We start from the raw sequence: 112,843 nt of genomic DNA, 5'->3' as shown, positions 1-112,843 counted from the left end.
CGGCGAGCGCGGCCTGCCCATCCTCGCCGACCCCGCCGCCCCGTTCCGCAAGGTCGTGAAGGCCGCGGAGACCTGGCGCTCGGTCTCTGGCCTGGCGCAGGCCGATCTCGTGGTCGCGCGAAGCGTCTACGTCGCGCCCACCGTCGAGCGGGCGCGCGAGGACCAGGCACGGTTCGAGGCCTCCTTCGACAGGTCCCGGATCTTCAACGAGCGCAGCGCGCCCATCGACCACAGGACGGGCAAGGCCGCGCAGGGCTTCGAGTACTACCAGGACCGCTATCTCAAGGGCGGGACGGTCTCCAACGACTTCCGCTGGGAGCAGCTCGAGGTCATCGGCGACCCCGCCCGCGTGATCGAGCAGATCGGCGTGCTGAAGGAGGCGGGCTTCTCCACGCTGCTGTGCGACTTCGGCAGCACCAGGCCGATGCCGCTGGAGGAGATGAAGAAGGTCATGCGGTTCTTCGCGACCGAGGTGATACCCGCGTTCCAGGAGGCGTGATGATCCACTCGCTGACACTCTCCGACGTCCTGTCCGAGCACGCGCGCAGCCGCCCGAAGGTGACGGCGGTGGTGGACGGCTCGTTGCGGCTCACCTATTCCGAGCTCGACGCCAGGGTCTCACGGCTGGCAGGCGCGCTGGCGGCGCGCGGGGTGGGCGAGGGCGAACGGGTCCTGTGGCTGGGCCAGAACTCGCATGCCGTCCTGGAGCTGCTGCTGGCCTGCTCGCGTCTCGGTGCGCTCTTCTGCCCCGCCAACTGGCGGCAGTCCACCGACGAGCTGCGCTTCGTGGTCGAGGACCTGTCGCCGAGGGTGGTGGTGTGGGAGCGGTTCGAGGCGGCGGCCCCCCTGGCCACCGACGCCTGGGTGGACGACCACGCGGCGCTCGTCGAGGAGGGCAGCCCCTCCGACCTGCCGCCCGTCGACGACGGCGCGCCCGTGCTCGCCCTCTACACCGCCGCCTTCGAGGGACGACCGAACGCCGCCATGCTCAGCAGCGCGGCGCTGCTGGCGCACAGCATGTCGCTGCTGGTGGTCAGGCAGATGGAGCCAGATTTCACCTTCCTCAACAACGGGCCGCTGTTCCACGTGGGCACGATGATGTTCTGCCTGGCCACGCTGCAGATCGGCGGCACGAACGTCTTCACGCCCTCCTTCGACGCCGAGGAGGTCTGCCGGCTGGTCGACGCGGAGAAGGTGACGCAGGCGTTCCTGTTCGGGCAGATGATCGACGCGGTCGCGGCGGCGAACGCGGAGCGCAAGTACGACCTGTCGTCGCTGCGGTTCGTCTCGCACTCGGCGGAGTGGGACGAGATGACCACGCCCGACGACTCGCCATGGTGCAGGTCGAAGATGGGCGGATACGGGCAGACCGAGGTGGGCGGCATGCTCACCTTCCTCGGCCTCGCTCCGGGCGCCGCGGGGTTCGCCGGACGCCCCTCGCCGCTGGTCCAGGTGCGCATCCTGGCGCCCGACGGCTCGGAGGTCGCCCAGGGCGAGGTCGGCGAGATCTGCGCCAGGGGCAAGACGCTCTTCTCCGGCTACTTCGCCAGACCCGAGCTGAACGCGCTGAAGTCGCGGTACGGCTGGCACCACACCGGCGACCTCGGCAGGCGCGAGCAGGACGGCACCATCACCTTCATCGGCCCGAAGCTGCGGATGATCAAGTCGGGCAACGAGAACGTCTACCCCGCCGAGGTGGAGCGCGCGCTCAGGTCGCACCCCGCCGTGGCGGACGCCGCCGTGATCGGCGTGCCTGACGAGCGGTGGCGCCAGGCGGTCAAGGCCGTGGTGGCGCTCAAGGGAGAGGCCTCGGCGGAGGAGCTCGTCGAGCACGTCAGAGGTCAGCTGGCCGCCTACAAGAGGCCCAGGCACGTGGACTTCGTCGAGTCGATCCCGAAGAAGGGCTTCGCCCCCGACTACGACGCCCTGGACCTGGCGCACGGCGGCGGCAACTACCCGGGAGCGTGAGCAGAGGCATCGCCTACGCCGCACAAAGGCGGCCTCCTTTTGAGAGCTGCTGGTAGGTCGAGGACAGCTCCGCCGCCGCCTGGCGCATGGAGATGCTCCCAGGACCCATGATGGCGTGGGTCCTGCCCGCGTGCGCCTGCGGCCCCATCGCGGTCAGCGGCCACCGATGATGAGGATCAGCCTGGCGGAGACGCTATAATCACCATGACTGATAGTCAATATTGGTGACCGAAGAGGAGGGGCTCGTGAACCGGGCCGAACGCAAGAAGGCCGACCCCGACCTCGGCGTCATGGCGGGTCAGGTGCTGTTCTCGCTGCAGAAGGAGCTCTTCTCCGCGCTCGCCGAGCAGGGCCACCCACGGCTGCGCCCGCGCCATGGCGCCGTTCTGGCCTACCTGGACGAGGAGGGCAGCAGGGCCACGGACCTGGCCCAGCAGTCCGGGCAGCACAAACAGGTCATCGGCACGCTGGTCGACGAGCTGGTCGAGCTGGGCTACGTGCGCAGGGAGCCCGACCCCCGCGACCGCAGGGCCAAGCTGGTCATGCCCACCGAGCTGGGGCTCGACCAGATGGTGAAGTCCGACGCGATCGTCGCGGCCATCGAGCGGCGGCACGCCGAGGCCGTGGGCGAGCAGGCCTATGCCGCGTTCCGGCAGGTTTTCAAGCAGGTGGCCGAAGGGCAGCGTGGGCGGCTACGTTGATCCGATGTGCCCCCCGTAGCCTGGCGTCCCCTCGCCCTCATCGCGGCCCTGCTGTCGGCGCTGCTCCTCGCGCTCACCCCGCTGTACGGCTACCACCGCGACGAGCTGTACTTCCGGTTGCTGTCCGAGCACCCCGCGTGGGGCTACGTCGACCAGCCTCCGCTCACCCCGATGCTGGCCAGGCTGTCGATCTCGCTGTTCGGCGACACGCTGACCGGGCTGAGGATCCCCGCACTGGTGTGCACGGCGATCCTGGTCTTCCTGGTCGGCATGATCAGCCGCGAGCTGGGCGGCGACCGCAGGGCGCAGATCCTGGCCGCGGCCGGCATCGGCACCGGCGCGTTCACCCTGATCGCGGGCCACTCGCTGCTGACGCTCAGCGCCGACCTGCCGCTCTGGTCGGCGGCGATCCTGTTCGTGCTGCGGGTCCTGCTCAGAGGCGAGGGACGCTGGTGGCTTGCAGCGGGCGCGGTCATCGGCGCGGCGACCTACAACAAGCACCTGATCGCGCTGCTGGTCATCGGACTGGCCGCGGGTGTGCTGGCGGTGGGCCCGCGCAGGATCCTGCGCGATCCGTGGCTGTGGGCGGGCGCGGGCCTGGCGGTGCTGATCGCCTCGCCCAACCTGGTCTTCCAGGCGGTCAACGGCTGGCCGCAACTGGAGATGGCGGCCGCGCTGAGCGAGGACAAGGGCGCGGAGATGCGCGTGCTGTTCGTCCCGATGCAGATCGTGCTGTTCGGGCCCGTGGTGGCCTTCGTCGCCGCGCGCGGCTGGCTGCGGCTGTGGCGTGACGAGAGGCTGCGCTGCCTCGCGTTCGCCTACCCGGTCGCCGCGGCGCTGACGCTGATCAGCGGCGGCCGGTTCGACTACACCGCCGGGCTGATCATCCTGCTGTTCTGCGCGGGCGTGATGCCTGGGCTCGCCCCCTCGCTGGCGGTCAACGGCACGTTCTGCGCGATCTTCGCACTGCCGCTGATCCCTGTGTCGGTGGTGGGCATGACCCCGATTCCGCAGGTCAACGAGGTCGTGAGGGAGTCGATCGGCTGGCCGGAGTTCACCGGCGCGGTCCGCGCCGCCGTGGGCACGCTGACCCCCGAGGAGCGCGCCCGCGCGGTGCTGCTGGCAGGCAGCTACGGCGAGGCGGGCGCCCTCCACCTGACAGGCGACCTGCCGCCCGTCTACAGCGGGCACAACCAGCTCCACCTGTACGGCCCGCCGCCCGAGAGCGCCGACGTGGCCGTGGTGGTGAAGTATCCACGCAGGCGCATGGAGACGCTCTTCCAGAGCTGCGTGGAGCACGGCAGGGTGAGCAACGAGGCGGGCGTGGACAACGAGTTCCTCGGCCTGCCCGTGCTGGTGTGCAAGGGCCTCAGGACGCCATGGCGCACGGCCTGGCCCCGCTTCCAGGAGTACAGCTGATATTTGACGGAGCGTTCCAATAGAGCCTAGGTTCTGGCCATGGCCAGGACCAAGGAGTTCGATCCCGACCAGGCGCTGCAGGCCGCCATGGAGTTGTTCTGGCAGCGGGGCTACGAGGCCACCTCCATGTCCGACCTCGTCCAGCACCTCGGCATCGGCAGGGCGAGCATCTACGCCACCTTCGGCGGCAAGCGCGAGCTCTACCTGAAGGCCTACGAGCGCTACCTGGAGCAGGGTATCGACTTCGAGAGCCTGCTGTCGGGCCAGGGGCCTGTGCTGCCCGCCGTACGGGAGCTGGTGCGGAGGTTCGCCGACGAGGCCGCGCACGACGGCACCCACCGCGGCTGCCTGGTGGTCAACACCGCGGTCGAGCTGGCCCCTCACGACGAGGAGCTGGCCAGGCGGGTGGAGACCAACTGGGACTACATCGAGAACACGCTCGCGGCGGCGCTGACCAGGGCGCGGGAGCAGGGCGAGCTGGACGGTGCGCAGGACCCCCGCTCGCTGGCCAGGTTCCTGCTCACGGTGCTGCAGGGGCTGCGCCTGATGGGCAAGGGGTCGAACGACGCCGCCAGGCTGCGCGACACCGCCGCGCAGGCCCTTCGCGTGCTCGACCTCACAGGATCGCCAGCGGGCTGACCGGGCTGCCGGTGCCTCCCTCGATCTTCAGCGGGGCCACGACCAGCACGAAGTCGGCGGGGGCCGCCTGAGCCAGCTCCTCCAGCCACAGCATCTCGATCAGGTGCACGCCGTGGCGGTGGAGCAGGATGAGGTGCAGGTCGTCCTCCAGGCTCTCGTCGGCGAGCTGGTCGGCGTTCAGCCCGCCGATGGCGGCGTTGTCGCAGGCCACCGCGGCCACGTCGCGCCCCGCCAGCCAGCGGCCCGCGTCGGGCGCGAGGCCCGGCTGGCCGCTCCAGTAGGTGTCGGGCCAGGTCAGCGGCCAGCCGGTGCGGATCACCGCCACGTCGCCCTGCCGCAGCCCAGGACCGATCTCCTCCAGCAGCGCCGCCCCGATCCTGAAGTCCACCGGCAGGTGCGCCATGCCCAGGTGGCGCGGCACGTCGAAGAACACCCCTCGCGCCACGATCCCGCCGACCTGCTCGATGCCGCAGCGGGCGGCGCCGTACGAGCGGACCCTGGAGGCGGGGTGGCCGTTGTAGAGCTGGTCGCCCTCCCACATGTGGCACAGCGCGTCCATGTGGGTCGTGGTGCCGTGGTGGGTGACGATCAGCGCGTCGTCGGCCATCCGCAAACCCGCCCCGATCGCCCTGGCCCCGGCCGCGTAGTCGCCGCCGTCCACGGACATGAAGTGCTGCGGCAGCGGACGGCCGCGCAGATGCGGGACGGTCGTGGGTGCGCGCGAGGAGGTGGCGCCCCTGATCGGCATCGCCAGGTTGAGCACCTGGCCGGTCCTCGCGCAGGCGAGGGCGTCGAGCACCGTGGCGGGGGTGAGCAGGTTCAGGGTGCCGCGCTGGTCGTCTGTGCCGAAGCGGCCCCAGTTGTTAGGCTCGGATACCAAGCAAGCGCTTCCTTTCATCAGAGGGGTGTCCATGCGACTGGACGACGTGTTCGCGCGGCAGATGGGGCTGGGTGCGGCCTTCGCCGTCCATGTCGACGGCGAGCTGGTGGTGGACCTGTGGGGCGGCGTCGCCGACCGGCGCACCGGCAGGCCGTGGGAGGCGGACACGCCCGTCCTGTCCTACTCCTGCACCAAGGCGGTGACCGCGACCGTCGCCCTGCTGCTGGTCGAGCGGGGGCTGTTCGAGCTGTCGACGCCGGTGGCCGCCCTGTGGCCCGAGTTCTCGGCCCCTGAGGTCACGGTCGAGCACCTGCTCACCCACCAGGCGGGGTTGCCGGCGATCGAGGAGCGGGTGCCCGTCGAGGAGTACGGCGACCAGGCCGCGATCGCCGCCAGGCTGGCGCGCCAGCCGCCGCTGTGGGAGCCGGGCAGCGCCCACGGCTACCACGCGCTGACCTACGGGTTCCTGGTCGGCGAGGTGGTGCGCAGGGTGACGGGCAAGTCGGTCGGCGACCTGGTGGCCGCGGAGATCGCCGGGCCGCTGGGCCTCGACCTGTGGCTGGGCGCCCCCGACGACGTGATCGCCAGAGCCGCCCGCCTGTCCGCCGGCCCCCGCCCCGGCCCGTCCCAGCAGGGCCTCACCGAGGCCGCACCCCTCGCGGAGAGCGTGCCGCCCAGCGAGGCCGAGCAGGCGGCGCGCGATCCGGACAGCCTGATGAACAGGGCGCTCGGCAATCCAGGCGTGCACAGGCTGAAGGGCGGCGCCAACCACCCCGACCTCCTGCGCGCGGGCTGGCCCGCCATGGGCCTGGTCACCACGGCGAGGGCGCTGTCCGGCTTCTACCGGGCACTGATCGCGGGCGAGATCCTCCGGCCCGACACCCTTCGCGACGCACTGCGCCCCAGGGTCTCCGGTCGCGACAGGGTCCTTCTGGTCGACACCTCGTTCGGGCTCGGGTTCATGCTGCCCTCCGAGGGGTTCGCGCCCTTCGCGCCCACCGCCTTCGGCCACGCCGGCATGGGCGGCTTCCTCGGCCTGGCCGACCCCGCGCGCGGCCTGGCCATCGCCTACACCATGAACGAGATGTCGGCGGCCTTCGCGGGCGGCACGGCGGCGTGGGAGCTGACGAAGGCGGTCTACGACGCGCTCTGACCTCACTGCATCGTCACCCCGCCGCTGACCGACAGCGTCTGCCCCGTGATGTAGGCGGCCCGGTCGGTGCACAGGTAGGCCACCAGCCCCGCGACGTCCTCGGGCTCGCCGAGCCTGCGCAGCGGGATGCCCCTGGCGATCTTCTCCACGAGTCCAGGCTCCTGCTCGGCGACCCTCCTCAGCATCGGGGTGTCCGTCGGGCCGGGGCAGACGACGTTGGAGGTGACCTCGCCCTTCGCGGCCTCCCTCGCCAGCGTCTTGGCCAGCCCGAACAGCCCCGCCTTCGTCGCGGCGTAGGCGCCCTCCCCTCCCGAGCCCGCCCTCGCGCCGTCGGAGGAGACGAACACCAGCCGCCCCCACCCGCGCTCGACCATCCCCGGCAGGAGCAGCTTCGCCATGAGCATGGGAGCGCGCAGGTTGACCCGCCACATGAGGTCCCAGTGCTCGGGGTCGCTGCCGGTGAACGGCTCGACGATCGAGAGGCCTGCGTTGTTGACGAGGATGTCCACGGCGCCCGCCGCGGCGCAGAACTCCTCGATCGACGCGGGGTCGGCCAGGTCGACGCGGCGCGCCGTGCCCAGGCCGGCGGGCAGCGCCTGCGCGACCTTCGCCGCGCCCTCCCCCTCGACGTCCGCGACCACCACGCGGGCGCCGAGCGCGGCCAGGTCGGCGCAGACGGCCGCCCCGATCGCGCCCGCTCCCCCTGTGACCACCGCGGTCCTGCCGTCCAGCCGCATACCGTCCATCACCGGCCCGCCTCCCAGACCCGCGCGGCCGTCACCCTGGTCGCCAGCAGGCCGATCGTGTGGTCGAGGACGGCCTGCGCGTAGTCGTCGGGGATCCCCGCCACGGCGTCGGTGACGACGGTGACCCGGTAGCCGAGATTGACCGCCTCGATCGCGAGGCCCTGGATGCCGAGGTTGAGCGACACCCCGACGGCCACCACCCGCGTCACGTCCAGCGACCTCAGCGTCATGTCCAGGCTGGTGCCGGTGAACGGCGAGAACCCGTGATGGCGGCGGCTCTCCAGATCGCCTGGCTCCCACAGCTCGGGCAGCACCTCGACGGCCCCTGTGCCCTCCAGCATGTGGGCGGGGTCCTTGAGCAGGTGGGCGAGGAAGGGGCTGTTGCGGGTGTGCGAGCCCGCCCTGTCGGCGCGGAAGGCCGCCGTGCAGTGGATCACCGGCACGCCCGCGCTTCTCGCCCCGCGCAGCACCTCGGCGGCGTTGGCGACCACTCTCCGCTTGTCGCACACGGCCACCAGCTCGGGAAATCTCGTGACATCGCCGACGACGCCACGCTGCATCTCCATCACCAGGACGGCCGTGCGTTCCATCGACGCCTCCGCGCGTGATCGAGCGCTTGCTTGGTGCACCAAGAGTAACATCTCTCCCTCATTGTGGAAGAAGAGGTGACGTGCGGTGATTTCGCGATGACAGAGCGCGTCATTCCTCTGTCGAGCCGCGCGGTCATCCGCTAGCGTTAGAACACACGAACGGGGACCTGAACGCTGATACCGTCCAGGTCCCTCCCCCACCGTAGAGGGAGAGCATGATGGGCATCAAGGAATCCGGCCTCCAGTTCGTCACGGACATCGAGAACGCCGTGATCGCGTCGAGGGCCGACATGATGCAGGGGCTGGAAGACGTCACCCACCGGATCAACGGGGTGGCGAACAACCTCAAGGAGTTCAAGGCCGAGGTCAGGGCCGAACTGGCCGAGGTCAAGGCCGAAGTGACCGAGATCAGGGCCGAAGTGACCGAGATCAGGGCCGAAGTGACCGAGGTCAAGACCGAAGTGGCCGAGGTCAGGACGGAAGTGGCCGAGGTCAGGACGGAAGTGGCCGAGGTCAGGACGGAAGTGGCCGAGGTCAGGACCGAACTCACGGAGTTCAAGGCCAGCCAGACCGAGTTCAACACCACCGCGATGGAGATCCTCATCGACCTGCAGCGGAGGATTCCCGCCTGATCGCGACATGACGGAGCCCCCGGCCGCGCGTCCGGCCGGGGGCTCCTTCACGCTGTCACTTGAGGGTGGAGATGACGTGGTCGGCGTCGCGGGTCAGGACCTGGCGGACATCCGCCCTCGTCACCAGCCGGTTGTCGGCCACCACGGCCTTGAAGGACGTCAACAGCCGCACGGCCTTGGCGTCCTTACCCGTGGCCGCCGCCTTGCGGGCTCTGGTCAGCTCCTTGGTCAGGGCACGGGCCGCCGGGTCGGACAGCCAGTCCGTCGCGAGGAACCTGTCGACCAGATGCTGCATGTCCCGCATCGACGTGGTCACCGAGTAGCCGACCTCGGTCCTGATCGCGTTGTCCGCGTTGTCCGAGGCCGTGACCGCGACGGTGTGGGCGGCCAGGGCCTGCGGGAACAGTGGGACGACCGTGTCGGGCTGAAGGGCGGCGCCGTCCAGTGCGCCCGAGGTGGTCTTGACCCCCGAGGTGGTGTCGACGGCCTGCCAGGTGATGCGCAGGTCCTGGGCGTCGCCGTACACCTGGCCGTCGGAGACACCCGAGACCATCAGCGTGGGTTTGGTGCCGTCGATCCTGAGGACGGCCGCCTTCTCCTGCTCGGTGGTTCCCGCCGCGTCGGCCGAGCGGTAGCGCAGCTCGTGCGGACCGTCACCCTCGACCACCACGGGCCTGTCGGCGTAGGCGGTCCACGAGCCCTGGTCGAGCGCGTACTCGATCTTCGTGACGCCGGAGGTGGCGTCGGTGGCGGACAGGATGACAGGGACGTCGCCGCTGTTCCAGCCCGCCGAGTTGGGCGGGGCGAAGGCGGCGGTCGTCACCGGGGCGGTGGTGTCGAGCTTGAGCTCCAGCGACCTGGCCTCCTCCACGTTGCCCGCCCCGTCACGTGAACGGAACTCCAGCTTCCTCGTCCCGTCGCCGCTGACCAGGACGGTCTCGGTGTAGGCGGTCCAGGCGCCGCCGTCGAGCCGCCACTCGGTGGCGGCGACCTCGGAGGCGTCGTCCTCGGCCGTGAGCGTCACCTCGACGGGACCGGCGACGTGCCAGCCCGCCGCGTTCGGGTCGGCGGCCTTGGCGGTGGTCACCGGCGGGGTCTTGTCGGCGCCCGTGACGGGGGTGAAGCGGAAACGCTGGTTGGGCGCGTTGACGCAGGTCCACTGGATCACCGGGGCGTTGTCGGCCTGGGAGACGCCGTTGACGTCGAGGCAGAGGCCGCTGGCCGCCGAGGTGACGATGTGGTTCTCGCCCGAGGCGGTGATGGTGAAGCGCTGGTGCACCTGGTGCGCGGCGCCGTCGGGGTGGCAGGTCCACTGGACGAGCTGGGTGCCCCCCGTGGTGGAGCCGCCCGGCACGTCCAGGCACTTGCCGCTCTTGACGTTCTTGAGCTGGTAGCCGCCCGCGGCGAGGGGGATCGCCTCCCACCTCTGCTCGTCGCCCTGGGTGGCGCCCAGCTGGACGATCTTGGCGTCGTCGAGCAGGGAGGCGGGGGTGACGTTCTTGCCGCTGTGCTGGGCGGTGATGGTGTAGACGCCCTGCTCGAGGTCGTCGCCGCCCGCCGTGTCGCCGGCGAACTGGACGGCGTCCAGGTCGAAGCCGTTGTTGGCGCTGTTCTTGAAGACGGCGTAGACGCTCCTGGTGCGCACGTCGTTCTTGACGGGCACCGCCGCGGTCATCTGGTAGACGTCCCAGCCGCCGGTGCTGTGGACGGGCGCACTGGCCAGCAGCGTTCCGGTGGGCGAGTCGGCGCGCAGCTCGATGCCGCCGCCTCCGCTCGGGCTGGAGACCCTGAAGGAGACCGAGTTGACGCCGTTGAGATCGAGCGGGGTGAAGGCGATCCAGTCGTTGTCGCTGATGTCGCCGATGCGCTTGCCGCTCTCGGCTCCCGCCTGGTCGATCACCCGCACACCAGAGGAGGTCTTGAAGTACTCCGCCTGCTTGCGCCTGGGCTGCAGCACGACCTTGGCGTACCCGGTGAGCGGGTTGTCGCCCTTGTCGGTGTAGTGGGCGTTGACGACGTAGTAGAGGTTCGCGCCCGCGGGGTGCCCGCCGATGTCGCTGGTCGAGATCGTGCCCTCGCAGCCGGGGAGCTCGACGGTCTCGTGCTCGTGGTCGTCGTGCCCGAGGGCGGGAGCGACGAAGACCTTGGCGCAGTCGACCGTCCCGTCCTCAGGATCGGTCACCTTGACCCTGTACGGCACGTCCTGCCCGAACTCGATCGTGCTGCCGTCCAGCGGGGTCTCGACGGTGACGACGGGCTTGGTGTTGCCCGCGGTGATCTGGATGTTGGCGAAGCCCTCCTTGCCGGTGGAGTCCCTGACCTTGAGCTGCGCGGCGTACTGTCCCTTGGCCTGGTAGACGTGGGTCGGCCTGGCCTCGGTGGAGTCGAAGGTGCCGTCGCCGTCGAAGTCCCACGCGATGGTGACGGGGTCGCCGTCGGGGTCGAAGCTTCCTGCGCTGTCGAAGGTGACGCTCAGCGGGGCGGGGCCGTCCGTGCGGGAGGCGCCCGCCTTGGCGACGGGGGCGCGGGCGCCCGCGGAGTAGTCGATCCTGTACAGGCCCGAGTCGTTGTTCCCGCCGCCGAAGGAGCTGCCCCACTCCAGCAGGTACAGCGAGCCGTCCTTGCCGAAGGTCATGTCCATCGGCTTGGCGAACGTGCCGAGGAACGGGTCGATCTTGAGCAGCTTGTCCTGGTCGTCGAGGTGGAGGGTCTTCACGTAGTGGCGCGACCACTCGTAGAAGAAGCTCGTGCCCTCGAAGTAGGCGGGGAACTTGGTGGCGGAGGTGGAGGCCGCGTCGTAGCGGTAGACGGGGCCGCTCATCGGGGCCGAGCCGCCCGAGCCGAGTTCGGGGAAGGCGGGCGAGGTGCCGTAGCCGTACCACATGACGGGCTGCTCAATCGGCGGCAGCTCGGTCAGCCCGGTGTTGTTGGGCGAGTCGTTGACGGGGGCGGCGCAGTCGAACTTGGGCCCGACGACCTTGGTGTCGGGGTTGTAGGGCGCGTAGGCCTGGTTGTCGCCGTGGCAGAACGGCCAGCCGTAGTTGCCCGCCTTCTTGATGACGTTGTACTCGACCAGTCCCTCGGGGCCCCTGTCGGTGGTCGGTCCTCCCCTGTCGGGGCCGTAGTCGGAGACGTGCACGTAGCCGGTCTTCTGGTCGACGGTGAACCTGAAGGGGTTGCGGAAGCCCATCGCGAAGATCTCGGGCCTGGTCTTGGCCGTCCCCGCGGCGAACAGGTTGCCCGCGGGGACGTCGTAGCCGCCGTCGGCCTTCGGCTTGATCCGCAGGATCTTGCCGCGCAGGTCGTTGGTGCTGCCCGCGGTGCGGGCGGCGTCGAGCATGTGCTGGCCAGGACGCCAGTCGATCGGGGCGTAGCCCTGCCAGTCGGGTGAGAGGTTCGGCGGGACGTCATCGCCCGTGCTGAGGTAGAGCGTGCCGTCGGGGCCGAACTCGACCGCGCCGCCGGTGTGGCCCGGCTCGGGGTAGGTGCGCTGCCGGTAGGCGGGGACCTCGAGGATCTTCTTCTCCGAGGCGGGGTCGATGCTGTCGCCCGTCACGGTGAAGCGGGAGAGCCTGTTGACGTCCTCGGCGCTCGTGGCCGGCGAGTAGTAGACGTAGATCCAGCCGTTGTCGGCGAAGCCGGGGTCGAGCTCCATGCCGACCAGGCCGTCCTCGCCGCCGGTGTAGACGTCGAGCGTGGCCGCGGTGACGGTGGTGTGCGTGTCGGGCTTGAAGATCTTGATCTCGCCCTTGCGCTGGACGTAGAAGACACGGCCGTCGGCGGCGACGTCCAGCTCCATCGGGTCGGCGGTGTTGTCGTCAAGGGTGATCTTCTCGAAGCTGCTGGTCACGGTGGCGCCGCAGTCACCCGCCTCGGCGCCCGCCGCCCACAGGATGCCGCCGAGAACGTGCTGGCGGAAGGCGGGCTCGGTGTAGGAGGCGTTGTCGTGGCCCATGGCGGTGGCCCAGACCTTGCCGCCCTCGGCGTTGCGGCACCAGGAGATCGGGTGGTCGGCGCCCATGGCGGAGGGGCCTGGGTCGTAGGTCTTCTCGTCGGCGGAGACCAGCACGTGCACGTTGCCGCGCGGGTTGGGCGAGAAGTTGTACCACTCCTCGGGCCGCTCCCAGCGCAGGGGCAGGCCCCTGGTCGAGGGGTGGACCCTGTCGGTGACCTTGGCCGTGCCCCGCAGCACGCCGGGCGAGTGGGCGGGCATGTGCGCGCCGCCGTTGACCAGGTCGTCCCACCAGGGGAAGTCGTTCTCGATGCCCATGTCGAGCGCGTTGTGCACGGCGACGACGCCCTTGCCCGAGCGGACGTACTTCTGCAGCGCCTGGCGCTGGGCGTCGTTCTCCCAGACCATGCCGGAGTTCTGCAGCATGATCAGCACATCGTAGGTGCCCAGGTCGGCGTCGTTGAAGACCGCGGAGTCGGCGGTCTGCACGACCTCGAAGTGGTTGTCGGCGGCCAGCTCCTTGACCATCTGGATGCCGGCGGGGATGGAGCCGTGGACGTAGCCCGAGGCCTTGGTGAACAGCAGCGCCCTGAAGGTCTCGTGCACGGCGGCGTTGGCCGTGACGGCGGGGAGTAACAGGAGGAACGGCAGGATGAGGGCAGCACAAACACGACGCATGGCGGGTCTCCGTTAGAGGGTGCGGAGGAAGGCCAGCCCATCGACGGCGAGAGCGTCCTGGCTGGGCGCCAGCGGCCTCCAGATGGAGGCGGCGGTGGCGATCGTCTGGTTGTGGGCGGTGAACGACTCGATGACCAGCGGTCCCCCGTAGGAGACCTCGCGCAGCGCCCCCACGAAGGAGGGCCAGTCGAAGCGGTCCTGACCGGGGGTTCCCCTGTCGGTGCCGCAGACCTGGACGTGCGCGATCCTGCCCGCGGCCAGCCGTACGGCCGCCGCGGGGTCCTTCTCCTCGATGTTCAGGTGGTAGATGTCGAGGGTCAGGCCGGCGCGCTCGGGCAGCGCCTCCAGCGCCTGCTCGACGGTGTTGAGCAGGCTCGTCTCGTAGCGGTTGAGCGGCTCGACCGCCAGCCGTACCTCGCTGTGGTCGATGACGGGCTTGAGGTTCTCGCGCAGCTCGGCGTAGGCGGCCGCGCGCTCGCGCGCGGACATCCTCCAGGTGCGGCCGACCGCGCTGTAGGCGGGCCCCGCGATGACGGGTGAGCCGACGATCTCGGCCACGTCCATGCAGTGCCTGAGGTAGTCCTGGGTCTCCCTGACCGTGTCGGAGGCGACCAGGTCGCGGCCCGGCGGCATGACCAGCACCACGGAGGCGCGCAGGCCGAGCGAGGCGAGCAGGTCGGCCGCCCTGACCGGGTCCCAGTCACCCGGCTGCTCGACGGGCACTTCGATGACGTCGAACCCCCACCCGGCGACCCGGGGCGCGAGCGCCTCCAGGTCGCCGTCGGTCAGCGGCGAGGTCCACACCCAGGTGTTGACACCCAGGTTCACTTCTTGCCGCCCCAGGTCTCGGGGAAGCCGGGCAGGCTCTCGCATCCGCACAGGGCGTAGTGCAGCGGCGGCATGTTGGGCTGCAGATAGGTGTCGAGGTTCTCCGCGGTGATCTTCGGCTGGGGCAGCTTCCAGGTCTTCGGCACCTCCTCGCCCTTGAGGATCTTGAGCGCCGCGATGACGGGGGTGCGCCACTGGTAGGTCGGGTAGGTGGGGGCGATGGCGGTCAGGTTGTTCTGCTTCCACTTCTGCAGGAAGTCCTGCTGGTCCTCGCCGACCATGGCGGGGACGGGCACGCCGGCGTCCTCGAACGCCTCGACCGCGGCGACGGCGGTGGCTCCCGCGTCCATCCACACACCGTCCAGCTTGCCATGACGGGCGATGTAGTCGCTGACGATGCTCTTGGTCTTGGCCGCGTCGCCGTCGGTGAACTCCACGCCGACAACCTGCAGCCGGCTCTTGTCGAAGGTGGCCTTGGCCGCCGACCAGCGGGTCTCCAGGACGTCGACGCCTGGCAGGATGCGCAGGGCGAGCACCTTGCCGCCCGCGGGCACCTTCTCCACCAGGAACTCCGCGCCGTCGGCGCCGAAGGCGTAGCCGCCGATGGGGTTGATGAAGGTGACGGGGCAATCGGTCTCCACGCCGCGGTCGAAGACGATCACCGGCAGCTTGCCGCAGGCGGCCTTCACCGCGGGGGTGAGGGTGGCGGTAGTGTTGGGCGAGACGATCAGCGCGTCACAGCCCTTGCCGGTCAGCTCGGCGATGTCGGAGATCTGCTTGTCGTCCTTGCCCTCGGCGTCCAGGGCGGTGAACGTGGTGATCTCCTTGTGCAGGGCCACCTCGGCCTGCATGCTCTTCCAGCCGACCTGCCGCCACGGGTTGTTGACGGCGGCGTTGGAGAAGCACAGGTGATAGCCGCCGCTCTTCTTGTACTCGGAGGTGCTGACCATCTGGGGGTCGATGGCCTGCTCCCATGGCTTGTCGGCGGGGCCCTGCGCGGTCTTGGCGCGCATCGCGAGCTGGGCGTCGTGGTCGGCCTGCACGAAGAACTTCGACTGCTCGCCCGTCCCCGCCGCGGACGCCGCCGAGGACGGCGCGGCGGAGGCGCCGGCCGACGTCGCGGCCTGGGTGGCGGTGGTGGCCGGTTTGTCGCTGGTACAGGCGGCCGCCAGTAGCGCGACCCCTGTCAGGGCGACGAGGAAGGACTTAGGACGCGACATGTGCGTCTCCTTTTCGGGGGGTGAGGGAGAAGGGAAGCCTTACGGCTCCCGCCGCCACGGCAGCGATGATGATGACGCCCTGCACGGTGAACTCCAGCGCGCCCGAGATGCCGTACAGGTTGAGCAGGGTGAACAGCGCCTCCAGCGTGAGGGCGCCCGCCATGGCCGCCACGACCGAGCCGCGACCGCCGCCGAGCGCCACGCCGCCGAGCACGACCGCGGTGATGGCCGAGAACTCCAACCCCTGGCCGACCTGGGCGGAGACCCCAGCGAAGCCGCCGAGCAGGATGCCCGCGACCGCCGCGGCCAGCCCGGAGAGCACGAAGGCGAGAATCCGTGCCCTGATGACCCTGACCCCCGACAGGGCCGCCGCGCGCTCGTTGTCACCCGTGGCGATGAGCGTGCGGCCGAAGTCGGCCCGCATGATCAGCGCCGCGGCGACGCCCACGGCCAGCAGGATGAGCGTGGACCACAGCGTGTCGCGCCCGAAGACCCTGAAGGCCTGCGAGAGCGCCCCGCGCGGCGCGCCGCCCGTCCAGAGGAAGACCGCGCCGGACAGCACGAGCATCATGCCCAGCGTGGTGATGAACGACGGCACCCGCAGTAGCGTCGTCACGGCCCCGTTGGCCAGCCCGACCAGCAGGCCGATGACGATCACCAGGGCCAGGACGGGCCAGGTGGCCGCCTCGTCGCCGTCGATCAGACGGGCGGCGACGACCACCTCGACCGTCACCAGCGACCCGACCGACAGGTCGAACTCCCCGGAGACGATCACGAAGTACTGCCCCGCCGCCAGGATCACCAGCGGCGCGGCCCTCTTGACGAAGGCGAAGAACCCGGCGGGCTCCAGGAAGAACGGGTTGGCCACCGCGATGGCGACCAGCAGCGCGGCCAGGACCGCGAAGATCGGCAGAGCGCGCTTCACAGCCGCTTCCTTCCCGCACGACGGGCGTAGACGGCCACCGCCGCCACGATCACCACGCCGCGCACCACGTCCTTGAAGAAGGAGTTGACTTCGAGCTGGTTGAAGACGCTGTCGAGGACGGCCAGCAGCAGGACGCCGCCGACCGTTCCCGCCACGCCTCCCCTGCCGCCTGCCAGCGCCGTGCCGCCGAGGACGACGGCGGCGATCGACTCCAGGTCGTAGCCGCCGTCGATGCCCACGGTGGGGGCTCCCGCGCCGAGCCTGCTGGCGAGCAGCAGTCCCGCGATGCCCGCGCACAGCGAGCACAGGATGTGGGTGACGATGACGACCCTGTCGGTGCGCACGCCCGACAGCCTGGCCACGTCGGGGTCGCCGCCGACGGCGTAGACGCGGTAGCCGTACCTGGTCCTGCTGAGCAGGAACCACGCGGCGACGGCCACGGCCGCCCACAGCAACGCCGAGACGGGCACGGGTCCGACCCTGTCGTAGCCGAGGTGCTGGAAGGACTCGGGCACGCGCCCCGCCGGGCCGTCGTAGAGGTGGTCGACGACGCCCTTGATGATGAGGGCGACGCCCAGCGTGGCGATGAAGGCATGGACCTTCAGCTTGGTGATGACCACGCCGTTGACCAGGCCGACCAGGGCGCTGACCGCGATGACGGCGGTGATCGCCCCCGGCACGCTGCCCGCCTCCATGATCTCGGCTGCGACCAGGGACGAGAGGCTGATCAGGTAGGCGACCGACAGGTCGAGGGAGCCCGCGAGGATGGCGAGCGTCTGTCCCACGGCCACGATGCCGAGGGCGGCGCTGCGCTGCTGGACACCGACGACGGTCTCGAGCGTGAGCAGGTTGCCGCCGTCGATCGCGACCAGGATCCAGCCGACCACGATCGTGGCCAGCAGGGCGAGGTAGACGACCTGGGTGGAGCCGAGGTCGGACCACGGCCTGGGCCTCGCGCGCCCCACCTTCCGGTCGCCAGGGGAGCCGGTTAAGGCCACGCCTTCGGGCGCGGGCGTGTGCAGGTTGTCGGTCATGCCGCCTCCTCGCTCGCGGCCAGGCGGATGATGTCCTCTTCCGACGAGCCGGCGGGGAGGGAGCCGGCGATGCGGCCGTCACGCAGGACCACGACGCGGTCGCTCATCCCGATGAGCTCGGGCAGCTCCGAGGAGATCATCATGATCGCCATGCCGTCGGCCGCCAGCTCGCGCATGAGGTCGTGGATGGCCGCCTTGGCCCCGACGTCCACCCCTCTGGTCGGCTCGTCGAACAGCAGCACGTCGGGGGCGAGCGTCATCCACTTGGCGAGGACGACCTTCTGCTGGTTGCCGCCCGACAGGTAGAGGACCTCCTGTGAGGGGCGGGCGGGTGAGAGGCGCACCCGCTCCAGCAGGTCGCGGACGGAGGAGCCCTTCCGCCCGACGGCCCGCGCCACCAGCAGCGCGTTGTCGCGCACCGACTGACGAAGGGCGAGTCCCTCGGCCTTGCGGTCCTCGGTGACCAGGCCGATCCCGGCGGCCACCGCCTCGCGCACCGAGCGGGGCCGCAGCGGCGTCATCGTCCCCCTGGTGAAGGGCGCGGCGCCGAACATCGCCTTGGCCAGCGACGAGCGGCCCGAACCCTGCAGGCCCGCGACGCCGACGATCTCGCCCGCTCTGAGCTCGAGCGTGATGTCGTCCAGGCGCTCGTTGCCGCCACCCGTGACGCTCAGCCGCACCTCACCCACGGAGGAGGCGCGAGGGGGGAAGTAGGTGCCGAGATCACGACCGACCATCAGGCGGACCAGGTCGTCGGAGGTGACCTCGGAGGTGGACACGGTGGAGACGAGACGGCCGTCCTTCAACACGGTGACCTCGGAGGCGAGGTCGAAGACCTCGCGCAGGCGGTGGGAGATGTACAGCACCGCGATCCCGCGTTCCTGCAGTCGGCGCACCAGCCGGTAGAGCAGTTCGACCTCGTGCTCGGCGAGGGCAGCCGTGGGCTCGTCCATCACCACGATGCGCGCGTCGAGCGACAGCGCCTTGACGATCTCGACGACCTGCTGCTGGGCCACCGACAGCCGCTTGACGGGATCGCGGGGGCCGAAGGAGTCCTCGCCGAGGCCCTCCAGGAGCGAGGCGGTCGCCGTGTCCATCGCCGCGCGGTCGACGAGCCCGCGCCGCAGCGGCTCCCTGCCGAGGAAGACGTTCTCCGCGACGCTGCGCTCGGGCAGGAGGGTGAACTCCTGGTAGATGATGGCCACCCCGGCACGCTGGGCGTCGAGCGGGTGCCCGAAGGAGACCTGCCTGCCGTCGATCGTGATCGTCCCCGTGTCGGGGGCGTGCACGCCTGCGAGGATCTTCATCAGCGTGGACTTGCCCGCGCCGTTCTCGCCGACGACCGCGTGGACCTGCCCCGCCTCGACGGTCAGGTCCACCTCCGAGAGCACCCGCACGCCGAGGAAGCTCTTGCCGATGCCGGTCATGCTCAGCACTCGGTCCACCGCCCCGACGCCGCGGAGGCGAGGACCGCGTCGCAGACGAGGGCGGCGCGGGCGCCGTCCTCGAAGGTGGGCAGGCCGTCGCGGTGCTCGCCGCGCAGGGCGGCGTAGCTGTCGGCGACGAAGGCGTCGAAGCACTCGTGGTAGCCCTGCGCGTGTCCCGAGGGCAACGGTGAGTACGGCAGCGCCTGCGGGGACAGGGTGGCGGGGTCACGCACGAGCGCCATGGAGCCGCTCCGCTGCCCGACCCACAGCTTCTCCGGCTCCTCCTGGTCGAAGGCGAGGCTCTGCTCGGTCCCCGACACCTCCAGGAACAGCCGGTTCTTGCGTCCTGGCGAGACCTGGCTGGTGGTGACCGAGCCGAGCGCGCCGCCCGTCGTGCGGAACTGGACCGTGACGACGTCCTCGGTCAGCACGGGGGCGTGGCCGGCTCGCTCGCGCTGGACCACGCCGGTCTGGGCCGACACCGCGGCGATGCGCTCGCCGGTGACGAACTCGGCCAGGTCGCACCAGTGCGAGCCGATGTCGGCGAAGGTGCGGCTCGGCCCGCCGAGTTCAGGGTCGACCCGCCAGTTGTCGTCCTCCGGACGCAGCAGCCAGTCCTGCAGGTAGCTGCCGTGGACCAGGCTGACCCTGCCGACGTCGCCGCGCGCCACCCTGTGCCTGGCCTCGCGGACCATCGCGTGGAAGCGGTAGACGAACGGGACGGTCGCCACCAGGCCCGCCTCGGCGGCGCGGGCCGCCATCAGCGCAGCCGTCTCGGCATCGGTGGCCAGGGGCTTCTCGCAGATCACCGCCACGCCCGCGGCCAGGGCCTTGAGCGTGAGCGGGGCGTGCAGGTGGTTGGGCGTGCAGATGTGGACCAGGTCGATCTCGCCCGACTCGATGAGTGCGTCCGCCGAGGGGTGGGGACCCTGCGACTTACCGGGGCGCGAACCCGCGATGCCGACGATGGTGGCCCCGGCCAGGCGAGCGGACCTGGCGTGCACGCCGCCCATGAAGCCGGTCCCGATGATGCCCACTCGGGGGTTATCAGCCGATTCCCGGCTTATGTCCCTCATGTTTCGGGATGGTAGATCGTGATTATGTCGACGGTCAAGCAAAAGTCTGCTCTTTACAGCAGAAGAGTAGGACGCTATACACCGATTAGCCGCATATGGAGGAGGTAGCCGTGTCCGGTTCCTGCGCTAAAGCCCTCTGCCCACGTCCACGATGAACCTGGCCAGGCCCGCTCTCCTGCGAAACAGCTCGTGCAGCTCGGGCGTGGGATCCTCGCCGAGCCGTTCGAACGGCAGGGCCGTCCACGCGCCGCACAGCACCAGCGTGGCCGCGTAGCCGTAGGCCACCTCGGCGGGGTCGAAGCCCGAACCCTCCACGTACGCCGCCTCGATCGCCTCGTGGACGGCCGGCAGTTCGGCGGCGGTGAGCTCGCCCGCGTGCGCCCCGCCGACCAGCAGCTGGTTCAGGTCGAAGCCCACGCACGTCGGGTACGGCCAGCTCCAGTCGATCGCCACGAACTCCGCCGAGCCGTCGGCGGGGACGAGCAGGTTGGCGGGGCAGGCGTCGCCGTGCGAGAGCGTGTGCGGCAGCTCGCCGACGGCCTCGACGAGCGGCTCGATCCGCCCCGTCAGCGCCATCAGGTCCGAGCGCAGCAGCGGATCGGCGTGGGAGGCCACCAGCGGATGACGCCAGAAGCCTGGGTCGCGCAGCGCGGGCAGGAACACGTTCGTGACCGGCCCGTCGACGTAGTACCGCAGCCCCGGGCAGGGGCCCGTGGCCGGGTGCATGGCGGCCAGCTCCCCCAGCAGCCTGGCGGCGGCCCTGTAGCGGTCGAGGTCCCACGGCGCGCGGTCGACGGGGACGTCCTCCAGCCACATCACGTACCGCTCGTCGCCCAGGTCCTCCAGGTGGTGCAGGCGCGGCAGGCGCAGGCCCTTGGGCAGCTCCATGCCCGACAGGTAGACGTCGAGGTCGGCGCGCCAAGGGAAGTTGGCGATCGCCGCCTCCCTGACTCCCTCCGGCACCGCCTCGATCCCCGGCAGGTGGCGCACCGACCTGATCGACTTCACGATGAACGACCAGGCGGCGCCGTCCGTGGTGGTGCCGCTGACGCGGCGCAGCGAGGCGGTGGACAGCGCGCCGGACGGATGGGCGAGGGCCTCGGAGCGACGCGAGGCGATCCTCGCCTCCGGATCACCCAGGCTCCGTCTCACCAGCTCCGTGACGTCCATGGTCCGACCCTGCTCTCCTCGCGATCCCCTCGCATGAGTAAGGCCTACTCAAATACCCTTCCAGAGTGGCACGGTCGTGGCCCTTCGCAGGCCGCGCGGCGCAGCTGAGCGAGATCAGGTCGGCCGCCCGCGGCCTGGTCGTCGTGGGGCCGCCGGGGGTCGGCAAGAGCAGGCTGGTGGCGCAGGCCGTCCGCGAGGCGGAGGGGGTGGCCTGGGTCCGGGCCACCGCGGCGGCGGCCGAGCTGCCGCTCGGGGCCTTCGCGGCGCTGCTGCCCTCCACGCCTCCCTCCGGCAACCCCCTCGGCTGGGCCGCCGACGCGGTGCGCGCGCCCGTGCTCGTGGTGGACGACGCCCATCTGCTCGACGGCGCCTCCGCCGCGCTCGTCCACCATCTGGTGACGCGGGGCCGTACCAGGGTGATCGCCACGCTGCGCACGGAGACGCCCGCGCCCGACGCGGTGCGGGCGCTGTGGAAGGAGGACCTGCTGCCGCGCATGGAGCTGGCCCCGCTGACCGCGCAGGAGAGCGCCGCGATCCTGGAGCGGGCGCTCGGCGGCAGCGTGGAGCAGAGCGCGGTGACCAGGCTGTGGCAGGCCAGCAGGGGCAACGTCCTCTACCTGCGCGAGCTGGTGCTGTCAGGGGTGCTGACCGAGAGCGGAGGGATGTGGCGGTGGCGCGGGCCGCTGGCGATCACGCCTTCGCTGCGCGACACGATCGCGGGCCGCATCGGCGGCCTCACCTCGGACGAACGGGAGGTGCTGGAGTACCTCGCCTACGGCGAGCCGCTCGGCGCCGACCTGCTGTCCGAGCTGGCCGCCTCGGCCGCGGTCGAGCAGCTGGAGGAGCGCCAGCTGGTGACCGTCGACCTCGAAGGCCGCCGCCTGCAGGCGCGCCTTGCCCACCCGCTGTACGGCGAGGTCATCAGGCACGGCTGCGGCACCCTTCGTGCCCGCAAGCTGCTGCGCAGGCTGGCCGACGCCGTCACGGCCACGGGGTTACGCCGTCGCGAGGACGTGGTGAGAGTGGCCGTCTGGCGCCTCGACAGCGGGCCCGTCGCCGAGCCTGGCCTGCTGCTGGCCGCGTGCGACAGGGCCAGGATGGTCCGCGACCTGGAGCTGGCCGAGCGGCTGGCCCGCGCGGCGGCCGACGCGGGCGGCGGCCTGCCCGCCGCCATGGCTCTGGGCACCGTCCTGTTCTACGCCGACCGCTACCGCGAGTCGGAGGAGGTGTTCGCCGCGGCGTGGGACCTCGAGATGGACGACTACTCGCGCACCACCTGCGGGGTCTACAGGGCGTTCAACCTCTTCTGGGGGCTTGGCGAGGTCGGGCGGGCGCTGGAGCTGCTGGAGGAGACCGAGCACTCGGTCTCCGAGCTCGACGCGCGGCAGGGGGCGCGGGGCACCAGGGCGTCGATCGAGGCGTTCGTCGGGGATCTGGACAAGGCCGCGGCCACGCTCCGCTCGACGATGACGATGGGCCCCTGCATCGAGCCCCGCAACGTCAGGGCGTTCGGCACCACGGAGGCCACCATCCTGGCCGCGAAGGGGCGCGCCGCGCAGAGTCTGGAAGTGGTCGCCCGCACCGGGGCCGCGCTCGACAGGGCGGCTCACGCGCTGCCGAGCCTGCGGGCCGCGCTGCTCGACGCCGCCATTCAGGCCGCGCTGTACCTGGGCGATCTCGACGCCGCCGAGCACCATGCCGACCAGGGGCGCAGGCTCGACGGCGAGTTCGGCGCGTGGGCACGGGCGGTCGTCGAGTTCGGCACCTACAGGGCGAGGGCGCTCAGGCTGAGGGGACGCGTCGCCGACGCCCTGTCCGCCGGCCGCGAGGCGGCCGCCCGGCTGCCCTCGCGAGGCGCGTGGGCGGGGTTCTGCCTGGGCGAGCTCGCCCAGGCGCACGCCCTGCTCGGTCAGGTCGACGCGGCAGAGGAGGCGCTGGCCAGAGCCGAGGCCACCGGACTGCCGATCGGGCCTCCCGTGGTCGTCCCCCTGCGGCAGGCCATGGCCTGGACGCTGGCCGCCAGGGGCGACGTCGCAGGGGCCATCGCGACCCTGCTCGCGCTGGTCGATCAGGCGCTGCCCGTCCAGACGCCCTTCCTCCTCCACGACGTCGTACGGCTGGGCCGCCCTTCGCTGGTCGCCTCCCGCATCACCGGTGAGGGCCCGCTGGTCGCCCTGTTCGCCAGGCACGCCGCCGCGGGCACCGGCACCGAGCTCGACGCCGTGTCCCTGGAGTTCGAGCGTCTCGGCCTGATCCTGCACGCCGCCGAGGCCGCCGCCCAGGCCGCCCGCCGGCACCGCGACAGGGGGATGACCCGCGCCGCCCAGGCCGCGCGGACCAGGGCCTGGGCGCTGTCGCGCCGCTGCCAGGGCGCCCGCACCCCCGCCCTGCTCGATCTCGACGTACCCGGGCTGACCCCGCGCCAGCGCGAGATCGCCCTGCTCGCCGCGCAGGGCCTGACCAACAGGGAGATCGCCGAGCGCCTGGTCGTGTCGATCAGGACCGTCGCCAACACCCTCTACGCCGTCTACGAGAAGACCGGCGTCAGCGATCGCACCGCCCTGGCCGACCTGCTTCTCGGCTGAGCCCCCTCCACCGGTTGACGCGCTCCCACACGCCTTCTATGGTTCATTACAGGAGTAATGAACCATAGAAGCGAGTAACCATGTTCGACGACCGGAGCCCCATCTACCGGCAGATCGCGGACCGCATCAAGGCCGAGGTCCTGAGCGGGGCGCTGAAGGGAGACGAGCAAGTGATGTCCACCAACCAGTACGCCGCGTTCTTCCGCATCAACCCCGCCACCGCGCAGAAGGCGTTCCAGCAGCTGGTCGACGAGGGCGTTCTCTACAAGAAACGAGGTATCGGCATGTTCGTCAGTCCGGCCGCCCGTGACACGCTCAGGGCCGAGCGCCGGGAGGGCTTCTTCACCGACGTGGTCGATCCGATGGTGGCCGAGGCCAAGGCCATCGGCATCCCGCTGGACGACGTGATCAAGAGGATCAGGGACAGCCGATGAGGATCGACATCGACAACCTCAGGGTCGCCTACGGCGAGACCGTCGCCATCGACGCGCTGTCGCTACGGCTCGACACAGGGAAGATCTACGGCCTGCTCGGGCGCAACGGCGCCGGCAAGACGAGCCTGCTGTCCGTGCTGGCAGGCTTTCGCAGGCACAGCGGCGGAACGGTGCTCGCCGACGACAGCCCGATCTTCGAGAACTGGCTCACGACCAGGGAGATCTCCCTCATCCGCGACGCGGGAGAGACGGTCAACCTCGGCACGGTGGAGGACGCGCTCTACTTCGCCGAGGACCTGCGCCCCCGGTGGGACGCCGCCTACGCGCAGGAGCTCATCGACCTGTTCAAGCTCGACCGCAAGAAGAACGTCAAGTCCATGTCCAAGGGCCAGCGCTCGGCCGTGGGCGTGGTGGTGGGGCTGGCGTCGAGGGCGCCGCTGACCATGTTCGACGAGTCGTACCTCGGCATGGACGCCCCCTCCAGGCAGGCCTTCTACGACGCCCTGCTCACCGACTTCATGGCACACCCGCGCACGATCATCCTCTCGACCCATCTCATCGAGGAGGTCAGCTCCCTGTTCGAGGAGGTCGTCATCATCGACAAGGGCCGCCTCGTCGTGCACTCCCCCGCCGACGAGCTGCTGGCCATGGGCAGCGCCGTCACTGGGCCCGCCGAGCAGGTCGAGGAGTTCACCCGCGACCTCACCGTCCTCGGCTCCAAGCAGCTCGGCCCGACCAGGTCCGTCATGGTCTACGGCCCGCTCGACCACGCGGAGGCCCGCAAGGCGGGTCTGGAGACCGGCCCCATCGCCATGCAGGAACTGTTCATCCACCTGACGGGAGGCCCCGCCTCATGAGATTCCCCAGCCGCCTCCTCGCCGCCAACATGTGGTTCGCGCTCTTCGCGTGGCTGGCCTACCTCGTGGTCATCACGCTGGTCACCGTCGGCATCGGCGTCTGGGGCGAGCTCAACGAGAGCGTGTGGGAGAAGGCCGTCCAGCTGACCAGGTGGTACGCGCTGTTCGTCGGCGTCGCCCTGGTCACCGAGTTCCTGCCGCTCTTCATCGCCCACGGGCAGAGCCGCCGCCAGTTCGGGTTCCAGGCCGCCGTCACCATCGCGATCTTCGCGCCGTTCCTCTCGGCCCTGCTGGTGATCAGCTTCCTGCTGGAGTCGCTGCTGTACGGGCTGACCGGCTGGACCTGGGCCCTCGGCCAGGCCCACCTGTTCAGCGCGCCCACCCAGATTCCGATGATCTTCCTCGAGTACACCGTGATGTTCGTGGGATGGCTCGTGGCCGGCGTCTTCGTCTCCTCCGCCTTCTACCGGTGGCAGGGCGGGGGGCTGCTGGCCATCGTCCCCGCCGTCGCCATTGTCCTGTTCGTCCAGGCCACGATCGGCGACAAGGCGCCGCTGCCGTTCATCAGCCTCAGGATCGGCTTCGACCTGGCCGACTCGGCGCTCAGCGCGGTCCTCGCCGCCGTGGGCGCGTTCGTGGTCGGTCTCGGCCTCACCTGGCTGATCATCCGTGACGTCCCGTTGAGGAACAAGGTGTCATGAGCGCGTTACTCGAGGTCGTGGGGTTGCGCAAGCGCTACAAGGACATCGTGGCCGTCGACGGGCTCGGCTTCGCCGTCCACGAGGGCGAGACCTACGGCCTGCTCGGGCCGAACGGAGCCGGCAAGACCACGGCCATCTCGATGATCGTCGGCGTCCTCGACGCCGACGCGGGAGAGATCCGCATCGCCGGCAGGGCCCCCGACCTCGCGACCCGCGCCATGGTCGGCTACGTGCCGCAGCAACTGGCCCTCTACCCCGACCTGACCGCCCGCCAGAACCTCAGGTTCTTCTCCGGCATGTACGGCATGCGGCGGGCGCAGGCGCGGATCAGGATCGCCGAGATCCTCGAGCTCATCGGCCTGTCCGACCGCGCCGACCACGCCGTGGCCACCTACTCGGGCGGCATGTCGCGCAGGCTCAACATCGGCGTCGGCCTGCTGCACCGCCCGCGCCTGCTGGTCATGGACGAGCCCACCGCAGGCGTCGACCCGCAGAGCCGCACCTCCATCCTCGACAGCGTCCAGCGGCTCACCGGCGAAGGTCTCGCGGTCCTCTACACCACCCACTACATGGAGGAGGCCGAGCGGCTCTGCGACAGGGTCGGCATCGTCGACCACGGCCGCGTGCTGACCGAGGGCACGCCGTCCGAGCTGGGCGACCCCGACCTCGAAAGCACCTTCCTGCGCCTCACAGGCCGCGCGCTGAGGGACTGACCATGCGCGCGATGCTGCTCATTCTCGCCCAGGACCTGCGCCGCCGCTCGAGGGACAGCACGCTGCTGGTCTTCGCGATCGTGCTGCCGCTCGGGATGGCGTTCATGTTCGACCTCGTCATCGGGGGCTCCAGGGGGCCGGTCGCCGCCCGCTACGGCGCCGTCGGCGCCTCCCCCTTCCCCTCGTCGCCCGCGCTGCCGCCCGTCGCCCCCGTCGCCTCCGAGCAGGAGGCGCGCGAGCTGGTCGAACGCGGCCGCCTGGACGCCGTGTTCGTGACGGGCCCTGGCTCCATCCACGTGATCGGCAGCGTCGACGCGCCGATCGCCGTCCAGGTGGCCCGCGAGATCGCCGAGTCCGCCGCGCTGCCGCTGCGGGGCCCGCCACCGATAGAGATCATCGAGGACGCCACCGCCGCCACCCGCGAGCTCGACCCCGCGACCCACTACGCGGCCGGCTCGGCGGTGTTCTTCATGTTCTTCGCCGTGCTGTTCGGCTTCACGGGGCTGTACGCCGAGCGGAGCGCCGGCACGCTGGCCCGCCTGCTGGCCGCCCCGGTGCCGAGGGCGTGCGTGGCCGCGGGCAAGCTGCTCAGCGGCCTGCTGGCCGCCCTGGCGGGAATGGCGGTGCTGGTCGGCGCCACCAGCCTGCTCATGGGCGCCCGCTGGGGTCACCCTGCCGGCGTGGCCGCGCTGTGCGTGGCCTGCGTGCTGGCCGCCATGGGGCTCAGCGCGTTCGTGGCCTCCTTCGCCAGGACGGCCGAGCAGGCCGCCACCTGGCAGTCGGTCATGGCCACGGCCCTCGGCCTGCTCGGCGGCTCGTTCTTCCCGGTGAGCTCGTGGTTCGTCCAGCTCACCCCGCACCACTGGTTCCTGCGCGGCCTCGCCGACCTGCACGGCGGCGCGTCCCCGCTGCCCTCCCTCGCGGTGCTGCTCGGAGTCGCCGCGCTCACCCTCCCCTTCGCGGCAAGGCTGGTCAGAGTATGAAGGTGCTGCTGATTGCCCAGGTCGGCCTGCTCAGGCTCGCCAGGGACAGGACCAACCTGTTCTTCGTGCTCCTCGCCCCCTTCCTGCTGATCCTGGTGCTCGGTCAGCTCTTCGGCGGTCAGGACGGCCTCAGGCTCGGCGTGGTCGCCGCCCACGGGCAGCTGGCCGACCGCCTGGTCACCGCGCTCGGCTCGGGGACCCGCGTGACGGTCACCCGTACGGCCGACGAGGCGGCGCTCAGGACGGCGGTGGAGCGCGGTGAGGTGCACGCGGGACTGGTGCTTCCCGCCTCCTACGACGCGTCGCTGGCGGCCGGCCGTACGGTCGCGGTCCGCTACCTGGTCAGGCAGACCGACCCGAGGAGCCACGACGTCGGCACATGGGTGCGCTCGGTGGTCAGGCAGGAGTCGGCCCGCGTCCTCGGCGTGTCCCCCACGGCGAGGGTCACGGTGAGCACCGCGGGCAGGGCCGTCTTCCCCGAGGGCCTCAGCGCCTTCGCCATCTCAGCGCCTCCGCTGCTGCTCCTGTTCACCTTCCTCACCTCGCTCACCGCCGCGCTCGGCCTGGTGGAGACGCGCGCGCTGGGCGTCTCCAGGCGCGTGCACGCCTCGCCCACCAGGGTCGGCACCGTGATCGCCGGCGAGGCGCTCGGCCGCGTCGCGATCGCGCTGGTGCAGGGGTCGCTCATCATGGCGGGCTCGGCACTGCTGTTCGGCGTCGACTGGGGCGACCCCCTCGGCGCGGTCGCGACCCTGCTGGCCTTCTCCCTGGTGGGCGCGGGCGCCGCCATGCTGCTCGGCGCCTCGTTCAAGACGCCTGGACCGCCGATCTCCCTCGCCATGATCCTGGGCCTCGGGCTGTCGGCGCTGGGCGGAGGGACGGTCCCGCTGGAGTCGTTCGACCCGACGCTGCGGACCATCGCGCACCTGACCCCGCACGCCTGGGGGTACGACGCCTTCGCCCAGCTGGTACGGCACGACGCCGGTCTCGCCGACGTGCTGCCCCAGCTGGGCGTGCTGACGGGGCTGGCGCTGGTCCTGTTCGCCCTGGGCACCTGGCGCCTTCGCCGCGCCCTCACCTAGAGCGGGGCGCGTCCCTGGGCCTCGATCGCGGCGGTGACCACGTCCGCGAAGGCGCGCATGCCCGCGGCGTTCGGGTGGAAGGGCATGGCGCGTGAGGTGGGGAAGTACCCCTCGATCCAGCGGACTCCTCTGGCCGCGCACACGTCGTGACCGGCGCTCGGCGTCTCCAGGTCGACGTAGGTGGCGCCGCTCGCGACCGCCTGCTCGGCGAGCACGCGGTTGACGCGGGTGATGAGACCCTGGACCCATGTGGCGTCCTCGCCGAGGACGGGCACGCGCGGGTAGCAGCCGCCCCTCGGCAGGTAGGTCGCGTATCCCACGACGAAGATCCTGGCCATGGGCGCTCGTTCGGCGACGCGGCCGATGAGCCTTTCCAGTCTGGGCGCGAGCGCCTGGATCCTGGCCTGCCAGCCGTTCTCGCCGTCCTCGGGCTCGTCGTCGGCGCAGGGGTCGGCGACGAGCGGCAGCAGGTTGAAGCACTTCACGACGAGCTCGGTGAGCCTGAGGTCGTTGCCGCCGATCTGCAGGGTGACCAGGGTGGTGTCCTCGGTCACCGCCTCCAGCTGCGGGGACACCTTGCCTGCGGGCGTGACCTGCCCCTCGTACATGTCCTCGGTGGTCGCGCCCGAGCACGAGGCGTCCCTGAAGACCGTGACGCCCAGGGCCGCGGCGGTGAGCGAGGGATAGTTGCGGTTCGAGCGCAGGCAGCCAGGCTGGGCGAGCGACTGGTTCGGGATGAGCGGCCCCGCGGCGGCCGAGTCGCCGAGCGCCACGTAGACATCGCCGGGCGCCGCGGCGGGCCGCGCGGAAGAGGGCGTGGTCCCCACGAGCGCCATGAGCACGGCGGAGGAGAGCACGACGGTGGAACGGAGCATCGAGTCCCTTTCGGCCAGGACCGCCATGCGCGGCGCGTCCAGGGACGCACTGTGGCGCGGGCGCGGGCCTCGGATCCAGGCAACCGCGCGCTCCTTGCGCGCTCATGGCGGAGTCCTGGCCGAGGGCTGCCTCGCCGATCACCCTCTCCGTGCGGACCGCCGTTCGCGTCGGTGCCGCCTCTGCTCACCCGACCGTCGGACGGCGCCGCGTCGGCTCAGCCCGGACGTCGGTCACCGCCGCGTCGGGTCAACCCGACATCAGTCATCGCCGCCTCGGCTCAGCCCGACGCCTCGGCTCAGCTCGCCGTCAGCGGAACGGCCACGGTGATCTCGCCGCCCAGCCGGGCGCCCTCTGACAGGTCGAGGTCGTCGCCGCTCCAGAACTTGCCGGGGTCGTACCAGTTGGGCCGGCGTCCCGGCTGCAGCAGGCCCATCTCCTCGTAGGTCACCGCGACGACCTCGGCGCAGTAGGCCCGTTCCAGCGTCGCCTCGCTCTCCTTCGTCGCCTTCCTGCGCAGCCTCGGCACCCTGCCGCGCAGCCAGCGCCCCGCCAGCCGCGCCGTCGAGGGGAACGGCGTGCCGTCGAGCCTGGCGACCGTGCGCAGCGCGGCGTCCTCCATCTCGCGCGTCGCCTGCGGCTCGAGCTGACGCAGCCAGCCGCGCTGGCCGTACCTCTGGCCCCACACGGTGACCGCCTCGCGCAGGTCGTGCAGCTGCACCCCGCGCTGGTGGGTGCCCGACCACAGGTCGAGCAGCGACTTGCCGAGTTCGGCGTGCCACATCATCGGCGGCAGGTCGTCGATCACGATCGACATGCCCACGTGGTTGACCGGACTGTTGGTCACGGTCTGGATGGCCCTGTCGGGTACCGAACGCCCCCTGAACACCCACAGATCGCCTGTGCGAGTGAGATTCACGGCCTCGTCAAGAGTCAGCACAGCACTACCCTAGGCACATGCGCACGAAGTGGTGGAAGATTCTGGGCCTTGCGGGCATGGCGGGCGTGGCCGCGACCGGCGTCGTCATGGCCCGCGCCGAACGCCGCCGCCGTGCCTACACGCCGGAGGAGATCCGTAGCCGCCTGCGCGAACGCGTCGAGAACCCGCCGCAGCAGGCCTGAAGGACGAGGGAGCGCCTCTTCTGCGACACCCCTCAGGCGCGCCCGCCTGCTCCGGCGAAGACGAGACCGAGCTCGTAGGCGAGAACGGCCGCCTGGGTGCGGTCGCGGGCGCCGAGCTTGTCCAGGATGTTCTTGACGTGCGTCTTGACCGTCTCCTTCGTCACGTACAGCGTCGTGGCGATCTCGGCGTTGTTCAGCCCGTGGGCGATGTGCCGCAGCACGTCCAGCTCGCGCGGGGTCAGCTCGACCGGCAGGCGTGATCCGGCCGTGCCGTGACGTGGGGAGGCGATGCGGCGCAGGGCGTCGGGGAACAGGACCGCGTCGCGCGTGTGCACCAGCCTGACGGCCTCGACCAGCCGGCTCGCGGGCGCGCGCTTGAGCACGTAGCCCGCGGCGCCGGCGCGCAGGGCGCCCCAGACCAGCTCGTCGTTCTCGAACGTCGTGACGACGACGACCCGCGTGGACGGCGAGCGGCGGGCCAGCTCCTGGGTGGCGGCCAGGCCGTCCATGCGGGGCATGCGGACGTCCATCAGCACGACGTCCGCGCCCGCTCCCGCCTCCACCGCCTCTCGGCCGTCGCAGGCCTCGCCGACGACCCGCAGGTCGTCGTGGACGGAGAGCATGGTCGCCCATCCCGAGCGGATCAGCTTCTCGTCGTCGGCCAGGACGACACGGATCACAGCGGCAGCGTCGCCTGGAGCCGCCATGTGCCCTCGACCTCCTCTCTCGTGCAGGTCCCGCCGGCCAGGCGGGCCCGCATGCGCATGCCGGTCAGGCCGCGCCCTTCCTCGCCTGGAGGGCCGGTCGTGGCGTTCTCCACGGTCAGGACCAACTCGTCGGCGACGGCGACGTCGAGCGTGATGGGGCCGCGCCCGTGCCGCACGGCGTTGGTGAGCGCCTCCCTCGCGATCGCGTACGCGGCGCGTGAGGCCGGCGCGGGCACCCGGTCGAGGCTGCCGACGCTCGCGCGCACGTCGAGCCCGCGGGTGAGCGCGCCGATCGAGTCGAGGGTGGGCGCCTCGGCGGGATCGCCGTCGTCGAGGACACCGAGCAGCACGTCGAGGTCCTGCTGGGCGTCCCTGGCGGTCGTCACCAGGTGGTCGAGCGACTGGCCCGCCGTCTCGTGGCCGCGCGGCCCTCCCTGCAGTGCGGCCTGCGCGGCCATCGCCTGCACCAGGACGACGCTGAGCGCGTGGCCGACCGAGTCGTGCAGCTCCAGGGCGAGCCGCTGGCGCCTGCCGAGCTCCTCGATCACGCGGGACGGCTCGGCGCGCAGCAGCCGGCGCGCGGCCCATCGCTGGCCGAGCCCTGCGGCGACCATCGCGCCCAGCGCGGCGACGGCGAGCAGCAGCACCTCGCCCATCTCGCCGGGAGCCGCCCGCCACCGGGCCGGGTCGCCGAGGTGGATCAGCCCAGGGGCCAGCAGCAGCAGGCCCGCGCTCAGCGTGGCCCCGCCGTACAGGTGCAGGCTCGTGAGAGCAACCAGGTAGAGCCGGTCGGCGCGCTCGGGCACGTCGACGCCGAGCAGCTCCGACAGCGCGGTCACCTCGATGCGCTGGACGAGCGGCACGGCGGCGAGCAGCACGGAGGCGGGCAGGCACGCCGCCCACAGCACCAGCACGCGCGCCGGTGTCAGCTCGGTCATGATCACGAGGCCGAGCGCCGCGGCGACGGGAGTCAGCAGCGCGGCGCCCAGCACCTGGTGGATTCCCGCGCCGACGCCGCGGGCGATGTGGCCCTTCACGGGGACCGACGTTAACCGAGAACCGGCGGGCCGGCCTCCCTCGGCAGGGGGAGGCAGGCTTGCTTTCCTGTTCCTAGCGTGGCCGGCATGACGAGAACTGATCGGATACTCGGGGCGGCGTTGTCGATCGCGGTGACCGCCGTCGGGCTGCTGTGGTGGACGAACCCCGCCAGCTATCCCTTCGGCGCGCACGACAGGGTCACGGTGTCGCTGTCCCACCTGATCGAGCACGCGGCGGCGGGAGCGATGACGGCCGCCGCCGGGCTGCTGGGCCTGGTGCTGGTCTTCGCGCCGAGGCCCGTGCTGCGGGCGGGAGCGATCGTCCAGCTCCTCTTCTTCGGCGTGGTGATGTCGGACGCCGGCATCATGTCGCTGCTGGGGTACGGCCTGGCCCTGCTGGGCCCTGTGGCGCTGGTCGCCGTCGTGGTGATGGCCTGCCTGCGCGGCAGGTGGCCGGGTTTCGCGTGCCTGGCGGCGCTGGTGGCCCTGGTGAGCGCGGGAGTGGTGTCGGGGGTGAGCTCCCCCGACGTGATGCGGCTCGTGACGAGCAACATCATCGCGGGCTTCGCCTCATACGCGGGGCGACTCGGCTGGACGCTGGCCAACGCGGCGGCCTTCGCCGTCTGGGCGCTGATCGCGGTGAAGGCGTTCAGTGACGGCGAGCGCCCGCGCTGGGCGAGCGCCGCCTCCGTGGCCAGGTGGGGGCGCGTGGCCACGATCGGGGCGGCGATGTGCCCGCTGCCGTACGCGCTCTACCGGCTGACCTGGCTGACGCCGTGGCCCACCGACTCCGCGCTGACCGGCGCCCTGGACCCGGGCACCCGGCTGCAGGGAGTGATCATCGCCTTCGCCGCCCTCCTCGGTGCGGTGCTGACGCTCGGCCTCATCAGCAGGTGGGGCGAGGTCTTCCCGAGGTGGGTGCCGTTCTACCACGGGCGTCCCGTCCCCGTGCGGCCGCCGGTCGTCGCGGGAGGGCTGATCGCGGGGGCCTGCTGCCTGGCCACGCCAGGGCTCGTGGTCAACGCCGTCGAGAACGGGCAGTTGGAGATGCTGCTGCTCTGGCCCTACCCGGTGTGGGCGGTGCTGCTGGGGGCCGCGGTCCTGGCCTACTGGCTGCGCCGCGGGGCGCACGGTCGGGAGGGTGTGCCTGACACCGCAGGCAGCGGCCTCCATCGCTGATCCCGCACCGATCCTCCTCGGCGGACGACAGGATCAGCCCGCGGGGCGGAGGTCGTAGGCGAAGACGACGTCGGGGTAGGCCGGGTTGTCGTTGTAGCCCTGGATGCCGCCCAGGTAGGCGCGCTGGTAGTTGACCACCCACGGCACCGCGGCCGCCGCCTGCACCTCCAGCAGCCGGCGGTCCAGCCGCGCGTACGCCCGCTGCGCCGCCGCCCTGTCGGTGACGGTCAGCTCGGGCAGGGTGTCGATCAGCCCGTCCGCGACCCGGTCCTTCAGGTATGTCAGGTTGAACTCGACCTTCTCCGCGCTCCTGAACACGTTCGTGAACCACGAGTAGGCGTCGGCGTAGTCGGGCCACCAGTACATCAGGAAGATGTCCTGCCCCCGGGTCTTGCCGCGCGCCCACTGCGCCTCCCACGGCATCGCCCTGGCCACGAGCGTGACGTTGAGCGGTTCGAGCGTGGCCGCCAGGCGCTGGACGAAGACGCGCTGGTCCTCGTCGCCCTGGGCGTAGGTGAGGGTGAGGCGCAGGTTGCGCCCGCCTGGGCCGTACCCCGCGGCTGCCAGCAGCTGCGTGGCGCCCTGGAGGTCCTGCTTGGGCCTGCGGTCGGGCAGATGGCCGAGCAGTCCCTCGGGGATCACCCCCGTCGAGGGCGAGGCGGCTCCGCGCAGGGCCCTCAGCGTGCCGTCGTAGTCGATGGTCTTGCGCAGCGCCCTGCGGATCCGCACGTCGGCCAGCGGTCCCGAGGCGGTGTTGAAGAGCAGCATCGCGGTCTGGAACGACGGTATCTCGGCCGTGCGCACCCCGGCGGTCCTGGCCGCCCTGCGGTAGAGGGCGGGGTTCAGCCGGTGCACGAAGCTGGCCTCGCCGCGCAGCAGCCGCTGCCACGCCTCGTCGGGGTCAGGGATGACGATGTACTTCACCCTTGTGTAGTGAGGCCTGTCCCATCCGCCCCAGTAGGGCCGGTATGCCTTGAGCGTGAGCTCGTCGCGCTTGCCCTTCTGCCAGCTGGCCACCGTGTAGGGCCCGGTGCCCGCGTCGCGTCCTGCGGCGAACCAGGCCTTGAGGTCGGTGGAGGCGGCGGTGTCGTAGATGTAGGCGGCGTAGCCGGAGGAGGCGACGAGATCGAGCGGCACGGCGTACCTCAGCGTGAAGGTGACCGTGAGCGGGTCGACGGCCCTGATGCTCTCGACCGCGTTCCAGATGTAGGACGGCCCGCTCTTGGAGCGCATGGTGCGCTCGATCGAGGCCTTGACCGCGGCGGAGTCGAGCGGCCTTCCCGTGTGGAAGGTGACGCCGGAGCGCAGGGTGAACGTCCAGGTCCTGCCGTCGGAGCTGGCGCGCCACGAGGTGGCGAGGCGAGGACCCGCCTTCTTGGTGACCGGGTTGTAGACCGTCAGCGACTCGTAGACGTTCTGCATCGCGATGATCTCGTTGGAGTACGAGCTGGCAGGGTCCCAGTCGGTGACCACGCCGAGGTTCTCCACGTAGACGAACGTGGACTCCTTGGCGGGCGGCGGCTCCTGCCGCGCCTGTTGCGCCTGCTGGCCCGAGCAGCCGGCCATGAGGAGCGTGAGCGCGGCCGCGATCAGCCGACGGCGCATCTGTCTCCCCCACTCCCTGATCTTGTGGTGAACTTACTGCAAGATCACGAAACAGCGCCGAAAATCCCGAAAAATCGGGAAATTGTGTGGGCCTATTGCTAGGCTCTCCTCTGTCCCAATCCGGGGTTCCGATGCCAGGGACCGACCGGAGTGAGGTGCCATGGCCCGAAGCCGCACGATCAGGGTGAAGATCGTCGGCCTACTGTTGGTCCCGCTTGTCTCGATGGTCACTCTATGGGTCATCATCGTCGCGGTGACAGCAGGGGAGAGCCTCGAACTTCGCTCGTACAAGGAGCGCTGGACCAACCTGCGCCAGCCGGCGAGCAAGCTGATCGGTGAACTCCAGCGCGAACGTCTGTCATCGGCGTCGCTGGTCGTCGACCGCGCCACCGCCGACGAGCAGGCCGCGGCCTACACCCAGCGGGCCAGGACCGACACCGCGAGGGAGCGCTTCCGTCAGCTGTCGGAGCTCTCGCGCGGCTCGTCCACGCCCGCCGTCCGCACGGAGATCGACACGGTGCTCACGCAGCTGGCGCACCTCGAGGGGATCAGAGGTGAGATCGACGCCGGCCTGTCGCCGATCCTGCCCACGATCGAGGCCTACAACGCGATCTCCGACGCGCTCTTCGGCCTGCAGCGCAGCGTGGCGCTGATCGACGACATCCCGATCTACGAGCAGTCGCGCCTGGTCATCAACCTCGGGTACGCCAAGGAGCTGCTGACCAGGGAGCAGGCGATCGCGGTCGGCGATCCGGGCGAGGAGCAGCGCAAGCTCTTCACCCAGCTCGTCGGCAACCGCCGCTTCCTCATCGACCAGGCCCTCGCCGAGCTGGACGCGCCGCTGCGAGAGATCCAGGTGGGCATCATCACCTCGCCCGCCTACCAGCGGCTGCGGATCATGGAGGAGCAGATCATCGCGGGCCACGCGCCCGCCGACTGGCCCACCGCCTCCGACGCGCTGGCCACCACCATCCAGGAGGCGCAGAACAGCGCCAGCATCCTGCTGTCCGAGCGCGCCGAGCCGGTCGCCGACGCGGTGCTCGTGCGGGCGCTGGTGCTGGCGGGCACCGGGCTGGTCGTGGTGGTGGTCTCGATCGTGATCTCGCTGCGGATGGGCAACAGGCTGTCCAGGGAGCTGGGCACGCTGCGCCAGGCCGCCCTTGAGGTGGCCGAGTCCAGGCTGCCGCAGGTGGTGCGCAAGCTGCGCCAGGGCGAGGAGGTCGAGGTGCCCGCGCTGACCGTGCCGGGCAGGACGGCCGAGATCCAGGACGTCGGCAAGGCCTTCGCCACCGTCCAGCAGACCGCCGTCGAGGCGGCCGTGGGCGAGGCGAAGCTGAGGGCGGGCGTCGGCCAGGTCTTCCGCAACCTGGCCAGGCGAAGCCAGACCCTGCTGCACCGCCAGCGCATCCAGCTGGACGGCATGCAGCGCACCGCCACCGACCCGCAGGCGCTGGACGACCTGTTCCGCCTCGACCACCTCACCACCAGGATGCGCCGTCACGCCGAGGGCCTGATCATCCTTTCGGGCGCCGTCCCAGGGCGTGGCTGGCGCAAGCCCGTCCCGCTGCACGACGTCGTCCGCGGCGCGTCCGCCGAGGTGGAGGACTACACCAGGGTGAGCGTCTCCCCCATGCCCGACCACTCGCTGGCGGGACCCGTGGTGGGGGACGTCATCCACCTGATCGCCGAACTCATCGAGAACGCCACCGTCTTCTCCCCTCCGCACACCGCGGTCACCGTCCGCGGCGAGCTCGCCGCCCACGGGTTCGCGATCGAGGTGGAGGACAGGGGCCTCGGGCTGAGCGAGGAGGAGCTTGCCGATCTCAACGAGCGGCTGGCCAACCCGCCGGAGTTCGATCTCGCCGACAGCGACAGGCTCGGCCTGTTCGTCGTCGCCCGCCTGGCCGCCAGGCATGACATCCGCGTGACGCTGCGCGGTTCGCCATATGGAGGGACCACCGCCATCGTGCTGATCCCAGGAGAGCTCGTCTCCGAGCGAACAAGCTCGGAGGAGGAGAGCGATGCCCCGCAGGAGCACGACCCCGAGCCTGCCCGGCGGATGCGGGTGGTGACCAGTGACTGAGGAGCGCTGGCTGGACGAGGACGCAGGTCCTATCGTCCCCGCCTACCTGCTGACGCGTGGTCGCACCGTGCCCGCGAGCGAGGCCATCGACCTCATCGCCGTGATCATCACGGCGGGCGGTCTCGCGATGCCCGTGGGGCTGAACCCCGAACACCTGATCATCCTGCAGCAGTGCACCAAGCCCACCCGTCTGGTGGACGTGGCCGCCGAGCTGAACCTGCCCATCGGCGTGGTGCGCGTGCTGGTCGGCGACCTGCACGCGCAGAAGCTGGTCGAGGTCGAGAAGCCGCCTCCCGCGCCCGACGCGAAGGTGATGCTGGAGGTGATCAACGGGCTGCGAGCCCTCTGAGCGCAGGAGCTCGGGCCGAGAGAGCGAGGCACGAGCCAACGAGGACCGAAGCGGGCGCGACCATCAAGCACTGAGGACGAGCTCGGCACGGTGGCAGGCGACCTTCCTGCCCGCTACCTCGCGCGGCTCGGGGGCGCTCTCGCACTCCGGTACGGCCAGCGGGCAGCGCAGCCTGAACGGGCACCCCTCGCTCGCAGGGGCCGCCTCCGTCCTCCCCCTCGCCACCGGCGGCTGCCCTCCGAGCCTCGGCACGGCGTCGCGCAACGCCAGCGTGTAGGGGTGCGCGGGCCGCCTCAGCAGCTCGCCCGTCGGCCCCGACTCGACGACCCTGCCGGCGAACAGCACATGAGAGGTACGGCACAGCCGCTCCACCACCGCCAGGTTGTGGGTGATGAGCAGCCGCTCGGCCTCGAGCCCTTCGAGCAGCTCGAGGATCCGCGCCTGGACGGTGACGTCGAGCGCGCTGGTCGGCTCGTCGAGGATGAGCAGCTCGGGCCGTACGGCCAGGGCCCTGGCGATGACCACGCGCTGACGCTGGCCGCCGGAGAGCTGGTGGGGCCTGCGCGCGGCGAGGGCAGGGTCGAGCCCGACCTTCTCCATCAGCGCGGGCACCGCGGCCCTGTCGCGGCTTCCCTCGGCGATGGAGCGGGCCACCGACATCCTGGGGTCGAGCGACTCGGCCTGGAAGACCGGCTGCACGGCCTTCCTGAACGCCTTCATGCCCACCTTGCGCAGGTCCTGGCCGTTGAAGGCGATCGTGCCGCTCATGGGCCTGAGCAGCCCGAGGAAGGCGCGGGCCAGCGTGGTCTTGCCCGAGCCCGACTCGCCGATGAGGCCGACGCCCCCCTCGGTGATGTCGAGCGTGACGTCGTGGACGACGGGGCGGCCGCCGTACCCGAGGGTGACGCCGTCGGCGCGCATGATCATGGGAGCGCCTCCAGCAGCTCGCGGGTGTAGGGATGGTCGGGGTCGCGCAGCACGTGGCGCGCGGGGCCCGACTCCACGACCACGCCGTCCTTCATGACGAGCACGCGGTCGGCGATCGTGGAGACCAGGGCGAGGTCGTGGGAGACGAGCAGGACGGCCAGGCCCCGCTCCTCGCGCAGCTCGCGCAGCACGCCGACCACCTCGGCCTGGACGGTGACGTCGAGCGCGCTGGTGGGCTCGTCGGCCATGATCACCTCGGCGCCCAGCGCGATGGCCAGGGCGATGGCGAACCGCTGGGCCTGCCCGCCGGAGATCTCGTGCGGGTAGCGGCGCAGGATGGCGGGGTCGAGCATCACGGCCTCGCACGCCTGAGCCATCACCTCGTCGATCCCCCTCGCCGCCTTCCCCGAGGTGTCCGAGCCGCCCCCGACCCCGTGGAGTCTCAGCGCCCTGCGCATCAGGACGCCGAGCCTGGTCGTCGGGGAGAGCGCCGCCTGAGGGGACTGGATGACCAGCGCCGCCTTGGCGCCGCGTACGGCACGCAGCGCGCGGGGCCGCGCCTTCATGACGTCCACCCCGCACACCGACACCTCGCCCGACACGCGGGCGCCCTCGGTGAGGCCGAGGAGCGCGAGCAGCGTGGTGGACTTGCCCGAGCCGCTCTCCCCCACGATCGCCACGCACTCGCCGCGCGCCACGTCCAGCTCGGGGACCTCGGCCACGACCCTGTCGCCGTAGGCGACGCGCAGATCCCGCACCCTGATCACCTGATCACCGTCCTTCGCGGGTCGAGCGCGCTCCGCAGTCCCTCGCCGAGCACGTTGAAGGCGAACGCGGTCACCAGGATGGCCAGGCCGGGGAAGGTGACCACCCACCAGTTCGTGGTGAAGAGGGTCTGGCCCTGCTGCACCATCAGCCCCCACTCGGCGGTCGGCTCGTGCGCGCCCAGCCCCAGGTAGGACAGCGCTGCCGCGGTGAGGATCACCCCTCCGGCGTCGAGCGAGAGCTGCACGAGGACGGGCGTGATCGAGTTCGGCAGCACGTGCCGCCACACGATCACCGGCGCGGGCACGCCCAGGCAGCGGGCCGCGTCGACGTAGCTCCTGGTGGACACCGAGGCGGCCACCGAGGCCGACAGGCGGGCGTACCACGGCCACCAGGTCACCGCGATCGCCAGGATCACCGTGGTCACGCTGGGCTGCAGCACGACGGCGAGCGCGAGAGAGAGCAGCAGCGCGGGGAAGGCCAGGAAGATGTCGGTGATCCGCATGATCACGTCGCGGATCCAGCCGCCCGCGTATCCGGCCACGACGCCGAGTGTGACGCCCACCAGCGCCGAGACGGCCAGCACGGCCGCGGCGATCGCCAGCGAGGTGCGCCCGCCGTACAGGATCTGGGTGAGGATGTCGCGCCCCACGTGGTCGGTGCCGAACCAGTGCGAGGAACTGGGCTCGAGCAGCTTGTCCAGCGGCTTCGGGTCGTTCTCCTCGTACGGCGCCAGCCACGGCGCGAAGAGCGCCGACGCCGCGATGAGCACGAGCAGCACGGCCCCGAAGGCGGCCAGGCGGTCAGGCATCATGGGCAGCCGCCTGCGCGGCTCGACGACGGTCATCGCGTCCTCACCCTGGGGTCGATGACGCCCTGCAGCAGGTCCACGACCAGGTTGACCAGGACGTAGACCACGGCGACCAGCAGGGTGACGCCCGCGATGCCCGGCGTGTCGGCCGAGGTGATCGCGTTGAAGGCGTAGCGGCCGAGACCGGGCCAGTTGAAGACCGCCTCGACGAGGAAGCCGTTGACCAGGGAGTAGGCGAAGACGAGCGCGATCAGCGACAGGACGGGGTTGAGCGCGGGGCGCAGCGCGAACCTGGTCAGGATGGTCGTCTCGCCGAAGCCCAGGGCGCGCTCCAGCCGTACGTGCTCCTGGCCTGACTCCTCGATGAGCGCGGCGCGGGTCATCTGGGCGATCACGCCCGCCGGGTAGGCGGCCACGACCAGCGCGGGCAGCACGAGGTGGTCGAGCGTGCTGGTGAAGATGGGCCAGTTGCCGGTGATGAGGGCGTCCACGATCGTGATGTTGGTCCAGAGCGTGAGCGGGCTGGTGGTGTCGAGCGAGGCGTCGTACTCGCCGGCGACGGGGAACCAGCCGAGGTGGCTGGCGAAGACGGTCTGCAGGGTGAGCGCGAGCCAGAACACCGGCACCGAGACGGCCAGCATCGAGCCGAGCCGTACGCCGAGGTCGGGCAGCCTCGCCTTGTGGCGGGCGGCGAGGACGCCCACGGGTATCCCCACCACGATCGCGAGGATCAGGGCCGCGCCCACCAGCTCCAGCGAGGCGGGGAAGGCGGTGAACAGGTCCTCGCGGACCGGCTGCCTGGTGCGCAGGCTGGTGCCCCAGTCGCCGGTGACCAGGTCCCTGACGTAGTTCCAGAGCTGGACGTGGAGCGGCTCATCCAGCCCGAACTGCCGGCTCGCGGCCGCGAGCTGCTCGGGCGTCGCCTTGGGCCCTGCGTAGGCGACGGCGGGATCGCCGGGGACCAGCCGCATGATGACGAACGTGAGCGTGACGACGCCGGCCACGACCAGGAGGGCCTGGCCGAGCCGGCGCGCCAGATACCCGATCACCCGGCGAGCGTCAGATCGTAGAAGGAGACGACGTTCGGGTAGGCGGGGTTGTCGACGTAGCCCTGCACGCCCGCCGTCAGCGCGCGCTGGTAGGTCTGCACGTACGGCACCGCCACCGCGGCCTTCTCCTCGATGATCTTCTTCTGCAGGTCGGCATAGGACTGCTCGGCCGCCGCCCTGTCGGTCGCCGTCAGCTGGGGCAGCGCGTCGATCGCCTTGTCGATCGCCTCGTCCCTCAGGTAGGAGAGGTTGAAGGAGACGGGGTCGGCGCTGCGGAAGACGTTGACGAACCACGAGTAGGGGTCGGCGTAGTCGGGGAACCAGTACATGACGAAGATGTCCTGGCCCTTCTTCTTGCCGAGGTCCCACTGCGCGTTCCACTGCATCGGCTTGGCCTGCAGGGTGACGTTCAGCTTCTTCAGCTGCGAGCTCAGCAGCGTGACCATGAGCTGCTGGTCGGCGTCGCCCTGGGCGTAGGTGAGGCTGAGCTTGAGCTCGTTGAGGTCGGGTCCGTAGTCGGCGGCGGCCAGCAGCTCGGCCGCCTCCTTCAGGTCCTGCTTCGGCTCCAGGCCGGGGGTGAAGCCGAGCAGGCCCTGCGGCACCAGGCCCGAGCCCTTCACGCCCGCCCCCTCCAGAGCGGCGGCCAGACCGTCGTAGTCGAGGACCTTCTGCAGCGCCTGCCGTACCTTCACGTCCTTGAGCGGGCCGCTCTCGGTGTTGAACAGCAGCATCAGGTTCTGGAAGGAGGGCGTCCGCGTCGCCTGGACCCCCGAAGTGGCGCCCGCCTGCGCGAACAGCTGCGGGTTGAGCCGCTGGACGAAGTTGACCTCACCGTTCTTCAGCAGCTGCCACGCCGTGGTCAGCTCGGGCGTCACGCGGAAGGCCACCTTCTTGTACTGCCCCGGCTTCCAGCCGCCCCAGTAGTCGTCGAACGCCTTGAGCGTGAGCTCGGTCTCCTTGCCCTTGGCCCAGGTGTCGATCGTGTAGGGGCCTGAGCCCGCGTCGGTCGTGCCGTCCTTCACCTTCTCGACCACGCTGGTGTCGTAGATGTAGGAGGCGTAGCCGGAGGAGGCGACCAGGTCGAGCGGGGTGGCGTACTTCAGCGTGAACTTCAGCGTGCCGCCGTCGGGCGCCTCGATCTTCTTGACCGCGTCCCAGATGTAGGCGGCGCCGCTCTTCAGCTTCATGGTCCGCTCGATGGCCTTCTTGGCGGCCTCGGCGGTGACCGGGTTGCCCGAGTGGAACTTCACGCCCTCGCGGAGCTTGAACGTCCACTCCTTGCCGCCGTCGGCCGAGCTCCACTCGGTGGCCAGGCGCGGCTCGGGCTTCTGGCTCTCGGCGTTGTAGCGGGTCAGCGACTCGTAGATGTTCTGCATCGCGATATTCTCGTTGGAGTACGAGGTCGCGGGATCCCAGTCGGTGACCACGTCGAGGTTGGGCGCGTAGACGAAGGCCTTGTCGTTGACGGCGGCGGGGGCCGCGCTCGTGCTCGCGCTCGCGCCAGGCTGGGTGGCGGGGGCCGAAGGGGGCTGGCTGGCGCCACGGACCTGGCCGCCCGCGCACGCGGAAGCGGTCATGGCCACGGCGCCGACGACCCCTGCGGTGAGCAGACGCTTGTGCCAGCGCATGGGGGGAGTTCCTTTCGTAGGCGGCGATCCGGGCCTTTCGCCCGGTTTCACCCGACGCGCAAGATCGTATCTACTTACGCCTCCCCCTTCGCGAGTATCACCACATCAGCAGGCCCGCCGCCGCGACGCCCAGCGCGAGGAGGCTCGCCAGCCCCCTGATCACGTTCCACCGCTGCCAGCCCGGCGAGTAGTCCGCCCACAGCCGCTCGGCCGGGCCCGTCCCCGCCTCGAGCGCGTTGTTCATCGGCACGTTGATCGCCATGGTGACCACGAAGGCGCCCACGACGTAGACGCCCCCCGCGACCAGGAACGCGATGCCCGCCGACGAGCGGCCCTGCGTCAGGAGCAGGACGCCCGTCACGAGCGGCGCGACGTTGGCCGCGAGGAACGCCGGCAGGAACAGCGGGTTGAGGATCTTCCTGTTGGCGCTCCTCATCGCCGCGACGGCCCGCTCGGGCTCGATCGCGTCGAGCCCGGGGATCACCGAGGTCGAGAACGCGAAGAACAGTCCGGCCATCGCGCCCAGCAGCAGCACACTGAGCACGGCCAAGGCCATTGTCATCATGATCTACTCCACGTTCCACTCGCCGCCGCCCGTGTGGCGTACTCGTCGTTCCGGTCGAAGAGGGACGTGCCGTCCCGCGAGCCCACGCCAACCGGCAGGCCGAGGGAGCCGAGCCTCCACCCCACGGCGCCCGGTCTTGCCGGTACCGCCCAGGACCAGATCTGTCATGTCCTCAGCTTGGCGGCGGCCACCGAGACGGGCCATGGCTCACACGCTCAGCCCCATCATCGAGCGTCTAGGCTTCGGCTCATGGACGCTCTCGCCGGACTTCTCGACGGCCCGCGCGCCCGCGGCGCCTTCCTGCTCCGATCGATCATGACGCCGCCGTGGTCGGTCCGCATCCTCGACCGCGCGCCGCTCACGCTGGTCTCGATGCTGCGCGGTGAGGCATGGGTCCTGCCCGACCGCGGCGACCCCCTGCGCCTGCGTCCGGGCGACGTCGCGATCATGCGGGGGCCCGAGGCGTACAACGTGGCCGACGCCCCGGACACCGAGCCCACCATCCTCATCCACCCGGGAGAGCGCAGCACCACGGTCGACGGGGTGGAGCTGTGCGCCTCCATGGACCTGGGCGTCCGCACCTGGGGCGAGAGCATGGACGGCCCTGCCGCCATGCTCAGCGGCACCTACCAGATGCGCGGTGAGATCAGTCAGCGTCTGCTGCTCGCCCTGCCCGCCTCCCTCGTCGTGCCCTCGCTCGACTCCCCCCTGCTCACGCTGCTCGGCGACGAGATCGCCAAGGACCAGCCGGGACAGGAGGTCTTCCTCGACCGGCTGCTCGACCTGCTGCTGATCGCCACACTGCGGGCCTGGTTCTCCCGTCCCGAGGCGGGGGCGCCCGCCTGGTACCAGGCGCACAGCGACCCGGTCGTGGGCCGCGCCCTGCGGGTGCTGCACAACGAGCCGGCCAGCCCGTGGACCGTGGCGACGCTGGCCGAGCGCGTCGGGGTGTCCCGCGCCGCGCTGGCGCGGCGCTTCACCGAGCTGGTGGGCGAGCCGCCGATGACGTACCTCACGGGGTGGCGGCTGGCCATGGCCGCCGACCTCCTGCGTGAGCCCGACGCGACCGTGGGGTCGGTGGCCAGGAGAGTGGGGTACGGCAGCGCGTTCGCGCTGAGCACGGCGTTCAAACGAGAGCGGGGAGTGAGTCCCCAGGAGTACCGCCTGACCTCCGTGTAGCCCCCTGAGGTCGAACGAATATTACACTGTGTGACGATTCTCCTCACTTTGAGGCGGAGAAGTTACACAGCGTGAGTATCGCGATGTCCCGACTGTCCCCCGGCGGTCGGGCATGGCTGTGGGTGGTGGTGGCGGCCCTCGCATGGACCGTTCAGGTCGGAGGGCTCGGCCCCGCGTACGCCGAGGCGTTCGCCGCGGAGGGCGAGAACGTCGCCGTCGAGCGGCTCCCCGTCTCCGACGACGCCTCGAGGAGGACCGAGCTTCCCGTCCGGCGTCCTTCACCGCCTTCACTCCTCGGACGACACGATCCCGTGGTGGCCACGCCTGCAGCGTGCGTGCGGAAGACAGCGCTCAGGACGCTGCTGTGCGTGTGGCGTACGTGACAGGGCCCGCGCCCGCCGTACCACCACATGATCGGAGCAAGACCATGAAGGATTCCTGCGTCGTCCTGGAGACGTGGACGCACCGCTGCGCCCTGTGCCATGCGGAGTGGAAGCACACCTATGAGGCATGGCACGTCGACAACGGGTGCGGCCGGAGCGCGGTGACGTGGCGCGACCGCGGCCACCTGGTGCCGGCCCCCTGGTCGGACCCCGCCTGCCCGGCCTGCTCGGGCCCCGCCTGCCCGGCCCCTGAGTGTCAGGCGCCGGCCGGGGCCGCCATCGCCCGCTGACCCGTGCCGCCGCGCGCACCCCTGCGGCGGCACGCCCCCACCCGACCCGCCCGACCGTTCCCCTCAGCCGACCCTGTCCCGGCCCTCACCTCCAGCCGACCCCGCGAGGCTCTCCCCCCGGCCGACCTTGTCCCGGCCCTCACCTCCAGCCGACCCCGCGAGGCTCTCCCCCCGGCCGACCTCGTCCTGGCCCTTCCTCGGCCGACCCGTGGGGCCGGAGCGAAATCGTCGGTGCCTGGGTTTAGGGTTTCGGGTTCAGGCTCGCCGTGACGGCGGGAACCGAAGTTCTGCTGGGCGCGCGCCCTCGGCGGACGGCACCACGCGGCCGGCGGAGGCGCCGGACGGGCTTGCCGTACAGGAGGAGAAACAGCAACCGCCCGGCAGACAGGAAGAACACCATCCCCCGGTCCGGCAGAATTGAGCGGCGGACCATCGAAAGGCGAATCAGTGCTCTCTATTCACCAGCGGATCGCGGAAGAGCTGGGCGTACGCGACGGGCAGGTGCAAGCGGCGGTCGACCTGCTCGACGGCGGCGCCACCGTGCCGTTCATCGCGCGCTACCGCAAGGAGGTCACCGGCGCTCTCGACGACGCGCAGTTGCGCACGCTGGAGGAGCGGCTGCGCTACCTGCGTGAGCTCGAGGAGCGGCGCACGGCGATCCTCGAGTCGATCGCGTCGCAGGGCAAGCTGACCGACGAGCTCAGGGAGCAGATCGTCGCGGCCGACACCAAGGCCCGCCTGGAGGACATCTACCTCCCCTACAAGCCGAAGCGCCGCACCAAGGCCATGATCGCGCGCGAGCTCGGTCTCGAGCCGCTGGCCGACGCGCTGCTCGCCGACCCGACGCTCGACCCGATCGCCACCGCGGGCCCCTACGTCGTCGAGGGGCTGGCCGACGCGGCCGCCGCCCTCGAGGGCGCGCGCGCCATCCTGATCGAGCGCTTCGCCGAGGACGCCGACCTGATCGGCACGCTGCGCGAGCGCATGTGGTCGAACGGCAGGGCGGTCTCGTCCGTCCGCGAGGGCAAGGAGGAGGCGGGCGCCAAGTTCTCCGACTACTTCGACTTCAGCGAGCCGTTCACCAAGCTGCCCTCGCACCGGATCCTGGCGATGTTCCGCGGCGAGAAGGAGGAGATCCTCTCGGTCGCGCTCGAGCCCGAGGAGGGTCCCGAGTACGAGCTGCGCATCGCCTCCCGCTTCGGCATCTCCGACCAGGGCAGGCCCGCCGACAAGTGGCTGAACGACACCGTCCGCTGGGCCTGGCGCACGCGCGTCCTCGTCCACCTTGGTCTCGACCTGCGCATGCGGCTGTGGCAGGCGGCCGAGGACGAAGCGGTGCGGGTCTTCGCCGCCAACCTGCGCGACCTCCTGCTCGCCGCCCCCGCGGGCACCCGCACCACGATGGGCCTCGACCCCGGCCTGCGCACCGGCGTCAAGGTGGCCGTCGTCGACGCCACCGGCAAGGTCGTCGACACCGCGACCATCTACCCGCACGAGCCCAAGCGGCAGTGGGACCAGTCGCTGGCCGTCCTCGGGGCGCTGGTCCAGAAGCACGGCGTCGAGCTGATCGCGATCGGCAACGGCACCGCCTCCCGCGAGACCGACAAGCTCGCAGGCGAGCTGGTCAAGCACATGCCCGGAGTGACCAAGATCGTGGTGTCCGAGGCGGGCGCGTCGGTCTACTCGGCCTCCGCCTACGCCTCGCAGGAGCTGCCCGAGCTCGACGTCTCGCTGCGCGGCGCGGTCTCGATCGCCCGCCGCCTGCAGGACCCGCTGGCCGAGCTCGTCAAGATCGACCCCAAGTCCATCGGCGTCGGGCAGTACCAGCACGACCTGGCCGAGACCAAGCTGTCGCGCTCGCTCGACGCGGTGGTCGAAGACTGCGTGAACGCGGTCGGCGTCGACGTCAACACCGCCTCGGCGCCGCTGCTGACCCGCGTGTCGGGCATCGGGGCGACGCTGGCCGACAACATCGTCCAGCATCGCGACGCCAACGGACCCTTCAGGTCGCGCACGGCGCTGAAGGAGGTGCCGAGGCTCGGGCCCAAGGCCTTCGAGCAGTGCGCGGGCTTCCTGCGCATTCCCGGCGGCGCCGACCCGCTCGACGCCTCCAGCGTGCACCCCGAGGCGTACCCGGTGGTGCGGCGCATCCTGAGCTCGGTGGGCGCCGATCTCAAGTCGCTCATCGGCAACACCGCGACGCTGCGCTCGCTCAGGCCCGCCGACTTCGTCGACGACACCTTCGGCCTGCCGACGGTGACCGACATCCTGGGCGAGCTGGAGAAGCCCGGACGCGACCCGCGTCCCGCCTTCAAGACGGCGACGTTCAAGGAGGGCGTGGAGAAGCTCTCCGACCTGGCCTCGGGCATGATCCTCGAGGGCGTGGTGACGAACGTCGCGGCCTTCGGGGCGTTCGTGGACGTCGGCGTCCACCAGGACGGGCTGGTGCACGTGTCGGCCATGTCGCGCACGTTCGTCAAGGACCCGCGCGACGTGGTGAAGCCAGGCGACATCGTCAAGGTGAAGGTCCTCGAGGTCGACATCCCCCGCAAGCGCATCTCGCTGACGCTGCGGCTTGATGACGAGGCCACGCAGGACGGCGAGGGCCGCCCCCGCCAGGGCAGAGGCGCCGGCGGCGCCGCCGGCTCAGGTGCCGGTGCCGGTGCCGGTGCCGGTGAGCGCGGGGCTCGAGGTTCGGGCGAGGGCCGTGCGGACAGCGGGCGTTCCGGCGGCGGCCGTCCCGGCGACGGGCGTTCGGGCGGTGGCCGCTCCGGTGATGGACGGGCAAGCGGTCGTTCGGGCGACGGGCGTACGGCCGGCGGGCGCTCCGGCGACGGACGTCCGGGAGACGGCCGCTCCGGCGGTGGACGCGGTGAGGGCGGCCGCTCTGACGGTGGTCGCTCTGACGGTGGCAGGGCTGACGGCGGCCGGTCTGACGGCGGACGCGGGAACGGTGGCGGCAGGGGTGACGGCGGCCGCCAGGGCGGCGGACAGCGCCGCCAGGGCCGCCCCGCCCCGACGGGCGCGCTGGCGGAGGCTCTGCGCAAGGCCGGCCTGGCGGGCGACGACCACTGACGACCGATGGGCGCCGCCGATCTTGTAAGGCGGCGCCCACCTTCCAGCGCAGCGCCGATCTTGTCAAGCGTCTTGGGCGGTGCGCACTCCCCCTGCCCGCTCACCGCAGCCCTGGCCGGACCTCCGCTGAGCGGTGGGCCTGGCCGAGGGTGTGTTCAGCGGCGAGCGGACGGGGGCCGCTGACGGCCCGTCTACTGGGTACGGTCATGGGGTGGGTGCCAAGGACAACACCAGCGACCTCTACCGCGAAGCCGTACGCCAGGCGCGTGACCTGCTCAGGTGGCGATCACCGTTGCGGGCCGAGCTCTGGGCGAGCAGGCTGGCCGCCGCCGCAGGACCAGAGGGGACGGCCGAGCCGCTCGTTCGCCGCGCGACCAAGGACCGCACCCGCGAGGCGCGCCTCCTTCTGACCGCCCTCGCCGCCCTGTCCCCCTCGGCCCCCGAACCCCAGGACGAGGCCGACACCACCGAACGTCTTGCGGAGAAGCCCGAGGGCCGCCCCGAGCCCGGGGGAACAACGGCAGCAGAAACCCCCACGGAAGCCGAGGGTTCCACAGGAGCCGGGCATCCCACGGGGACCAGGGATTCCGTGGGAGCCGGAGAGCCCGCAGGAGCCGGGGATTCCGCAGGAGCCGGAGGTCCCGGAGCCCGGGATACCGGGGAAGCCGGAGGTCCCGTCGGAGCCCGGGATACAGCGGGAGCCGGAGGTCGCGTCGACGCCCAGAGTGCCGGTGGGGAGGCGTGGATGGGGTTGATGGGGCGGGCTCGGGTGGAGGGGGCCTGGTACGGCATGGCCGACCTCCACGGCGAGCAGGCCCTGGCGATCCTCTCCTTCATCTACCCCAACGGCAAGGAGCCCCACCTGGCCGTGGTGGGCATCGACCAGGCCCACGGCGGGTTCGCGGTCGACGCCGTGATCGAGGAGCCCAAGTTCCTCGACGACCTCGACGTCCGTCCCGCCGACCCCGCCCTGGTGGCCGGGCGGATCCTCGACGCCTTCGACCTCACCGACGCCGTCATGGGCGCCCCCGTCGCCGACACGCTGCCGGCCGCTCGCGCGATCGTGCTGGCCAGAGCCAGGTCCGTCGAGCACCCTCTCCGGCACGCCCCCGACGACACCGTGACGAGCTTCGCCGGTCTGCCCGACCTGCCCGGCGCGGATGAGGCGTTCGCCACACTTGTGGAGTTCGTCGGCGATCGTCCTTCGTGGTGGAGTCCGGCCAGAGTCACGCAGTTCCTCACCTCGTGGCTGCCGAGGGAGGCCATACTCAGCGACGCGGCCGTCAGCGCGATGCCGCAGGTCCTGCGGGCATGGACACGCCATCTGGGTGATCGTCCCGAGGTGCTCCAGCGCGTCGAGGCCGACTCCCGCGACCTGCCGCCGGCGATGACCGACGAGTTGCGCTTCAGCCTCGCCAAGCGGCTCAGGCTGGCCGAGCTGCGCCACCAGGGGCCGCAGGACTGACCGCGGCCGCTATGCTGCGCAGTGACCTTATCTGCGGCCCATTGAGGGAGAGCACACCATGTACAAGGAGTTCGCGGCCGAGGCTGTCGTGTGGGTGGTCCCGATCGTGGTCCTCATCGGCCTCGCCCTCATGATCACTGCCTGATCGAAGGCTCGTGGTACCAGCCCGCGTGACGGCTCCCGCAGGAGCCGTCCGTGGGCTTTCGGCGTTTCCCGTCCGGTGGGATCAGCGGTAGTAGAGGTAGCGCACGGAGGTGTGCGCCCTGACGTACCAGCGTCCGTAGTCGTAGCGGTCGCGCCACATTCCCACGAGCTTGCCCGTCCTGACGGTGCACGAGGCGACCCGCACCTTGCCGGCCCGCATCGTGCCGACCCAGTCGCTGCAGCTGCCGACGCTCCTGCCGTTGACCTTCAGCTTGGCGGTGAGCCTGACGCTGTAGACGGTCTGCCGGGAGACGTTCTTGATGCGCACGTTGACCCTGCACGTGCTCCTGCAACGCCCGAAGTACGGCTTACCGCGCAGCAGCTTCGGGCGCGCCGACGACGCCGAAGAGCCTGACGAAGCCGAAGAGGCCGACGCCGCCGACGACGCAGATCCGGCCAGTGCTGCCGACGACGACACCGGCGTACCGGACACCGAAACCGGCGCCACAACCGGGGCGGTGACCGTCCTGGAAACCGCCCCCGAAGACGCAGAAGCCACGCCGGGTGCGACGAACACCACCGACGCGGCCGCGGTCAGGACAGCGATACTTCTTAACATCAAACCCCCAGATTCCCGGACGAACAGACGCGACGATTAACCGCTATACCGGCCCGCCTGTCAAACGTGGCTAGGACGCCCAGGCCAGGAGCGGCCCACCCTCCCTGAGCCGTCGCAGCGCCTGCTTCTCCAGCTGCCTGATGCGCTCCCTGGTCAGCCCCAGAATGTCGGCTATTTCCTGATAAGTCATGACCTTGCCGTCGACCAAGCCGTACCTGCACCTGATGATGAACGCCTCGCGCTGCGGCAGCGACCGCACCAGCTCGCGCAGCTCCGCCGACAACGCCCGCAGCTCCATCAGCTCCTGCACCTGCAGCAGGTCCTCGTCGGCGATCAGGTCGCCGACGCTCGCCTCGCCGTTCTCCCCGACCGGGGTGTCGAGGCTGATCGTCTCCCTCGCCAGCCTGCGCAACCCGGCGACCTGCTCCACCGTACGGCCGGCCGATCCGGCCAGCTCCTCCGCCGACGGCTCCCTGCCCAGGTCCGACGCGAGCCTCCTGGCGATCCTGGACAGCCGCGAGACCTCCTCCGCCACATGGACGGGCAGCCTGACAGTTCTGCTCTTGTCGTTGATGCCGCGCTCGATCGCCTGCCTGATCCACCACATGCCGTAGGTGGAGAACTTGTACCCGCGCCGGTAGTCGAACTTCTCCACCGCTCGGATCAGCCCGAGGTTGCCCTCCTGGATCACGTCGAGCAGGGGAAGCCCCCTGTGCGCGTAGCGCTTGGCCGCGGCGACGACCAGGCGCAGGTTGGCGCGGATCAGCCGGTCCTTGGCCTGCTCACCCTCCATGGCGACGACGCGCAGCACGTGCCGGTCGTCGCCCTGGGCGAGCAGATGCCGCGCGTACAGGCCCGCTTCGACCCGCCTGGAGAGCTCGACCTCCTCCTCGGCGGTGAGCAGCGGGACCCTGCCGATCTCCTTGAGGTAGTCACCCAACAGGTCCGCCATGCCGCCCGACTACCCGACAAACGGCGGAGAATGCCCCGATTCGCTGAGTTCGGCGATGGCCAGTTCGGCAGTGGGCCTGATCTCGAAGAACTTGTCGAGTGCGGTGATGGCGAACAGGTGCTTGCACCGCCCGTTCAGACCGGACACCAGCAGCCGTCCGCCCGAGGCTGTGACCGCCTTGTGCAGGTAGACCAGCACGGACAGGCCCGAGGAGTCGCAGACGCTCACCGCCTGCATGTCGATGATGATCATCGGTGGCAGACTGAGGTCGAGCGCCTTGGTGACCCGATCACGTACCTCGGCCGCCGATCCGAAGTCGAACTCTCCCGTGAGCCTCGCGATGACGCAGGGACCTTGCAGTCCGAGGCTGATCGACAAGGCCTGCTCCGCAGTCACCCAGCTCCACCTACCCGTGTAGCACTGTCAGATCCCGCTACTTTACGAGAAGTAGCGGGCGGGGTTGGTAACCAGGAGCTGTTCCAGATGCGCATCCGTTACACCGGAGGCGCGCAGCGCAGGCAGAACGTCATCGTGAATGTGGTCATAACGCCAGTTCGGAGCCACCAGAGGGACATCTTCGTCCCACTCTCCGCCGAAATAGTCCATGAAGCAGGCGGTGTCGTGGCTCAGCACCATCCTGTCGGCGTAGCCGAGCTCGCACAGCGCGGCGATCGTGGCGACGCGCTGCTCGGTCGGGTTGTACATGTCCAGCCCGAACCTGTCCATCCCGAGGATCGCGCCGGTGTCGGCGAGCCTGCGCAGGTAGTCGAGGTCGTTGCTGTCGCCGGCGTGACCGACGACGACCTTGCGCAGGTCGACGCCCTCCTTGGCGAACAGGTCGAGCGCCGGAAGCCCCGACTGCGACGGCGCGTCGGTGTGCACGGTGATCGGCGCGCCGGTCCGCACGTGGGCCTGGGCGGCGGCCCCGCACATCCGCTCGACGCCCTCGGTCAGCCCCCGTTTGTCGACCACGCACTTGATGAAGGCGGCCTTGACCCCCGTGTCGGAGATGCCCCGGGTGAGGTCGCGGACCATGTCGTCGATCATGGGGTCGGGCATGTCCATGAGCAGCCCTGGCCCCCGGTGCTCGTAGGGGTGGGGCGGCAGGTCGTAGAAGTACAGGCCGGTGGCGACGATGATGTTGAGCTCGGGCACCTCGTCGGCGATGCGCTGGATGCGCGGGATGTATCGCCCGAGCCCCCAGACGGTCGGGTCCACGATCGTCCGCACGCCCTTCGCGGCCACCGCCTTGAGCTTGCCGATGGCGTCGGCGACCCTGAACTCCTCGTCCCACCAGTCCCCGTCACCGTAGTTGTCCCTGTGCTCGGTCGACAGCGCGAAGATGTGCTCGTGCATCAGGGTCTGGCCGAGGTCGCCGACGTCGACCTGCCCGCGGACGGTGGGAACGGTGGGCATGAGCAACCTCCCATACCGGCTGGTCTGTTCGCGCCAACCTACGTCAAACGATCCTCGGGAACAATGGCGAGGGCTCGGGCAGGCGCGCCCCCTCCACCTGCGCCGCCACCCTCGCCGCCGCCTCGGGCAGGAACACCTCCAGCTGTACGGCGAGCGTCCTGCACGCCTGCACCAGCGTCGCCAGGGCCACGTCAGGATCGGCCTGCTGCCACGGCCGCTCCCTCTCGATGTGCCTGTTGGCCTCCTCCACGATCGACCACACCGCCGACGCGGCCGCGCGGAAGTCGAAGGCCTCCAGCGCCTCGTGGACCCGCTCCTCGACGTCGGGCACGAGAGGTTCGGCGGGCACGTCGGGCACGTGGCCCCCGCGGAACCTGTGAACCATGGTGACGACCCGCTTGACCAGGTTGCCGAGGCCGTTGGCCAGGTCTTCGTCGTGCCTTGCCGCCAGCCGTCCCTCGGTGAAGTCGGCGTCGCCGACGCGCGGCACCTCGCGCAGCAGCCACCACCGCACGGCGTCGCTCCCGTAGCGGGCTGCCAGGTCGACGGGATCGACCGCGGAGCCCGAGGACTTGGAGATCTTGCGGCCCTCGACGGTCAGGTAGTCGTGGACGTAGATCTCCGTGGGCAGCGGCTCACCTGCCGACAGCAGCATCGCCGGCCAGTAGACGGCGTGGAAGCGGATCACGCCCTTGCCGACCAGGTGGATCTTCCGCCCTCGTGCCCACCAGCGCTCGTAGTCGTCCAGGGCGGTGACGTAGTTGGCCAGGGCATCCCACCAGACGTAGACGACCTGCGAGGGGTCGCCGGGCACGGGGATGCCCCAGCCCCTCGCCCGCTCCTGCGAGCGGGAGACGCTGATGTCCTCGAGCCCCGCCTCGATGAAGGCCAGGATCTCGTTCCTCCTGGCGGCGGGTTCCACGCGCAGGCGGCCGTCCGCGATGAGCTCCCTGAGCCGGTCCTGGTAGCGGGAGAGGCGGAAGAACCAGTTCCTCTCCTCGACCACCTGCAGCGGGCCGCCGTGTTCAGGGCAGGTGTCCTCGGTGGCGAACTGCTCGCAGCCGACGCAGTACAGGCCGGAGTAGTGGCGCTGGTAGACGTCGTGCGCGGTGGCCCGCCACAGCCGCTCGACGCCCTGCCGGTGCGCGGGGTCGCGGCTGGTGCGCACGAATGAGTCGAAGGAGAGCGCCAGGGGTTCGCGCAACTCCTCGAAGGCTCTGGCGTTACGGTCGACGAACTCCTGCACCGGCACGCCCGCCGCCTGCGCGGCCAGCACGTTCTTCAGCGAGTTGTCGTCGGTGCCGGTCTGGAAGCGCACGGGCTCGCGCCTGCGGTAGTGCCTGGCCAGCACGTCGGCCTGGACGATCTCCAGCGCGAACCCTAGATGGGGACGGGCGTTGACGTAGGGGATGGTGGTCGTGATGTACATCGGAACCTCCACAGGGGCCCCGGACATGCGAAGAGGCCCCGGATGAGCAGGGCCTCGGCAGAAGACGTCGGCGAGCCCCTAGGGGGCCGTCATTCGCCGCGTCGTCATGTCGCCCAGCATAGCCCGCGATCTGAAACTTTCACCGCCGTGCTGCACCGGAGTGAGTCCGTGTTGACAGGCGCTCAGCTCGTTCCGAGTCTTGGGAGCGCTCCCACTCCCTTGGAGACCCCATGAAACGCATCGCTCTGGCGGCCGCGGTCGGGTTGGCGGCCTTCCTGCCCGCCCTGCCCTCCCACGCGGCCGTGTCCTGCGCGGTCGAGTACTCGACCACCGACTGGTCCACCGGCTTCACCGCCAGCATCAAGATCACCAACCTGGGTGACCCCGTGAACGGGTGGCAGCTCGGCTTCGCCTTCCCGGGCAACCAGAAGATCACCAATGGCTGGAGCGCCACCTGGCAGCAGTCGGGCGCGAACGTCACCGCCGCCGCCCTCGACTGGAACAAGGCGCTGGCGTCGGGGCAGTCGGTCAGCATCGGGTTCAACGCCGACCACACCGGCGCCAACGCCAAGCCCACCGCCTTCACCCTGAACGGCACGGCCTGCACGGGCGGTGTATCCCAGCCGCTGGCCGTGAGCCTGACCAAGCCGGCGGCCGGCGCCACGTTCACCGCGCCCGCCACCGTCGCGCTGGAGGCCGAGGCCACAGGGGCGGTCGCCAAGGTCGAGTTCTTCAACGGCACGACCAAGCTCGGCGAGGACACCACCGCGCCCTACACCTCCACCTGGTCGAACGTCGCCGCCGGCGCCTACCAGCTGACCGCCAGGGCCACGGACACCGCGGGGGCCACCAAGACCTCGGCCGCCACGGCGATCTCGGTCACCGCCTCGGGCACCCCCGCCATCTCCGTCAGCCCCGGCACGGTCAGCGTCCAGGAGGGCGGCCAGAGCCCCGTCAGCGTCAAGCTCACCAGCGCACCCTCGGCCGACGTCACCGTCACCGCGGCCCGCACGGGCGACGCCGACCTGAGCGCCACGCCCGCCACACTGACCTTCACCCCCTCGAACTGGAACACCGCCCAGCCGCTCACCATCAGGGCGGCCGAGGACGCCGACCAGACCAACGGCAGCGCCGAGTTCGGCCTGACCGCTCCCGGTCACACCGGGGCCAAGGTGAGCGCGACCGAGGTGGACAACGACGGCGCCCCGCCGACGGGCGAGCACGTCGCCAACCCCTACGACGGCGCGAAGGGCTACATCAACCCCGACTACGCCGAGCAGGTCACCGACCTGGCCGACGCCACGGGCGGCGCGCTCGGCACCGCGATGCGCAAGATCGCCGGCTACTCCACCGCCGTGTGGATGGACCGCATCGGCGCCATCACCGCGGGCCGCGGCCTGCGCGGCCACCTCGACGCCGCCCTGGCCCAGCAGAGCGGCAGCACGCCCGTCGCCATCCAGATCGTGATCTACGACCTGCCCAACCGCGACTGCTCGGCGCTGGCCTCCAACGGTGAGCTGTCGATCGCCAACGACGGTCTGAACAAGTACAAGACGCTCTACATCGACCCCATCGCGGCGATTCTCAGGGACCCGAAGTACGCCTCGCTGCGCATCGTCACGATCATCGAGCCCGACTCCCTGCCGAACCTGATCACCAACCTCAGCTACCCCAAGTGCGCCGAGGCCAAGAGCACCGGCGCCTACGAGCAGGGCGTGATCTACGCCCTCGACCAGCTCCACGCGATCAGGAACGTCTACACCTACGTCGACATCGCGCACTCGGGCTGGCTCGGCTGGAGCAGCAACTTCGGCCCGACCGTCGACCTGATGACGAGCGTCGCCAACCGCACCACAGCCAAGCTCGACAGCGTCGACGGCTTCATCACCAACACCGCCAACTACACCCCGACCGAGGAGCCTTACCTGCCCAACCCCGACCTCAACGTCGGCGGCCAGCAGATCAAGTCGGCCAAGTTCTACGAGTGGAACCCCTACTTCGACGAGGCCGACTACGCCACCGCCCTGCGCTCCGCGTTCATCGCCAAGGGCTTCTCCACGGACCTGGGCATGCTCGTCGACACCTCGCGCAACGGCTGGGGCGGCGCGGGCCGTCCCACGGCGGCCAGCACCTCCACCGACCTGAACACCTACGTCAACGGCTCGCGCGTCGACCGCCGCCTGCACCGCGGCAACTGGTGCAACCAGTCCGGAGCCGGTATCGGCGCCCGTCCGACCGCCGCTCCCGTCGCGGGCATCGACGCCTACGTCTGGGTCAAGCCGCCCGGTGAGTCCGACGGCATCAGCGAGCCCACCCCCGGCGGGCCGAACGAGGAGGGCAAGCAGCACGACCCCATGTGTGACCCGGAGTTCACCGGCTCCCGCAACAACGCCCCGACCGGCGCGCTCGACAACGCCCCCCACGCGGGCGGCTGGTTCCCCGCGCAGTTCCGCATGCTGGTCGAGAACGCCCACCCCGCCCTGTGACCATCTCCGCCTCACCCGCTGCGCCCCGGAGCCCCCACCTCCGGGGCGCAGCCCGTCGTCAGGCCGCCGGAGAGCCCCTGCGGCGCCTTCTCAGCGCCCACACGACCGCCCCGACCGCGAACACGGCCAGCCCCGCGACCACCGACGGCACGGGCAGCGTGAAGGCCAGCACGACGCAGAGGAGCAGCCCCACCACGGGGACGGCCCTCGGCGGCGCGCCCTCCTGCGAGGTCAACGTGAAGGCGCAGGCGTTGGCGACCGCGTAGTAGACCAGCACGCCGAACGACGAGAACCCGATCGCCCCCCTGAGGTCGGCCACCAGCACCAGCGCGACGACGGCAACGCCCACCGCCAGCTCCGCTCTGTACGGCACCTGCCTGACCGGATGCACCGCGTCGAGGAGGCTCGGCAGGTCGCGCTCCCTTGCCATCGCGAACGTCGTCCTCGACACCCCGAGGATCAGCGCGAGCAGCGCGCCGAGCGCCGCCACCGCCGCTCCCGCCTTCACAACAGGAGCCAGCCATGCCGCTCCCGCCCAGGTCACGGTGTCCACCAGCGGCGCCTGCGACAGGCCGAGCCGCGCGGGGCCGAGCACCCGCAGCGTGGCCAGCGCGACCAGGACGTAGACGACGAACGTGACGCCGAGTGCGAGAAGGATCGCCAGCGGGATCGTCCGACGCGGGTCGCGCACCTCCTCGCCGAGCGTGGCGATGCGGGCGTAACCGGCGAAGGCGAAGAACAGCAGACCCGCTCCCTGCAGCGCGTCCCATGGGGTGACGGCCTGCGCGAGAAGGGGCGCGGAGGGCGCCGAGGGCGCGGGTCCGCCGAGCAGCCCCGCGGCCACCACCGCCGCCAGCACCGCGAGAACGAACGCCACGATCAGCCTGGCAGCCAGCGCCGACCGCTGCACGCCGAAGAGGTTGAGCACGGTCAGCGCCACCACCGCGCCCACCGCGAGCGGCCTGGCCAGATCGGGCGCGACGTAGGCGCCGAACGTGAGGGCCATCGCCGCGCAGGAGGCCGTCTTGCCGACCACGAAGCCCCACCCCGCCAGGTAGCCCCAGAACGGGCCGAGGCGCCGCCTGCCGTACACGTAGGTGCCGCCGGAGTCGGGGTAGAGAGCGGCCAGCCTGGCGGAGGAGGTCGCGTTGCAGAAGGCGACGACCGCGGCCAGCGCGAGCGCGGCGGGCAGCCACCGCCCCGCCGCGGAGGCGGCGGGCGCGAAGGCGGCGAACACGCCCGCGCCGATCATCGCGCTCAGCCCCACGACGACGGCGTCGGCCGTGCCCAGCCGCCGCGCCAGCTCCGGCACCATCGCACCCCTCCCGTACGCGGGCGCCACACCCGCAGGTGTCACTGTGCCCTACAGGGACGGCGGGAGCTCAGGCCGGGTGCGCGAGGTGCACGCTCACGCTGTCGCCGTGCCGTCCCCCGCTTCCGCGTCCTCCTTGGACGGCACGATCAGCACCGGGCGTCCGGCGTGGTGCAGCACCCTGTCGGAGGTGCTCCCCAGCAGCAGCGACCGCACGCCGCCCAGCCCTCTGGTGCCGGTCACGATCAGGGAGGCGTCGATCTCCCCCGCCACGTCCACGATCGTCGACCAGACGGCCATGGAGTCGGGCTCCCAGCGCGCCGTCGCCTCGAGCCCCGCCTCCCGTGCCAGTCGCGCCCCCTGCTCGGCCAGCTCCTTCGTCGCCGCCTCTATCGCCTCGTCCTCCGCGGTGGTGTCGACAGGCGCGATCAACCCCGCCGAGCCCCTGATCGAGGCCAGCGCCAGCCGCTCCCACACGCTCAGCACCACCGCCTGCTGTCCCCTGAGCAGGTGACCGGCGTAGGTGATCGCCGCCTTGGAGTCGTCAGAACCGTCGTACGCCACCAAAATCGTCATTTCGGTCTCCCTTAAGTCGGCCTTGCCTTTACCTCTATCCCGCCCCGCGCGTTTCACGCCCTTGGTCGTTTCGGGATCGGCCGACGGGTAGGGCAAGGAGCATGACCGTGACACAGTTCCAGGACCTGCCTCTCGCCGACCGCGACAGGGAGTGGGACGCGGCCGAGGCCGACAAACGCGTCCGCGCGTGGGCGAAGGCCGAAGACAGTCCCAACGCCGACTACCGCAAGGCGCATCTCTGGTACGACGGCGACGAGGCCGACGAGTTCGGCGCCTACAAGCTGCCGATCGCCGACGTGATCGGCGGCACGCTCAAGGCCGTCCCCCGGGCGATCATGGCCGCGGGCGGGGTGCTGCAGGGCGCCAGAGGAGGGGTGAAGATCCCGAAAGGCGAGGTGGACCGGGTCAAGGCCCACCTCGCCAAGTACTACGCGAAGCTGGATGAGACACCGCCCTGGGAGCGATGAGCCCGCCTAGGCGGCCAGCGACCGTGACGTCCTCGCGGGGACGGGCGCAACGGCAGCGGCGTGCTGGACGGAGACCACCCTGGGCGTACGGTGGCCCGCGGCGTGCGGGAGCCGTACGAGGTGGAGGGCGAGCAGCAGGAGCAGGCCGACCTCGGAGACCACCACCAGCCGCTGGGTGAGACCGGCGGGGATGTCGGCGTTGTCGAGCGGGACTCCCGCCATCCGCACCACGTAGGGGACCACGACCAGCACCAGCGCTCCGAGCGCGATGCCGCTGAGCGCCTTCATGGCCCGCGCGTAGTTCACCTTTGCCCTGACCAGCAGCAGCCCTGCGACGGGCATCACGAGGAAGGCGACAAATCCGGCGTAGCGGTGGATCGCGCCCGACATCGACAGGTCGAGACCTGGCCTGTCGGTCGGGAAGAGGCCGAGCAGCAGCATGCACACCCCCCAGACCGCCACCAGCGACACCGCCATGCGCCCCGCGCCCGAACGGCGCAGCCCTTCGGCGATGAATACCGCGCCCACCGCGAAGAGCGTGAGCGAGGCGGGAAGCAGCCACCCGATCGGATGGAAGGCGTACTCACTGATCAAGGTGTGCAGCGGGTCGAGCCCCGCCTGCGTCTGTAGCGTGAGCATGGCGCCCGTGCCGGTGCCGAGCGTCGTGAATCCTCCGATGAGCAAACCCTTCATGGTTCCAAGCTCGCGTGATACGGCGTTTCGCAGTATCGGAGATCGGCCCCACGCGGCCCCTGAACCTACCCCTACGACCTTGGTAGGACCATCCCCGGCCTCACCCTGATGACCTGCGCGAAGAACGACCCTGGTAGGGCAGGCCCCCTCAGGGTTCCTCCAGTCAGCGGTCATGATTTGACTTCGAGCGCACTCCAAGGGCGAGGCTGGGGGCATGACGATCCAGGAGGCCGCCACCGGGATCGCCTGGCTCTCCCAGGACCTCGGGGTCCTGGACCACCAGATCAACCTCTACAAGGAGACGTCATGACCTCCAGGATCGGGCTCGGCTGCATGGGCATGTCCGAGTTCTACGGCGCGGCCGACGAGAACGAGTCGATCGCCGTCATCCACCGCGCACTCGACCTTGACGTGACTTTTCTCGACACAGCCGACATGTACGGCACGGGGCACAACGAGCAGCTGGTCGGCCGCGCCATCAAGGGCCGCCGCGACGAGGTGTTCCTCGGCACCAAGTTCGGCATCAGGCGGGACGGCGGCGCCCGCAGCATCGACAACAGCCCCGCCTACATCCGCCAGGCCTGCGACGCCTCGCTCCAGCGCCTCGGCGTCGACCACATCGATCTGTACTACATGCACCGTCGCAACCCCGACGTGCCGATCGAGGAGTCGGTCGGCGCCATGGCCGAGCTGGTCGAGCAGGGCAAGGTCGGCCACCTCGGCCTGTCAGAGGTGACCGCCGACACCCTGCGCAGGGCGCACGCCACGCACCCGATCCACGCCCTGCAGAGCGAGTACTCCCTGTTCACCAGGGGCATCGAGCAGGAGATCCTGCCCGCCGCCCGCGAGCTCGGCGTCAAGCTGGTCGCCTACTCCCCCATCAGCCGCGGCCTGCTCAGCGGCGCGCTGCCGCCGGCCGACCAGCTGCCCGACGACGACTTCCGCAAGTACCTGCCGAGGACCTCGGGCGAGGCGGGCGAGCACAACGCGAAGCTGGTCGAGCAGGTCACGGCCATCGCCACCGAGGTCGGCTGCACGCCCGCCCAGCTCTCGCTGGCCTGGCTCCTGGCGCAGGGCGAGGACATCATCCCGATCCCCGGCACCAAGCGGCTGAGGTACCTGGAGGAGAACGCCGCCGCCGCCTCCATCACGCTCACCGCCGACCAGCTCGCCGCGCTCTCGACGGTGGCCGACGCGGTGAAGGGCGCCCGCTATCCCGACATGTCGTCCGTGGAGCAGTGATGTCCATCTAGCGGGTGATTCTTCGCCGGGCGACGACGCTCTACAGTCGAAAACCATGAGGCTCGACTGGGCGATCGCCGCGATCGTGGCCCTGTTCTCGCTGGCAGAGGAGATCGGCGGACGCACCGGCGAGCCCGAGCGCGCCGACCCCTGGCTGTGGATCGGGCTCGCGCTGGCCAGCGCGGTCCTGGTCGCGTTCAGGCGGCGCGCGCCTTTCACCACGCTGGCCATCTACACCCTGGTCGGCGGCCCGGCGATCCCGCTGTCGAAGGAGACGCTCGGCGCCTGGCAGCTCTACGTGGAGTTGCTGCTGCTGTTCACACTGATGGCCGAGGTGCCGCTGCGCGACCGCCGCACCCCTGCGGGTCTGGCGCTGGCGCTCGGCTTCATCGGCCTGATCGTCTTCACCGACACCGGCCCCGTGGGCCCTGGCGACATCGCGATCGCCCTGGTGATGGCCACCGTCGCGGGAGGGGCTGGCCTCGCCGTCCAGCGCTACAGGGTGGTGGCCGCCCAGGCGCAGGAGCGCGGGGCCCTGCTGGCCAGGGAGGCGGTCAACGAGGAGCGCAACAGGATCGCCCGCGAGCTGCACGACATCGTCGCCCACAGCGTCAGTGTGATGGTCATGCAGTCGGGAGCGGTCCGCCGCCGCCTGGAGGAGGAGCAGGCGCGCGAGCGTGAGGCGCTCACGGTCGTCGAGGAGGCGGGCCGCGCGGCCGTCCACGAACTGCGCAGGATGCTCGGCGTGCTGAGGTCGGGTCCCGAGGCGGCGGCCAAGGCGCCGCAGCCCGGCCTCGCCCGGCTGGAGGAGCTGGTCGAGCAGGTGCGGGTGGCCGGCCTCGACGTGAAGCTCGACGTGCGGGGCGAGCCCGCGCCGCTGTCGGCGGGCCTGGAGCTGTCGGCCTACCGGATCATCCAGGAGGCGCTGACCAACACGCTCAAGCACGCGGGCCCGACCAGGGTGGCGGTCACGGTCACGCACCGGCACAGGGAGCTGTCCCTGGAGATCGCCGACGAGGGCCCCACTCCCGGCCACGCCACACCCGAGCGCCACGGCCTCGGCCACGGGCTGATCGGCATGCGCGAGCGGGTGGCGCTGTTCGACGGCCGGCTCGACGCCCATCCCCGTCCGGGCGGCGGCTTCATCGTGCGGGCGACACTTCCCGCCTGATCAGCATCGTGGCCACCACCAGGCCGGCCACCACCACCGCGATCAGCGGGATCGCCGATGGGGCCAGCGCGCTCAGCAGCACCAGGAGCGCGGCGATGAGGAACGCGGCGGTGTCGGCCGCGCCGTACCTGTGCGGGCGGATGTGCAGCGCCCACACCACCAGCAGGAAGAGCGCGACGGGGATGGCGATGGCCAGCCCCGCCTGCGATCTGGTCAGCGCGCTCTCGCCCGTGACGAAGGCCAGCACGACCTCGATGCCCGCGCTGAGGCCGCCCACCGCCGCGAAGATCAGGTAGTGGCCGTAGCCCCAAGGAATGGCCCGCCGGTTGGAGGTCAGGATCGCAGGGGTGTCGGGGTCGAAGTAGATCCACCACAGCGCGAACACGATCACCAGCGACCCGATGGCCAGCGTGACCAGAGTGGGCGTCAGCCCCTGGGCGGACAGCGCGCCACGCAGCGAGATGGTGGCGGCCATGACGTTCTCGCCCATCATGATGATCGTGAACAGGCCGTAGCGCTCGGCGATGTGGTGCGGGTGCCAGTTGGTGCGCGTGCCCCGCTCCGCCCACACGGGTACGGCCAGCTCGATCACCGCGCCGAGGGCGAACGCGGCGATCAGGGTGGAGCCCCACGACACGAACAGCACCAGCCAGTAGACCTGCGCGAGGCAGATCCCGATCGCGTAACGCAGCGCCACGCGCCTGTGCCCTGGGTCGCTCGCGGCGGCGCGCAGCCACTGGGTGGCCATGGCCAGCCGCATGACCAGGAACCCGACCCAGAAGACGCGGTAGTCGTGATGCTCGAACGCCCTGGATATCCCCGCCGCCAGCACCAGGACGCCCGACATCTGCACCAGCGTGATGACGCGGTAGACCCAGTCGTCGGTGTCGTAGGCGGAGGCGAACCAGGTGAAGTTCATCCATGCCCACCAGATGGCGAAGAACGCCGTCAGGTAGCCGATCAGCGCCTCGCTCAGGTGGCCTGCCGACAGCGCGTGGCCGAGCTGGCTGCCCGCGAAGGAGACGGCGACGACGAAGAACAGGTCGAAGAACAGCTCGAGCGGGGTCGCCGCGCGATGCGGCTCGTCCGTCGCCCGTGCCCGCATCGTGCGCAACTGCCTCATGCGCAGGTGATACCAGCTCAGCCAGGCGTGTCGAAGTAGGCGCGCACCACGGTCGAGCCCTCGCCGGTGTGGATGCGCACCAGGTCGCTGAGCAGGTTGACGATCAGCAGGCCGCGCGAGCCCGCCGTACGGGGGTCGACGGGAGAGCGGCCCACGAGCGGGTCGGTGATGTGCCCCGAGTCGCTGACCTCGCAGACCAGGCGCCCCTCCTCGCGCCAGAGCCGCAGCGTGCCCGAGCCCCCTCCGTGGTCGAGGCTGTTGGCGCCGAGCTCGGAGACGGCCAGCTGGACGTCGTCGAGGCGGGTGCCGCTGAGACCCGCGGCCATCGCCCACTCGTTGGCCAGATGGCGCACCTGGGCCAGGTTGCGGTGGTCGAAGCGGAGCGCGGCCGCGTCCTCCGGCTCGGGAAGCGGCCGGTTGTAGCCGTCGATGACCCGCGAGGGGGAGTAGACAGGGCTGCGGCGCTCCCCCGTGGCGTCCTGGATGACCGGGTGGGTGAGCGCCGCGTCGTCGAGCACGAGGGGCTCGAGGCGTTTGGTGTCGTAGGGACACAGGATCGTGACCCTGCGCCCGGCGAAGGCCAGGTTGATCAGCGCCTCGTGCTGGGCGCAGGCCGGGTACTCCGTCTCGCTGCGCCCTGCCCAGATCGGCTCGCCGATGATGCGCACGTGCCGGTCGGGGAAGCGGTCGGCGAAGTCGCGCAGCACGCCGGGGATGATCCTGCCGGGGTTGCGGCCGACGACGGTCATGTCAAGCATCCGCACGAGCTCTGCCGCCTCGCCCAGTTCCTGCTTAATCAATTCGAGATTGGGCGCGGGAACCGACACGGCCACCGGCTCCCCAGCCTCGAGTCCGTCGCGGATGAAGGGCACGGTGCCCGACAGATACTCCGCCTCGTTCTCGTAGAAGAGCGCCGGATGCACGAACGCCATAAAAGTCAGGTTACCTCCACCGGGTGAGTTACGCCTGATCATCGGGTATTACATAGGTACGTCCCACTGGAAGGATTCCACTAGGTGAAGAAGCTCCAGCTGGTCCCCCGTCCGCGGCTGCCCCGCCGTCCCCTCCCCCTCGACCTGCGCACTCCCTCCGGCAGGCCCCTCCCTTTCTGAGTCCCCATGACCTTTGAGCCCCCCATGACCGATCACCGCATGCGCGTGTCCGACGCCGACCGCGAACGGGCCGCGCAACAGCTCCAGAAGGCCTTCGCCGAAGGCCGTATCAACCCAGTGGAGCTGGACGAACGCCTTGAGCTCGTCTTCGGGTCCAAGACCTACGGCGACCTCACCGAGCTGCTGTCCGACCTGCCGGGCGCGGGCGCCATCGTCCCCGTCGTCGTGCCCGCCCACCCGACCGGGGAGGTGGTGCTGGAGTCGAAGACGGGTGACGTGAGCCGCTCAGGCGACTGGCTGGTGCCCCAACGGCTCAGAATCGTCTCCAAGTACGGCAACGCCGCCCTCGACCTCTCGCAGGCGAGCGTCGCCCATCCCGTCGTGGACCTCGACTTCGACCTGAAGTACGGCTCCGCGAAGATCGTCCTGCCGGAGGGCGCGACCGCCAACGTGGACGGCTACCAGGCGGGATGGGGCGGCGAGGTCAAGGTGTCCGTCCCCGCCCGCCCTCGACCTGGCCTGCTGCACGTGCGCGTCACCGGCCATATCAAGTACGGCGAGCTGAGGATCCGCTACCCGAGGCGCTCGGTGGCCCAGTGGTGGAGCAGCGAGACGTGATGCCCGCTCGGCACCGGCTCAGTCGGGCGGGTTGATCTTGGTGACGTCGATCTCGTCGATCCTGCCCACGAAGAACCTGTTGACGAACCAGAGCACGACGCCGATGCCGACCAGGACCGCCGCCCGCAGGTAGACGTCGCCCGACCTGCCCGTGACGGGCAGCGCCAGGAACAGGCAGACCACCGCGCCCAGCGCGGGCATCCAGGTCGGCGCGACGAAGTGCGCGTGCTCGACGCGGTCCTTGCGCAGCAGCAGCACGCAGACGTTGACCAGCGCGAACACCAGCAGCAGCAGGAGCACGGTCGTGTCGGCCAGCGGCCCGACGTCGCCTGTGGCGACCAGCACCGCGGCGATGCCCACCGTGAAGACGATCGCCACCCACGGCGTGGCCCTGGTGGGATGGACCGCGCCGAAGAAGGAGGGGATGATGCGCTGGCGCGCCATGCCGTAGACCAGCCTTGAGGCCATCAGCATGTTGATCAGCGCAGTGTTGCCGACGGCGAGCAGCGCGATCAGGGCGAACAGCTTGGGAGGGAAGGCGAACCCCGCCACCTTGACCACCTCGAGCAGCGGCCCCGTCGAGGCGACGAGGGTCTTGGTGTCGACCAGCATGGTGGCGGTGAAGGCGACCGCCATGTAGATCAGCGCCGCCGCCACGAGACCGCCGAACAGCGCGCGGGGGTAGTCCTTCTGCGGATCTCTCGCCTCCTCGGCGAGGTTGACCGAGTCCTCGAAGCCGAGCAGCGCGTAGAAGGCGAGCGCGGTGCCGCCCAGCACGCCGAGGAACGCCCCGTGGGCCGGATGGAACTCCAGCGCCCTCCCGGGATCGCCGCCGCCGGTGAGCAGCGCGTAGACCCCGATCGCGATGATCACCAGCAGGCCGAACGCCTCGATGATCGTCAGGATGACGTTGACCTTCACCGACTCGGAGATGCCGGCGAAGTTCACCAGCGTGACCAGGCCGAGGAAGAGGAACGCGCCCACGATCACCGGCAGCGTGACGAACTCGGCCAGGTACCTGCCGCCGAACGCCCTTGCGGCGGCGCTGGCGGAGGTGATGCCGCTCATCATGACCGCGAAGGCCACGATGAAGGTCACGAACGGGATGCGGAAGGCCTTGTTGGCGTAGAGGGCGGCGCCCGCCGCCTGGGGATACTTGCCGACCAGCTCCGCGTAGGCGGTGGCGGTGAGGGCGGCCAGCACGAACGCGACGAGGAACGGCAGCCACAGGGCCCCGCCGACGTGGCCCGCCACCTTGCCGACCAGCGCGTAGATCCCCGCGCCGAGGATGTCCCCCACGACGAAGAGCAGCAGCACCTTACGGCCGATGACCCGCTTCAAGCCGGGCTGATGTCCCTGACCCACAGTCATACCCGGCCCCTACCCGACGTGGGGGCGATGATGTAAGCGGGATGTAAGTGAACATCAAGTAGGGCTCCATAATGTCCCTTCTGCTAGACATCCAACGAAGGGCACCAGAATGCGTTTCCTCAAGCGGGCCATCACGATCTCCGCGGCCACGCTGACCCTCACCGGCCTCACCGCCTGCGGCGCGGTCGGCAACGCCGCCAACTGTGTCGAGGCCAACAACGAGGCCACCAAGATCATGACCGAGTACTCCAAGGGCATGACCAACATCGGCACCAACCCCGATGAGATGCAGAAGGCCATGGCGAAGTCCGCCCAGGAGGCCTCCGACAAGCTCAAGACGCTCGCCGGCAAGTACGACGGCGAGCTCGCCGAGGCCCTCAACGAGGCGGCGGGCTTGTTCGAGTCGCTCAAGAGCGACGCCACGAGCGCGGACGCCATGACGAAGGTGCAGAGCTTCTCCACCAAGATCCAGAGCGCCTGCTCCTGATTGACTTCCCGGTCGCCGCACCGCCTGCGGGGGGCAGCGCGGCGCGGCGACCGTGGGCAGGATGTCCTGCCGATGTCTACTCTTGTCGCCCGTGCGCCCGATGACCCGTCTCTGGATCTACCTGCTCTCCCTGGCCGCCGCGTTCGCCTACGCCCTGCTCGGCCTGGTCAAGCTGGTCACCTTCCGCGCCACCACGTTCGACCTGGTCATCGTGGATCAGGCGGTTCGGGGCTATGCCCGCTTCGGCCCGCCGTACATTCCCTCCGTCGGCGTCTTCCACGGCCGCGGCATGGACTACCCGCAGTTGGCCGACCACTTCTCGCCGATCTACGCGCTGCTCGCGCCGCTCTACTGGATCCATGACGGCCCCGCGACGCTGATCGTCGCCCAGGCCGTCCTGTTCGCGGCCGCCATCCCCTTCCTGTGGAAGTTCACCCACCGCGTCCTCGGTACGGCCCCCGCCTACCTCGTGTCCGTCGCCTACGCGCTGTCGTGGCCGATCGCCCAGGCGGCCGCGTTCGACGTGCACGAGGTGATGTTCGTCCCGCTGCTCACCGCCGTCATGATCGAGCGGTATCACGCGGGCCGTCCCCTGCCCGCGCTTTTCGCCCTGCTCGCCCTCCTGCTCGTCAAGGAGGACATGGGCCTGATGGCCATGGGGGCGGGACTGTGCGTGGCGCTGCTCGGTGACAGGCTGCAGGGCCTGCTGTGCGTCGCCCTCGGCCTGGCCTGGACGGTCCTGACCCGCGGCTTCCTCATCCCGCTGGCGGGCGGCGACGCGGGGGACTTCTGGGCCTACGGGCACCTCGGTCCCGACGCGACGAGCGCCCTGCTCCACATGCTCGGCGACCCGCTCGGCACGCTCGTCCTGCCGTTCAGCGAGGAGGCCAAGGTGGACACGCTCTTCCTGCTGGTCTGGCCCACGCTACTGCTGTGCCTGCTCTCCCCCGTCTCGCTCATCGCGCTGCCGCACGTGCTGGAGCGCATGCTGTCCGACCGCTCGTCGTGGTGGCAGTCCGACTTCCAGTACAGCGCCTTCACCGTCGTGATCCTCTTCTGCGCGGGCGTGGACGGCCTGGCCCGTCTCCTGCGCTGGGCCAAACGGCCCGACTCCCCCTCGGTGAAGACGGCGTGGGCGGTCGCCGTGTGCGCCGTCGCCCTCACCCTGCTCCCCCGCTTCGCCCTGGACCAGCTCACCCACCCGGGCTTCTACCGCGCCGACCCCGAGCGCACGACGGCGGCCGCCGCGGCCGTCTCGAAGGTCCCCTCGGGAGCGGTCGTCGAGGTCACCAACTCCCTCGGCCCCGCGCTCACCTCCCGCGCCACCGTCCTGCTGCTGGACGGCACGCCGCGCCAGGCGCCATGGGTCGTGGCCGACGTGGCCAGGTGGGAGTACCCCTTCGGCTCGCCGGCCGCCCAGGCCGACCGTGTCGCGCTGCTGCTGGCCTCCGGCTACGTCCGGGTCTTCGAGCGCAACGGCTACGTCGTCCTGCGCCGCCCGGACCCGGCCTCGCCCGACCCCCTGTGATGGATCCGTCGCCTCAGCGCGCGGCCGTCCACCGGCGGGCGGCCAGGTCACGCGCCTCGGCGTAACAGCGGTCGAAGCCTTCGAGCACCAGCGGCCACGACCCCGCGGCCGGCGGAGTGGCGCGGTTGTGCGCGGTGACGGCCCCGCGCAGCGACGCGTCGGTCGACAGGCGGACGACCGCCGCGACCAGGTCGTCGAAGGAGCGGCCGAGCAGGCCCTCCTCGCCGTGCTTGACGAAGTCGGCGACGCCGCTCTGGCTGCGGGCGACGACGGGCAGGCCCGCGGCCCTGGCCTCGAGGGCGGCGATGCCGAAGGACTCGCGGGGCGCGGGGGCGATGAAGACGTCACCCGAGGAGAGGACCTTCGCGATCTCCTCGCGGGTGCGGCGGCCGGGAAGCGAGACCCACGAGGTCATGTCGTTGGCGGCGAGGAAGCGCTCCATGGAGCCGCGCGCCGGGCCGTCCCCGATGATCGTGGCGCGCAGCGGCACGGAGGAGGGGACGCGCGAGCGCACCGCGTGGAGCAGGCGCAGCAGCCTGACGGGCTGCTTGCGCGGGGCCAGCCGGCCGACGGCGACGAGGTGCACCTCGTCGCCCAACGACGAGGCGGACATGGCGGGCGGCTCGTTCGGAGAGGGACACCAGCCCGAGATGTCGAGCCCGTTGGAGACGACGTGCACAGGGGTGCCCCGCCCCGCGACGGCGCGGATGGGGACGGCGGCCGCGGTGCTGACGGCCGTGGCGACCAGGCCCCACCTGTGCCACTCGAAGCCCAGGCGCAGAGCGGTGTAGAGCGCCCTGGTGACCGGATCCCACATGCTGTGCACGGTCACCACCACGGGCAGCCCCGCCCGTACGGCCGCGCGCACCCCCATCCACGCGAACGGCGAGACGGCCCCCGCGTGGACGTGCACGACGTCGGGCCTGCCCGAGGTCATGAGCCTGGTGAGTTTTCCCACACCCCGGGGGTGGACGGGCAGGTCGAAAGGCATCCTGGCGACCATCCTGTGGACCTGGGGCAACTCCTCGCCCCCTGTCGCCGTGGCCACCTCGACGATGTGGCCGGCCTCCCGCTGCATCCTGACGAGGTCGGCGACCTGCACCTCGATGCCCCCGAGCCGCGGAAGGTAACAGTCGCTGACGTGAAGGATCCGCACCCGTCCCAGACTACTCACGGCCCGCCTGCGTGATCTGCGGTCCGAGGCCCGTGCTCGCCGTTAGTAATCTGACCCTGTGCCACGTACCGCTGTGTTCTTCCACGCCCACCCAGACGACGAGGCCCTGCTGACGGCGGGCACGATGGCGATGCTCGCGGCCGAGGGCCACAGGGTGGTGCTGGTCGTGGCCACCGCGGGCGAGCGCGGCCTGGCCGAGATGGAGAAGGGCGAGGCGCTCGGCGAAGCCAGGATGCGAGAGCTGTACAAGTCGGCGGCGGCGCTCGGCTGCGCGCGGGTGGTGTGCCTCGACTACGGCGACTCGGGGCTGAGCCCTTCGGGAGGGGTGGCCGAGGAGCGGCCCGACAACGCCTTCATCGACGCCGACTCGGAGGAGGCGGCCAAGGCGCTGGCCGCCGTGCTCGACGAGGAGCGGGCCGACCTGCTGACGATCTACGACCCCGCGGGCGGCTACGGCCACCCCGACCACGTGCAGGTGCACAGGGTGGGCAGGCGGGCCGCGCAGATCGCGGGCACGCCGATCGTGCTGGAGGCGACGGTCAACAGGGACCCGCTGATCAGGGCGTTGCGGCTCGCGGGCAGGTTCTACAGGTTCCCGCCCGAGTTCGACCTCAGGACGTTCGAGAGCGCCTACACCGCGGGCGACCAGATCACCCACAGGGTGAACGTCAGGAAGTACGCGTGGCAGAAGCGCGCCAGCATGTCCGCCCATGTCTCCCAGGCCAGCGGCGGCGACGGCGACAGGACGCTGGCCGTCCTGCTGAAGATCCCCGGCCCGCTCTACCGCCTGGTCTTCGGCACCGAGTGGTACGTCCGGCGCGACCTGCCGCCGGGCACCCGCCTCAGGCATCCCTTCGACGAGGCGCCGTGATGACGAACGCTCTCCTCCCTCAGAACGAGGCACCACACGCTCCGGCCGGGGCAGGCTGGTAGCGATGAAGAACAAATGGCTCCAGATCACCCTGTCGGTCCTCTCGCTCGCGCTGGCGGTGACGCTGGTCGTCTACCTGCCGCAGATCGTCCAGTCCCTCACCGGCAAGAAGGTCTCGTGGGCGGAGATCGGCGCGGAGTTCTCGGCCATGAGCCTGGGGATGATCGCGCTGATGACCGCGGTGTGGCTGGCCAGCCTGCTCGCCTACACCTTCGTGCTGACCAACTCGCTGCCGGGCCTGAACAACCTGCAGGGGCTCACGCTCAACGCGGCGGGCAGCGCGGTCAGCAACCTGCTGCCCTTCGGCGGCGCGGCGGGGGTGGCGCTGACGTTCGCGATGGCGAGGAGCTGGGGCTTCGCCAACCGTTCCATCGTGGTGATGACGCTGGTCAGCGGTGTGTGGAACACGCTGTTCAGGTTCGTCCTGCCCGCCGTGGGCATCATCGCGCTGCTGATGGCGGGCCAGGTGCCCAACCGCACCGTGGCGAGCGCGGGCTGGGCGGGCGCGCTGTCGATCCTGGTGCTGGTCGCCGTCGTCGCGGCCGCCCTCTACTGGGACCGCGCCGCCGCGCTGCTCGGCCGCGGCCTCGACGCCGTGGCCAGGTTGGTGCGCCTGAAGTTCTCCGTCTCGCAGGCGCTGGACAGGCTCCGCAAGGACACCGCCGAGATCGTCAGGGCCAGGTGGGCGGGGCTGTCGGCGGGAATGATCGGCTTCCTCGGACTGCAGTGGCTGATCATGTACTGCTGCATGCAGGCCACCGGCGCCTATCCGGGCCTGGCCCAGTCGATCGCCGTCTTCGCCCTGTCGAGGGTGCTCACCGCGGTCGTGGTCACGCCGAGCGGGGCAGGGCTGATGGAGGGCGGCGTGGTGCTGCTGCTGACGAGCGCGTTCGGCGTCGACACCGCCGCCGCCACGGCCACGGCCCTGCTGTTCGGCTTCTGGACCTACACTGTGGAGATCCCTTTCGGGGGCCTGGCTCTCGGCGGGTGGGCGCTGCTGAGCAAGAACCGTAGGACCCGACGTAAGAGCTTGGAAACCCAGCCGTGACCATCGCGAACCCAACAAAGACCTTGTGCGTGATTCGGAAGCACGCATAGCGTGGCGGCTGACATGGTGGCGTTCCGGGTTCTGGGGCCAGTCGAGGCGTACGAAAGCGACAGCGACGACGAACTCGACCTCGGCGGGTTGCGGCAGCGGGCCGTCCTCGCCCGGCTTCTCGTTGCCCGAGGGCAGGTCGTTCCCGTCGACACCCTGCTCTACGACCTGTGGGACGACGACGCGGCCAAGGGCGCGCAGTCGGGTCTGCAGGTCTACATCTCCCGTCTGCGCAGGGTCCTCGAGCCCGGCAGGCCGCGCGGAGGCCCCAACAGGCTGCTGGTGACCGTCGCCTCCGGCTACGCGCTGCGCGTGGCGCCCGACCAGGTCGACGCGCTCCGCTTCGAGCAGCTGGTGCGGGCCGCAGGCGAACATCTCGAAGGCGACGACCCGCAGTCGGCGCGCGCCAGGCTGGGCAAGGCGCTCGGCCTGTGGCGCGGCACGCCGTACTCCGACTTCGCCGACCAGCCGTGGGCTGAGGCAGAGGTCAACAGGCTCACCGAGCTGCGGCTGGTGGCGCGCGAGCGCCACGCCGACACCGGCCTGCGCCTGGGGATGCCCGCCGAGACCGTACCCGACCTCGAGGCGCTGACCACCGAGCATCCGCTGCGAGAGGAGGGCTGGCGGCTGCTCGCCCTCGGCCTCTACCGGTGCGGACGGCAGGGCGACGCGCTCGCCGCGCTGCGCAGGGCCAGAGGCATCCTGGCCGACGAGCTCGGCATCGACCCAGGCCCCGCGCTGCGCAAGCTGGAGTCCGACATCCTGGCCCAGTCGCCGGAGCTCGAACTGGCCGCCGCGCCACGCCAGTCCAGGCCGCAGCAGACCGTCGCCGACACCTGGCCGCCGAGGGCGACCACCCCCGTGGAGCCTCCGCCGCTCGAGCCCGAGCCCTTCGTGGGCCGCGACGCCGAGCTGGCCAGGCTCACCACGGCCGCCGCCAGGACCGCGCGGTTCGAGGTGGCGATCGTCACCGGCGACGCCGGCGCCGGCAAGACCACGCTGCTTCGTCAGCTGGAGAGCAGGCTGACAGGCGACGGCTGGATCGCCTCCTCGGGCGCCTGTCCCGACTCCAGCGCCACCCCGCCGGGCTGGGCGTGGGTGGAGATCCTGCGCACGCTGGTGGGCGTCACAGGAGCGGGTGAGTACGGTCAGCTGCTCGCCCCGCTGCTCGACGACGCCGATCCCGACCCCGACGACGACGAGGTCTCCGGCGGCTTCCGCCTGCACAGGGCGGTCGGCGGCTACATCGCGGGGGTGGCCCGCAGGTCCCCCGTGCTGCTCACGCTCGAAGACCTCCACTGGGCCGACGACCAGACCCTCGCCCTGCTGAGGGCGCTGCCGAGCCTGCTGGCCACCAGCAGGGTGCTGCTGGTGGTGACCTGCCGCGACAGCGAGCTCGACGACAAGCAGTCCGACGTGCTCGCCGCGCTGGCCAGGCTCGGCCCCGTGCGGGTGGGCCTGTCGGGCCTCGACCCGAAGGCGGTCGCCGAGCTGGTGCGGGCCACCTGCATGCGCGAGGTGGACGAGGACGCGGTCGAGTCGATCGTGGAGCGCACCAGGGGCAACCCGTTCTTCGTCCGCGAGACCGTGCGGCTGCTCGACGCCGAGGCGGTCGGCGGCGACCGCGCCACCGCGGCCGAGGTGGCCTCGCAGGTGCCGTCAGGGGTGCGCGACGTGCTGCGCAGGCGCATCTCCCGCCTGCCCGAGCGGGCCCAGCAGATCCTCCTTCAGGCCGCCGTGATCGGCCGCGACGTCGACGTCGACGTGCTGGTCGAGGTGGCGGGCAGCATCGAGCGCAGGAGCTCGAGGTGGGAGGGCGAGGCCGGCGACCCGCGTCACGGGCGCGTCGACAGCACCGACGAGGTGGTCGACGCCGTCGAGGCGGCGCTGCTGGCGGGGCTGGTGACCGAGCCGGGGCCCGGCATGCTCCGCTTCGACCACGACCTCGTGCGCGACACGATCTACTCCGACGCCTCCAGGCTGCGCCGTACCAGGCTGCACGCGGCGGTGGCGGCGGTCATCGAGCAGCGGCGGCCCGCCGAGGTGGCCGCGCTCGCGCACCACTTCTTCGCCGCCGACGCCGCGGAGAAGGCCGTCCACTACGCGGGGCTCGCGGCCGAGCAGGCCGAGCGCAGGTTCGCCCACCGCGAGGCGGCGACACTGTGGGCGCAGGCCCTGGCCGCCTTCGACCGCACGGGCGGCGACAGCGCCGAGCGGCTCAAGCTGATGCTGGCCCAGATCAAGGCGCTGGCGCTGTGCGGCGACATGACGGCGGCCAGGTTGAAGCGGCGCGAGGCGATGGACCTGGCGCTTCCGCTGAACAACCCGGTGCTGACCGCGAGGGTGGCGGCGGCGCTGGCCGTACCGCACAAGGGCATCGCCCGTGACTTCACCCACACCGCGTGGGAGATCGTCGACGTGGCCGAGCGGGCGCTGATCGAGCTGCCCGAGGGCGAGCAGACGCTGCGCGCGAGCCTGCTCACCACGCTGGCGCTCGAGCTCGAGGGCTCCTCCTCGCCCGAGCGCGGACGGCAGGCTTCGCTGGAGGCGCTGGAGCTGGCCAGGCAGAGCGGCGACCCCACGCTGCTGGCGGTGGCGCTGAGCGGCAGGCTGCGCCAGTCCTACGACATCCCCGCCGTCGACACCCGCGAGAGCATCGGACGCGAGCTGCTGGAGGTGGCTCAGCGCTCGGGGCAGATGGCGGTGCAGGCGCTGGCGCACCTGGTGCTGCTGGAGTGCGCGGCGGCGCGCGGCGAGTTCGCCGTCTCCGACGAGCACGCGAGGGCGGCCGAACGGCTGGCCAAGCAGTACGACCTGTCGGCCCCCGCCGCCGTCTGCGCCTGGTACGACGGGCAGCGGCTGATGATCGCCGGCGACTACGCGGGAGCCGAGCGCACCTACCGCGACGCGGCCAGGATGACCGCGAGGGCCGGAATGCTGGAGGGCCGCCAGGACCTGCCGCTCATCACGACGTTCTGCCTGCACCTGGTCGACGGCAGGGCTGCGCAGATGGTCGACGTGCTGGCCGAGGCGCACCAGCGCGGCGCGAAGTGGACCCTCGACGCCTACGCCCTGGCGCTGGCCTCCGCAGGGCATCTCAAGGACGCCAAGGCGGTGGCCGCCACCAGGCCGCCGGTGCGGCCCGACTTCCTCTACGAGCTGGCGATGACGTGGCGGGCGCTGGCGGGCATGCTGCTCGACGACCGCGAGCGGATGGTCGACTGCTACGACAAGCTCAAGCCCTTCACCGACCGCATCGCGGGCGCGGGCACCGGCGTGGTCGCGCTGTGGCCTGTGGCGCTGACCCTCGGCGACCTGGCGATCAGGCTCGACCAGCCCGCGGCCGCCCGCGACCACTACCACAAGGCGCTCGAGGTGGCGCGGCGGGTGGGGGTGCAGCGCTGGGTCGAGGCGGCGCAGCGGGCGGTCAGCAACTCACCAGGAGTCGATCAGACCTGATCGGCTTCTTGGCGCCGCCGACGGTCAGCTCGATGCGGTACCACCCGGGGTTGTCGCGCACGCTGAGCTCCCACTTGACGTTCCTGCGCGCTCCCATGAAGCCGGCGTACTCGGTCTGGTAGGTCTTCCACGACCTGCTGACCGAGCTCCACCTGACCAGGCGCCAGCTGTAGAGCACGGTGCTGCTCGCGTCCGGGTTGAGCACGACGGTGCGGGCCGTGAACGTCTGCTCGCAGGTGCCCCTGCCCGGCAGCGCGCTCACGGCGATCGCGCCGGCCTCGGGCTCGGTCTGCTCGGTGAGCGGGACGGCGGCCGCCGACAGGGCGACGGTCTGCGTGGCGGCCCGCTCTTCGGCCGCCTGCTCCTCAGCCGCGGCCGAGGGGGCGGAGTTGGCGGTGCTGTAAGCCGAGACGCCCACATAGGCGGTGGTGAAGGCGAGGGCCCCCACCAGCAGCTTGGCGGCCGTGGCCGAACCGGTTCCGGTGACCGCTGCGCTTCTCGTCATGATCTGTGCCCCTCTTCGTTCACCCCATTTGTAGAAGTAAGGGGTTGAGGTCTACTTGATGCCTACTTGCAGTTCAGGGCGATATCGCCGAGATGTCCGCCCCACTACCCGGATCGACGTCCCGCACACACCGCCTGCCGAGCTCGGCGGTAGCGTGGGGCACGGTGGCGCGACAGAGGCCCATCAAATAAGGTAAGGCTGGCCTAATGTTCTGGTTGGGGGGGGTGATGTCCGTCATGCGGCACCTTGCGATCGTCATCCCCGACCCGACGCGCGCCTCACTGTTCGGCCTGCCGTACTGGCTGATCGTGGCGGTCGGAGCGGTCGCCCTCTTCGGCGCCTTTCAGGCCTACTACTGGATCGGCCACAAGCTCGGCGACACCCTCTACGAGTCGAGGTTCGGCAGGAAGCTCCCGCGCGAGCGCATCCGCTCCGTCGAACGGGTCGTGGAGAAGTGGGGCGCGCTGGCCGTCTACGCCTGCTTCTGGGTGCCCGTCCTGCGGCACACGCTGCCGTGGGTGGCGGGGGCGCTGCGCATCTCCTACCCCTGGTACGTCGTGGCCAGCGCGCTCGGCTGCCTGACGTGGGTGCCGGTGACCTCGTTCGCGCTCTACTCGGTGCTCTGGGGCTGGCTCGAGCTGGCCGCGCACTCGCCGCTCGCCGCCGCCGTCGCCGCGGTGATCCTGCTCAGCGGCGTCGCCGCCTTCGTGGTGTGGCGCAGGCGCAGGAAGAGCGAGAAGGCCCTCGTCGCCTGACGAGGGCCCGGCCGATCGGCTTCCCCGCTCAGACGGCCGCGAGCGTGTCGTCCTCCACCGCCGCCCCTGGCGCGTTCTTGCGCACCGAGTCGATCCCGTTCACGCACGCCGCCTTGGTGGTGTAGCCCTCGCTGATCGCGATGGTCTGACCGTTGCTCGCGACCAGCTTGAAGCGGAACTCTCCGCGCCTGTCCTTGGTGATGACGAACTTACCTGCCATGGCGATCTCCCCCGATATGACGGTCGTAGTGATCATTTACCCGACCCAAGAGGACGTTTTCCCCGCCATAGGGTCAAGTTCCGCATATCAACGGTTGATCACCTGTCACGATGTCTGGCATGCGTATAGGGGGTATTCGGCTACTTACCGGCATCGCGGCGTTCGCCCTGGTCGTGGGGTTCTCGCCATCGGTCCAGGCCGAAAGGGACACGACACCGAACGTAGGCGCGCGCTCGGCGTACGTCGTCGACTCGGAGGGAACGGTCCACTTCGGCAAGAGGGAGACCCGCAGGGTCCCGGTGGCCAGCCTGGTCAAGGTCATGACCGCCTACGTGGTCCTGCGCGACGGCAACCTCGGCGACGTCGTCACCGTCACCAGGGCCGACGTACGGCACGCCGCCGACAACGGCGCCACCAGCGCGGCGCTGCGCGCGGGCGAGCAGGTCACCACCCGTGACCTGCTCCACGGGCTGATGCTTCCCTCAGGCGCCGACGCGGCCAACGCGCTGGCCCGCACGTACGGCCCCGGCAAGAGCGCCTTCGTCGCCAAGATGAACGCCGCCGCGCGCTCGCTCGGCCTGCGCGACACCCTCTACACCAACGCCGACGGCCTGCCCTCGCCACGGAACGGCGGCTACTCGACCGCCGTCGACCAGGCCAAGCTCGTGGGGGTCGCCCTCAAGGACGAGACGTTCGGCACCGTGGTCTCCAAGCGGACGTACCGGGTGGCCAAGAGCGCGGTCCACCGAGCGCATACCTGGACCAACACCAACAAGCTACTCGGCAAGGCGGACGGCGTGCTCGGGGTGAAGACCGGGTTCACCACCAGGGCGGGCTTCTGCCTGGCGTTCGCGGCGGAGAGGAACGGGCGTCGGGTCGTCGGCGTCCTGCTCGGCGACCAGGACGCCCGCCGCTTCACCACCGCGGCCCAACTGCTCGACTTCGCCGAGGAGCAGATCGCCACGACCACACCGTGAGACTTACGGCCCGACGTCGATTCACTTCGCCTCTCCGTTGCCCCATGAATATGTTTCACGCTTGACCGTTTTTCGATATACCGACATTCCGAATGGCGCAGCCACCGCAGATATATCTGCCCGCGCACGCACTTGAGGCAATACTCTGGAAATGGCTCACGTGCGTGACACCGGAGCCCTGGAGACCCGGCCGGAGGGAGTGGTCAAGTCGGCTCTGGGTAAGCGGTCGACCTCATGGCAGGGAAGCAAGGGCTGGGGCGGCAGGAGCAGCTCGTCCCTCGCCAGGGGTCGGGGACGGCCGCGATCAGCGTTCATTGTCGATTTCGCGGCATGGCCCTTCAGGTTCTTATGGATTCCACCAGGACGGTCTTCCACCAAGCCGGGTGGTTCATCACGGCGTGCGCGACTCGCCCGTGCCATCGTCTTTCTCTACGTCACCAATGTGGTGTGGAAGATGTGGGAGATCTACCAGAGCAACCCGCAGGGATTCATGCCGTACTTTCGCGGCGAGAAGAATCTCCTGCCGCTTCTCTATCTCCCGCCGCCTCTGGTCATGAAGACGAACCTGTCTCCATGGATTGACCAGTCGCTTCTGGTCTTCATGCTCCTGATCCTGTTCTGGGCGCTCGGTCCGCACGGCCCTCTGAAGGTGATCGTCTATCTTCTGGTCGTCTTCGGCATAGCGGTGGCGGCGCCCGTCAGTCGTGTGTTCGTCTTCGCCGCCATGGATTCGACCGCGGCCTGGTGGGTTCGGACAGCGTGGCCGTGGCTCGCCGATGCGGCCGTAAGTCCGTGGACAAAAGCCGTTCTCGGCCTCCTGCTGGCAGCCGGCTGCCTCATGGCCTTTCTCTTCACCTGTTACGCGTGCGTCCGCGTCGCCGGCGAACTGGTCGCAGACGAGATGGGCCTGCCGGATGTGGCGCGATGCCTCGCTCTCGCTCTGGTGGGGGCCTGCGCTCTCGGCATCATCGTCGAGCTGGCGGCGTGGTCCGTCCACCTCATGGGAAACACGTACGCCTTCCCCGGATGGCAGCCCTTCCTCTGGACCGTCTTCGTCGCCGGGCTGGCCGCCACCACCGCGGTCGCTGCGGACGTGACGTCGGGAAGCGCATCCGAAGAGCCCGAGTCCCCACAGACATGACGAACGAGCCCGGCTCTCAAGCCCGGGGCGGCGAGCCGATCAGGCAGGCGGGAGGTGGCGGCGGAAGAAGGCGATCTGGTCGTCGAGCACGCGCTCGCGCAGCTCAGGATCGTTGTAGAAGGTGAAGTGGGTGCCCGGATAGACCTTCAGCTCGCCGTGCGGCGCCCGCTCGGCCAGGCTTCTGGTCGTCTCCTCCGGCGTCTCCGTGTCGTCGGCGGCGATGCAGACGAGCAGCGGCATGCGTAGCCTGGCGGCGGCGTCGCCGGGCCGGTAGCGCGCCATGGTCAGGAGGGAGCGGGGCGCGACGCTGTTGCGCCAGAGCCCTCCGGCGCCGCTGAGCGTCTTGATGTGCTGCTCCGCCTCGGCGGTGGCGGTGACGGCGAGCTGACCCGGTGCGCCGACCATGGGGATGTAGTGGGGTGGCAGGCCGAGCTTGCCGAGGAGGGCGTCCCAGAGGATCACCGCCTGCAACGTGCGCGTCGAGGAGGCGGACCTGTCGCGCACCTTCGCGAATCCGTTGAAGGGGATCTGCGCCACCACGGCACTGACGGTCGGATCGTCGGCCGCCACGGAGATGACGTGTCCTCCGCCGAGCGAGTTGCCCCACAGCAGGATGCGGTCCGCGTCGATCTCCTGGGCGGAGCGGGCGAAGCCGATGGCTGCGCGCAGGTCGTCCTGCTGGCCGCTCACGTCGACGAACTGGCGGGGCTGCCCGCCGCTCTCACCGAAGTTGCGGTAGTCGAACACCAGCGCCGCCAGGCCCGCGGCGGCGAAGCGCTCGGCGTGGGGGAACAGCCGGTCCATGGTGCCGCTGAAGCCGTGGCACAGCACCACACAGGGGACCCTCTCCGCGAGGTTCTCCTGCAGATGGAGGTAGCCCACACACCGGGTGCCGCCGGACTCGAACGAGATCTTGCGCCGCTCCGTCATGGTCGCCACTCCTTCACGAACGAATACTGACCGTCGGTCAGTAACCTAGCATTTGAGCTGACTCACGGTAAAACCCTCAGGAGTGTCATGCGCGACGAGGAAGCGACTCCTCAGCGGATTCTGGCGGCCGCGGGGGCGCTGTTCGCCACCCGCGGCTACCGAGCCACGTCGATGAACGCCATCGCCGAGCAGGTGGGCATCACGAAGGCGGCGCTCTACTACCACTTCTCCGCCAAGGACGACCTCCTGCACAGGCTCACCGAGCCACTGCTCGAGGAGTTGGAGGGTGCGCTGGAGCAGGCGGAGACGCACGACGACCCCGAGCAGGTGCGCTGGTCGGCGATCGAGGGGTACGTGGACGTCTGCCTGCGCCACAGAGAGGCGCTCCTCCTGCTGGTGCGCGACATGACGCTGCTGGTGCAGGCGCCGGTGGGCGAACGGTTCAAGGCCGCCATCGCCCTGGCCAACGACCTGGTCTGCGGCCCTGACCGGCGGCTCGAGCAGCGGGTCCGCGCGGCCCAGACCGTCGCCTCGCTGGGCGACCCCGTCGTCCTCTTCCCCGACGCGCCGGTGGCCGTGCTCCGTGAGCTCATCCTCGGTGGCGCCCACGCCTTGCTCGACGACCGCGGCGGGGGCTCCCCGAGCGGCGGCGACGGCCTCGAGGAGGCCGCCGGCCGTACCGGATCGCCGGCAGGGGGGACGCGGGGCAGGAGCCGGGGCAGGGAGGGCGGGCGACCGCCCGCGCTGAGCGACGAGCAGTCGGCCACGGTCAGGCAGTTGTACGGCGAGGGCCACGCGGTCGACGAGATCGCGGAGCGGTTCAACGTCTCCAGAGCCACCGTCTACCGCGTTCTCAAAAACCAGTTTTGAGAAATAGATTTCGAAACAGGGATCGGCATCTGACGCGTCGGTGGGCTGGCCGTCGGAGCGCCTGCGCTGCGCCGGCCTCGGAGGTGGCAGCGGCCGCTCACTCCCGGCGCGGCACACCTCTCTACCGGGCGGTCCTACAACGCCTGCTGACCTTCCTCATGAAGGGACGCGCCTCGCATGAGCCCGTGGCAGGCGATCGCGGCGGCGGCCACCACGTTGAGGGAGTCCACCCCTGCCTCCATCGCGGTGGGGCTCATCGGGATGCACACCTGCTCGTCGGCCTCCCGCAACCAGCGCGAGGACAGGCCGTCCCCTTCGGACCCGAGCAGCAACGCCACCCGATCACCCATCTCGACGCCATCCATGGGGGTGGCGCCCTGATCGGGAGTCAGCGCCAGCGTCTGGAAGCCCGCCGCCCTGATCTCCTCCAGCCCGTCGTACCAGTTGTCCATGCGGGCATAGGGGATCGCGAAGATCGCGCCCATCGACACCTTGACCGACCGCCTGTAGAGAGGGTCGGCGCAACGCGGCGAGAGGATGATCCCGTCCACCCCCAGGGCGGCGGCGCACCGGAAGATCGCGCCGACGTTTCCGTGGTCGACCAGATCTTCCAGGACCACGATGCGAGAGCCGCCCTCCAGGACCTCCGCCACCGGCGGCACCGGCAGGCGCTCCATCGAGGCCAGCGCTCCCCTGTGCACCTGGAAGCCCGCGACGCCCTGCATGACCTCCTCCGAGACCACGTAGACGGGCGCGTCGCCCAGCACGTCGGCCAGCGAGGCCAGCCAGCGCTCGGTCGTGAGCACCGCGCGCACCGGATACCCGGCGCCGACGGCCCTTCTGATCACCTTCTCGCCCTCGGCGACGAACAGGCCCCGCTCGCTCTCCAGGCTCTTGCGCAGTTCCACGTCGCGCAGCCCGGTGAAGTCGGCGAGGCGGGGGTCATCGGCGTCGGTCACGTACTCAGGCACGTTCGAATCCTGCCACGAGCCGCCTGAACTGCCAGATCCCGGCGTAGACCACCAGCACCACGACCAGCCCGACGACGGTGCCCGCCCCCACCCTGGTGATCATCCCGGCGGCGCCGGGCACCGGCGGGTCGAGCACCGGCCAGAACGCCGCGCCCACCACCGCGCCGACGGCCACCGTCCACAGCACCGCCCGCCGTACGCCGTCGGCGAGCGGCAGTCCCTCGGGCGCCGGCGCGTCCGCCATCCGCGAAAGCCCACGCCATGCCCACCAGGCCACGAACGCCAGCCCGAGCACCGACGAGGTGTACTGCAGCACCCTGAAGACCGGGATCACGCCGAGCACCTCGTGATCCAGCCAGCTCCAGCCCCACACGCCGCTGGCGTAGGAGTGGGTGAAGGAGTCCCAGAGCACATGGGTGGCCGCGCCCACGGCCGCGCCCGCCACCACGGGCAGGACCCTGGGGGAAGGGGTCAGCGTGGCGGCCCTTCCCGCCAGGTGCTCGGGGAGCAGCGCGACGAGCGGCAGCCTGAAGACCAGGTGGAAGGCGGCCAGCAGGACGAGCGCCGAGAAGAGATCAATGGTGACCACCCCGATCGGCGAGTGCCAGTGCGCGTAGTCCGGCAGGAACGGCAGGAAGATCGGCAGGTCGGGCACCATCGCCCCGATCGCGAGCGCCCACGGGTCCAGCCAGGTGAGCCTGCGCAGCGGCACGACTGCGGCGACATGGCTGAGCGTGAACGGCATGGACCCTCCCCTTGGTCTTGTTTGGCTGAGCTTTGCACAGAAACACCTAGATAACTCTCTGTGACTACTAAGATACGGATCGCTGTCGTCGGCCGGGAGGTGTGGTTCGGGTCATGGTGTCTGACCAGCAGGTTCACGCACATCCGGCCGCGTCAGCCACCTGGCTCAAGGACGCCGCCACAGCCCGCGCACTGTCCCTGATCACCCTGGTGTGGCTCGGACTGGAGAGCACACTCGGCCTGGCGGCGGGGTTCTCCGCGCACTCGGTCGCGCTGATCGGCTGGGGCCTGTCCGCTCTCGTCGAGGCGCTGGCCAGCCTGATCGTGGTCTGGCGCTTCACCGGCGCGCGCACGCTGTCCTCCCACGCGGAGGAGAAGGCCCAGCGGGCGGTGGCGGTGAGCTTCTGGCTGCTGGCCCCCTATCTGGTCGTGCACGTCCTGCACGACCTCGACGCGGGGCACCGCGCGGTGCCGACCCCGCTCGGCATCGCGGTCACGGCCATCAGCCTGGCGAGCATGCCGCTGCTGGGCGTGGCCAAGCGGCGCATCGGCGCGCGGCTCGGCTCGGCGGCCACCCGGGGCGAAGGGGCGCAGAACCTCATCTGCGCGGCGATGGCGGGCGGCGTGCTGGCCGGACTGTGGCTCAACACCCTCGGATGGTGGTGGGTCGATCCGGCCGTGGCGCTGGCGCTCGCGGGGGTCGCCGTGCGTGAGGGAGCCCGGGCGTGGCGCGGTCACGGCTGCTGCCATTGACAGCCACTCTGGGTAATCACTGCACCAAATCAATGGTTTTGCCACACCAAGCGCACCCAGTATCGTTCCTGAGCACCGCGGAGTATCTCCCCGGTATGGTGACCCGAACGTATCGACACCAAAGAGGGCAACGTGGGGCGACACCGTACAGACGAGCTCGATGACGGCTATCACGCCCCCCGCCGACGCAGCAACAGCGGCCGCGGCAGGGTGCTGGTCCCGTTGGCCGGCGCGCTCGCCCTTGCCATCCTGCTGGGTGTCGCCGCCTTCGTCATCTTCAACAGGGAACGCGGCTGCACGGGCGATCCGCTCGCGCTGCGCGTGGTCGCCACCCCCGACCTGTCGCCCGCGCTGAACAAGGTCGCGGGCTCGTTCAACAAGACGGGCAAGGCCGTGGACGGCCACTGCCTCGCGGTGACGATCGTCAGGGAGTCCGCCGCCAAATCGGCCAACAGCCTGGTGAACGGCAAGCTCGACGCCGACATGTGGATCGCCGACTCCAGCCTCATGGTCGGCAGGCTGCGCGCGGGAGAGGCGGGGGCGGGGCTGCCCGCGCCGTCGGGCTCGATCGCCACCTCCCCCATCGTCCTGGTCGCCGCCAAGAGCGCGGCGGCCAACCTCGCCAAGAGCCTGCAGCCCAGCTGGCAGGGCCTGATCAGCGTGGCCAACGTGGCCAACGCCGACGGCCCGGGCAAGAAGATCCGCGTGCTGGCGCTCGACCCCGCCAAGAACTCCGCGGGTCTGGGCGCGCTGGTGGCCGCCGCCGGCGCCGCCAAGGAGGCGGGCCTCGGTGACGAGCAGCTGGTCGGCGCGTTGAAGAAGCTCTCCGAGCAGATCGCCGCCGACCCCGCCGCCCTGCTGGCCAGCCTGACCGTCAAGTCGGGCAGCAAGGTGCCCGTCGGCGTCTCCTCCGAGCAGAGCATCTGGGCGCACAACGCCAAGAAGTCCGCCTCGCCCGTCGTGCCCCTCTATCCGGAGGACGGCACGCTAAGCCTGGACTACCCCGTCGTGATCACTTCCAAGGACCCTGTCAAGCAGAGGGCGGCCGCCGCCTTCCAGCAGGAGCTCGGCACCGAGGCCGCCCAGAAGACGCTGCGCGAACACGGTTTCCGCACGCCCGACGGCAAGGGTGGCAGCGCCCTGGCCGAGGACAAGGGCTTCGCGGCGGCGGCGCCCCAGGCGCTGCCCTCCCCCGACGTCAAGAACGTCGCGAGCATGGCCCAGATGTGGTCGAGGCTGAACCTCGGCACCAGGATGCTCGCGCTGCTCGACGTCTCCGGCACGATGGCCTATCCCGTGCCCGGCACCGGCATGACCCGCATGCAGGCCATCACCAAGATCGCGGGCGAGGGGCTCGCCCTGTTCGAGGCCGACAGCGAGATCGGCGTCTGGAGCTTCTCCACGCTGCTCGACGGCCAGAAGGACTACAAGGAGCTGATCTCGGTCGGCCCGCTGAGCGAGATGGTCGACGGCGTCCCGCGCAAGCAGATCCTCGGCCAGCAGCTGTCCACCGTCCAGCCCAAGGCCACCGGCGACACCGGGCTCAACGACACGTTGATGGCCGCCTACGCGGAGATGAAGTCCACCTACGAGCGCGACAAGATCAACACGATCCTGATCCTCACCGACGGCGCGGGCAACGACGACCCGACGGGCAAGGTCACCAACGCGCAGATGGTGGAGTTCCTGAAGAAGGAGTACGACCCCAAGCGGCCGGTCAACCTCCTGATCATCGCCTTCGGGCCCGACGCGCCCAAGGGCAAGAAGCAGATGGACGCGATGGCCGAGGCCAGCGGCGGTGAGGCCTACATCGCGGCGAACATCCTCGACGTGCGCAAGTTCTTCGTCCAGGGCATGAAGCGGCGCCTGTGCGCGCCGAACTGCTGACCTGAGGCGCCTGAGCGATACCCGGTCGTTATGCCGGGACAACCCCTCTTCGTAAGGGGGCGTCCTACCCGCGTGGGGCTGTGACAACACGAGCTCACCTGCGGGGAGGAAGATCCGTGCCCGGATGGCCTACTGTCGACCGCGCCGACGATCATCGACTGGTGGAGGCGCTGCGCCATGCCGACACCGACGCCCCCGCCAGGCTGTACGACGCCTACGCCGAACGGCTGCACGACTACGCCTGCTCGCTGACCGGCGACCGCGACGCCGCGGCCGACGCCGTGCACGACGCGCTGGTGACCGCGCAGGGCCGTACCGACCAGCTCAAGGAGAGCTCCAGGCTGCGCGCGTGGCTGTACGCGCTGACCAGGTTCCAGAGCATCGCCAAGACACCCAAGACGCCGGGTGTCCCGCCTCCCGTCCTCGACGATCCGGAGGACCCGGAGCTGGCCGAGCTGGTGCACGAGGCGCTCGGCGAGCTGAGCAAGGGTGAGCGGGAGGTGCTCGAACTGTCGCTGCGGCACGGGCTGACCCCCTCCGAGGTCGGCGCGGTGCTCGGGCTCACCTCACGCCAGGCGACCAGCAGGCTCGGCAGGGCGCGCGACCACGTGGAGAACGCGGCCGCCGCGGTGATCCTGGCCAGAACGGGCCGGGCGCACTGCCCCGACCTGTCGGCGATGGTCGACTCGTGGGAGGGCCCGCTCACCCCGATCCTGCGCAGGCGCCTTTCCGGACACATCGGCGGCTGCGAGGTCTGCACCGAGGGCCGTCACCGGCACGTCTCCGCGAGCAGGCTGCTCGACATGGTGCCCGTCGCCTTCCCGCCGATCTCGCTGCGCCGTCGCGTCGTCGAGACCTGCACCAGCCCCGAGCGCGACCAGACCCGCACGCTGATCACCGAACGGGGCGACAGTTTCGACAGGACCGGCTTCCCCGTGATGGTCGAGCGCCGCTCGCGCAGGCGCCCGCGGCGCCTCGCGCCGGTCCTCACCGTCGGCGCCTGCGTGCTCGCCGCCACCGGCGCGATGATCGTGATGAACGGGGAGTCCGAGCCCGCCGCGCTGCGGATGGCCCCCTCCGCCTCGCCCAGCGTCTCCGAGCCCGCTCTCGCGCAGCCCGACCCCTCGACCGATCCCCTGGCCGACCCCTCTGCCGAGCCCGAGTTGCAGAACGACATCGAGGAGAGCGCCGAGCCGACGGGCGCGCCGAGCCGTACGGGGCAGGCGCCTCAGACGCGGCCCGCGGCCAGGCCCGTGCAGAGCCCCGCCTCGCAGCCCTCGGCCACCAGGCCCACGCCCACCGCCACGCGCACCCGGCCCGCCGCGCCCGCGGCGCGGCTCTCGGTCACCTGCCCCGGTGGCGTCGCCGGCGCGGGCACCGTTCGGCTGTCCGCCCGCAACGCGGCGATCTCCTGGAGCGCGGGGGCCTCCGACGGCCTCGACGTCTTCCCCTCCGCCGGTTCGATCAAGGCGGGCCAGTCCGCGTCGGTCTGGGTGACGGTCAACGACCCCGGCTCCTCGGGCGCGGGAACGGTGACGATCAGTTCCAGCGCCGGCGGCGGCTCGTGCGCCCTGTCGTGGGACGGCCAGGGCGGTCACGAGCCCGAGCCCACCGACGACCCGCCTTCCTCACCGGACCCGTCCGAGACGCCGGCGCCAGGTGTGGCGGGCAGCACAACCTCGCATGAGGCGCAAGATGATTAAGAACTCATTTTGGTGACAAGATCGGACAAACCGGACTTTAGGCCTCGCTGACCCTCTGCCATAGGGCAAGCTAGATGGCTTGGGGCCGCTCCCCGTGGCATGCTCTTGACTATGTGTTGAATAACACATGGGAATCTCGTCATGCCCGGTAAACCTGGAGTGGTCGCCAGACGTCGGCATTGACGGGCCCATGGCGAGGTTGATCCCATGAACACGGCGATCAACCGGCCTTTGCCAGCGAGTAGCCAGGAGTCAGGGAGATGGGCAGCAAGTGGAGGGCGCTTACATGGGCGCTCGCGGCAGCGTGCATCGCGGGGGCGGTGATCGCGCTCGCCGACATCCAGACGCCGTTGCGCCCGCTTCTGATCTCTCTGTTCCTTCTGGTCGTTCCTGGGGCAGCAGTAGTCGGACTGTTGCGGGATCGTGATCCTCTTGCCGCACTATCAGTAGGTGCCGCGGCAAGTCTCGTTCTTAACGTTCTCCTTGCCCAAGCCATGCTTCTGTTCGACGCATGGTCCCCAAGGGCCGGCGTTGCGACAGTCGCCGTGCTCGCTGGGTTCATGTACGTACTGCGCGTGTTGTATCGGGGGAAGAACATGCAGAGCGAACAGGGGGCGGGGCCACGGTGAACATCTCGATTGTTCGCCCAGGCGAGCTGGGAGACTCCGAGCGGTCTCGATGGCGGGCGTTGCAGAAGGCGGATCCCTCGCTGGACAACCCCTTTCTCTCTGTCGAGTTCGCGGTGGCCATGGACCGCCTGCGCGACTACGTGAGGGTGGCCGTCGTCCACGACGGCGACTCGATCGCGGGCTTCTTCCCCTACGAGCGCCACAGCTTCGGCATCGGCAAGCCGCTGGGCGGCTTTCTCACCACGTGTCATGGCCTGATCTCGGCTCCCGAGCTGAAGATTGACACGAAAGCCCTGCTCAGGGCCGCGAAGCTCAGCGTCTTCGACTTCGACCACATGGTCGCGGGTCAGCCGACGTTCGCGGCGTTCGAGACCGATGTCAGGCCCGCTCCGATCATGGACCTGACCGCGGGATTCGACTCCTGGATCGAGCAGGTGAAGGCGAACTCGCCCAAGAACCTGAAGACCGTGCGCTACAAGGAGCGCAAGCTCGGCAGGGAACAGGGCCAGCTGCGCTTCGAGTACGCCTCGCCCGACCCCGCCGTGCTGCGCACCCTGCTCAACTGGAAGTCCGACCAGTACCGCAGGACCGGCAGGGTCGACAGGTTCGCCCAGCCGTGGATCGTCGAGCTCATCGACCTCATGCATGCCGAGCGCTCTGACGACTTCGCGGGTGTCCTCACCATGCTCTATGCCGGTGACGTTCCGGTAGCGGGCCACTTCGGTCTGCGCACGGCCACGACGCTGGTCGGCTGGTTCCCCGCCTACGACACCGAGTTCGCGCGTTACTCGCCCGGCATCGTGCACCACCTGCAGATGGCCGAGCACGCGGCGAAGGCCGGGCTGCACGCCGTCGACATGGGCAAGGGCGGCAAGGAGTACAAGGACTGGCTGAAGAGCGGCGTCCTCTACGTCGCCGAAGGACGCGTCTCCCGACCGTCCGCGACGGCCGCCGTCCACTGGATCGGCAGGACTCCTGTCAACAAGGCGCGAACAATCGTCCTGGATCGACCGTCTCTCTATAAGGTGGCCGATCGCGTGCTGAAGGGCTTCGGGCGAGTGCGCACGACTCTGCAGTCCGATTCGCCGCCCGACACCGTCGTCAAGGAACCCTCAGGAGCGCGGTAACGCGCTCCACCCCTCGCACCAGCAGCATCACCCGGCACCACAGCAGCACAGCACCATCCATTGGCACCCTCACCCCACTGGACCCTTCATGCACCGTTCGTCACTTCTGCCATCCCTGATGATCCATAGGATCGCGGATGGCCCCGGGTCCGTTCGGCAGCACCAGGTCCCGGAAGGATTTGTCTCACCATGAGTCCCGAGATCACCAAGGCCAACGGTCACAAGATCAATGGCTCCGGCCTGCGATCTATGCCGCCGATCGAGCGGTTCACCCCCCTCACACCTCACCTGGCCATTTCGCCGACGGTCAGCGTGGTGGTCCCGGCCATGAACGAGGCGGAGAACCTGCCGCACGTGTTCGCCACCATCCCCCAGTGGATCGACGAGATCATCCTCGTCGACGGAAACTCCGTCGACGACACCGTCGCCGTGGCGCGCAAGCTCAGGCCCAACGTCAAGATCGTAACGCAGACCGGCAAGGGCAAGGGCGACGCGCTGGCCGCCGGCTTCGCCGCCTGCACGGGCGACATCATCGTCATGATCGACGCTGACGGCTCCACCGACGGCCACGAGATCATCTCCTTCGTGGGCGCGCTGGTCACCGGCGCCGACTTCGTCAAGGGCTCGCGCTACATCTCCGGTGGCGGCAGCGACGACCTGACCTTCAGCCGCTACTTCGGCAACAAGGTCCTCACGACGCTGGTGAACGTCTTCTACCGGACGAAGTACACCGACCTCTGCTACGGCTACAACGCCTTCTGGGCCCGTCACCTGCCCGTGCTCGACCTCGACTGCGACGGGTTCGAGGTGGAGACGCTGATGAACGTGCGTGCCGCCAAGGCCGGGCTGCGCGTGCACGAGGTGCCGAGCCACGAGCGCTGCCGCATCCACGGTGAGAGCAACCTGCACGCCGTCCGCGACGGCATCCGCGTGCTCAAGACAATCCTGCGCGAGCGGCGCCGCCGTCCCACGCAGCCCGTTCCCGAGCTGGCCAGCCGCCCCGCGGCCGACCGGGGTGTGGCGTAAAAAGGTCGGTCATGAAGAGTTCGGTCGTCATCTGCGTCTACACCGAGGACCGCTGGGAGGACATCAGGCAGGCCGTCGAGTCCGTCGAGCTCCAGCGGCGCCCCGCGCACGAGATCATCCTGGTCGTCGACTACAACCAGGACCTGATGCTCAGGCTCAAGCAGGCCTACCCGCGGGTGGTCGTGGTCGAGAACACCCATGACAAGGGGCTGTCGGGGGGCAAGAACACCGGTGCCGACGTGGCGACGGGCGACATCGTCGCCTACCTCGACGACGACGCCGTGGCCGACCCCGGATGGCTGGAGGCTTTGGAGGAGGGCTTCCAGGATCCCGCCGTGGTCGGCGTCGGAGGCAGGACCGAGCCGCTGTGGCAGACGGGGCGACGGCCCCGGTGGTTCCCCTACGAGTTCGACTGGACCGTGGGGTGCAGTTACCGCGGCATGCCCGCCGTACGCTCGCCGATCCGCAACGTCATGGGCGGCAACGCCGCCTTCAGGCGTACGGCGGTAGGCGAGGTCGGCGGTTTCCACAGCGGCATCGGCCGCAGCGTCCAGGGGCGCAAGAGCCGCCCGCTGGGCTGCGAGGAGACCGAGTTCTGCATCAGGCTCTCCCAGCGCAAGCCGGGCGCGGTCATGCTGTTCGAGCCGGCCGCGCTCATCGGGCACAAGGTACCCGCCCAGCGCGCCACCTTCGGCTACTTCCGCTCCCGCTGCTACGCCGAGGGCCTGTCCAAGGCCCTGGTCACGCAGAGCGTGGGCACCCAGGACGGGCTGAAGAGCGAGCGGGCCCACGCGCTGAAGGCGCTGCCGCTCGGCGCGCTGCGCGGGCTCGGTGAGGCGGTGCGCGGCGACGTCTCGGGGCTCGGAAGGGCCTTCGCGATCGTCGTCGGGCTCGCCTGGACGACGTGGGGTTACGTGGTGGGTTCCGTACGGCTGAAGCTGGTGCGTTCATGATCCGTGTGCCGATTCTCATGTACCACTCGATCACCGACAGGCCCAACCAGGACACCAGGCCGCACGCGGTGCGCACGAGCGACTTCGCCGAGCAGATCGACTACCTGTCCACCAACGGCTTCACCCCCCTGACGGTGGCCGACCTGGTCGCCTCCGTGCACAAGAACAACGGCAGGTCACTGCCCGACAAGCCGGTCGTGGTGACCTTCGACGACGGCTACGCCGACTTCCACACCCACGCGCTGCCCCTGCTCGAGCAGTACACCTTCCCCGCCACCGTCTTCCTGACCAGCGGATGGGTCTCCGACGCGGGCAAGGACGCCGCGGGCAAACCACTGGACGACATGCTCAGCTGGGGCCAGGCCCGCGAGATCGCGCAGACCGGCATCGAGATCGGCGGCCACAGTCACAGCCACCCCCAGCTCGACCAGCTGCCCGACGCCGAGCTCCGCCAGGAGCTGCGCAAGAACAAGGGCCTGCTGGAGGAGCGGATCGGCGCCCCTGTCGCCACGATGGCCTACCCCTACGGCTACTCCAGCGCGCGGGTGCGCCGCGAGGTGCGCAAGGCCGGCTACTGGGCGGCGTGCGCGGTGAACAACACCATCGCGGCCGACCGCCACGACCTGCTGGCCATCCCCCGCCTCACCATCGGCCGCCACACCACCATGAGCATGTTCAGACGCGCGGTCGAGGGCAGCGCGATCCCGCTGATCTACCTGCGGGAACGCGCGCTCACCAAGGGCTACGCGGTCGTCAGAAGGACGAGGTACGGATTGCGGCGGGTACGAGGGAATGTCTGACCGATCGGTCCTGCAGAAGATCCTGCGAGACCTGCGCAACCCCCTTTTCCGCAACGGCTACGCGCTCATGGCGAACACGGGGATCACCGCCGTCCTCGGCATGGGCTACTGGCTGCTTGCCACCCGCTTCTACACCCCCGAGGAGTTCGGCAGCGGTCAGGCGCTCATCACCGCGATGCGCCTGTTCGCCTCCCTGACCGCCCTTGGCTTCGTGGGGGCGCTGGCCAGGTACATCCCGATCGCCGGGCGCCGCACCGCCGACGTCATCCTGCGCGGGTACGGCATGGCCGCCGCGACCGGCGGCGTCGCCGCGATCGGCTTCCTGCTGACGCTGCCCATGTGGGGCGAGATCTACTCCGTGCTCGGCGGGCTCGGCCACGGCCTGTTCTTCCTGGGCGCGGTGCTGGTCTGGTCGGTGTTCACGCTGCAGGACGTCGCGCTCACCGGGCTGCGCCAGGCCGTATGGGTTCCGGTGAACAACCTGGTGTTCGGCCTGGTCAAGATGGGCCTGCTGGTGGCGCTGGCGGGCTCGCTCCCCGAGGGCGGCATCTTCGTCTCCTGGGTGATCCCGACGGCGATCGCGCTGATCCCCGTCAACTTCCTGATCTTCGGCCTCCAGGTGCCCAAGCACGTCCGTGAGACCGCGGGCGAGGCGAGGCCGCCAGGGCTGCGCGAGATGGGCAGGTTCCTGGCCGGCGACTTCCCCGGCACGCTGTCGATGCTGGCGATCGTCTACCTGGTGCCCGTGCTGGTCGCCGCCAGGGTGGGCGAGGCCACCTTCGGACGCTTCTCCATGGCCCACACGCTGGGCTGCATGATCGAGCTGCTGGCCATGAACATGGCGATCTCGCTCACCGTGGAGGGCTCCTTCGACCGCTCGCGGCTGGCCGCCAACGCCAGGCAGGCGCTGAAGCGGGCCCTGCTGATCATCACGCCGATCATCGGCGTGGCCTGCCTCGCCGCCCCCCTCATCCTGGCCGTCTTCGGCTCCGAATTCGCCACCGAGGGCACGACGCTGCTGCGGCTGATGGCGCTGGCCGTCCTGCCGAGGGTGCTGATCGAGGTCTACCTCAGCTCGCTGCGTGCGCTGGGCGAGGCGAGGAAGCTGGCCGTGGTGCAGATCGGTCTTGCGGCGCTGGTGCTGGCGTCGATCATGGGCCTGTTCCCCTTCCTGGGCGTGAATTCGGTGGGGTACGGCCTGCTCTTCAGCGAACTTTTGGTCGCACTTTTGATCTTCAGAAGTCTCCGTAAAGTTCTCAAAGGTGGCGAAACCGGGCGGCATCGTGTCACCCAGCGGTCGTCTGAGGCCGCATGATGGTCAACGTGAGGCAACCGGCGGGCGATGAGATGACAACGGAGACGACGGGCACGTCCGAGGCTTCCAGTGCTTCGGATGTGGAGGAGGTCGAGGAGCCTGTGGACCCCGACTTCGACCCCGAAGCCACCGGAGTGATCCCGAAGATCACGCTGCCCGTGGGCACCGGGGCCGACCCCAGCACCAGCGCCGACGCGGAAGAGCCCGGCTCCGCCGCGAACCAGGATGCACCCGGTTCCAAGCGGCCGGACTCCGACGAGACGGACTCCGAGGAGACCGGCACTACGGAGACCGAAGCCGCAGATGCCGAATCCGCGGGAACCGAATCCGCGGAGACCGGCTCTGACGAGACCGGCCCCGAGACGACGGGCTCTGAGCCGACGGCCTCCGACGTGACCCGCCCCGGCGCCTCCGAGAACTCCCCGGAAGAGCTGACCGAGAATTCGGCCGACCCGGGCGAGGATCCTGCCGACCCGGACGAGACATCGGCCGAGCAGGACGAGACATCGGCCGACCGGAACGAGAATCTGGCCGAGCAGGACGAGGATTCGGCCGGGTCCGAGGCGACCGCGGAGACCTCGGCTACGAACGAGCCCGAGACGGCCGCCGAAGCGGCCCCCGACTCGGCCGAAGCGTCCTCCTCATCGGACGAGCGCCGAGCGCTCTCCAAGCCGGACGAGCCCGAGGCAGCCTCCTCATCGGACGAGCCCGAAGCGACCTCCTCCTCACGTGAGCCTGAGACGGCTTCCACCTCGGATGAGCCCGAGGCGGCCTCCTCATCGGATGAGCCCGAGGTGGAAGCTGCCTCCGCCTCAGACGAGCCCGAGGCAGCTTCCACCTCGGATGAGCCACAGGCGGCCGAGACGACCTATGCCGAGGCCGAGACGACCGAACTGGCCTTCCCTCCGCGCGAGCCCCTGACCGCGGGGCCGGCCTCTGACGCGGCCGAACGGGAGCACACCGAGCCCGCCGAGGAAGAGTCCGACAGCGGCGAGGAGCCCGCAGCCGGCGCGTCGTACGAGGTGGACGACGAGGACACCAACCCCGCGCTGCGTCTGCCCGACTTCACGGCCGCGGGTGAGGATGTCACGGAGATCACCACCGCCGTACGCCTTCCCACGCCACCGAAGGCCGTCTCCAAGAGCAGCACGCCCGAGGACGAGGACAAGGCCGAGGACGCGCAGGGAGTCGCTGACACCACTGTCGCGCTCCGCCTGCCCTCCGCCTCCGTGAAGGTCGGACACGCCCCCGAGGCGCCCGCCGTACCCGCCAGGAGGCCGCAGCAGGCCGCGCCCCAGGGGAAACAGACGCGCCTGGCGTCGCTGGTGCGAGGGGCGCCGCGCTGGCTCCCCGTCGTGCTGGTCCTCGAGGGCCTGCTCATGTACGTCCTGGCGCTGCGGGTCTCCCCCGGCCCGCTGCGCGGGGTGGACCCCGCCGACATCGACGGCCTCGGGCTGATCTCCGCGATGCCGCTGAGCGCGTTCTTCGCGATCGTCATCATGATCGTCTCGTTCTTCGTCACGGTCACCCAGAGCAGCGACCGCAAGTTCCTGCTGCTGTTCCAGATCGCCGCGATCACCTTCGCCCTGCACGGAGCGGGGGCGATCGTGGCCGACGAGCCGCGCTTCCCCACTGCCTACGTGCACGCGGGCTTCGTCGACTTCATCTCGAGAACCGGCGAGACCTCGGTGCAGCTCGACGCCCGCATGGCGTGGCCCGGCTTCTTCGCGCTGTTCGCGTTCGTGGGCAAGGCGGCGGGCATCACCGACCTCACGACGATCCTCAACTGGACGCCGCTGCTGTCGAACCTGCTCTACCTGCTGCCGTTCGTGCTCATCCTGCGCCAGGTGGTGGCCACCACGCGGGCCAGGTGGTTCGCCGCGCTGCTGTTCATCCTCGTGCAGTGGATCCAGCAGGACTACTTCTCACCTCAGGGTTTCACCTTCGCCCTCTACCTGGCGTTCGTGGCGATCCTGCTGCGCTGGTTCGGCAAGGTCGATCCGCGCACCAAGCCGATGCCCGCCAAGGGCCCCGTGCGCAGGTTGCTGGCCAGGCTCGACTCGATGCTGCCAGGCGAGCTGGCAAACACCGGCACCTTCAGGGCCGACAAGCTGCTGATGCTGCTGATGCTGATCGCGCTGCTATTCGCCGCGACGGCCTCGCACCAGATCACGCCCTTCATGATGCTGGGCGTCCTGACCGCCTTCCTGCTGGTCAAGCGGACCTCCCTCACGTGGGCGCTGCCGTTCTTCTTCGGGCTGGTGGTGCTGGCGTGGATCAGCTACCAGACCGTGGGGTTCTGGCAGAGCAACATGGACTCCATTTTCGGCGGCATCGGCAGGCTGCTGGAGAACTTCACCCGCGGGACCAACGACCGCATCGAGGGCAGCGACCCCGTCCACGCCCTGGTGCTGCAGACGCGGCTCGCCATCTGCGCGACGGTCCTGCTGCTGGCCGCGGTGGGACTGCTCAGGCGGCTGCGGCGCGGCGTGTTCGACAGGGCCGCGCTGGTGCTGCTGTGCGTCCCCGTGCTGGCCATGGCCCTGCAGAGCTACGGCGGCGAGATGGGCCTGCGGGTCTACATGTTCATGCTGCCCGGCGCCTGCCTGCTGGCGGCCTACGCCTTCTTCCCCAACCTGCCGGCCGACAGCGAGGACGCCAGCGAGGAGACGGTGCCCTTCCGCCAGCGCAACGTCAGGTTCGACCCGCGGATCACGAAGATCATCTCGATCATCCTGGCCGCGACCGTCGCGCTCGCGCTGTCGATGGCCTTCCTCGTCGCCCGCTACGGCAACGAGAAGTTCGAGCGGGTGACCACGGGCGAGGTCGCCGCGATGCGCTACGTCTACGCGCACGACAAGCCGAGCGCGAGGGTGCTCTACCTGGTGCCCAAGGTGGGCCCGGAGGTGACGCCGATCCTGCCGTGGGGCGAGAAGGACTTCGAGAAGGTCGACTTCACGCAGCAGGCGCTGGTCCACAAGGATCCCGCCAACATCACCCACGCGGTCGCGACGCTCAAGGCCGGCGAGCGCAACACCTTCCTCGCCGTCACGCGGGGCCAGGCCGCCTATCTCCAGCTGAACGAGGGCTTCCCCTCCGACTGGTACGACAAGTTCGTCGCCGCCCTCGACAGGTCCAAGGAGATCAAGAAGGTCTACTCCAACGACGACGCGGCGCTCTACACGTGGAAGAAGTTCGTCAAGGGCTCCGAGATCCCCGACCCTCGCTACGTCAGCGGCGGTCCGGGTGATCCTGGCTCACCGTGGGACCTGGTCGGCGTACTCGCGCTCGGCATCACCTGGCTGACGCTCTTCGCCTACGAGGTGATCCGCCTGCACGGCAGGGACAAGGCGCCCAGGGCGCGCAGGCGCTTGCTGATGGTGGCGGTGCCCGCCTTCCTGCTCGCGGTCGGTGTGATCGTGGAGCGCTTCCTCTACATCGGTCTGAACATGTTCCAGTAGTTCGCGAAAGTCACAGGAAACACTCAGGGTGCGGGATGATGTCCTCTTGATGTGGTCACCATCCCGCGCCTCCGAGGACAGGATCGCCGCAGTGGACGCGCTGCGGGGCTTCGCCCTCCTCGGCATCCTGATGGTCAACATCGCCTTCCTCGCCTCGGGCTACCGCATGAGCGGGCTGCCCGAGCCCGGGTTCGACAGCGGGCTCGACTGGGGCGTGCGCTGGTTCGTGACCATGTTTATGGAGAACAAGTTCTACCTGCTGTTCTCCTTCCTGTTCGGCTACAGCTTCACCCTCCAGCTCGACTCGGCCACCAGGCGCGGCGCGGCGTTCGTGCCGATGTTCCTGCGACGGCTGGCGGGGCTGTTCCTACTCGGGCTCGCGCACGCGGTGTTCCTCTTCCCCGGCGACATCCTCACCACCTACGCGGTGGTCGGGCTCGCGCTGCTGGTGCTGCGCAGGATCACCCCGAAGGCGGCCCTGATGCTGGCCGTGGCGCTGACCGCGGCGCTCGCTCTGGCCTTCGTCGCCGCCGCGGGGGCCGCCGTGCTGGGTCTGCGGGTGCCCGGCGCCACGTCGGGCGGCCTGGCGCAGGCTCTCGGCGCGGACATCCTGCTGCGCGGCGGGCCCGCCACGATCGTCAGTGAGCACCTGCACGAGCTGTCGGTCATCGTCGTGCTGCGGGTGCTGTTCCAGGCGCCCGCCGTCCTGGCGGCCTGTCTGGTGGGGTTGGCCCTCGGCAAGCGGGCGACGCTGAAGCGGCCCGACCCGCGGATGCTGCGCACGCTGCAGTGGGCGGGCTTCACGGTGGGCATCGCGGGACAGGCGCTCCACTCCTACTCGGCCTGGAGCGGCTCGGGCGTCGTGCTGCGCCTGCTGGGCCAGGCGGTCGACCTGGTCACGGCGCCGCTGCTGGCCGCCGCCTACGCCGCCACCCTCCTGCGCCTGCTGCCCAGGATCGCGCCGCTCGGCCGGGTGCTCGCGCCCCCTGGGCGCATGGCGCTGACCAACTACCTCGGCCAGTCGCTGATCTGCTCGCTGATCTTCACGGGGTACGGCCTGGCACTCGTGGACAAGGTGAGCCCGCCGCTCGAGTTGCTCGTCGCCCTCGCCGTCTTCGCCGCGCAGGCCGCCTTCAGCCACTGGTGGCTGCGCCGCCATCGCCACGGCCCCGTCGAGTGGTTCCTCAGAGCGCTCACCCATGGGCGGCTTCCTTCGAAGCAGGTGCAACCGACCTGAGGCGAGCGGTGTTTCAGAGGTGCACACAGCACACACTGAAAGGCTCTCCCATGGACCTGCAGCTTTCCGGCCGCGTCGCGGTCGTCACCGGCGCCTCGAAGGGGATCGGTCTCGCCACCGTCGCCACCCTGCTGGAGGAGGGCGCCGCCGTCGTGGCCGTCTCGCGCAAGAGCAGCCCCGAGCTCGACGCGCTTGCGGGGCCGAGGCTGACGCACGCCGCCGTGGACCTGATGGACCCCGAGGGCCCGGCGATGGCGGTGGAGCGCGCCGTGGAGGTCTACGGCGGGCTCGACATCCTCGTCAACAACGCCGGTGGTCCTCCGCCCGGCGTGAAGCTGCCCCGCTTCGCCTTCATGACCCCGACGGACGCCGACTGGCTGACGATGTTCGAGTTCAACCTGTTCGCGGTCGTGCGGGCCGTACGGGCGGCCATCCCGCACCTGCTGGCGCGTGGCGGCGGGTCGATCGTCAACGTCACCACCGGCGCCGTCCGCCAGCCTGGCCCGATGAACGTGGACTACCAGGCGGCGAAGGCGGCCCTGCTGAACGTCTCGAAGGCGCTGTCGGAGGAGTACGCGCCGCAGGGCATCAGGGTCAACACCGTCAGCCCCGGCCCCGTCAGGACGGCCTGGTGGACCGAGGAGGGCGGCGCGGCCGACATCCTCGCGGGGGCCACGGGCTCCGACAGGGACAGCGTGATGGACACGGTGGCACCGCAGATGATGAACCTGTCCACCGGACGGCTGGTCGAGCCGCAGGAGGTCGCCGACGTGATCGCCCTGCTGGCCTCGCCGCGCTCGGCGAGCACGACGGGCTCCGAGTTCGCGGTCGACGGCGGGTTCCTCAAGGGCATCTGAGCATCGGAGGCCGTCAGGCGGGGGTGAGCTCCTTCAGAACCGGCAGCGCCCTGTGGGCGTAGACCGGATCGACGGGCAGCACGTGCCCCGCCCACCACCTGGCCGCGGAGGGCGAGGGTGAGGGCTGGGTGAAGGAGGGCGCGTAGTCGTCGTAGGGCGGGTCGTAGAGATAGCCGGTGGCCACGCCGCGCCTTTCGAGGGCGGCGATGGCCCGGTCGCGCTCCTTCACCAGCAGCGGCACCCTGAACAGCGGCTGGTCCAGCTGGTCGAGCACGCCCTCCGCCACGCTGGGCAGCGCGGCGAGGCTTCGCACGCCCTGCAGCCGCCTGGGCCTCTCGCCCTCGACCTTGGCCACCCTGCGTGACTGGTACCAGCGGGCGAGCGGGCCCTTGGCGGTCCTGTAGGAGTGCAGGTCGGCGCGGACCCATGGGTCGAAGGGCGGCAGCGAGGGCGCCTGGGCCGTGGCGGCGGCCAGCTCGGGAGCGCGGAGCTTGATGCGGTAGCCCTCGCGTTCCTCCTCCATGCCGAGCAGGCGCGCGAGTGCGAGCGCGGGACGGACCAGGTCGAGGCGCAGCGCCACCTGGCGGGCCATCGAGGTGGCCACGCTCAGCAGCTCGGCGCGCAGCGCGCCGGGCCGCAGCAGCCGCTCGAGGTCCTGCTTCACCGCCTTGGCCGCGGTGGCGTCCTGGAGGGCGATCACGCCGCCCGAGCCCGCGCCGGGGTGCTTGGACAGGCTGAACACCGCCGCCTGACCGAACGTGCCGAGCGGGCGGCCCGCCACCGTGGTCTCCATCGCGTGGGCGACGTCCTCGATGAGGACCTTGCCGGCGAACGCCTCGATGTCGTCGGGCAGGCCGTACAGGTTGGTGGTCAGGACCGCGTCGACGGTGGAGAGATCGACCAGCGAGGGATCGATGTTGCCGGTACGGCGGGACACCGGCGCGATGACCGGGCGCAGGCCCGCCGCGAGCACCAGGAAGAGGATCTCGTCGGCCGAGATCGGCGACATGAGCAGCCGCTGCCCCGGCGAACAGAAATGGCGCAGCGCGAGGTAGAGCCCGAGCCTGTTGGAGGGAAGCAGCAGGCAGTGACAGCCGGTGCGTGCCGCGAACGCCAGTTCCGGGCTCACGCCGACAACGCCGTGCGGAGTCGGCCGTAGGTCTTCAGCGCCCTGTCGGCCGTCTTGAGCAGCAGCGGGTTGGCCATGACCGCGCCCCGCGCCTTGCGCACGGGGACCCTGAGCATCCAGTGGACGCCCGCGCCCGCGCTGGCCCTCGCCACCCGCCCCTCGGCGACCTGGAGTTCGCCCGTCTTGAGCTTCTCCTTGTACTCCTTGTCTCCCCTGCCCATGTCGATCATCTGGATGCCGGCGGCGGAGGCGGCCTCGGCCATGGCGAGGTGGTGGATCAGCCCTGGGGAGAATTTCGCGTAGGCGGTGTCGTAGGCGGGGAACCAGCCGACCAGCGTGGTGCGGGTGCGCAGGCCGAAGTGGCCCGCCACCGGGGCGCCGTCGACGTGGACCATGTCGAGCACGCCGGCGAAGCTTTCGGTCTGGGTGGCCAGCAGACGCTCGACCAGCTCGACGATCCACCTGATGGCGAACCTGTCGGTGCGGCCGGTGCGGCGGTACTGGTCGGTCTTCCACCCCAGCAGCGCGCGCAGCGGCTCGGGGTCGGTGGTCGCGTAGTCGTGGCGCAGCGGGCCCACGTCGCGCTGCAGCTTGCGCGACTTGGCCAGCGTGCTCTTGTACGTCTTGCCGGAGTTGGCCTTGAGGAACTCGGTGTAGGCGGCCCAGCCGTCGCTCAGGTCGATGATCGGCGAGGGGTAGAGGGTATGCCGCTCGGCCAGCAGGGGCTGCCCCGCCACCAGGTGGTCGAACTCGAAGACGCTGAGGCCGCAGGCCCTGATCAGGGCCTGCGGGTCGATCTCCGCGTCCTTGGCGTGGACCAGGCCCTGGGCGTCGGTGAGCCCCGCGGCCACCGGCTTGCCGATGCCGAGGGGATGGCGCTCGAAGGGGAAGAAGCCCACCAGCTCGCCGCCGTCCTCGACGACGGCCACGCGGGTCTGCTCGCGCAACTCGCCTACCGTGATCGTGAACTCGGGCGAGAGGAAGGGATTGTCGAACGCGGCGTCCGCCTCCTGCAAGGCCCGCCACCGGGTCACTTCCGGCTGCCCCAGGTCACGGGGTTGTACAAGTGTGATGCGCATGAGCTCCTACTGGGGTGTGCGGTTCCCCGATCGCCGGTCTGCATGGAAACGGCGATGTACAGCAACGTTAAAGGATGGACGGAGGTGGGGGATCACGATGAGGTGCAAATTTAGGGAACTCTAATTTTTGGCAGCGAGAACCGAATCGAGTTCTAATGGGGTCCCATGACGGTACCTGGCATTGACTGGCCGCGGCTGGTCGCGTGGATGGGCGAGCACGTCCCCTCGGCGGGCGAGCCGGTCTCGGTGTCGCTGATCTCCGGTGGCAGATCGAACCTCACGTATCTGGTGGAGACGGCGCGGCGGAGCGTGGTCCTGCGCCGCCCTCCGCTCGGCCACGTGCTGCCCACCGCGCACGACATGCGCCGCGAGTGGCGCGTGATCTCCGCCCTGCACGGCACCCCCGTGCCGGTCCCCGAGCCGGTGGCCTTCTGCGCCGAGGAGGAGGTGATCGGCGCCCCGTTCTACCTGATGGGGTACGTCGAGGGCGCCGCCGTCCGCAACAGGCAGGAACTGTCCACCCCCGGGCCCGAGGAGACGCGGCGGCTGTCGCAGCGCCTGGCCGAGGTGCTGGCCGAGATCCACGCCGTGGACTACCGCGCGGTCGGGCTGGGCGACTTCGGCCGTCCGGACGGGTACATGACGCGGCAGCTGGAGCGCTGGTGCCAGCAGTGGGAACGGTCGGCCGACCGTCAGGAACCCGCCTACGACGCGCTGGTCGCCAGACTGCGGGCCCGCCTGCCCTCCACCTCCGCCGCCACGCTGGTGCACGGTGACTACCGGCTCGACAACACGCTCGTCAGGCCCGATCCTCCCGAGATCCTCGCGGTCGTCGACTGGGAGATGTCCACGCTGGGCGACCCCCTGGCCGATCTCGGCCTCACGCTGACCTACTGGCACGACCCCGGAGACGAGGAGCGCGCGTCGATCCCCGTGGCAGGTGACGTCACGCTCGCCCCGGGTTTCCTGAACGCCGCCGAGTTCGCCGCCCACTACGCCAAGGTCTCCGGCAGGGACCTCGGCGACCTCGATTTCTACGTGGCCTTCGGCAACTTCAAACTCGCCGTCATCGTGGAGGGTATCCACGCCAGGTTCAGGCAGGGTAAGACCGTGGGTGAGGGGTTCGAGCGCATCGGAGCCGCCGTGCCCACCCTGCTCGCCCGCGCCCACCGCACGCTCGACGACGGCCCCGCCTGACCCCTCCTCCGCGGCAGCGGACGACCCACAAGGAGTGACCCGATGAGCAGTGTGGTTCTCATCACCGGAGCGGCCAGCGGCATCGGCGCCGCCGTCGCTCGCAGGATGGCGGCGGGCGGGGCGCGCTGCGTGCTCCTCGACCGCGACGAGGCGGGCGTCGAGCGCATGGCCAAGGAGGTCGGCGGCGTCTGGCTGGCCGGTGACGTCACCGAGCGCGACACCTCGCTGCGCGCGGCCGAGCTGGCAGAGGAGAGGTACGGCAGGCTCGACCTGGTCCACCTCAACGCGGGCATCTCCAGCGGCGTCGACCTGGCCGACTTCGACCTCGAGCAGTACCGCGTCGCCATGGGCGTGAACGTCGACGGCGTCGTCTTCGGCGTCGCCGCCACCGTGCCGCTGCTCAGGAGGGCGGGCGGTGGCGCGATCGTCGTCACGGCCTCCCTCGCGGGCCTGGTCGGCTTCGACGGCGATCCGATCTACACGATGAGCAAGCACGCCGTCGTCGGTCTGGTCAGGGCGCTGGCGGCTCCGCTGGCCCGCGACGGCATCAGGATCGGCGCCGTCTGCCCCGGCTTCACCGACACCCCTCTGGTCGCCTCGCAGCGCGAGATGTTCGTCGGCGCGGGCTTCCCCCTGCTGACCGCCGAGGACGTCGCGGGCGCCGTGGAGTCCGCCTTCTACACCGAGGAGCCGGGCACGCTGCTGGTCGTTCAGCCTGGTCGGGCACCTGTCCCCTACCGTTATGCTGGCGTGCCCGGGCCGGCAGGAGGACAGCGGCCGCCGAATCCCAGCTAATCCGTAGTGGAAGATTCAAGCGTCCTGCAACCCCGGCGGTTACCTTGGAGTGGCGCCGGGCTCTATGACCCGGCTTCGTCATGTGGAACGGTGCAGGAGGACCCCGGTGATACCGACGAACGGCCGACACGCGCACAGGCGTTCCCCCTGGCCGATCGCTCTGGCAGCCGGGATCGTCGCGGTGGCTCTCGTCGCCGGGATCATGATCTACGCGGGCACCAGGAACAGCTCCGCGGGCGAGCAGGCCACGATCCCGCCCACGCAGGCCGCGCCCAGCCTGAGCGCCCCGCCCGCGACCGAGGACTGGCCGCGCTGGGGGGTCACCCACACGCAGTACAGCGCCGACCAGGACACCCCGGAGGTCAGGGAGGCCGCCGTCGGCATCCTGGCCCGTGAGCCGATGCTGCAGAACCAGCACATCATGGGCTGGGGCGCGGGCAACCCCGAGCCGAGCCCCGGCAGGTACGACTTCCGCGATCTCGACCGCCGCATGAAGATGATGTCGGACTCCCGCTCGATCCCCGTCATCACGCTGTGCTGCGCGCCCGACTGGATGAAGGGCGGCACCGCGGGCCGTACCGACTGGTCCAAGAACCACACCACCGCGCCCAAGCGCGAGCACTTCGACGACTACGCCAGGCTGGCCGCGACCGTCGCCAAGCGCTATCCGACCGTGAAGCACTTCATGGTGTGGAACGAGTTCAAGGGCTTCTGGAACCAGGCGGGCAACAGGTGGGACGCCGAGGCCTACACCGAGCTCTACAACAAGGTCTACGACGCGCTCAAGAAGGTGAACCCCGAGATCAAGGTGGGCGGGCCCTACGTGCCGATCGACCACCACGATCCCAGGATCGGCACCTCGGAGGTCAGCGGGCCGTGGGGCGTGGTCGACAAGCGGGTGCTCGACGCGATCGAGTACTGGATCAAGCACAAGAAGGGCGCCGAGTTCGTCGTCGTCGACGGCGCCACGATGACCAAGGAGCAGGAGCAGCCGCTGCCCGACGAGTTCGGCGCGACGGCGAAGTTCTCCGCGATCACCACCTGGCTGCGCCAGAAGAGCGGCGACCTGCCCGTGTGGTGGGCCGAGTACTACGTCGAGCCCGAGAACACCGGGTGGAGCGAGGAGAAGGTCGCCGCGGTGCAGGCCACGGCGATGATGGAGTTCGCCAGGAGCGGCGTCACCACCGCCCTGTACTGGAACCCCCAGAAGAAGCCCGCGGGCGAGTGCCACGGCTGCCTCTGGGTGCCGGGGCGCGGCGACGAGATGCCGATGGCGGGGCTGCTCAGCGGGTTCGTCAAGTGGTTCCCCACCAACGCGAAGCTGGAGCAGGTGACCACCAGCGACCCGAAGGTGCGGGTGCTGGCCCAGCCGAACCAGATGGTGATGGTCAACACCACCGACGCCGAGCTGACGGCGACGGTCGACGGCAAGCCGTTCACGTTCAAGGCGTACGAGATCAAGTGGAGCCAGCGGGGCCCCGCCTAGCGGGCGCAGGCGACGAGTTCGGCGAGGATCTGGCAGCCGCGCCGCACCTCGGTCAGCGAGGCCGAGCCGTACCCGATGACCAGGCCGTGCACGTGGGAGTCGGCGTGGTGGTGACGGGCCGTGGTGTCCAGCAGGACACCACGGGAGGCGGCGGCGCCGACGATCGCCTCCACCACGGACGGCGGTAGCTCGGCCAGGACGTGCAGCCCCGCGGTGTCGCCGCGCAGGCGGCAGACAGGGCCGAGGATCTCGACCACGGCCGCGCGGCGGCGGGCGTACTCCAGCCGCATCCTGCGCAGGTGCCTGTCGAGGTCGCCGCGCTCCAGCAGGGTCGCGACCGCCTGCTGGACAGGGCCGCTGGTGCGGTCGGACAGGTTCTGGCGGATCTCGGCGATCCTGCTCAGCAGCGCGGGCTCGCCCACGAGCCAGCCCACGCCGACGTCGGGGGCCAGCGACTTCGACAGCGTGCCGAGGAGCACGACGCGCGAAGGGTCGAGGCCGTAGAGGGCGGGCAGCGGGGCCACGTCGTAGCGGAACTCGGCGTCGTAGTCGTCCTCGACCACCATGGCCCCCGTGCGCCGCGCCCATGCCAGCAGCCGCTCCCTGCGCGGGATGGGCAGGCGGCCGCCCATCGGGTACTGGTGGGCGGGGGTGGTGTAGAGGACGCGCAGGTCGGAGGGGAGCCCCGACACGATGACGCCGTCCTCGTCCACGGGGCACGGCACGATCGTGGCGCCCCTTGCCGCGAAGACGTTGCGGGCGACACGGTAGCCGGGGTCCTCGACCCCCGCCCTCGCGCCGGGACCGAGCAGGGCCAGGGCGACCAGGTCGAGGCCGTTGCCCGTGCCCCTGGTGACCAGGATGTTCTCCGGGCCCACCGCGATCGCCCTGGACCTGCGCAGGTGCCCGGCGAGCAGCTCGCGCAGGAGCGGCAGGCCGTACGGGTCGGGGTCGTCGCCTGGCGGCAGGTCGGCGGCCTTCCGCCAGGCCCGCCTCCATGCCGCCGCGTCGTAGTCCCTCACCCACGGATCCCCTGGGGTGAGGTCGATCAGCGGCGCCTGCCGTACCCGCCTGGTCTCGGGCGGGGCGAGCTCCTGCGGGGCGCGTGGCGCGGCGTCGGCCGACAGGTCGGCCACGAAGGTGCCCGAGCCGTGCCTGCCCTCCAGCCATCCCTCGGCGTAGAGCTGCTGGTAGGCCTCCGTGACCACCGTACGGCTGACGCCGAGCTGCGCGGCGAGCCCGCGCGAGGACGGCAGGCGGGTCCCCGCGGTGAGCGCGCCCGCCCGCATGGCCCCCCGCAGCCAGTCGCCCAGCTGGACGGAGAGCGGCGGCGCCGCGTCTCTCGACAGGGAGATGGGCAGGTCGATGAGCGTGCGCAAGGAAGTGGTCCCCAAGAAGCGGTTATTAGTGGACATTAACGACAGGTCCACTATCTCAATACCGTGACAGCATGCTCTCCACCACACCCCGCACGACGCTCGGCCGTGAGAAGCACCGCGGCAGCACCGACAGGAACGATCTCTACGAGGTGCTCGACAGCGGGCTCATCTGCCATCTGGGCGTGGTGGTGAACGGTCACCCCATGGTGGTGCCGACAGGTTACGGCCGCATCGGCGACACGCTGTACCTGCACGGCTCCACCGGCGCCCGGTCGCTGCGCGCGGGGCAGGGCCGGCAGGTCTGCGTGACGGTCACCCATCTCGACGGCATCGTGCTGGCGCGCTCGGTCTTCAACCACTCCGTCAACTACCGCTCGGCCATCGTCTACGGCGAGGCCAGGCTGGTGACCGACGAGCAGGAGCGCATGGACGGGCTGCGCGCGCTGACCGAGCAGCTGGCGCCGGGACAGTGGGACTACGCCAGGCGGCCCACCCGCAAGGAGCTGGCGGCCACGGCGGTGCTGGCCCTGTCGCTGGAGGAGGCCTCGGTGAAGTTGCGCGCGGGCGCGCCGCAGGACGAGGAGGAGGACTACGCGCTTCCTGTCTGGGCGGGGGTCCTGCCGGTGGTCTCGTCGTGGGGCGCGCCGGTGCCCGATCCCGTGCTCGCAGAGGACACGGCGACACCCGCCCACATTAGGGACCGTTGACAGCAAACCAGGACGCCAGTTCAGTCGTCTCATCAGGTGGGCCACACTCCTGATGGGAGAGCGCCATGGAATGGAGCGTCCCCGGCTACACCGAGGTGCGTCAGCTCGGCTCGGGCGGCAGCGGCAGGGTCGTCCTCGCCGTGCACGACGACACGGGCGCCGACGTCGCGATCAAGTACCTGTCCGAGCGCGTACGGCGGGAGCCAGGGGCGCTGGCCGCCTTCAGGTCCGAGGCGGAGCTCCTGACCACCCTGGTGGACCCGCACATCGCCAGGATGTGGGAGTACGTCCAGGAGCCAGAGGGCGCCGCGATCGTCATGGAGCTCGTCAACGGCGTCTCCCTGCGTGCGCTGCTCCGCGAGAACGGCACGACGGGCCCTGAGGCGGCGCTCGTCGTGCTCAAGGGCTCACTGCTGGGCCTGGAGCGGGCGCACGCCGCGCAGCTGGTCCACAGGGACTACAAGCCCGAGAACGTGATCGTCAGGGACGACGGGGTCAGCAAGCTCGTCGACTTCGGCATCGCCGTACGGCAGGGCACGGCGACCAGGGCCACGGGCACCCCTCCGTACATGGCGCCCGAGCTGTGGTCCGGCGAGCCGGCCTCCCCCGCGACCGACGTCTACGCGGCCACGGTCGTCTTCTTCGAGTGCCTGACAGGACACAGGCCCTACCGTTCGACGGAGTCGCACGTGCTGGGCTACCAGCACCTGCACGCGCCCGTCCCCGTCCATGACGCGCCGGAGGAGATGCGGGAGCTGATCGGGCGCGGCCTGGCCAAGGATCCCGCCGAGCGCCCTTCGAGCGCGGCGGCGTTCGTGACCGAGGTGGAGGAGGCCGCAGTGGCGGCCTACGGCGAGGAGTGGGAGGAGCGGGGCAGGCGGCGGCTGGCCGCGCTCGTGGCCCTGCTGGCCTTCCTGCTGCCGCTGCCGCAAGCGCCTCCTCACGCCGCGGGCTCGACGTTCTTCCGCACGGTCTTCGACGCCGCGCGGCGCAACAGCAGGCGGCTGCTGGTGGGCAGCGCGGCGGCGGTGGTCGCCGCAGGGGCCACGCTGTACGTGCTGGCCGGCGCGCAGCAGCCGCCCGCCACGACGGTCGACGCGGTGGCGGCGGCGCCGTCCCTCTCCCCCGAGCTGCCCAGCCCCGCCTCGCTGCCCTCCGAGACCTCCGAGACGGGTGGCGGGGGCGGGGAACCGGGGGGAGCTCCCACGGACGAGCCCACCGGCGAGCCCACGGGCGAGGCGGGCGGTGAGGCGAGCGGCGCCCCCGACCCGGACCCCGCGACGAGCGACGCCCCGGACCCGGACCCCGGGACCACCCCGACGGCCAAGCCCCCGACGCCGAAGCCCACCCCGACCCCCACCCCGACCCCCACACCCACGCCCACACCCACGCCGACCCCCACGCCCACGCCGCCGACCGCGGTGTCGGCGCTGGACGTCGGCAAGCTGACGGTCGACGCGGACTCCCTCGCCTCGGCCACCGTCTCCCTCCGCACCAGCGGCGCGGGAGCCGTCACGATCACCGCGCGCTTCTCGGTGGACGGCCAGGTCGTGCGCACCGCGACCAGCCAGGTGCGCGGCGCCCTGTCCTACACCCGCACCTTCAGCCACGGCCTCGGCAAGGGCGCGTGCGGCAAGACCGTCAGGCTCACCGTGTCCACCTCGCCCGCCGCTCCCGGCGGCTTGAAGAGGGTCAGCGCGGCCGTCCCCGCCTGCCCCACGGACGTCACGGGGCTGCGCGTCTCGCTCGACATGGCCGAGGCGCCGGGCAGGGCCGTGACCGCGCGGGTCTCCGTGGCGACGAGCGGCACCGGCACGGTCGGGTTGCGGGCCGCCTTCGCGCTCAACGGCGAGCGGGTGTCCACCACGTCCGCCTCGCTGTCCGGCCGCGACGCCTACGCCAAGGACGTCACCCACACCTTCGCCCAGCGCCCGTGCGGCGGCACGGTGACGGTCACCGTGAGGGCGGGCGGCAGGCAGGCCACCGCCAGGGCCGCGGTGCCGTGCGAGGCCGCGGTGCGGCAGGTCTCCGTCGCCCGCGCCTCGCTCAACGCCAGGGGCCGCGCGACGGCCGTGGTGAGCGTCGCCGCCGCCGGCACCCAGCCGGTACGGCTCAGCGTGACCTTCACCCTCGCGGGACGTGTCCAGCACACCGAGTCGCTCGACCTGTCGGGGCAGACCGCCTACACCAGGACCGTCAGCTTCACCTTCGCGGGGACGCCGTGCGGATCGGCGTGGGGCGTGACGGCCTCCACCAGCCCCGCGGCGGCCAACGGGAGCGACTCGGCAGGCGGGAAGACCCCCGCGTGCCGTCCGCAGACCGAGACCGAGAGTCCAAAACCGGACGATCAACGGCCAGATACCGACAATTCCACCCCTGATCTTGGTCTGAGCCGTTAGGCTACGCTCCGTCTGATACGGGTGGGGGCCCAGATAGATCCGAGGTGGTCTGATGGACCGGTGGGGGGTCCCCGGTTATACCGAGGTGCGCGAGCTTGGCACCGGCGCGTCAGGACGGGTGGTCCTGGCTCGGCGCGAGCACGACGGCGTCGAGGTCGCGATCAAGTACCTGTCCGACAGCCTGCGCGACGACGTCGGCTTCGTGGCCAGGTTCAGGCACGAGGCGCGGCTGCTCGGCAGCATGCGCAGTCCGCACAACGTCCGCCTGATCGGGTACGTCGAGGACGGCCAGGGCGCGGCGATCATCATGGAGCTGATCGACGGCGTCTCCCTGCGCGCCCTGCTCGACTCCGAGGGGCCGACGGGTCCCGAGGCCGCTCTGGTCGTGCTCAAGGGCGCGCTGCAGGGTCTGGCGGCGGCGCACGCGATCGGCGTGGTCCACCGCGACTTCAAGCCCGAGAACGTGATGGTCCAGGGCGACGGCAGCAGCAAGCTCGTCGACTTCGGCATCGCCGTCCGGCAGGGCGAGGGTGTCAACGCCGCGGGCACGCCCGCCTACATGGCGCCCGAGCAGTGGTCGGGCGGCCCCGCCACTCCGGCGGGCGACGTCTACGCCGCGACGATCGTCTTCTTCGAGTGCCTCACCGGCATGCGGCCCTTCCGCGCCGCGACGGTTCCCGCGCTGGCCAGGCAGCACCACGCCACGCCGCCGCCGATCGAGGAGGTGCCCGAGGCGCTGCAGCCCCTCGTCGAGAGGGGCCTGTCCAAGCATCCGATGGAGCGACCGCCCTCGGCCGAGGCCTTCCTCTCCGAGCTGGAGAGCGTGGCGGCGCGAGCCTGCGGTCCCGACTGGGAGGAGCGGGGCAGGCGGCGGCTGGCCCGCCTGGCCGGGCTGCTGCTCGTGCTCTTCCCCGAGGCGCCGGACGCGCCTGCCGACACCGGCACGTCGCTGGCCGAGACAGAGTTCGCCGCGCCTCAGCGCCTGCTGGCCAAGCTGGGTGTGAAGGTGATGGTCGGCATCGGGCTGGTCGCGGTGATCGGCACGGTCACCACGGTGCTGCTCACCTCGGGCGAGGACGACCCCGCGCTGCGGGCGCAGACCTCGCCTGTGACACCGAGCGCTCCGACCTCGCTGATCGAGGCGCCCTCGCCGTCGGAGTCGGCTTCGGAGGAGCCCACGGAGGACGAGCCGACCGCCGAGGCGGCACCCACCACGACCACACCCGCACCGACACCGACGGTGGCCGCGGTCGCGCCGACCGCCACGCCCACGCCCACGCCGTCGAAGCGGCCGATCAGGGCCTCTCCCCCGCCGCCGCGCCCGAAGGCGACCAGGACACCGACTCCCACGCCTACGCCCGACGCCTCGTTGCGCGGCAAGGCGGACAACGACGCGCCGCCGCCGTCCAGCAGGCCCTCGCAGTCCGCGACGACCTCGGCCCCTCCCCCTCCTCCTCCGCCCCCGCCGAGTCCCTCGGAGACGCGCTCCACCGAGACGCCGCGAGAGACCCCCGACCCGGAGGAACCCGGCGAGTCGCCGGGCGAGCCGACCTCGACGGACACCGACGGGCCGAGGGTCACCGAGAGCCCCGCGGAGGTGATCGCGAAGGCGCCCGCCGCTCTGCTCGCGCTCGGACTGGTGACGTCTGGCGCGGTACCGGTCACACTGGCGGTGAAACGCCGCGTCGCGGGGCGGCACAGGAGAAAGAGCTAGCGGGGGCGAGCGACCGGGGGATTCATGAGCATGATCGCCGGATTCCTGCTCTCCGACAGGATCAGGGCGACGGAGCTGGGCACGTGGGTCGAGGCGACGGGGCCAGACGGGCGCAGGGCGGGCGCCCTGCGCTTCGATCCCGGGCTTCTGCTCACGCCGGGCGCGCGTGAGCGCCTCGTCCAGGCCGTGATCGTCGACCGCAGGCTGGCGGAGAGCGGCATGTCGGGGCTGGTGCCGATCGCCGACCTGGTGACGGCGGGGGAAGAGGTGTGGCTGCTTGCCGCCCACGCGGTCTCCCCCACGCTGTCGGAGCTGCTGAGCGCGCCCGCCATGGACCCTGCCAGCGCCGCGGCGGTGCTGGTGGAGAGCGCGCAGACGCTCGCCGCCCTGCACGCGGCGGGGCTGGCCCACGGCTCCTTCCACCCCGGCACGGTCCTGGTCGCCGAGGACGGGGCCACCCTGCTGGGCGAGCGCGGCCTCGCCGACGCGGTCAGAGGGTTACCGCCCGCTCCCGAACGCGACGTCACGGCCTGGGCGGCGCTGGCCAGAGGGCTCGCCGCCACCTGGGCCTCGGGCGCGCGGGGCGCGGCGGAGCTGTTCGAGCGGGCGGCGGTCACCGCCACCACCCGTGGTCTGCCCGCGGCCAGGGACGGCCTGCTGGCCGGACGCGAGGCGCTGCCCGGCGGCCTCATCAGCCGCGACCTGCTCGCCGAGACCGCCCGCCGCTGGGCACCGCCCGCCTCGCCTGGCGGCGCGGGCCCGCAGGTCAGGGACGAGGGCGAGATCGCCACGATGCTGAGGGTCCCTGGCCCCACGCAGGAGCCCGTGCACTTCGGCCCCGGCGTCACTCCCGCCGCCGCCCACGGCGAGACCACGGCGGAGAAGATCTGGAGGGACGGCTCGAGGCCCGGGGGCCCCGCCCGCTACGGCATGCGCGCGAAGAAGGCCGGCAGAGCCAGGCGCCGCAGGGCCGTCGTCTCCGCCGCGGTGTTCGCGCTGGTCATCGCCGGCGCGGTGCTGGCGTGGCTCTCTGTGCGCTCCTCACCCGATCTGGTCGTGCGGGCGGCGACGGTGAGCGCGCCCAAGACGCTGGGCTGCCGCAAGACCGCCACGATCACGGGGAGCCTGGTCACGAACGGCGAGGCGGGCAGGGTCACCTTCCAGTGGCTGCGCAGCGACAGGAAGGAGCCCATCGAGCAGACCGAGACCGTGCCCTCGGGCAAGACCACCCACACCGTGCAGCTGAGGTGGACGGTGAAGGGCGAGGCCACCGCCAAGCTCACGGCACGCCTACGCGTCCTGTCACCCATCCCCCAGGGACAGAAGATCGAGGACAAAGCGACATTCACGTATAAGTGCTGATCTACCCATGACAAAGCGGTTGTTATTAGTCTGGCGGCCATGACCACGCAGACCCCCGCAGGCTGGTACCCCGACCCCTACGGCTCGCCGCAGCTTCGGTGGTGGGACGGGGCCCAGTGGACCGACGCCACGCACCCCATGGAGCAGCGGCCGTCAGGCGCCCAGCAGTCCACGCCTCCGCAGGCAGGACCGCCCCCGGGGTCTCCTCAGGCAGGGTTTCCTCAGGCGGGGCCTCCGCAGGCGGGCTCCCCGCACCAGCCGCAGGCACCCGTGGTGGGGAGCACGCCGTACCACGGGGGCAACGCCGCCCCTTCGCAGCCGTACCAGGCACAGGGGCAGCACCCCGCGCCCGGCGGAGGCTGGGCGCAGGGGCCGGCCCCGCAGGGCGGCGGGTGGCCCGCCGCTCCCACCCAGCAGTACGGCCAGCAGCCGTGGGGCGGCGGAACCGCGCAGATGCCCAGGCCCGACTTCGGCCAGCCGCCCAAGTCGGGCGGCGGCGCGCTGCCGTGGGTACTCGGCGGGATCGGCGTGGTCCTGGTGCTCGCGCTGATCGCAGGCGCGGCGATCTTCCTCGTCAACAGGAGCAGCGGGACGACGGCCCAGCCGACCCCCGAGCCGGTCCCGAGCGCCAGCCAGAGCGAGCCGGCCCCCTCGCCGAGCCCGACGCCCAGCGAGTCGCCCACGCAGACGCCGCAGAGCCCCGGCGCCGAGCTGCCCCCCGCCGCGGGCGGCCGCATCACCGATCCCAGGACCGGCCTGTCCTTCGCCGCTCCAGGCGACCCGTGGGCGGTCCCCAAGTCCGCCGAGATCAACGCGCCCGACCCCAACATGCAGCAGTGGTCGGCGGGAACGTCGGCCGTCTCGCACGAGAAGTACGACGGCGAGAGCACCTGGACCGGCAGCATCTACACGGGCGAGCTCAACCCGATCTACCCCTACGAAGGCGTGCAGGGCCTGCGTGGCACCGTCGCCACCGTCTTCATCGACTTCGCCCGCTTCTACCCCATCAAGCACGAGCGGAAGATCCTCCAGGACAAGGCCATCACGGTCGACGGCCACAAGGGCTGGGTGCTGGAGTACGAGCTGGACTTCACCGCCGAGTCGGAGAAGAACGGCTACCAGTGGAAGAAGGAGCGGGGCGCGGTCGTGGTCGTCGACAGGGGCGAGGGCAAGCGCCCCGCGCTGCTGTACGCTTCGGTTCCCGACAACCTGGACACTGGTCTTGTCACTCAGGTGCTGAACTCTCTCAAGCTGTCCTGACCAGGGCACTAGGCTGGGGTTAATGAGCGAGCGGCGGATAGCTCCGAGCCGCTGGGCGAGGAGATTGATCGTATGAGTGACTTGCTGGTCTGGATCGACTGCGAGATGACCGGGCTCGACCTGGGGCGCGACGCGCTCATCGAGGTCGCCTGCGTCGTCACCGACAGCGAGCTGCGGCAGCTGGACGAAGGCGTCGACGTGGTCATCAAGCCCCCGTCCGAGGCGCTCGAGCAGATGTCGGAGGTGGTCCGCGAGATGCACACCGCCTCAGGGCTGCTGCCCGAGCTCGGCGAGGGCGTGACGCTCGCCGAGGCCGAGTCGCTGGTGCTCGACTACATCCGCGGTCACATCCCCGAGCCGAAGAAGGCGCCGCTGTGCGGCAACTCGATCGGCACCGACCGCACGTTCCTCTCCCGCGACATGCCTGCCGTCGACGCCTACCTGCACTACCGGATGATCGACGTCTCCTCCATCAAGGAGCTCGTGCGCCGCTGGTTCCCTCGCGTCTACTTCGCCGCGCCCGAGAAGCAGGGCGGGCACAGGGCTCTTGCCGACATCACCGAGAGCGTCCGCGAGCTGCGCTA

101 protein-coding genes (2 of these 101 only partly in view) are annotated in these 112,843 nt (G+C 70.7%); 59 read left to right on the top strand and 42 right to left on the bottom strand.

What is annotated here, in order from left to right; genetic code table 11:
* The 5 genes from ABFX55_RS45745 to ABFX55_RS45725 all read left to right on the top strand — a co-directional run.
* Positions 1–499 carry the 3' end of an LLM class flavin-dependent oxidoreductase gene (locus tag ABFX55_RS45745; protein WP_346130080.1) on the top strand. It extends 548 nt beyond the left edge of the window, so 499 of the gene's 1,047 nt are visible here — the last part of the coding sequence; its start codon lies off the left edge, out of view; the stop codon is at positions 497–499.
* Positions 499–1,968, top strand: coding sequence for an AMP-binding protein (locus tag ABFX55_RS45740; protein WP_346130078.1), 1,470 nt, complete (start codon positions 499–501; stop codon positions 1,966–1,968). The genes ABFX55_RS45745 and ABFX55_RS45740 overlap by 1 nt, the downstream gene beginning before the upstream one ends.
* A 245-nt stretch (positions 1,969–2,213) precedes the next feature.
* Positions 2,214–2,669: a MarR family transcriptional regulator gene (locus ABFX55_RS45735; RefSeq protein ID WP_346130076.1), complete on the top strand. Its 456-nt coding sequence runs from the start codon at positions 2,214–2,216 to the stop codon at positions 2,667–2,669.
* 6 nt (positions 2,670–2,675) lie between these two features.
* A complete protein-coding gene (locus tag ABFX55_RS45730; protein ID WP_346130074.1) occupies positions 2,676–4,088 on the top strand; it encodes a glycosyltransferase family 39 protein in 1,413 nt (470 codons plus the stop codon).
* A 39-nt stretch (positions 4,089–4,127) separates the two neighbouring features.
* Positions 4,128–4,727 carry a TetR/AcrR family transcriptional regulator gene (locus tag ABFX55_RS45725; RefSeq protein WP_346130073.1) on the top strand — a complete coding sequence of 200 codons (600 nt, stop codon included), beginning with the start codon at positions 4,128–4,130 and terminating at the stop codon, positions 4,725–4,727.
* On the opposite strand, the gene ABFX55_RS45720 is transcribed toward ABFX55_RS45725, so the two are convergent.
* Entirely contained in the window at positions 4,705–5,607 is a 903-nt protein-coding gene (locus tag ABFX55_RS45720; protein WP_346130071.1) for a cyclase family protein, read from the bottom strand. The genes ABFX55_RS45725 and ABFX55_RS45720 overlap by 23 nt on opposite strands.
* 31 nt (positions 5,608–5,638) lie before the next feature.
* Here ABFX55_RS45720 and ABFX55_RS45715 point away from each other — a divergent pair, with 31 nt between their 5' ends.
* On the top strand, positions 5,639–6,760 hold the full coding sequence (locus tag ABFX55_RS45715) for a serine hydrolase domain-containing protein (RefSeq protein WP_346130070.1): 1,122 nt from the start codon (positions 5,639–5,641) through the stop codon (positions 6,758–6,760).
* Positions 6,761–6,762: 2 nt separating this feature from the next.
* On the opposite strand, the gene ABFX55_RS45710 is transcribed toward ABFX55_RS45715, so the two are convergent.
* Together ABFX55_RS45710 and ABFX55_RS45705 are read right to left on the bottom strand one after the other, a co-directional pair.
* Positions 6,763–7,506: an SDR family NAD(P)-dependent oxidoreductase gene (locus ABFX55_RS45710; RefSeq protein WP_346131450.1), complete on the bottom strand. Its 744-nt coding sequence runs from the start codon at positions 7,504–7,506 to the stop codon at positions 6,763–6,765.
* Positions 7,506–8,096, bottom strand: coding sequence for a cysteine hydrolase family protein (locus ABFX55_RS45705; protein WP_346130069.1), 591 nt, complete (start codon positions 8,094–8,096; stop codon positions 7,506–7,508). Before ABFX55_RS45705 ends, ABFX55_RS45710 begins: the two co-directional genes overlap by 1 nt.
* Positions 8,097–8,311: 215 nt before the next feature.
* Between ABFX55_RS45705 and ABFX55_RS45700 the strand changes: the two genes are divergently transcribed.
* Positions 8,312–8,728, top strand: a complete 417-nt coding sequence (locus tag ABFX55_RS45700) for a DUF1664 domain-containing protein (RefSeq protein ID WP_346130068.1) — start codon at positions 8,312–8,314, stop codon at positions 8,726–8,728.
* A 55-nt stretch (positions 8,729–8,783) separates the two neighbouring features.
* On the opposite strand, the gene ABFX55_RS45695 is transcribed toward ABFX55_RS45700, so the two are convergent.
* From ABFX55_RS45695 to ABFX55_RS45660, 8 genes are all read right to left on the bottom strand, one after another.
* The gene (locus ABFX55_RS45695; protein ID WP_346130067.1) at positions 8,784–13,358 is read right to left on the bottom strand and encodes a ThuA domain-containing protein; all 4,575 of its coding nucleotides are present in this window, start codon (positions 13,356–13,358) and stop codon (positions 8,784–8,786) included.
* A 12-nt stretch (positions 13,359–13,370) separates the two neighbouring features.
* Positions 13,371–14,231 (bottom strand): sugar phosphate isomerase/epimerase family protein, encoded by an 861-nt coding sequence (locus tag ABFX55_RS45690; RefSeq protein WP_379479046.1) that lies wholly within the window; start codon positions 14,229–14,231, stop codon positions 13,371–13,373.
* Positions 14,183–15,406: an ABC transporter substrate-binding protein gene (locus ABFX55_RS45685; protein ID WP_346130064.1), complete on the bottom strand. Its 1,224-nt coding sequence runs from the start codon at positions 15,404–15,406 to the stop codon at positions 14,183–14,185. Before ABFX55_RS45685 ends, ABFX55_RS45690 begins: the two co-directional genes overlap by 49 nt.
* A complete protein-coding gene (locus ABFX55_RS45680; protein ID WP_346130063.1) occupies positions 15,393–16,331 on the bottom strand; it encodes an ABC transporter permease in 939 nt (312 codons plus the stop codon). The genes ABFX55_RS45685 and ABFX55_RS45680 overlap by 14 nt, the downstream gene beginning before the upstream one ends.
* Positions 16,328–17,365, bottom strand: coding sequence for an ABC transporter permease (locus ABFX55_RS45675; protein WP_346130061.1), 1,038 nt, complete (start codon positions 17,363–17,365; stop codon positions 16,328–16,330). Before ABFX55_RS45675 ends, ABFX55_RS45680 begins: the two co-directional genes overlap by 4 nt.
* The gene (locus tag ABFX55_RS45670) at positions 17,362–18,792 is read right to left on the bottom strand and encodes a sugar ABC transporter ATP-binding protein (protein WP_346131448.1); all 1,431 of its coding nucleotides are present in this window, start codon (positions 18,790–18,792) and stop codon (positions 17,362–17,364) included. The genes ABFX55_RS45675 and ABFX55_RS45670 overlap by 4 nt, the downstream gene beginning before the upstream one ends.
* A gap of 2 nt (positions 18,793–18,794) precedes the next feature.
* Entirely contained in the window at positions 18,795–19,829 is a 1,035-nt protein-coding gene (locus tag ABFX55_RS45665) for a Gfo/Idh/MocA family protein (protein ID WP_346130059.1), read from the bottom strand.
* Positions 19,830–19,994: 165 nt separating this feature from the next.
* Positions 19,995–21,038 carry a phosphotransferase gene (locus tag ABFX55_RS45660; protein ID WP_346130057.1) on the bottom strand — a complete coding sequence of 348 codons (1,044 nt, stop codon included), beginning with the start codon at positions 21,036–21,038 and terminating at the stop codon, positions 19,995–19,997.
* A 65-nt stretch (positions 21,039–21,103) separates the two neighbouring features.
* Here ABFX55_RS45660 and ABFX55_RS45655 point away from each other — a divergent pair, with 65 nt between their 5' ends.
* The 7 genes from ABFX55_RS45655 (at position 21,104) to ABFX55_RS45625 (ending at position 28,393) form a co-directional block, all read left to right on the top strand.
* On the top strand, positions 21,104–23,623 hold the full coding sequence (locus ABFX55_RS45655; protein WP_346130056.1) for a LuxR C-terminal-related transcriptional regulator: 2,520 nt from the start codon (positions 21,104–21,106) through the stop codon (positions 23,621–23,623).
* Between the two features lie 80 nt (positions 23,624–23,703).
* Complete coding sequence (locus ABFX55_RS45650) at positions 23,704–24,057, top strand: GntR family transcriptional regulator (RefSeq protein WP_183657042.1); 354 nt, start codon at positions 23,704–23,706, stop codon at positions 24,055–24,057.
* Positions 24,054–24,914 carry an ATP-binding cassette domain-containing protein gene (locus ABFX55_RS45645; RefSeq protein ID WP_346130054.1) on the top strand — a complete coding sequence of 287 codons (861 nt, stop codon included), beginning with the start codon at positions 24,054–24,056 and terminating at the stop codon, positions 24,912–24,914. Before ABFX55_RS45650 ends, ABFX55_RS45645 begins: the two co-directional genes overlap by 4 nt.
* The gene (locus ABFX55_RS45640; RefSeq protein ID WP_346130053.1) at positions 24,911–25,615 is read left to right on the top strand and encodes a hypothetical protein; all 705 of its coding nucleotides are present in this window, start codon (positions 24,911–24,913) and stop codon (positions 25,613–25,615) included. The genes ABFX55_RS45645 and ABFX55_RS45640 overlap by 4 nt, the downstream gene beginning before the upstream one ends.
* Positions 25,612–26,328 (top strand): ABC transporter ATP-binding protein, encoded by a 717-nt coding sequence (locus tag ABFX55_RS45635; protein ID WP_346130052.1) that lies wholly within the window; start codon positions 25,612–25,614, stop codon positions 26,326–26,328. Before ABFX55_RS45640 ends, ABFX55_RS45635 begins: the two co-directional genes overlap by 4 nt.
* 11 nt (positions 26,329–26,339) lie before the next feature.
* Positions 26,340–27,311 (top strand): ABC transporter permease, encoded by a 972-nt coding sequence (locus ABFX55_RS45630; protein WP_346130050.1) that lies wholly within the window; start codon positions 26,340–26,342, stop codon positions 27,309–27,311.
* The gene (locus ABFX55_RS45625) at positions 27,308–28,393 is read left to right on the top strand and encodes an ABC transporter permease (RefSeq protein ID WP_346130048.1); all 1,086 of its coding nucleotides are present in this window, start codon (positions 27,308–27,310) and stop codon (positions 28,391–28,393) included. Before ABFX55_RS45630 ends, ABFX55_RS45625 begins: the two co-directional genes overlap by 4 nt.
* Here the strand turns inward: ABFX55_RS45625 and ABFX55_RS45620 are convergent.
* Together ABFX55_RS45620 and ABFX55_RS45615 are read right to left on the bottom strand one after the other, a co-directional pair.
* Complete coding sequence (locus ABFX55_RS45620) at positions 28,390–29,268, bottom strand: SGNH/GDSL hydrolase family protein (protein WP_346130046.1); 879 nt, start codon at positions 29,266–29,268, stop codon at positions 28,390–28,392. The two genes, ABFX55_RS45625 and ABFX55_RS45620, sit on opposite strands and share 4 nt — an antisense overlap.
* Before the next feature lie 296 nt (positions 29,269–29,564).
* Positions 29,565–30,203, bottom strand: coding sequence for a hypothetical protein (locus ABFX55_RS45615; RefSeq protein WP_346131447.1), 639 nt, complete (start codon positions 30,201–30,203; stop codon positions 29,565–29,567).
* Between the two features lie 20 nt (positions 30,204–30,223).
* Here ABFX55_RS45615 and ABFX55_RS45610 point away from each other — a divergent pair, with 20 nt between their 5' ends.
* Positions 30,224–30,388 carry a hypothetical protein gene (locus ABFX55_RS45610; RefSeq protein WP_346130044.1) on the top strand — a complete coding sequence of 55 codons (165 nt, stop codon included), beginning with the start codon at positions 30,224–30,226 and terminating at the stop codon, positions 30,386–30,388.
* A 32-nt stretch (positions 30,389–30,420) separates the two neighbouring features.
* Here the strand turns inward: ABFX55_RS45610 and ABFX55_RS45605 are convergent, their stop codons facing one another.
* Positions 30,421–31,068 (bottom strand): response regulator, encoded by a 648-nt coding sequence (locus ABFX55_RS45605; RefSeq protein WP_346130042.1) that lies wholly within the window; start codon positions 31,066–31,068, stop codon positions 30,421–30,423.
* Positions 31,065–32,132, bottom strand: a complete 1,068-nt coding sequence (locus ABFX55_RS45600) for a sensor histidine kinase (protein WP_346130040.1) — start codon at positions 32,130–32,132, stop codon at positions 31,065–31,067. Before ABFX55_RS45600 ends, ABFX55_RS45605 begins: the two co-directional genes overlap by 4 nt.
* Before the next feature lie 87 nt (positions 32,133–32,219).
* On the opposite strand from ABFX55_RS45600, the gene ABFX55_RS45595 reads away from it, so the two are divergent.
* Positions 32,220–33,311 carry a hypothetical protein gene (locus ABFX55_RS45595; protein ID WP_346130038.1) on the top strand — a complete coding sequence of 364 codons (1,092 nt, stop codon included), beginning with the start codon at positions 32,220–32,222 and terminating at the stop codon, positions 33,309–33,311.
* Between the two features lie 33 nt (positions 33,312–33,344).
* Here the strand turns inward: ABFX55_RS45595 and ABFX55_RS45590 are convergent, their stop codons facing one another.
* On the bottom strand, positions 33,345–34,916 hold the full coding sequence (locus ABFX55_RS45590; protein WP_346130037.1) for an ABC transporter substrate-binding protein: 1,572 nt from the start codon (positions 34,914–34,916) through the stop codon (positions 33,345–33,347).
* A 223-nt stretch (positions 34,917–35,139) separates the two neighbouring features.
* On the opposite strand from ABFX55_RS45590, the gene ABFX55_RS45585 reads away from it, so the two are divergent.
* Together ABFX55_RS45585 and ABFX55_RS45580 are read left to right on the top strand one after the other, a co-directional pair.
* A complete protein-coding gene (locus ABFX55_RS45585) occupies positions 35,140–36,999 on the top strand; it encodes a sensor histidine kinase (RefSeq protein WP_346130035.1) in 1,860 nt (619 codons plus the stop codon).
* The gene (locus ABFX55_RS45580; RefSeq protein ID WP_344840033.1) at positions 36,992–37,348 is read left to right on the top strand and encodes a DUF742 domain-containing protein; all 357 of its coding nucleotides are present in this window, start codon (positions 36,992–36,994) and stop codon (positions 37,346–37,348) included. The genes ABFX55_RS45585 and ABFX55_RS45580 overlap by 8 nt, the downstream gene beginning before the upstream one ends.
* Before the next feature lie 63 nt (positions 37,349–37,411).
* Here the strand turns inward: ABFX55_RS45580 and ABFX55_RS45575 are convergent, their stop codons facing one another.
* The 6 genes from ABFX55_RS45575 to ABFX55_RS45550 form a co-directional block, all read right to left on the bottom strand.
* Positions 37,412–38,275: an ABC transporter ATP-binding protein gene (locus ABFX55_RS45575; RefSeq protein ID WP_346130034.1), complete on the bottom strand. Its 864-nt coding sequence runs from the start codon at positions 38,273–38,275 to the stop codon at positions 37,412–37,414.
* Positions 38,272–39,042 (bottom strand): ATP-binding cassette domain-containing protein, encoded by a 771-nt coding sequence (locus ABFX55_RS45570; RefSeq protein ID WP_346130032.1) that lies wholly within the window; start codon positions 39,040–39,042, stop codon positions 38,272–38,274. The genes ABFX55_RS45575 and ABFX55_RS45570 overlap by 4 nt, the downstream gene beginning before the upstream one ends.
* A complete protein-coding gene (locus ABFX55_RS45565) occupies positions 39,039–39,887 on the bottom strand; it encodes an ABC transporter permease (RefSeq protein ID WP_346130031.1) in 849 nt (282 codons plus the stop codon). The genes ABFX55_RS45570 and ABFX55_RS45565 overlap by 4 nt, the downstream gene beginning before the upstream one ends.
* Positions 39,884–40,900 (bottom strand): ABC transporter permease, encoded by a 1,017-nt coding sequence (locus ABFX55_RS45560; protein WP_346130030.1) that lies wholly within the window; start codon positions 40,898–40,900, stop codon positions 39,884–39,886. Before ABFX55_RS45560 ends, ABFX55_RS45565 begins: the two co-directional genes overlap by 4 nt.
* Positions 40,897–42,528, bottom strand: a complete 1,632-nt coding sequence (locus ABFX55_RS45555) for an ABC transporter substrate-binding protein (RefSeq protein WP_346130029.1) — start codon at positions 42,526–42,528, stop codon at positions 40,897–40,899. The genes ABFX55_RS45560 and ABFX55_RS45555 overlap by 4 nt, the downstream gene beginning before the upstream one ends.
* 97 nt (positions 42,529–42,625) lie before the next feature.
* Positions 42,626–43,093 (bottom strand): anthrone oxygenase family protein, encoded by a 468-nt coding sequence (locus tag ABFX55_RS45550; protein WP_346130028.1) that lies wholly within the window; start codon positions 43,091–43,093, stop codon positions 42,626–42,628.
* A gap of 249 nt (positions 43,094–43,342) precedes the next feature.
* Between ABFX55_RS45550 and ABFX55_RS45545 the strand changes: the two genes are divergently transcribed.
* The 5 genes from ABFX55_RS45545 (at position 43,343) to ABFX55_RS45525 (ending at position 49,485) form a co-directional block, all read left to right on the top strand.
* Complete coding sequence (locus ABFX55_RS45545) at positions 43,343–44,272, top strand: AraC family transcriptional regulator (RefSeq protein WP_346130026.1); 930 nt, start codon at positions 43,343–43,345, stop codon at positions 44,270–44,272.
* Between the two features lie 71 nt (positions 44,273–44,343).
* The gene (locus tag ABFX55_RS45540) at positions 44,344–44,655 is read left to right on the top strand and encodes a hypothetical protein (protein WP_346130025.1); all 312 of its coding nucleotides are present in this window, start codon (positions 44,344–44,346) and stop codon (positions 44,653–44,655) included.
* A 44-nt stretch (positions 44,656–44,699) separates the two neighbouring features.
* Positions 44,700–44,945: a hypothetical protein gene (locus ABFX55_RS45535; RefSeq protein ID WP_346130023.1), complete on the top strand. Its 246-nt coding sequence runs from the start codon at positions 44,700–44,702 to the stop codon at positions 44,943–44,945.
* Positions 44,946–45,392: 447 nt separating this feature from the next.
* On the top strand, positions 45,393–48,020 hold the full coding sequence (locus tag ABFX55_RS45530; RefSeq protein ID WP_346130022.1) for a Tex family protein: 2,628 nt from the start codon (positions 45,393–45,395) through the stop codon (positions 48,018–48,020).
* Positions 48,021–48,231: 211 nt separating this feature from the next.
* The gene (locus ABFX55_RS45525; protein WP_346130021.1) at positions 48,232–49,485 is read left to right on the top strand and encodes a hypothetical protein; all 1,254 of its coding nucleotides are present in this window, start codon (positions 48,232–48,234) and stop codon (positions 49,483–49,485) included.
* Positions 49,486–49,711: 226 nt separating this feature from the next.
* Here ABFX55_RS45525 and ABFX55_RS45520 read toward each other — a convergent pair whose 3' ends face one another.
* Positions 49,712–49,957 (bottom strand): hypothetical protein, encoded by a 246-nt coding sequence (locus tag ABFX55_RS45520; protein ID WP_346130020.1) that lies wholly within the window; start codon positions 49,955–49,957, stop codon positions 49,712–49,714.
* Here ABFX55_RS45520 and ABFX55_RS45515 point away from each other — a divergent pair.
* Positions 49,950–50,288, top strand: a complete 339-nt coding sequence (locus ABFX55_RS45515) for a hypothetical protein (protein ID WP_346130019.1) — start codon at positions 49,950–49,952, stop codon at positions 50,286–50,288. The two genes, ABFX55_RS45520 and ABFX55_RS45515, sit on opposite strands and share 8 nt — an antisense overlap.
* A gap of 30 nt (positions 50,289–50,318) precedes the next feature.
* Here ABFX55_RS45515 and ABFX55_RS45510 read toward each other — a convergent pair whose 3' ends face one another.
* The 4 genes from ABFX55_RS45510 to metG are packed head-to-tail and all read right to left on the bottom strand — an operon-like array spanning position 50,319 to position 54,045.
* Complete coding sequence (locus ABFX55_RS45510; RefSeq protein WP_346130018.1) at positions 50,319–51,200, bottom strand: sigma-70 family RNA polymerase sigma factor; 882 nt, start codon at positions 51,198–51,200, stop codon at positions 50,319–50,321.
* 9 nt (positions 51,201–51,209) lie between these two features.
* On the bottom strand, positions 51,210–51,596 hold the full coding sequence (locus ABFX55_RS45505) for an STAS domain-containing protein (protein ID WP_346130016.1): 387 nt from the start codon (positions 51,594–51,596) through the stop codon (positions 51,210–51,212).
* Positions 51,597–51,638: 42 nt separating this feature from the next.
* A complete protein-coding gene (locus ABFX55_RS45500) occupies positions 51,639–52,616 on the bottom strand; it encodes a phosphotriesterase family protein (RefSeq protein WP_346130015.1) in 978 nt (325 codons plus the stop codon).
* 43 nt (positions 52,617–52,659) lie between these two features.
* A complete protein-coding gene (gene metG / locus ABFX55_RS45495; protein WP_346130013.1) occupies positions 52,660–54,045 on the bottom strand; it encodes a methionine--tRNA ligase in 1,386 nt (461 codons plus the stop codon).
* A 230-nt stretch (positions 54,046–54,275) separates the two neighbouring features.
* Between metG and ABFX55_RS45490 the strand changes: the two genes are divergently transcribed.
* Entirely contained in the window at positions 54,276–56,531 is a 2,256-nt protein-coding gene (locus tag ABFX55_RS45490; RefSeq protein ID WP_346130012.1) for a glycoside hydrolase family 6 protein, read from the top strand.
* A 58-nt stretch (positions 56,532–56,589) separates the two neighbouring features.
* Here ABFX55_RS45490 and ABFX55_RS45485 read toward each other — a convergent pair whose 3' ends face one another.
* Positions 56,590–57,846, bottom strand: coding sequence for an APC family permease (locus tag ABFX55_RS45485; protein ID WP_346130010.1), 1,257 nt, complete (start codon positions 57,844–57,846; stop codon positions 56,590–56,592).
* A 93-nt stretch (positions 57,847–57,939) separates the two neighbouring features.
* Positions 57,940–58,419: a universal stress protein gene (locus ABFX55_RS45480; protein ID WP_346130008.1), complete on the bottom strand. Its 480-nt coding sequence runs from the start codon at positions 58,417–58,419 to the stop codon at positions 57,940–57,942.
* Positions 58,420–58,520: 101 nt separating this feature from the next.
* Here ABFX55_RS45480 and ABFX55_RS45475 point away from each other — a divergent pair, with 101 nt between their 5' ends.
* Entirely contained in the window at positions 58,521–58,886 is a 366-nt protein-coding gene (locus ABFX55_RS45475) for a hypothetical protein (protein ID WP_346130006.1), read from the top strand.
* Positions 58,887–58,892: 6 nt separating this feature from the next.
* Here the strand turns inward: ABFX55_RS45475 and ABFX55_RS45470 are convergent, their stop codons facing one another.
* Positions 58,893–59,579, bottom strand: a complete 687-nt coding sequence (locus ABFX55_RS45470) for a DUF998 domain-containing protein (RefSeq protein WP_346130005.1) — start codon at positions 59,577–59,579, stop codon at positions 58,893–58,895.
* Between the two features lie 306 nt (positions 59,580–59,885).
* On the opposite strand from ABFX55_RS45470, the gene ABFX55_RS45465 reads away from it, so the two are divergent.
* Together ABFX55_RS45465 and ABFX55_RS45460 are read left to right on the top strand one after the other, a co-directional pair.
* Positions 59,886–60,821 carry an aldo/keto reductase gene (locus ABFX55_RS45465; RefSeq protein WP_346130004.1) on the top strand — a complete coding sequence of 312 codons (936 nt, stop codon included), beginning with the start codon at positions 59,886–59,888 and terminating at the stop codon, positions 60,819–60,821.
* Positions 60,822–60,876: 55 nt separating this feature from the next.
* Complete coding sequence (locus tag ABFX55_RS45460) at positions 60,877–61,992, top strand: sensor histidine kinase (protein ID WP_346130003.1); 1,116 nt, start codon at positions 60,877–60,879, stop codon at positions 61,990–61,992.
* Here ABFX55_RS45460 and ABFX55_RS45455 read toward each other — a convergent pair.
* Positions 61,964–63,115, bottom strand: a complete 1,152-nt coding sequence (locus tag ABFX55_RS45455) for a low temperature requirement protein A (RefSeq protein ID WP_346130001.1) — start codon at positions 63,113–63,115, stop codon at positions 61,964–61,966. The two genes, ABFX55_RS45460 and ABFX55_RS45455, sit on opposite strands and share 29 nt — an antisense overlap.
* A 17-nt stretch (positions 63,116–63,132) precedes the next feature.
* The gene (locus ABFX55_RS45450; RefSeq protein ID WP_346130000.1) at positions 63,133–64,047 is read right to left on the bottom strand and encodes an anti-sigma factor RsbA family regulatory protein; all 915 of its coding nucleotides are present in this window, start codon (positions 64,045–64,047) and stop codon (positions 63,133–63,135) included.
* 204 nt (positions 64,048–64,251) lie between these two features.
* On the opposite strand from ABFX55_RS45450, the gene ABFX55_RS45445 reads away from it, so the two are divergent.
* A complete protein-coding gene (locus ABFX55_RS45445) occupies positions 64,252–64,845 on the top strand; it encodes a DUF1707 SHOCT-like domain-containing protein (protein WP_346129999.1) in 594 nt (197 codons plus the stop codon).
* 18 nt (positions 64,846–64,863) lie between these two features.
* Here ABFX55_RS45445 and ABFX55_RS45440 read toward each other — a convergent pair whose 3' ends face one another.
* Positions 64,864–66,186, bottom strand: coding sequence for an APC family permease (locus ABFX55_RS45440; RefSeq protein ID WP_346129997.1), 1,323 nt, complete (start codon positions 66,184–66,186; stop codon positions 64,864–64,866).
* A 139-nt stretch (positions 66,187–66,325) separates the two neighbouring features.
* On the opposite strand from ABFX55_RS45440, the gene ABFX55_RS45435 reads away from it, so the two are divergent.
* Together ABFX55_RS45435 and ABFX55_RS45430 are read left to right on the top strand one after the other, a co-directional pair.
* Positions 66,326–66,703: a hypothetical protein gene (locus tag ABFX55_RS45435; RefSeq protein ID WP_183656924.1), complete on the top strand. Its 378-nt coding sequence runs from the start codon at positions 66,326–66,328 to the stop codon at positions 66,701–66,703.
* Positions 66,704–66,803: 100 nt separating this feature from the next.
* Positions 66,804–68,231, top strand: coding sequence for a DUF2079 domain-containing protein (locus ABFX55_RS45430; protein WP_346129996.1), 1,428 nt, complete (start codon positions 66,804–66,806; stop codon positions 68,229–68,231).
* A 13-nt stretch (positions 68,232–68,244) separates the two neighbouring features.
* Here the strand turns inward: ABFX55_RS45430 and ABFX55_RS45425 are convergent, their stop codons facing one another.
* A complete protein-coding gene (locus tag ABFX55_RS45425) occupies positions 68,245–69,387 on the bottom strand; it encodes a glycosyltransferase family 4 protein (RefSeq protein ID WP_346129995.1) in 1,143 nt (380 codons plus the stop codon).
* A gap of 76 nt (positions 69,388–69,463) precedes the next feature.
* On the opposite strand from ABFX55_RS45425, the gene ABFX55_RS45420 reads away from it, so the two are divergent.
* The 3 genes from ABFX55_RS45420 (at position 69,464) to ABFX55_RS45410 (ending at position 74,891) form a co-directional block, all read left to right on the top strand.
* Positions 69,464–70,276: a PIG-L deacetylase family protein gene (locus tag ABFX55_RS45420; RefSeq protein ID WP_346129993.1), complete on the top strand. Its 813-nt coding sequence runs from the start codon at positions 69,464–69,466 to the stop codon at positions 70,274–70,276.
* Positions 70,277–70,340: 64 nt separating this feature from the next.
* Positions 70,341–71,384 (top strand): lysylphosphatidylglycerol synthase domain-containing protein, encoded by a 1,044-nt coding sequence (locus ABFX55_RS45415; protein WP_346129991.1) that lies wholly within the window; start codon positions 70,341–70,343, stop codon positions 71,382–71,384.
* 63 nt (positions 71,385–71,447) lie between these two features.
* Entirely contained in the window at positions 71,448–74,891 is a 3,444-nt protein-coding gene (locus tag ABFX55_RS45410) for an ATP-binding protein (protein WP_346129989.1), read from the top strand.
* Here ABFX55_RS45410 and ABFX55_RS45405 read toward each other — a convergent pair.
* Positions 74,860–75,396, bottom strand: a complete 537-nt coding sequence (locus ABFX55_RS45405) for a hypothetical protein (RefSeq protein WP_346129987.1) — start codon at positions 75,394–75,396, stop codon at positions 74,860–74,862. The genes ABFX55_RS45410 and ABFX55_RS45405 overlap by 32 nt on opposite strands.
* Positions 75,397–75,632: 236 nt before the next feature.
* On the opposite strand from ABFX55_RS45405, the gene ABFX55_RS45400 reads away from it, so the two are divergent.
* Entirely contained in the window at positions 75,633–76,151 is a 519-nt protein-coding gene (locus ABFX55_RS45400) for a DedA family protein (RefSeq protein ID WP_346129986.1), read from the top strand.
* Positions 76,152–76,179: 28 nt separating this feature from the next.
* Here ABFX55_RS45400 and ABFX55_RS45395 read toward each other — a convergent pair whose 3' ends face one another.
* Positions 76,180–76,371: a YegP family protein gene (locus tag ABFX55_RS45395; RefSeq protein WP_183656907.1), complete on the bottom strand. Its 192-nt coding sequence runs from the start codon at positions 76,369–76,371 to the stop codon at positions 76,180–76,182.
* Between the two features lie 119 nt (positions 76,372–76,490).
* Here ABFX55_RS45395 and ABFX55_RS45390 point away from each other — a divergent pair, with 119 nt between their 5' ends.
* Positions 76,491–77,348, top strand: coding sequence for a D-alanyl-D-alanine carboxypeptidase family protein (locus ABFX55_RS45390; RefSeq protein WP_346129984.1), 858 nt, complete (start codon positions 76,491–76,493; stop codon positions 77,346–77,348).
* 454 nt (positions 77,349–77,802) lie between these two features.
* Positions 77,803–78,489, top strand: coding sequence for a hypothetical protein (locus ABFX55_RS45385; RefSeq protein ID WP_346129982.1), 687 nt, complete (start codon positions 77,803–77,805; stop codon positions 78,487–78,489).
* A gap of 39 nt (positions 78,490–78,528) precedes the next feature.
* Here the strand turns inward: ABFX55_RS45385 and ABFX55_RS45380 are convergent, their stop codons facing one another.
* Complete coding sequence (locus ABFX55_RS45380) at positions 78,529–79,419, bottom strand: alpha/beta hydrolase (protein ID WP_346129980.1); 891 nt, start codon at positions 79,417–79,419, stop codon at positions 78,529–78,531.
* A gap of 87 nt (positions 79,420–79,506) precedes the next feature.
* Here ABFX55_RS45380 and ABFX55_RS45375 point away from each other — a divergent pair, with 87 nt between their 5' ends.
* The gene (locus tag ABFX55_RS45375; RefSeq protein ID WP_346129979.1) at positions 79,507–80,289 is read left to right on the top strand and encodes a TetR family transcriptional regulator; all 783 of its coding nucleotides are present in this window, start codon (positions 79,507–79,509) and stop codon (positions 80,287–80,289) included.
* A gap of 134 nt (positions 80,290–80,423) precedes the next feature.
* Here the strand turns inward: ABFX55_RS45375 and ABFX55_RS45370 are convergent, their stop codons facing one another.
* A complete protein-coding gene (locus tag ABFX55_RS45370) occupies positions 80,424–81,260 on the bottom strand; it encodes a TrmH family RNA methyltransferase (RefSeq protein ID WP_346129977.1) in 837 nt (278 codons plus the stop codon).
* Positions 81,253–82,005, bottom strand: coding sequence for a DUF4184 family protein (locus tag ABFX55_RS45365; protein ID WP_346129976.1), 753 nt, complete (start codon positions 82,003–82,005; stop codon positions 81,253–81,255). The genes ABFX55_RS45370 and ABFX55_RS45365 overlap by 8 nt, the downstream gene beginning before the upstream one ends.
* A 113-nt stretch (positions 82,006–82,118) precedes the next feature.
* On the opposite strand from ABFX55_RS45365, the gene ABFX55_RS45360 reads away from it, so the two are divergent.
* The 12 genes from ABFX55_RS45360 (at position 82,119) to ABFX55_RS45305 (ending at position 97,752) form a co-directional block, all read left to right on the top strand.
* On the top strand, positions 82,119–82,757 hold the full coding sequence (locus ABFX55_RS45360; RefSeq protein WP_346129974.1) for a cation diffusion facilitator family transporter: 639 nt from the start codon (positions 82,119–82,121) through the stop codon (positions 82,755–82,757).
* Between the two features lie 132 nt (positions 82,758–82,889).
* Positions 82,890–84,644, top strand: a complete 1,755-nt coding sequence (locus ABFX55_RS45355; protein ID WP_346129973.1) for a substrate-binding domain-containing protein — start codon at positions 82,890–82,892, stop codon at positions 84,642–84,644.
* A 116-nt stretch (positions 84,645–84,760) separates the two neighbouring features.
* Positions 84,761–86,347, top strand: a complete 1,587-nt coding sequence (locus ABFX55_RS45350) for an RNA polymerase sigma factor (RefSeq protein ID WP_346129971.1) — start codon at positions 84,761–84,763, stop codon at positions 86,345–86,347.
* Between the two features lie 260 nt (positions 86,348–86,607).
* Positions 86,608–86,976 carry a hypothetical protein gene (locus tag ABFX55_RS45345; protein WP_346129969.1) on the top strand — a complete coding sequence of 123 codons (369 nt, stop codon included), beginning with the start codon at positions 86,608–86,610 and terminating at the stop codon, positions 86,974–86,976.
* Entirely contained in the window at positions 86,973–88,103 is a 1,131-nt protein-coding gene (locus ABFX55_RS45340; RefSeq protein WP_346129967.1) for a GNAT family N-acetyltransferase, read from the top strand. The genes ABFX55_RS45345 and ABFX55_RS45340 overlap by 4 nt, the downstream gene beginning before the upstream one ends.
* Positions 88,104–88,292: 189 nt before the next feature.
* Positions 88,293–89,129 (top strand): glycosyltransferase family 2 protein, encoded by an 837-nt coding sequence (locus tag ABFX55_RS45335; RefSeq protein ID WP_346129966.1) that lies wholly within the window; start codon positions 88,293–88,295, stop codon positions 89,127–89,129.
* 11 nt (positions 89,130–89,140) lie between these two features.
* Positions 89,141–90,082, top strand: a complete 942-nt coding sequence (locus ABFX55_RS45330) for a glycosyltransferase family 2 protein (protein WP_183656883.1) — start codon at positions 89,141–89,143, stop codon at positions 90,080–90,082.
* Positions 90,079–90,882, top strand: coding sequence for a polysaccharide deacetylase family protein (locus ABFX55_RS45325; RefSeq protein WP_346129964.1), 804 nt, complete (start codon positions 90,079–90,081; stop codon positions 90,880–90,882). The genes ABFX55_RS45330 and ABFX55_RS45325 overlap by 4 nt, the downstream gene beginning before the upstream one ends.
* Positions 90,875–92,197 carry a lipopolysaccharide biosynthesis protein gene (locus tag ABFX55_RS45320; protein ID WP_346129963.1) on the top strand — a complete coding sequence of 441 codons (1,323 nt, stop codon included), beginning with the start codon at positions 90,875–90,877 and terminating at the stop codon, positions 92,195–92,197. The genes ABFX55_RS45325 and ABFX55_RS45320 overlap by 8 nt, the downstream gene beginning before the upstream one ends.
* A 32-nt stretch (positions 92,198–92,229) precedes the next feature.
* Entirely contained in the window at positions 92,230–95,658 is a 3,429-nt protein-coding gene (locus ABFX55_RS45315) for a hypothetical protein (RefSeq protein ID WP_346129961.1), read from the top strand.
* Positions 95,659–95,707: 49 nt separating this feature from the next.
* Positions 95,708–96,895: a DUF418 domain-containing protein gene (locus ABFX55_RS45310; RefSeq protein WP_346131445.1), complete on the top strand. Its 1,188-nt coding sequence runs from the start codon at positions 95,708–95,710 to the stop codon at positions 96,893–96,895.
* A 50-nt stretch (positions 96,896–96,945) separates the two neighbouring features.
* Positions 96,946–97,752 carry an SDR family NAD(P)-dependent oxidoreductase gene (locus ABFX55_RS45305; RefSeq protein WP_346129959.1) on the top strand — a complete coding sequence of 269 codons (807 nt, stop codon included), beginning with the start codon at positions 96,946–96,948 and terminating at the stop codon, positions 97,750–97,752.
* A gap of 13 nt (positions 97,753–97,765) precedes the next feature.
* Here ABFX55_RS45305 and ABFX55_RS45300 read toward each other — a convergent pair whose 3' ends face one another.
* Together ABFX55_RS45300 and ABFX55_RS45295 are read right to left on the bottom strand one after the other, a co-directional pair.
* Positions 97,766–98,881: a DegT/DnrJ/EryC1/StrS family aminotransferase gene (locus tag ABFX55_RS45300; RefSeq protein ID WP_346129957.1), complete on the bottom strand. Its 1,116-nt coding sequence runs from the start codon at positions 98,879–98,881 to the stop codon at positions 97,766–97,768.
* Entirely contained in the window at positions 98,878–99,960 is a 1,083-nt protein-coding gene (locus tag ABFX55_RS45295) for a GNAT family N-acetyltransferase (RefSeq protein WP_183656866.1), read from the bottom strand. Before ABFX55_RS45295 ends, ABFX55_RS45300 begins: the two co-directional genes overlap by 4 nt.
* A gap of 165 nt (positions 99,961–100,125) precedes the next feature.
* On the opposite strand from ABFX55_RS45295, the gene ABFX55_RS45290 reads away from it, so the two are divergent.
* The 3 genes from ABFX55_RS45290 to ABFX55_RS45280 all read left to right on the top strand — a co-directional run bounded on the left by ABFX55_RS45290 (position 100,126) and on the right by ABFX55_RS45280 (position 103,438).
* Complete coding sequence (locus tag ABFX55_RS45290; protein ID WP_346129955.1) at positions 100,126–101,157, top strand: phosphotransferase family protein; 1,032 nt, start codon at positions 100,126–100,128, stop codon at positions 101,155–101,157.
* Positions 101,158–101,199: 42 nt separating this feature from the next.
* Positions 101,200–101,952 carry an SDR family oxidoreductase gene (locus ABFX55_RS45285; protein ID WP_346129953.1) on the top strand — a complete coding sequence of 251 codons (753 nt, stop codon included), beginning with the start codon at positions 101,200–101,202 and terminating at the stop codon, positions 101,950–101,952.
* A 181-nt stretch (positions 101,953–102,133) separates the two neighbouring features.
* Positions 102,134–103,438, top strand: coding sequence for a GH39 family glycosyl hydrolase (locus ABFX55_RS45280; RefSeq protein ID WP_346129951.1), 1,305 nt, complete (start codon positions 102,134–102,136; stop codon positions 103,436–103,438).
* Here the strand turns inward: ABFX55_RS45280 and pdxR are convergent.
* A complete protein-coding gene (gene pdxR, locus ABFX55_RS45275) occupies positions 103,435–104,832 on the bottom strand; it encodes a MocR-like pyridoxine biosynthesis transcription factor PdxR (protein WP_379479045.1) in 1,398 nt (465 codons plus the stop codon). The two genes, ABFX55_RS45280 and pdxR, sit on opposite strands and share 4 nt — an antisense overlap.
* A gap of 56 nt (positions 104,833–104,888) precedes the next feature.
* Here pdxR and ABFX55_RS45270 point away from each other — a divergent pair, with 56 nt between their 5' ends.
* The 6 genes from ABFX55_RS45270 to orn all read left to right on the top strand — a co-directional run.
* On the top strand, positions 104,889–105,524 hold the full coding sequence (locus tag ABFX55_RS45270; RefSeq protein WP_346129950.1) for a pyridoxamine 5'-phosphate oxidase family protein: 636 nt from the start codon (positions 104,889–104,891) through the stop codon (positions 105,522–105,524).
* A 65-nt stretch (positions 105,525–105,589) separates the two neighbouring features.
* Entirely contained in the window at positions 105,590–107,923 is a 2,334-nt protein-coding gene (locus tag ABFX55_RS45265; protein ID WP_346129948.1) for a serine/threonine-protein kinase, read from the top strand.
* A 52-nt stretch (positions 107,924–107,975) separates the two neighbouring features.
* Positions 107,976–109,637, top strand: a complete 1,662-nt coding sequence (locus ABFX55_RS45260) for a serine/threonine-protein kinase (protein ID WP_346129946.1) — start codon at positions 107,976–107,978, stop codon at positions 109,635–109,637.
* Between the two features lie 24 nt (positions 109,638–109,661).
* Entirely contained in the window at positions 109,662–110,999 is a 1,338-nt protein-coding gene (locus ABFX55_RS45255) for a protein kinase family protein (protein ID WP_346129944.1), read from the top strand.
* 39 nt (positions 111,000–111,038) lie between these two features.
* The gene (locus ABFX55_RS45250) at positions 111,039–112,259 is read left to right on the top strand and encodes a DUF2510 domain-containing protein (protein ID WP_346129942.1); all 1,221 of its coding nucleotides are present in this window, start codon (positions 111,039–111,041) and stop codon (positions 112,257–112,259) included.
* A gap of 72 nt (positions 112,260–112,331) precedes the next feature.
* Positions 112,332–112,843: the 5' portion of an oligoribonuclease gene (gene orn, locus ABFX55_RS45245; RefSeq protein ID WP_346129940.1), read on the top strand. 85 nt of this gene lie beyond the right edge of the window; 512 of the gene's 597 nt are visible here — the first part of the coding sequence; the start codon lies at positions 112,332–112,334; the stop codon falls past the right edge of the window.

The organism is Nonomuraea roseola, from assembly GCF_039535395.1.
Lineage (GTDB): Bacteria > Actinomycetota > Actinomycetes > Streptosporangiales > Streptosporangiaceae > Nonomuraea > Nonomuraea roseola.
This window is presented reverse-complemented; position numbering and strand designations above follow the sequence as displayed.

Excerpts from the sequence above, each read along its gene's own strand:
- ABFX55_RS45740 (WP_346130078.1), top strand. The coding sequence starts at position 499 with ATGATCCACTCGCTGACACTCTCCGACGTCCTGTCCGAGCACGCGCGC.
- ABFX55_RS45725 (WP_346130073.1), top strand. The coding sequence starts at position 4,128 with ATGGCCAGGACCAAGGAGTTCGATCCCGACCAGGCGCTGCAGGCCGCC.
- ABFX55_RS45715 (WP_346130070.1), top strand. The coding sequence starts at position 5,639 with ATGCGACTGGACGACGTGTTCGCGCGGCAGATGGGGCTGGGTGCGGCC.
- ABFX55_RS45710 (WP_346131450.1), bottom strand. The coding sequence starts at position 7,506 with ATGGACGGTATGCGGCTGGACGGCAGGACCGCGGTGGTCACAGGGGGA.
- ABFX55_RS45705 (WP_346130069.1), bottom strand. The coding sequence starts at position 8,096 with ATGGAACGCACGGCCGTCCTGGTGATGGAGATGCAGCGTGGCGTCGTC.
- ABFX55_RS45700 (WP_346130068.1), top strand. The coding sequence starts at position 8,312 with ATGATGGGCATCAAGGAATCCGGCCTCCAGTTCGTCACGGACATCGAG.
- ABFX55_RS45695 (WP_346130067.1), bottom strand. The coding sequence starts at position 13,358 with ATGCGTCGTGTTTGTGCTGCCCTCATCCTGCCGTTCCTCCTGTTACTC.
- ABFX55_RS45690 (WP_379479046.1), bottom strand. The coding sequence starts at position 14,231 with ATGCGAGAGCCTGCCCGGCTTCCCCGAGACCTGGGGCGGCAAGAAGTG.
- ABFX55_RS45685 (WP_346130064.1), bottom strand. The coding sequence starts at position 15,406 with ATGTCGCGTCCTAAGTCCTTCCTCGTCGCCCTGACAGGGGTCGCGCTA.
- ABFX55_RS45675 (WP_346130061.1), bottom strand. The coding sequence starts at position 17,365 with ATGACCGACAACCTGCACACGCCCGCGCCCGAAGGCGTGGCCTTAACC.
- ABFX55_RS45670 (WP_346131448.1), bottom strand. The coding sequence starts at position 18,792 with ATGACCGGCATCGGCAAGAGCTTCCTCGGCGTGCGGGTGCTCTCGGAG.
- ABFX55_RS45660 (WP_346130057.1), bottom strand. The coding sequence starts at position 21,038 with ATGGACGTCACGGAGCTGGTGAGACGGAGCCTGGGTGATCCGGAGGCG.
- ABFX55_RS45650 (WP_183657042.1), top strand. The coding sequence starts at position 23,704 with ATGTTCGACGACCGGAGCCCCATCTACCGGCAGATCGCGGACCGCATC.
- ABFX55_RS45645 (WP_346130054.1), top strand. The coding sequence starts at position 24,054 with ATGAGGATCGACATCGACAACCTCAGGGTCGCCTACGGCGAGACCGTC.
- ABFX55_RS45640 (WP_346130053.1), top strand. The coding sequence starts at position 24,911 with ATGAGATTCCCCAGCCGCCTCCTCGCCGCCAACATGTGGTTCGCGCTC.
- ABFX55_RS45635 (WP_346130052.1), top strand. The coding sequence starts at position 25,612 with ATGAGCGCGTTACTCGAGGTCGTGGGGTTGCGCAAGCGCTACAAGGAC.
- ABFX55_RS45630 (WP_346130050.1), top strand. The coding sequence starts at position 26,340 with ATGCTGCTCATTCTCGCCCAGGACCTGCGCCGCCGCTCGAGGGACAGC.
- ABFX55_RS45625 (WP_346130048.1), top strand. The coding sequence starts at position 27,308 with ATGAAGGTGCTGCTGATTGCCCAGGTCGGCCTGCTCAGGCTCGCCAGG.
- ABFX55_RS45620 (WP_346130046.1), bottom strand. The coding sequence starts at position 29,268 with ATGCTCCGTTCCACCGTCGTGCTCTCCTCCGCCGTGCTCATGGCGCTC.
- ABFX55_RS45610 (WP_346130044.1), top strand. The coding sequence starts at position 30,224 with ATGCGCACGAAGTGGTGGAAGATTCTGGGCCTTGCGGGCATGGCGGGC.
- ABFX55_RS45595 (WP_346130038.1), top strand. The coding sequence starts at position 32,220 with ATGACGAGAACTGATCGGATACTCGGGGCGGCGTTGTCGATCGCGGTG.
- ABFX55_RS45590 (WP_346130037.1), bottom strand. The coding sequence starts at position 34,916 with ATGCGCCGTCGGCTGATCGCGGCCGCGCTCACGCTCCTCATGGCCGGC.
- ABFX55_RS45585 (WP_346130035.1), top strand. The coding sequence starts at position 35,140 with ATGGTCACTCTATGGGTCATCATCGTCGCGGTGACAGCAGGGGAGAGC.
- ABFX55_RS45575 (WP_346130034.1), bottom strand. The coding sequence starts at position 38,275 with ATGATCATGCGCGCCGACGGCGTCACCCTCGGGTACGGCGGCCGCCCC.
- ABFX55_RS45565 (WP_346130031.1), bottom strand. The coding sequence starts at position 39,887 with ATGACCGTCGTCGAGCCGCGCAGGCGGCTGCCCATGATGCCTGACCGC.
- ABFX55_RS45555 (WP_346130029.1), bottom strand. The coding sequence starts at position 42,528 with ATGCGCTGGCACAAGCGTCTGCTCACCGCAGGGGTCGTCGGCGCCGTG.
- ABFX55_RS45550 (WP_346130028.1), bottom strand. The coding sequence starts at position 43,093 with ATGATGACAATGGCCTTGGCCGTGCTCAGTGTGCTGCTGCTGGGCGCG.
- ABFX55_RS45545 (WP_346130026.1), top strand. The coding sequence starts at position 43,343 with ATGGACGCTCTCGCCGGACTTCTCGACGGCCCGCGCGCCCGCGGCGCC.
- ABFX55_RS45535 (WP_346130023.1), top strand. The coding sequence starts at position 44,700 with ATGAAGGATTCCTGCGTCGTCCTGGAGACGTGGACGCACCGCTGCGCC.
- ABFX55_RS45515 (WP_346130019.1), top strand. The coding sequence starts at position 49,950 with ATGCGCACGTTGACCCTGCACGTGCTCCTGCAACGCCCGAAGTACGGC.
- ABFX55_RS45510 (WP_346130018.1), bottom strand. The coding sequence starts at position 51,200 with ATGGCGGACCTGTTGGGTGACTACCTCAAGGAGATCGGCAGGGTCCCG.
- ABFX55_RS45500 (WP_346130015.1), bottom strand. The coding sequence starts at position 52,616 with ATGCCCACCGTTCCCACCGTCCGCGGGCAGGTCGACGTCGGCGACCTC.
- metG (WP_346130013.1), bottom strand. The coding sequence starts at position 54,045 with ATGTACATCACGACCACCATCCCCTACGTCAACGCCCGTCCCCATCTA.
- ABFX55_RS45490 (WP_346130012.1), top strand. The coding sequence starts at position 54,276 with ATGAAACGCATCGCTCTGGCGGCCGCGGTCGGGTTGGCGGCCTTCCTG.
- ABFX55_RS45485 (WP_346130010.1), bottom strand. The coding sequence starts at position 57,846 with ATGGTGCCGGAGCTGGCGCGGCGGCTGGGCACGGCCGACGCCGTCGTC.
- ABFX55_RS45480 (WP_346130008.1), bottom strand. The coding sequence starts at position 58,419 with ATGACGATTTTGGTGGCGTACGACGGTTCTGACGACTCCAAGGCGGCG.
- ABFX55_RS45475 (WP_346130006.1), top strand. The coding sequence starts at position 58,521 with ATGACCGTGACACAGTTCCAGGACCTGCCTCTCGCCGACCGCGACAGG.
- ABFX55_RS45470 (WP_346130005.1), bottom strand. The coding sequence starts at position 59,579 with ATGAAGGGTTTGCTCATCGGAGGATTCACGACGCTCGGCACCGGCACG.
- ABFX55_RS45465 (WP_346130004.1), top strand. The coding sequence starts at position 59,886 with ATGACCTCCAGGATCGGGCTCGGCTGCATGGGCATGTCCGAGTTCTAC.
- ABFX55_RS45460 (WP_346130003.1), top strand. The coding sequence starts at position 60,877 with ATGAGGCTCGACTGGGCGATCGCCGCGATCGTGGCCCTGTTCTCGCTG.
- ABFX55_RS45455 (WP_346130001.1), bottom strand. The coding sequence starts at position 63,115 with ATGAGGCAGTTGCGCACGATGCGGGCACGGGCGACGGACGAGCCGCAT.
- ABFX55_RS45450 (WP_346130000.1), bottom strand. The coding sequence starts at position 64,047 with ATGGCGTTCGTGCATCCGGCGCTCTTCTACGAGAACGAGGCGGAGTAT.
- ABFX55_RS45445 (WP_346129999.1), top strand. The coding sequence starts at position 64,252 with ATGACCGATCACCGCATGCGCGTGTCCGACGCCGACCGCGAACGGGCC.
- ABFX55_RS45435 (WP_183656924.1), top strand. The coding sequence starts at position 66,326 with ATGCGTTTCCTCAAGCGGGCCATCACGATCTCCGCGGCCACGCTGACC.
- ABFX55_RS45430 (WP_346129996.1), top strand. The coding sequence starts at position 66,804 with ATGACCCGTCTCTGGATCTACCTGCTCTCCCTGGCCGCCGCGTTCGCC.
- ABFX55_RS45415 (WP_346129991.1), top strand. The coding sequence starts at position 70,341 with ATGAAGAACAAATGGCTCCAGATCACCCTGTCGGTCCTCTCGCTCGCG.
- ABFX55_RS45410 (WP_346129989.1), top strand. The coding sequence starts at position 71,448 with ATGGTGGCGTTCCGGGTTCTGGGGCCAGTCGAGGCGTACGAAAGCGAC.
- ABFX55_RS45405 (WP_346129987.1), bottom strand. The coding sequence starts at position 75,396 with ATGACGAGAAGCGCAGCGGTCACCGGAACCGGTTCGGCCACGGCCGCC.
- ABFX55_RS45400 (WP_346129986.1), top strand. The coding sequence starts at position 75,633 with ATGCGGCACCTTGCGATCGTCATCCCCGACCCGACGCGCGCCTCACTG.
- ABFX55_RS45395 (WP_183656907.1), bottom strand. The coding sequence starts at position 76,371 with ATGGCAGGTAAGTTCGTCATCACCAAGGACAGGCGCGGAGAGTTCCGC.
- ABFX55_RS45390 (WP_346129984.1), top strand. The coding sequence starts at position 76,491 with ATGCGTATAGGGGGTATTCGGCTACTTACCGGCATCGCGGCGTTCGCC.
- ABFX55_RS45385 (WP_346129982.1), top strand. The coding sequence starts at position 77,803 with ATGTGGGAGATCTACCAGAGCAACCCGCAGGGATTCATGCCGTACTTT.
- ABFX55_RS45380 (WP_346129980.1), bottom strand. The coding sequence starts at position 79,419 with ATGACGGAGCGGCGCAAGATCTCGTTCGAGTCCGGCGGCACCCGGTGT.
- ABFX55_RS45375 (WP_346129979.1), top strand. The coding sequence starts at position 79,507 with ATGCGCGACGAGGAAGCGACTCCTCAGCGGATTCTGGCGGCCGCGGGG.
- ABFX55_RS45365 (WP_346129976.1), bottom strand. The coding sequence starts at position 82,005 with ATGCCGTTCACGCTCAGCCATGTCGCCGCAGTCGTGCCGCTGCGCAGG.
- ABFX55_RS45360 (WP_346129974.1), top strand. The coding sequence starts at position 82,119 with ATGGTGTCTGACCAGCAGGTTCACGCACATCCGGCCGCGTCAGCCACC.
- ABFX55_RS45345 (WP_346129969.1), top strand. The coding sequence starts at position 86,608 with ATGGGCAGCAAGTGGAGGGCGCTTACATGGGCGCTCGCGGCAGCGTGC.
- ABFX55_RS45335 (WP_346129966.1), top strand. The coding sequence starts at position 88,293 with ATGAGTCCCGAGATCACCAAGGCCAACGGTCACAAGATCAATGGCTCC.
- ABFX55_RS45330 (WP_183656883.1), top strand. The coding sequence starts at position 89,141 with ATGAAGAGTTCGGTCGTCATCTGCGTCTACACCGAGGACCGCTGGGAG.
- ABFX55_RS45325 (WP_346129964.1), top strand. The coding sequence starts at position 90,079 with ATGATCCGTGTGCCGATTCTCATGTACCACTCGATCACCGACAGGCCC.
- ABFX55_RS45320 (WP_346129963.1), top strand. The coding sequence starts at position 90,875 with ATGTCTGACCGATCGGTCCTGCAGAAGATCCTGCGAGACCTGCGCAAC.
- ABFX55_RS45315 (WP_346129961.1), top strand. The coding sequence starts at position 92,230 with ATGACAACGGAGACGACGGGCACGTCCGAGGCTTCCAGTGCTTCGGAT.
- ABFX55_RS45310 (WP_346131445.1), top strand. The coding sequence starts at position 95,708 with ATGTGGTCACCATCCCGCGCCTCCGAGGACAGGATCGCCGCAGTGGAC.
- ABFX55_RS45305 (WP_346129959.1), top strand. The coding sequence starts at position 96,946 with ATGGACCTGCAGCTTTCCGGCCGCGTCGCGGTCGTCACCGGCGCCTCG.
- ABFX55_RS45295 (WP_183656866.1), bottom strand. The coding sequence starts at position 99,960 with ATGCGCATCACACTTGTACAACCCCGTGACCTGGGGCAGCCGGAAGTG.
- ABFX55_RS45290 (WP_346129955.1), top strand. The coding sequence starts at position 100,126 with ATGACGGTACCTGGCATTGACTGGCCGCGGCTGGTCGCGTGGATGGGC.
- ABFX55_RS45285 (WP_346129953.1), top strand. The coding sequence starts at position 101,200 with ATGAGCAGTGTGGTTCTCATCACCGGAGCGGCCAGCGGCATCGGCGCC.
- ABFX55_RS45270 (WP_346129950.1), top strand. The coding sequence starts at position 104,889 with ATGCTCTCCACCACACCCCGCACGACGCTCGGCCGTGAGAAGCACCGC.
- ABFX55_RS45265 (WP_346129948.1), top strand. The coding sequence starts at position 105,590 with ATGGAATGGAGCGTCCCCGGCTACACCGAGGTGCGTCAGCTCGGCTCG.
- ABFX55_RS45260 (WP_346129946.1), top strand. The coding sequence starts at position 107,976 with ATGGACCGGTGGGGGGTCCCCGGTTATACCGAGGTGCGCGAGCTTGGC.
- ABFX55_RS45255 (WP_346129944.1), top strand. The coding sequence starts at position 109,662 with ATGAGCATGATCGCCGGATTCCTGCTCTCCGACAGGATCAGGGCGACG.
- ABFX55_RS45250 (WP_346129942.1), top strand. The coding sequence starts at position 111,039 with ATGACCACGCAGACCCCCGCAGGCTGGTACCCCGACCCCTACGGCTCG.